At 35.6% G+C, this 115,343-nt stretch carries 108 protein-coding genes, 1 tRNA gene, 2 pseudogenes and 3 other annotated features (2 of these 114 cut by a window edge); of the genes and pseudogenes, 82 read left to right on the plus strand and 29 right to left on the minus strand.

What is annotated here, in order from left to right:
* The 3 genes from BTM29_RS06170 to BTM29_RS06180 all read left to right on the plus strand — a co-directional run.
* Positions 1 to 453, plus strand: partial view of a hydroxymethylglutaryl-CoA reductase, degradative gene (locus BTM29_RS06170; protein ID WP_076614712.1) — the final stretch only. The gene continues 783 nt to the left of window position 1, outside the view; the window shows 453 of its 1,236 coding nt (coding positions 784-1,236); its start codon lies off the left edge, out of view; it ends in the stop codon at positions 451 to 453.
* 2 nt (positions 454 to 455) lie between these two features.
* A complete protein-coding gene (locus tag BTM29_RS06175; protein WP_076614715.1) occupies positions 456 to 1,613 on the plus strand; it encodes a hydroxymethylglutaryl-CoA synthase in 1,158 nt (385 codons plus the stop codon).
* 528 nt (positions 1,614 to 2,141) lie between these two features.
* Complete coding sequence (locus BTM29_RS06180) at positions 2,142 to 2,822, plus strand: SLAP domain-containing protein (RefSeq protein ID WP_076614718.1); 681 nt, start codon at positions 2,142 to 2,144, stop codon at positions 2,820 to 2,822.
* Positions 2,823 to 3,143: 321 nt separating this feature from the next.
* Here BTM29_RS06180 and BTM29_RS12720 read toward each other — a convergent pair whose 3' ends face one another.
* Entirely contained in the window at positions 3,144 to 3,944 is an 801-nt protein-coding gene (locus BTM29_RS12720; RefSeq protein WP_076614722.1) for a hypothetical protein, read from the minus strand.
* A 202-nt stretch (positions 3,945 to 4,146) separates the two neighbouring features.
* Positions 4,147 to 4,620, minus strand: a complete 474-nt coding sequence (locus BTM29_RS06190; protein ID WP_076614726.1) for a nucleoside 2-deoxyribosyltransferase — start codon at positions 4,618 to 4,620, stop codon at positions 4,147 to 4,149.
* Between the two features lie 529 nt (positions 4,621 to 5,149).
* On the opposite strand from BTM29_RS06190, the gene BTM29_RS06195 reads away from it, so the two are divergent.
* The 18 genes from BTM29_RS06195 to BTM29_RS06285 all read left to right on the plus strand — a co-directional run bounded on the left by BTM29_RS06195 (position 5,150) and on the right by BTM29_RS06285 (position 21,962).
* Positions 5,150 to 5,470, plus strand: coding sequence for a DsrE/DsrF/TusD sulfur relay family protein (locus BTM29_RS06195; protein ID WP_076614730.1), 321 nt, complete (start codon positions 5,150 to 5,152; stop codon positions 5,468 to 5,470).
* A 32-nt stretch (positions 5,471 to 5,502) separates the two neighbouring features.
* Positions 5,503 to 6,549 carry a sulfurtransferase gene (locus BTM29_RS06200; RefSeq protein ID WP_076614733.1) on the plus strand — a complete coding sequence of 349 codons (1,047 nt, stop codon included), beginning with the start codon at positions 5,503 to 5,505 and terminating at the stop codon, positions 6,547 to 6,549.
* A 57-nt stretch (positions 6,550 to 6,606) separates the two neighbouring features.
* Positions 6,607 to 7,257 carry a YdjY domain-containing protein gene (locus BTM29_RS06205; RefSeq protein ID WP_076614737.1) on the plus strand — a complete coding sequence of 217 codons (651 nt, stop codon included), beginning with the start codon at positions 6,607 to 6,609 and terminating at the stop codon, positions 7,255 to 7,257.
* Between the two features lie 19 nt (positions 7,258 to 7,276).
* Positions 7,277 to 8,419, plus strand: a complete 1,143-nt coding sequence (locus tag BTM29_RS06210; protein ID WP_225972179.1) for a TVP38/TMEM64 family protein — start codon at positions 7,277 to 7,279, stop codon at positions 8,417 to 8,419.
* 28 nt (positions 8,420 to 8,447) lie between these two features.
* A complete protein-coding gene (locus BTM29_RS06215) occupies positions 8,448 to 9,101 on the plus strand; it encodes a TVP38/TMEM64 family protein (protein WP_076614741.1) in 654 nt (217 codons plus the stop codon).
* A gap of 14 nt (positions 9,102 to 9,115) precedes the next feature.
* Entirely contained in the window at positions 9,116 to 10,354 is a 1,239-nt protein-coding gene (locus tag BTM29_RS06220; protein WP_076614744.1) for an ABC transporter substrate-binding protein, read from the plus strand.
* A 106-nt stretch (positions 10,355 to 10,460) separates the two neighbouring features.
* Positions 10,461 to 11,222: an ABC transporter permease gene (locus BTM29_RS06225; protein WP_225972180.1), complete on the plus strand. Its 762-nt coding sequence runs from the start codon at positions 10,461 to 10,463 to the stop codon at positions 11,220 to 11,222.
* Entirely contained in the window at positions 11,219 to 12,010 is a 792-nt protein-coding gene (locus BTM29_RS06230) for an ABC transporter permease (protein ID WP_076614747.1), read from the plus strand. The genes BTM29_RS06225 and BTM29_RS06230 overlap by 4 nt, the downstream gene beginning before the upstream one ends.
* Position 12,011: 1 nt before the next feature.
* Entirely contained in the window at positions 12,012 to 13,007 is a 996-nt protein-coding gene (locus BTM29_RS06235; protein ID WP_076614751.1) for an ABC transporter ATP-binding protein, read from the plus strand.
* The gene (locus tag BTM29_RS06240) at positions 13,007 to 13,675 is read left to right on the plus strand and encodes a TIGR04283 family arsenosugar biosynthesis glycosyltransferase (protein ID WP_076614755.1); all 669 of its coding nucleotides are present in this window, start codon (positions 13,007 to 13,009) and stop codon (positions 13,673 to 13,675) included. The genes BTM29_RS06235 and BTM29_RS06240 overlap by 1 nt, the downstream gene beginning before the upstream one ends.
* Positions 13,676 to 13,677: 2 nt before the next feature.
* A complete protein-coding gene (locus BTM29_RS06245; RefSeq protein WP_083685945.1) occupies positions 13,678 to 14,679 on the plus strand; it encodes a phosphotransferase in 1,002 nt (333 codons plus the stop codon).
* Positions 14,676 to 15,302, plus strand: a complete 627-nt coding sequence (locus tag BTM29_RS06250) for a TIGR04282 family arsenosugar biosynthesis glycosyltransferase (RefSeq protein ID WP_076614759.1) — start codon at positions 14,676 to 14,678, stop codon at positions 15,300 to 15,302. The genes BTM29_RS06245 and BTM29_RS06250 overlap by 4 nt, the downstream gene beginning before the upstream one ends.
* A complete protein-coding gene (locus tag BTM29_RS06255) occupies positions 15,302 to 16,180 on the plus strand; it encodes a nucleoside hydrolase (RefSeq protein ID WP_083685946.1) in 879 nt (292 codons plus the stop codon). Before BTM29_RS06250 ends, BTM29_RS06255 begins: the two co-directional genes overlap by 1 nt.
* A 404-nt stretch (positions 16,181 to 16,584) precedes the next feature.
* Entirely contained in the window at positions 16,585 to 16,893 is a 309-nt protein-coding gene (locus BTM29_RS06265) for a rhodanese-like domain-containing protein (RefSeq protein WP_076614769.1), read from the plus strand.
* Positions 16,894 to 17,142: 249 nt separating this feature from the next.
* Complete coding sequence (gene pepI, locus BTM29_RS06270) at positions 17,143 to 18,024, plus strand: proline iminopeptidase (protein ID WP_076614773.1); 882 nt, start codon at positions 17,143 to 17,145, stop codon at positions 18,022 to 18,024.
* A gap of 24 nt (positions 18,025 to 18,048) precedes the next feature.
* Entirely contained in the window at positions 18,049 to 19,401 is a 1,353-nt protein-coding gene (locus BTM29_RS06275) for a peptide MFS transporter (RefSeq protein ID WP_076614777.1), read from the plus strand.
* Positions 19,402 to 19,431: 30 nt separating this feature from the next.
* A complete protein-coding gene (locus BTM29_RS06280; protein WP_076614780.1) occupies positions 19,432 to 20,502 on the plus strand; it encodes a M24 family metallopeptidase in 1,071 nt (356 codons plus the stop codon).
* Between the two features lie 50 nt (positions 20,503 to 20,552).
* A complete protein-coding gene (locus tag BTM29_RS06285; protein WP_076614784.1) occupies positions 20,553 to 21,962 on the plus strand; it encodes a C69 family dipeptidase in 1,410 nt (469 codons plus the stop codon).
* Between the two features lie 250 nt (positions 21,963 to 22,212).
* Here BTM29_RS06285 and BTM29_RS06290 read toward each other — a convergent pair whose 3' ends face one another.
* The 3 genes from BTM29_RS06290 to BTM29_RS12805 form a co-directional block, all read right to left on the minus strand.
* The gene (locus tag BTM29_RS06290) at positions 22,213 to 23,271 is read right to left on the minus strand and encodes a permease (protein WP_076614788.1); all 1,059 of its coding nucleotides are present in this window, start codon (positions 23,269 to 23,271) and stop codon (positions 22,213 to 22,215) included.
* A 160-nt stretch (positions 23,272 to 23,431) separates the two neighbouring features.
* Positions 23,432 to 24,871 (minus strand): proline--tRNA ligase, encoded by a 1,440-nt coding sequence (gene proS, locus BTM29_RS06295; RefSeq protein WP_076614792.1) that lies wholly within the window; start codon positions 24,869 to 24,871, stop codon positions 23,432 to 23,434.
* 46 nt (positions 24,872 to 24,917) lie between these two features.
* Positions 24,918 to 25,126, minus strand: a binding site (T-box leader).
* Between the two features lie 170 nt (positions 25,127 to 25,296).
* Positions 25,297 to 25,393 (minus strand) — tRNA-Sec (locus BTM29_RS12805).
* 251 nt (positions 25,394 to 25,644) lie between these two features.
* Here BTM29_RS12805 and prdC point away from each other — a divergent pair.
* The 21 genes and pseudogenes from prdC to BTM29_RS06405 all read left to right on the plus strand — a co-directional run bounded on the left by prdC (position 25,645) and on the right by BTM29_RS06405 (position 47,094).
* Positions 25,645 to 26,946 (plus strand): proline reductase-associated electron transfer protein PrdC, encoded by a 1,302-nt coding sequence (gene prdC, locus BTM29_RS06300; RefSeq protein WP_192844211.1) that lies wholly within the window; start codon positions 25,645 to 25,647, stop codon positions 26,944 to 26,946.
* A gap of 22 nt (positions 26,947 to 26,968) precedes the next feature.
* Positions 26,969 to 28,909, plus strand: coding sequence for a D-proline reductase (dithiol) proprotein PrdA (prdA, locus tag BTM29_RS06305; protein ID WP_076614798.1), 1,941 nt, complete (start codon positions 26,969 to 26,971; stop codon positions 28,907 to 28,909).
* Between the two features lie 27 nt (positions 28,910 to 28,936).
* A complete protein-coding gene (locus BTM29_RS06310) occupies positions 28,937 to 29,239 on the plus strand; it encodes a CBO2463/CBO2479 domain-containing protein (RefSeq protein ID WP_076614801.1) in 303 nt (100 codons plus the stop codon).
* Complete coding sequence (locus tag BTM29_RS13160) at positions 29,239 to 29,691, plus strand: glycine/sarcosine/betaine reductase selenoprotein B family protein (protein ID WP_225972181.1); 453 nt, start codon at positions 29,239 to 29,241, stop codon at positions 29,689 to 29,691. The genes BTM29_RS06310 and BTM29_RS13160 overlap by 1 nt, the downstream gene beginning before the upstream one ends.
* A 27-nt stretch (positions 29,692 to 29,718) precedes the next feature.
* Positions 29,719 to 29,964: a hypothetical protein gene (locus BTM29_RS13165; RefSeq protein ID WP_225972182.1), complete on the plus strand. Its 246-nt coding sequence runs from the start codon at positions 29,719 to 29,721 to the stop codon at positions 29,962 to 29,964.
* Positions 29,965 to 30,026: 62 nt separating this feature from the next.
* Positions 30,027 to 31,301, plus strand: a pseudogene (prdD, locus tag BTM29_RS12955) (proline reductase cluster protein PrdD).
* A gap of 18 nt (positions 31,302 to 31,319) precedes the next feature.
* The gene (locus tag BTM29_RS06330; RefSeq protein ID WP_076614810.1) at positions 31,320 to 32,336 is read left to right on the plus strand and encodes a proline racemase family protein; all 1,017 of its coding nucleotides are present in this window, start codon (positions 31,320 to 31,322) and stop codon (positions 32,334 to 32,336) included.
* A 12-nt stretch (positions 32,337 to 32,348) separates the two neighbouring features.
* The gene (locus BTM29_RS06335) at positions 32,349 to 33,251 is read left to right on the plus strand and encodes a sulfite exporter TauE/SafE family protein (RefSeq protein ID WP_076614815.1); all 903 of its coding nucleotides are present in this window, start codon (positions 32,349 to 32,351) and stop codon (positions 33,249 to 33,251) included.
* 32 nt (positions 33,252 to 33,283) lie between these two features.
* Positions 33,284 to 34,306: a selenide, water dikinase SelD gene (gene selD / locus BTM29_RS06340; protein ID WP_076614818.1), complete on the plus strand. Its 1,023-nt coding sequence runs from the start codon at positions 33,284 to 33,286 to the stop codon at positions 34,304 to 34,306.
* Positions 34,307 to 34,429: 123 nt separating this feature from the next.
* On the plus strand, positions 34,430 to 35,023 hold the full coding sequence (yedF, locus tag BTM29_RS06345; RefSeq protein ID WP_076614822.1) for a sulfurtransferase-like selenium metabolism protein YedF: 594 nt from the start codon (positions 34,430 to 34,432) through the stop codon (positions 35,021 to 35,023).
* 10 nt (positions 35,024 to 35,033) lie between these two features.
* Positions 35,034 to 35,303: a putative Se/S carrier protein gene (locus BTM29_RS06350; RefSeq protein ID WP_076614825.1), complete on the plus strand. Its 270-nt coding sequence runs from the start codon at positions 35,034 to 35,036 to the stop codon at positions 35,301 to 35,303.
* A gap of 8 nt (positions 35,304 to 35,311) precedes the next feature.
* Positions 35,312 to 37,216: a selenocysteine-specific translation elongation factor gene (selB, locus tag BTM29_RS06355; RefSeq protein ID WP_076614830.1), complete on the plus strand. Its 1,905-nt coding sequence runs from the start codon at positions 35,312 to 35,314 to the stop codon at positions 37,214 to 37,216.
* 2 nt (positions 37,217 to 37,218) lie between these two features.
* Positions 37,219 to 38,376 carry an aminotransferase class V-fold PLP-dependent enzyme gene (locus tag BTM29_RS06360; RefSeq protein WP_076614833.1) on the plus strand — a complete coding sequence of 386 codons (1,158 nt, stop codon included), beginning with the start codon at positions 37,219 to 37,221 and terminating at the stop codon, positions 38,374 to 38,376.
* Positions 38,376 to 39,755 (plus strand): L-seryl-tRNA(Sec) selenium transferase, encoded by a 1,380-nt coding sequence (gene selA / locus BTM29_RS06365; RefSeq protein ID WP_076614837.1) that lies wholly within the window; start codon positions 38,376 to 38,378, stop codon positions 39,753 to 39,755. Before BTM29_RS06360 ends, selA begins: the two co-directional genes overlap by 1 nt.
* A 54-nt stretch (positions 39,756 to 39,809) precedes the next feature.
* The gene (locus tag BTM29_RS06370) at positions 39,810 to 41,513 is read left to right on the plus strand and encodes an FAD-dependent oxidoreductase (protein WP_076614841.1); all 1,704 of its coding nucleotides are present in this window, start codon (positions 39,810 to 39,812) and stop codon (positions 41,511 to 41,513) included.
* A gap of 62 nt (positions 41,514 to 41,575) precedes the next feature.
* Complete coding sequence (locus BTM29_RS06375; RefSeq protein ID WP_076614846.1) at positions 41,576 to 42,352, plus strand: ABC transporter permease; 777 nt, start codon at positions 41,576 to 41,578, stop codon at positions 42,350 to 42,352.
* Positions 42,349 to 43,359, plus strand: a complete 1,011-nt coding sequence (locus BTM29_RS06380) for a taurine ABC transporter substrate-binding protein (protein WP_076614850.1) — start codon at positions 42,349 to 42,351, stop codon at positions 43,357 to 43,359. Before BTM29_RS06375 ends, BTM29_RS06380 begins: the two co-directional genes overlap by 4 nt.
* The gene (locus BTM29_RS06385; RefSeq protein WP_076614854.1) at positions 43,360 to 44,100 is read left to right on the plus strand and encodes an ABC transporter ATP-binding protein; all 741 of its coding nucleotides are present in this window, start codon (positions 43,360 to 43,362) and stop codon (positions 44,098 to 44,100) included.
* 134 nt (positions 44,101 to 44,234) lie between these two features.
* Entirely contained in the window at positions 44,235 to 44,606 is a 372-nt protein-coding gene (locus BTM29_RS06390) for a cupredoxin domain-containing protein (RefSeq protein ID WP_418236004.1), read from the plus strand.
* A 266-nt stretch (positions 44,607 to 44,872) separates the two neighbouring features.
* Positions 44,873 to 45,154, plus strand: coding sequence for a cupredoxin domain-containing protein (locus BTM29_RS06400; RefSeq protein ID WP_257787701.1), 282 nt, complete (start codon positions 44,873 to 44,875; stop codon positions 45,152 to 45,154).
* Positions 45,154 to 47,094: a copper-translocating P-type ATPase gene (locus BTM29_RS06405; protein ID WP_076614867.1), complete on the plus strand. Its 1,941-nt coding sequence runs from the start codon at positions 45,154 to 45,156 to the stop codon at positions 47,092 to 47,094. The genes BTM29_RS06400 and BTM29_RS06405 overlap by 1 nt, the downstream gene beginning before the upstream one ends.
* A 302-nt stretch (positions 47,095 to 47,396) precedes the next feature.
* Here BTM29_RS06405 and BTM29_RS06410 read toward each other — a convergent pair whose 3' ends face one another.
* The 5 genes from BTM29_RS06410 to BTM29_RS06430 all read right to left on the minus strand — a co-directional run bounded on the left by BTM29_RS06410 (position 47,397) and on the right by BTM29_RS06430 (position 53,632).
* Positions 47,397 to 48,314, minus strand: coding sequence for an L-lactate dehydrogenase (locus BTM29_RS06410; RefSeq protein ID WP_076614871.1), 918 nt, complete (start codon positions 48,312 to 48,314; stop codon positions 47,397 to 47,399).
* A gap of 441 nt (positions 48,315 to 48,755) precedes the next feature.
* On the minus strand, positions 48,756 to 49,787 hold the full coding sequence (locus tag BTM29_RS06415) for a branched-chain amino acid aminotransferase (protein WP_076614874.1): 1,032 nt from the start codon (positions 49,785 to 49,787) through the stop codon (positions 48,756 to 48,758).
* 205 nt (positions 49,788 to 49,992) lie between these two features.
* The gene (locus BTM29_RS06420) at positions 49,993 to 50,976 is read right to left on the minus strand and encodes a LacI family DNA-binding transcriptional regulator (protein ID WP_076614878.1); all 984 of its coding nucleotides are present in this window, start codon (positions 50,974 to 50,976) and stop codon (positions 49,993 to 49,995) included.
* Entirely contained in the window at positions 50,976 to 52,454 is a 1,479-nt protein-coding gene (locus BTM29_RS06425) for a UDP-glucose--hexose-1-phosphate uridylyltransferase (RefSeq protein WP_076614881.1), read from the minus strand. The genes BTM29_RS06420 and BTM29_RS06425 overlap by 1 nt, the downstream gene beginning before the upstream one ends.
* Positions 52,454 to 53,632 (minus strand): galactokinase, encoded by a 1,179-nt coding sequence (locus BTM29_RS06430; protein WP_076614885.1) that lies wholly within the window; start codon positions 53,630 to 53,632, stop codon positions 52,454 to 52,456. The genes BTM29_RS06425 and BTM29_RS06430 overlap by 1 nt, the downstream gene beginning before the upstream one ends.
* A 210-nt stretch (positions 53,633 to 53,842) precedes the next feature.
* Here BTM29_RS06430 and BTM29_RS06435 point away from each other — a divergent pair, with 210 nt between their 5' ends.
* From BTM29_RS06435 to BTM29_RS06450, 4 genes are all read left to right on the plus strand, one after another.
* Positions 53,843 to 54,709, plus strand: coding sequence for a DegV family protein (locus BTM29_RS06435; protein WP_076614890.1), 867 nt, complete (start codon positions 53,843 to 53,845; stop codon positions 54,707 to 54,709).
* Between the two features lie 215 nt (positions 54,710 to 54,924).
* Complete coding sequence (locus tag BTM29_RS06440) at positions 54,925 to 55,554, plus strand: NAD(P)-dependent oxidoreductase (protein ID WP_076614893.1); 630 nt, start codon at positions 54,925 to 54,927, stop codon at positions 55,552 to 55,554.
* Positions 55,555 to 55,576: 22 nt separating this feature from the next.
* Positions 55,577 to 56,509 (plus strand): alpha/beta hydrolase, encoded by a 933-nt coding sequence (locus BTM29_RS06445; protein WP_076614896.1) that lies wholly within the window; start codon positions 55,577 to 55,579, stop codon positions 56,507 to 56,509.
* 23 nt (positions 56,510 to 56,532) lie between these two features.
* Positions 56,533 to 56,925, plus strand: coding sequence for a MerR family transcriptional regulator (locus tag BTM29_RS06450; protein ID WP_076614900.1), 393 nt, complete (start codon positions 56,533 to 56,535; stop codon positions 56,923 to 56,925).
* A gap of 43 nt (positions 56,926 to 56,968) precedes the next feature.
* Here the strand turns inward: BTM29_RS06450 and BTM29_RS06455 are convergent, their stop codons facing one another.
* Positions 56,969 to 58,345, minus strand: coding sequence for a DHA2 family efflux MFS transporter permease subunit (locus BTM29_RS06455; RefSeq protein WP_076614903.1), 1,377 nt, complete (start codon positions 58,343 to 58,345; stop codon positions 56,969 to 56,971).
* Between the two features lie 152 nt (positions 58,346 to 58,497).
* On the opposite strand from BTM29_RS06455, the gene BTM29_RS06460 reads away from it, so the two are divergent.
* Complete coding sequence (locus BTM29_RS06460) at positions 58,498 to 59,019, plus strand: GNAT family N-acetyltransferase (protein WP_076614907.1); 522 nt, start codon at positions 58,498 to 58,500, stop codon at positions 59,017 to 59,019.
* A gap of 252 nt (positions 59,020 to 59,271) precedes the next feature.
* Here BTM29_RS06460 and BTM29_RS06465 read toward each other — a convergent pair whose 3' ends face one another.
* From BTM29_RS06465 to BTM29_RS06480, 4 genes are all read right to left on the minus strand, one after another.
* Positions 59,272 to 60,282 carry an aldo/keto reductase gene (locus tag BTM29_RS06465; RefSeq protein WP_076614912.1) on the minus strand — a complete coding sequence of 337 codons (1,011 nt, stop codon included), beginning with the start codon at positions 60,280 to 60,282 and terminating at the stop codon, positions 59,272 to 59,274.
* A gap of 64 nt (positions 60,283 to 60,346) precedes the next feature.
* Positions 60,347 to 61,252, minus strand: coding sequence for an amidohydrolase family protein (locus tag BTM29_RS06470; protein WP_076614915.1), 906 nt, complete (start codon positions 61,250 to 61,252; stop codon positions 60,347 to 60,349).
* Positions 61,253 to 61,255: 3 nt separating this feature from the next.
* Entirely contained in the window at positions 61,256 to 61,897 is a 642-nt protein-coding gene (locus BTM29_RS06475) for an SDR family oxidoreductase (RefSeq protein ID WP_076614919.1), read from the minus strand.
* 69 nt (positions 61,898 to 61,966) lie between these two features.
* Positions 61,967 to 62,902, minus strand: coding sequence for an aldo/keto reductase (locus tag BTM29_RS06480; RefSeq protein ID WP_076614924.1), 936 nt, complete (start codon positions 62,900 to 62,902; stop codon positions 61,967 to 61,969).
* Positions 62,903 to 63,035: 133 nt separating this feature from the next.
* Between BTM29_RS06480 and BTM29_RS06485 the strand changes: the two genes are divergently transcribed.
* Together BTM29_RS06485 and BTM29_RS06490 are read left to right on the plus strand one after the other, a co-directional pair.
* Positions 63,036 to 63,905: a LysR family transcriptional regulator gene (locus BTM29_RS06485; protein WP_076614927.1), complete on the plus strand. Its 870-nt coding sequence runs from the start codon at positions 63,036 to 63,038 to the stop codon at positions 63,903 to 63,905.
* A gap of 87 nt (positions 63,906 to 63,992) precedes the next feature.
* Positions 63,993 to 65,141, plus strand: a complete 1,149-nt coding sequence (locus tag BTM29_RS06490) for a low temperature requirement protein A (protein ID WP_076614931.1) — start codon at positions 63,993 to 63,995, stop codon at positions 65,139 to 65,141.
* A gap of 53 nt (positions 65,142 to 65,194) precedes the next feature.
* Here BTM29_RS06490 and rlmD read toward each other — a convergent pair whose 3' ends face one another.
* The gene (gene rlmD, locus BTM29_RS06495) at positions 65,195 to 66,574 is read right to left on the minus strand and encodes a 23S rRNA (uracil(1939)-C(5))-methyltransferase RlmD (protein WP_076614935.1); all 1,380 of its coding nucleotides are present in this window, start codon (positions 66,572 to 66,574) and stop codon (positions 65,195 to 65,197) included.
* 65 nt (positions 66,575 to 66,639) lie between these two features.
* On the opposite strand from rlmD, the gene recX reads away from it, so the two are divergent.
* Positions 66,640 to 67,407: a recombination regulator RecX gene (recX, locus tag BTM29_RS06500; RefSeq protein ID WP_076614938.1), complete on the plus strand. Its 768-nt coding sequence runs from the start codon at positions 66,640 to 66,642 to the stop codon at positions 67,405 to 67,407.
* A gap of 84 nt (positions 67,408 to 67,491) precedes the next feature.
* Positions 67,492 to 68,025 (plus strand): nucleoside tri-diphosphate phosphatase, encoded by a 534-nt coding sequence (ntdP, locus tag BTM29_RS06505; RefSeq protein WP_076614941.1) that lies wholly within the window; start codon positions 67,492 to 67,494, stop codon positions 68,023 to 68,025.
* A 90-nt stretch (positions 68,026 to 68,115) separates the two neighbouring features.
* Here the strand turns inward: ntdP and BTM29_RS06510 are convergent, their stop codons facing one another.
* The 6 genes from BTM29_RS06510 to BTM29_RS06535 all read right to left on the minus strand — a co-directional run bounded on the left by BTM29_RS06510 (position 68,116) and on the right by BTM29_RS06535 (position 72,910).
* Positions 68,116 to 68,877 (minus strand): amino acid ABC transporter ATP-binding protein, encoded by a 762-nt coding sequence (locus BTM29_RS06510; protein ID WP_076614945.1) that lies wholly within the window; start codon positions 68,875 to 68,877, stop codon positions 68,116 to 68,118.
* Positions 68,877 to 69,572: an amino acid ABC transporter permease gene (locus BTM29_RS06515; RefSeq protein WP_076614948.1), complete on the minus strand. Its 696-nt coding sequence runs from the start codon at positions 69,570 to 69,572 to the stop codon at positions 68,877 to 68,879. The genes BTM29_RS06510 and BTM29_RS06515 overlap by 1 nt, the downstream gene beginning before the upstream one ends.
* Positions 69,573 to 69,600: 28 nt before the next feature.
* The gene (locus tag BTM29_RS06520) at positions 69,601 to 70,386 is read right to left on the minus strand and encodes a transporter substrate-binding domain-containing protein (RefSeq protein ID WP_076614951.1); all 786 of its coding nucleotides are present in this window, start codon (positions 70,384 to 70,386) and stop codon (positions 69,601 to 69,603) included.
* 77 nt (positions 70,387 to 70,463) lie between these two features.
* Entirely contained in the window at positions 70,464 to 71,387 is a 924-nt protein-coding gene (cysK, locus tag BTM29_RS06525) for a cysteine synthase A (RefSeq protein WP_076614954.1), read from the minus strand.
* 12 nt (positions 71,388 to 71,399) lie between these two features.
* Positions 71,400 to 72,197 (minus strand): homoserine O-acetyltransferase/O-succinyltransferase family protein, encoded by a 798-nt coding sequence (locus BTM29_RS06530; RefSeq protein WP_076614957.1) that lies wholly within the window; start codon positions 72,195 to 72,197, stop codon positions 71,400 to 71,402.
* A 248-nt stretch (positions 72,198 to 72,445) separates the two neighbouring features.
* Complete coding sequence (locus tag BTM29_RS06535; protein ID WP_076614962.1) at positions 72,446 to 72,910, minus strand: hypothetical protein; 465 nt, start codon at positions 72,908 to 72,910, stop codon at positions 72,446 to 72,448.
* 125 nt (positions 72,911 to 73,035) lie between these two features.
* On the opposite strand from BTM29_RS06535, the gene BTM29_RS06540 reads away from it, so the two are divergent.
* The 4 genes from BTM29_RS06540 (at position 73,036) to brnQ (BTM29_RS06555) (ending at position 78,813) form a co-directional block, all read left to right on the plus strand.
* Positions 73,036 to 74,400, plus strand: coding sequence for a hemolysin family protein (locus tag BTM29_RS06540; RefSeq protein ID WP_225972183.1), 1,365 nt, complete (start codon positions 73,036 to 73,038; stop codon positions 74,398 to 74,400).
* Positions 74,401 to 74,459: 59 nt separating this feature from the next.
* Positions 74,460 to 76,037 (plus strand): peptide chain release factor 3, encoded by a 1,578-nt coding sequence (locus BTM29_RS06545; protein ID WP_076614971.1) that lies wholly within the window; start codon positions 74,460 to 74,462, stop codon positions 76,035 to 76,037.
* Positions 76,038 to 76,404: 367 nt separating this feature from the next.
* Positions 76,405 to 77,406 (plus strand): choloylglycine hydrolase family protein, encoded by a 1,002-nt coding sequence (locus tag BTM29_RS06550; RefSeq protein ID WP_076614975.1) that lies wholly within the window; start codon positions 76,405 to 76,407, stop codon positions 77,404 to 77,406.
* 84 nt (positions 77,407 to 77,490) lie between these two features.
* Entirely contained in the window at positions 77,491 to 78,813 is a 1,323-nt protein-coding gene (gene brnQ / locus BTM29_RS06555; RefSeq protein WP_076614979.1) for a branched-chain amino acid transport system II carrier protein, read from the plus strand.
* On the opposite strand, the gene BTM29_RS06560 is transcribed toward brnQ (BTM29_RS06555), so the two are convergent.
* A complete protein-coding gene (locus BTM29_RS06560) occupies positions 78,799 to 79,641 on the minus strand; it encodes an aldo/keto reductase (protein WP_076614983.1) in 843 nt (280 codons plus the stop codon). The two genes, brnQ (BTM29_RS06555) and BTM29_RS06560, sit on opposite strands and share 15 nt — an antisense overlap.
* 25 nt (positions 79,642 to 79,666) lie before the next feature.
* Positions 79,667 to 80,722, minus strand: coding sequence for a CdaR family transcriptional regulator (locus BTM29_RS06565; RefSeq protein ID WP_076614987.1), 1,056 nt, complete (start codon positions 80,720 to 80,722; stop codon positions 79,667 to 79,669).
* 275 nt (positions 80,723 to 80,997) lie between these two features.
* On the opposite strand from BTM29_RS06565, the gene BTM29_RS06570 reads away from it, so the two are divergent.
* The 5 genes from BTM29_RS06570 (at position 80,998) to BTM29_RS06590 (ending at position 86,601) form a co-directional block, all read left to right on the plus strand.
* A complete protein-coding gene (locus BTM29_RS06570; protein ID WP_076614991.1) occupies positions 80,998 to 82,284 on the plus strand; it encodes a GntP family permease in 1,287 nt (428 codons plus the stop codon).
* A gap of 18 nt (positions 82,285 to 82,302) precedes the next feature.
* Positions 82,303 to 83,451, plus strand: a complete 1,149-nt coding sequence (locus BTM29_RS06575) for a glycerate kinase family protein (RefSeq protein WP_076614996.1) — start codon at positions 82,303 to 82,305, stop codon at positions 83,449 to 83,451.
* Between the two features lie 558 nt (positions 83,452 to 84,009).
* Positions 84,010 to 85,293: an RNA polymerase factor sigma-54 gene (rpoN, locus tag BTM29_RS06580; RefSeq protein WP_076614999.1), complete on the plus strand. Its 1,284-nt coding sequence runs from the start codon at positions 84,010 to 84,012 to the stop codon at positions 85,291 to 85,293.
* 37 nt (positions 85,294 to 85,330) lie between these two features.
* Positions 85,331 to 85,915 (plus strand): sugar O-acetyltransferase, encoded by a 585-nt coding sequence (locus tag BTM29_RS06585; protein WP_083685950.1) that lies wholly within the window; start codon positions 85,331 to 85,333, stop codon positions 85,913 to 85,915.
* Between the two features lie 17 nt (positions 85,916 to 85,932).
* Complete coding sequence (locus tag BTM29_RS06590) at positions 85,933 to 86,601, plus strand: hypothetical protein (protein ID WP_076615003.1); 669 nt, start codon at positions 85,933 to 85,935, stop codon at positions 86,599 to 86,601.
* Positions 86,602 to 86,809: 208 nt separating this feature from the next.
* On the opposite strand, the gene BTM29_RS06595 is transcribed toward BTM29_RS06590, so the two are convergent.
* Positions 86,810 to 87,613: a Cof-type HAD-IIB family hydrolase gene (locus BTM29_RS06595; protein WP_076615008.1), complete on the minus strand. Its 804-nt coding sequence runs from the start codon at positions 87,611 to 87,613 to the stop codon at positions 86,810 to 86,812.
* Positions 87,614 to 87,630: 17 nt separating this feature from the next.
* Positions 87,631 to 88,098 (minus strand): PTS sugar transporter subunit IIA, encoded by a 468-nt coding sequence (locus BTM29_RS06600; RefSeq protein WP_076615012.1) that lies wholly within the window; start codon positions 88,096 to 88,098, stop codon positions 87,631 to 87,633.
* A gap of 140 nt (positions 88,099 to 88,238) precedes the next feature.
* On the opposite strand from BTM29_RS06600, the gene hisJ reads away from it, so the two are divergent.
* The 12 genes from hisJ (at position 88,239) to BTM29_RS06660 (ending at position 97,871) form a co-directional block, all read left to right on the plus strand.
* Entirely contained in the window at positions 88,239 to 89,075 is an 837-nt protein-coding gene (hisJ, locus tag BTM29_RS06605) for a histidinol-phosphatase HisJ (RefSeq protein ID WP_076615016.1), read from the plus strand.
* A gap of 69 nt (positions 89,076 to 89,144) precedes the next feature.
* Positions 89,145 to 89,369: a binding site (T-box leader), on the plus strand.
* Between the two features lie 67 nt (positions 89,370 to 89,436).
* Positions 89,437 to 90,579: an ATP phosphoribosyltransferase regulatory subunit gene (locus tag BTM29_RS06610; RefSeq protein ID WP_076615021.1), complete on the plus strand. Its 1,143-nt coding sequence runs from the start codon at positions 89,437 to 89,439 to the stop codon at positions 90,577 to 90,579.
* 2 nt (positions 90,580 to 90,581) lie between these two features.
* Positions 90,582 to 91,232: an ATP phosphoribosyltransferase gene (gene hisG / locus BTM29_RS06615; RefSeq protein WP_076615025.1), complete on the plus strand. Its 651-nt coding sequence runs from the start codon at positions 90,582 to 90,584 to the stop codon at positions 91,230 to 91,232.
* Positions 91,229 to 92,515, plus strand: coding sequence for a histidinol dehydrogenase (hisD, locus tag BTM29_RS06620; protein WP_076615029.1), 1,287 nt, complete (start codon positions 91,229 to 91,231; stop codon positions 92,513 to 92,515). The genes hisG and hisD overlap by 4 nt, the downstream gene beginning before the upstream one ends.
* A gap of 15 nt (positions 92,516 to 92,530) precedes the next feature.
* Entirely contained in the window at positions 92,531 to 93,115 is a 585-nt protein-coding gene (gene hisB / locus BTM29_RS06625) for an imidazoleglycerol-phosphate dehydratase HisB (protein ID WP_076615033.1), read from the plus strand.
* Positions 93,115 to 93,714, plus strand: coding sequence for an imidazole glycerol phosphate synthase subunit HisH (gene hisH, locus BTM29_RS06630; protein ID WP_076615037.1), 600 nt, complete (start codon positions 93,115 to 93,117; stop codon positions 93,712 to 93,714). The genes hisB and hisH overlap by 1 nt, the downstream gene beginning before the upstream one ends.
* Positions 93,711 to 94,436: a 1-(5-phosphoribosyl)-5-[(5-phosphoribosylamino)methylideneamino]imidazole-4-carboxamide isomerase gene (gene hisA / locus BTM29_RS06635; protein ID WP_076615040.1), complete on the plus strand. Its 726-nt coding sequence runs from the start codon at positions 93,711 to 93,713 to the stop codon at positions 94,434 to 94,436. The genes hisH and hisA overlap by 4 nt, the downstream gene beginning before the upstream one ends.
* Complete coding sequence (hisF, locus tag BTM29_RS06640; protein WP_076615043.1) at positions 94,426 to 95,181, plus strand: imidazole glycerol phosphate synthase subunit HisF; 756 nt, start codon at positions 94,426 to 94,428, stop codon at positions 95,179 to 95,181. Before hisA ends, hisF begins: the two co-directional genes overlap by 11 nt.
* 5 nt (positions 95,182 to 95,186) lie before the next feature.
* Entirely contained in the window at positions 95,187 to 95,501 is a 315-nt protein-coding gene (hisI, locus tag BTM29_RS06645; protein WP_076618772.1) for a phosphoribosyl-AMP cyclohydrolase, read from the plus strand.
* A complete protein-coding gene (gene hisE / locus BTM29_RS06650) occupies positions 95,502 to 95,834 on the plus strand; it encodes a phosphoribosyl-ATP diphosphatase (protein WP_076615046.1) in 333 nt (110 codons plus the stop codon).
* A gap of 11 nt (positions 95,835 to 95,845) precedes the next feature.
* Positions 95,846 to 96,913, plus strand: a complete 1,068-nt coding sequence (gene hisC, locus BTM29_RS06655; RefSeq protein WP_076615051.1) for a histidinol-phosphate transaminase — start codon at positions 95,846 to 95,848, stop codon at positions 96,911 to 96,913.
* 37 nt (positions 96,914 to 96,950) lie between these two features.
* Complete coding sequence (locus BTM29_RS06660) at positions 96,951 to 97,871, plus strand: AEC family transporter (protein ID WP_076615055.1); 921 nt, start codon at positions 96,951 to 96,953, stop codon at positions 97,869 to 97,871.
* A gap of 44 nt (positions 97,872 to 97,915) precedes the next feature.
* Here the strand turns inward: BTM29_RS06660 and BTM29_RS06665 are convergent, their stop codons facing one another.
* Both BTM29_RS06665 and BTM29_RS06670 read right to left on the minus strand, forming a co-directional pair.
* Positions 97,916 to 98,890 (minus strand): MucBP domain-containing protein, encoded by a 975-nt coding sequence (locus tag BTM29_RS06665; protein ID WP_083686022.1) that lies wholly within the window; start codon positions 98,888 to 98,890, stop codon positions 97,916 to 97,918.
* A gap of 257 nt (positions 98,891 to 99,147) precedes the next feature.
* Complete coding sequence (locus tag BTM29_RS06670) at positions 99,148 to 101,364, minus strand: ATP-dependent Clp protease ATP-binding subunit (protein WP_076615062.1); 2,217 nt, start codon at positions 101,362 to 101,364, stop codon at positions 99,148 to 99,150.
* A gap of 294 nt (positions 101,365 to 101,658) precedes the next feature.
* Between BTM29_RS06670 and BTM29_RS06675 the strand changes: the two genes are divergently transcribed.
* Positions 101,659 to 101,925 carry a phosphocarrier protein HPr gene (locus tag BTM29_RS06675; protein WP_076615066.1) on the plus strand — a complete coding sequence of 89 codons (267 nt, stop codon included), beginning with the start codon at positions 101,659 to 101,661 and terminating at the stop codon, positions 101,923 to 101,925.
* Entirely contained in the window at positions 101,925 to 103,649 is a 1,725-nt protein-coding gene (gene ptsP, locus BTM29_RS06680) for a phosphoenolpyruvate--protein phosphotransferase (protein WP_076615070.1), read from the plus strand. The genes BTM29_RS06675 and ptsP overlap by 1 nt, the downstream gene beginning before the upstream one ends.
* A gap of 152 nt (positions 103,650 to 103,801) precedes the next feature.
* Here ptsP and BTM29_RS06685 read toward each other — a convergent pair whose 3' ends face one another.
* Positions 103,802 to 105,160, minus strand: a complete 1,359-nt coding sequence (locus BTM29_RS06685; protein WP_083686023.1) for an ArnT family glycosyltransferase — start codon at positions 105,158 to 105,160, stop codon at positions 103,802 to 103,804.
* Positions 105,161 to 105,415: 255 nt separating this feature from the next.
* Positions 105,416 to 105,650: a binding site (T-box leader), on the plus strand.
* A gap of 154 nt (positions 105,651 to 105,804) precedes the next feature.
* On the opposite strand from BTM29_RS06685, the gene brnQ (BTM29_RS06690) reads away from it, so the two are divergent.
* From brnQ (BTM29_RS06690) to BTM29_RS06725, 8 genes and pseudogenes are all read left to right on the plus strand, one after another.
* Complete coding sequence (gene brnQ / locus BTM29_RS06690) at positions 105,805 to 107,181, plus strand: branched-chain amino acid transport system II carrier protein (protein ID WP_076615074.1); 1,377 nt, start codon at positions 105,805 to 105,807, stop codon at positions 107,179 to 107,181.
* 360 nt (positions 107,182 to 107,541) lie between these two features.
* On the plus strand, positions 107,542 to 109,782 hold the full coding sequence (nrdJ, locus tag BTM29_RS06695; protein WP_083686024.1) for a ribonucleoside-triphosphate reductase, adenosylcobalamin-dependent: 2,241 nt from the start codon (positions 107,542 to 107,544) through the stop codon (positions 109,780 to 109,782).
* A gap of 159 nt (positions 109,783 to 109,941) precedes the next feature.
* Positions 109,942 to 111,024: pseudogene (locus BTM29_RS06700) on the plus strand (ABC transporter ATP-binding protein).
* A complete protein-coding gene (locus tag BTM29_RS06705; protein ID WP_076615080.1) occupies positions 111,017 to 111,958 on the plus strand; it encodes a carbohydrate ABC transporter permease in 942 nt (313 codons plus the stop codon). Before BTM29_RS06700 ends, BTM29_RS06705 begins: the two are co-directional and overlap by 8 nt.
* Positions 111,958 to 112,788: a carbohydrate ABC transporter permease gene (locus BTM29_RS06710; RefSeq protein ID WP_076615083.1), complete on the plus strand. Its 831-nt coding sequence runs from the start codon at positions 111,958 to 111,960 to the stop codon at positions 112,786 to 112,788. Before BTM29_RS06705 ends, BTM29_RS06710 begins: the two co-directional genes overlap by 1 nt.
* Positions 112,785 to 114,143: an ABC transporter substrate-binding protein gene (locus tag BTM29_RS06715; RefSeq protein ID WP_076615087.1), complete on the plus strand. Its 1,359-nt coding sequence runs from the start codon at positions 112,785 to 112,787 to the stop codon at positions 114,141 to 114,143. Before BTM29_RS06710 ends, BTM29_RS06715 begins: the two co-directional genes overlap by 4 nt.
* A gap of 131 nt (positions 114,144 to 114,274) precedes the next feature.
* Positions 114,275 to 114,694 (plus strand): CopY/TcrY family copper transport repressor, encoded by a 420-nt coding sequence (locus BTM29_RS06720; protein ID WP_076615091.1) that lies wholly within the window; start codon positions 114,275 to 114,277, stop codon positions 114,692 to 114,694.
* 23 nt (positions 114,695 to 114,717) lie between these two features.
* Positions 114,718 to 115,343, plus strand: the start of a protein-coding gene (locus tag BTM29_RS06725; protein WP_472298002.1) for a heavy metal translocating P-type ATPase. It continues 1,429 nt past the right edge of the window; 626 of the gene's 2,055 nt are visible here — the first part of the coding sequence; its start codon is at positions 114,718 to 114,720; its stop codon lies off the right edge, out of view.

A 115,343-nucleotide genomic window follows, 5' to 3' on the forward strand; every position in this document is an offset into this window, starting at 1 on the left:
GTAGTCGCTAGTGGGAATGACTTCCGTGCTCAAGAGGCCGCAAGTCATGAGTTCGCATCACAAAGTGGCAAGTATCAACCCTTAAGTGAGTGGAAGCTAGTCGATGATCATCTGCATGGTAGTTTAACGATTCCAATCGAGGTTGGAAGTGTTGGTGGAGCAGTCAGCTCAATGCCCATGGCACAACTTAGTTTGTCTATAATGAAAATAAAAAATAGCCAAGAATTACGTTTTGTGATTGGCTCAGTGGGTTTAGCCAACAACTTATCTGCACTAAGAGCACTAGTTACAACGGGAATACAGGCTGGTCATATGAGCCTTCAAAGTAAGTCTTTGGCTATTTCTGCTGGAGCTATTGGAGAAGAGATCGAAAAAGTAGCCACTGAATTAAATAAACAGAAGAATTATTCACTTGCTAATGCAAAAAAGATTCTTAAAGAATTGAGGAATTAATAATGGATATTGGTATTGATAGACTTGGTTTTTATGTACCCCAAAAATATATTGATTTAGTTGAATTGGCGAATGAACGTGATGTTGATCCAAATAAATTCACAATTGGAATTGGACAGAGTAAACAAGCGGTACCTGATTTATATCAAGATGCTGTGACTATGGCACTTGAGTCTGCAGATCAAGTAGTAAATGAGGACAACCGAGAAGATATTGGTTTGGTGATTGTTGGAACAGAGAGTAGTGTTGATGAATCAAAGGCTAGTGCTACTTATTTGGTTGATCTGTTAGATCTTCCAGAAGATGTTAGAGCCTTTGAGATTAAAGAGGCCTGCTATGGCGCTACTGCAGGATTACAAATGGCATATAATTTTGTTGCCATGAATCCAGATAAAAAAGCTCTAGTCGTTGCCAGTGACATTGCACGCTATGGCATCAATACTCCCGGTGAAGTCACTCAAGGTGCTGGTTCTGTGGCAATGTTGATCAGTAAAGATCCACATATTTTAAAACTTGATAATAAGTCAGTTTATATGACACGTAACGTTGGTGATTTCTGGCGTCCAGTATTTTCTAAAACCGCCTTTGCTCGTGGCAAGTATTCAAACGAAGTGTATGTCGACTTTTTCAAAACGCTTTGGGAAAAATTCCAGACTAAGTATGATATGACTGTCCAAGATTTTGATACGATGTTATTTCATATTCCTTACACTAAGATGGGACTTAAGGCACTACGTACATTGGATGGGAATATTCCTGATGCTAAATATAAAGAGTTGGAAGAACATTATCAATCAAGTATTGAGATCAGTCGTAACGTTGGTAATCTGTATACCGGTTCATTGTATTTGGGATTGATATCTTATTTGATCAATGGGGATGTTAAACCAAATGAACATCTAATGTTATTCAGTTACGGATCAGGTGCTGTTGGTGAAATATATAGTGCAGAAATCAAGTCTGATTATAAAAAGTATTTGGATATTGAATATATTAAGAAAGAATTAAATGATAGAAAAAAAATAAGTATTTCTGATTATGAAGATATTTTTGAAAAAGAAGTCGAAAACGGCGATGTGACAGCAATCTCTGATGTTCATGACAAGTTTTATTTAAGTGAAATCAAAGAAAATGAAAGACTCTATAAAAAGTTAGAGTAAAATGTTGCAAACGATTACATTAGATGGTATATTAAAGACGTGGTAAAGATGAAATGCCTGGAACTGTAGCCCTAAAAGATTTGATGCTAATTAAAAATTTTTAACTGTTTCCGTTAGGAGGCTGGTAGGATTAATAAAGAGCAACGAAGAATTAGAGTAGTACGGTTCAACGGCATTTTGGGACTAGCAACAAAAGTTAATATAAAATCGACTTAAATTTAGTAGTCGCGCAAGCTCAATACATGATTTGCTAGGATCCTTAGTTGAACAACAAGTGTTAGTAGTAAGATTTGTTTTACGGTAGCAAGATTCAGATTCAGGTTTATGTGAAAGTACATGGTACATAAGTATTACATGATAAATTAAGAAGTTGATGAAAACTACAGTGGATTTCATCTTACCACTTCAAATGAATTTGACCCCGTCAGTTGGACGGGGTCTTTTTCTTTGCTCTATTTAGATTTTAGGTAATATGTGAGTCATATGATAGAATTAAATTGGATTAAATAAAGGCAGAGGAGCATTAATATGAAGAAAAGAATAATGGCTATTGTTTTTGCAATGGCAATGATTCCAACTAATATAGGTGTAGTACAAGCCTCCAGTGAAACTAATTCAACTACTGGTAATATGTGTCGTACTAATACTAGGGATAATATGAGAAGTAATCATATGAATTTAGCCAAGTATGATGGGAAAGATGTAGTTATAGTTGAAAATGATCCTAAATCTGACAGTAGAACTGTTGGATTATATAAAAAGGAAAATGGCAAGCTAGTTTATACTGGCAAGAGAGTCAATCAGGTAAAGGGGAAGTCTATGCAACTATGGAAGGCTGATAAGGTCAGCATTAATGGTAAGACTTGTTGGCAAATTGGTGATAATCTTTACTTGAAATCTTCACGTGTTGCAAAAATTAATATGGATAAAATGAAGGGATATGGACAAGAGGCTAGTAACTTTGGTAATTATCCAGAGACTAATACAGCTTCTGAAAGTGACACTGTTCATGTTAACAATTTGAATGGAGATTATGTACCAGTGATGACTCTTCAAAAGGATGGATCATTCGCTGAGTCGATTAATCGAAGTCTTGAAAATGATACTGATTGGCAAACTGATAAGGTTAGAAAATATAACGGTAATATTTATTGCCGTGTTGCTAGTAATGAATGGGTTAATGCTACGGATTATGTTGTTACGGAATAAATTTAATTGAATTTTTGAGTACAAAAATAGCGCTACTATCAGGGAGGAAAGGGCGCTTTTTGTTTGTTTATTATTTTGAAATGAGCTGCAAAGCGACAAACCTCTGCGCTTACTACGAATAATAAATGCACTAACTTCGTTAGCACAATTATTAATCTAGGTAATGCTCAAGGTTTACCCGTCACTTTTCCGCTCTCTGGTTGAAACGAGCTGCAAAGGCCAGATTCCTGCGCCTGCTACGAATAAGAACTGCATCGCTTCGCGCTACATTCCTTATTCTAGGCAGTGCTCAGAATCTCCCGGCCTTTTCCGCTCTCTGGTTTAGCCTAGCACTTCAACTGTAACGTTTTGGCGTCCGAATGATAATGCTTGTGAGTTAGGCATAGCAATGTCCAATTGGTTAGGGTTGCTGTATGCGAATGAGCCTGTGTCATTAACTACACGATCGTAAACTGTACCATTACTTGCTGTGATTCTTAAGTGTGTGCCTTTTGGATATTTTGATAGGTTGGCGGCAACTCCGCTGTAACCCATGTTTGATCCAAGTACTGCTGGGTCATATGCTGTGGCGTTCATTGTAATTGTTTCTTTAACATTGTCATCTGACATGTATTTACCATTGATCCATTGGCTTCCACCTAAGTCATACCAAACTTGACCAGATGCATCAGTTGTTTGGGCATAAACTGTGTAACCTGAACCACCGGCAACTGTATTACCAGTGAAATAGCCACCATTTGCTGAACTGTAAAGATTTACACTACCACTGGCACTAACGTACATCATCTTGTTAACTGATGTTGTAGGTGCTGTTGTTGAGATATCTGAAGAATTGATCCATTGATTCTTACCAACGGCATAATAAACTGTGCCATCAATGTTAGCTGTTTTACTAATAGCCCATGCAGTGTTATCAGCAAGTCTATTACCTGTATCACCAACAGCACCGTTTGAGTTAGGTGTTGTATAAATTGCAGCGCCATTAGCGTTTTTAATATAAATTACACCTGATGTTGATTCATATGAAACTGTAGCAGCTTGAACTACTGAAGTTGAGCCCAATGTTACAAGTGCAAGTGAAGCAACTGTTAGTACTGATGCAGCGATATTTTTGATTTTCATTATAAGATATATCCCCCGTAGAATATGTATGTTTATTTTTTTTATATTTATGAGTATCAATTAACCTGGCAGTTAGTTGTATACTCCAATTTTTTCTAACCGAGAAATATCATATAACGTATGGTACAAAAAAAGTTGAATATAACCTAAACGTAAATTAGGTATAATCCAACTGTAAAGTTCATGTAACACTATTGAAACATTAGAGATACTTTTTAACTTCAACTAGAAGTTTGTCGACAGTGTTGATAACAATACCATTCATCTTAATAAGACCGATGGTGTAGTTATTGATGTAGCCAAACGGATTCTCACCGATACCTTTGACAGCTTCAAGTTTTTGGGGATTGTTGAAGCCATGTTGACGCAAATCAGTCCATAGTCCAACAATAGGAATTTCTTTACCAAAGGCCAATCCGATCTCAGTTGCAACACCGTCATCCATAGTATCACCATCTAACACAGCAACTATTAAATCAGATGAAAGAAGCTCTTTGTTATCTTCTTGAGCAATTTTGATTGAGTCAGCGTAGTTCATCTTGTCGTTTATATCGCCATTTTCTTGAGGCAGATATATTTCAATGTCACTAGACATGTCACGTAACTTTTTAACCACCATGTCATTGTACATACGATCGGCTTCTGAAAATAACCCGTTAGCAAAATAAATCTTCATTTAAAAATCCTTCTCTCATGTATATTATGATTAGTTTAGCATGAAAGACTTATTTATTTAAAGCTAATCAAAATAAACGAATCCTTTTCTTGGAACTTGGCGTTGGACGTATGACTCCAATGTTTATCCAACAACCATTTTGGAATTTGACATTTAATTTACCACAAGCTTCCTAATGTTAATATAAATCCCAAAGATGCTTTAACGCATCCCAAAATTGAGGACAGGTCATTAGTGATTCATGATGATATTAATACTGTGCTTGCTGACATTGTTGGAAGCGAAAGTGAAATATACAAATAGGGGAACCAGCAATTTGCTGGTTCTCCTATTTTTACTATTCTGTATTTAAAATTGATATATTAAAATATCGTTTTACCAGTTAGAACATTAAAGTGATAACTTATCACAAATACATCATTTTTTAGTAAGAATATAATTAATGTTTAGTAGAGTATTGATTTTTTTCATAAAAGAGGCAAACTAATATTGTAAACGTTTTTATAAATAGAGTGATGGAGGGAAAACTATGAAACTAGGAATAATTTTGGAAACAAAAGAGGCTGAGAAGTCGTGGAATGCTTTTAGATTTGCTATTGCGGCTTTAAAAAAAGGAAATAGCGTGAAGATGTTCTTATTAGGAGAGGCTGTAGAGTGTGAGAATATTGAAGATAAAGAACATGATACCCCTACTTTAATGAAGGAATATAAGGCTAACGGTGGAGAGATTCTTGCTTGTGGTACTTGTATAAAGGCAAGACATCTGGAAGATACAACTAGTTGTCCAATATCAACAATGAACGATTGTGTTGATATTGTTGAATGGTCAGATAAAATGGTTACATTTTAAGATTTTTAAAAATTATCCAGGGGGATATATTAATGAAAAAGTTTAGGAAATCTTTATTAGTAATTGTTACTTTGATTTTATCCATTTCTGCTTTTACGCTTTTTACTAACGAAACAACTGTTAGTGCAAAATCGTATTACGCTCAAAAGGATGATACAGAGAAGACTGAGGGACCACGTGTTTTTGTCAGTCCACATTGGGTAAACAAAGTGGTAAACAAGAAAACTGACGTAAAGGATTATAAAATTTTTGAGGCATCATATGGTAACGATAGTAAGTTCAAAAAAGGTCATATACCTGGCGCCATTCATATAAATACTAATTCTGTTGAATCAGAGAAAAATGAATGGAATCTTGTATCTGCAAATAAGATCAAAAAATTATTATTAAAAAATGGTGTTACAAGTAATACTACTTTGATTGTATATTCTACAGATATAAATGCGGCATCTCGTGTTGCATTTGCTGCATTTTGGACAGGAGTTAACAATATAAAAGTTGTTGATGGCGGATACAATGGCTGGAAACAATCAGATTATAAAATTCAAAAAGGCAAATCTAAGAGTGTTAAAGCAGCAGCTGACTTTGGTACAGACGTACCTGCCAATGCAAAATATGAAATTAAAACACCTGCTAACTTTTTGGCACAACAAAAAGACGATCCTAATGTCATTTTAGCAAGTACACGTTCATGGAAAGAATTTACTGGTAAAACTAGCGGTTATTCTTATATCAAAGAAAAAGGTGAACCAAAGGGTGCAGTTTATGCTAAAACAAGTAAAACTAGTGCAGATTCAGCATATTTATTGAATAAGAACGGAACTGTAAAATCCATTAGTCAGATTGCACCAACATGGAAGAAATGGGGAATTGAGCCTACAAGTAACATTGATTTCTACTGTGGTACAGGTTGGCGCGCAACAACAGCATTTTTCATTGCCTATCAAGGTGGATGGAAGAATGTCCATGTTTATGATGGTGGTTGGTATGCCTGGAATAAAGCTCATAAGAAAGATCCATCTAAATACCAAGTACAAGTAGGTAGTCCACGTTCTAAAAATGTTAAAATTTTGAACTAAAGCTTCTATTATCAATGAGTTGTTAGTTATAGGTAGTAAAAAATGAGGGGTAAAAAAATGAAAAATAAACGAATTTTCTTTGGAATTTTAATGGGATTTTTATTGATGGTTGGCATGACATTTGCTGCACCAACTGAGAGTCAAGCTGCTGCAAAATCTTCAACTGCTGGATTAACGTCCAGCAAGCCAATTAAATATAATAAGAAGAAAAAAGAAATCACAATTCTTACAACTGTTAATGGAACTTATTTTACACAACCAACAAGACATGTAATTGTTAATGTAGATGGTTCTAATGGAAATAAGTCATTGTTGAAGACTAACGCTACACCCAAAGAATTTTATAATGATCTAAAAAAAGTTGGTGCTAAGGCAGGTAACAATTTAACAAAGGATTCTAAAGCCGGAAAGAAGGTCAAGGGAACTAAATTATCTGTTTATTTTGTAATTAATGGTAAGAGAGTCAAGGCAGAAAAGGCTGTTCAAGTTAATAAAAAGAATGTTAAAAATCTTGATTTCAGATTTGGTGGAAATATGAAGACTAATAACAAAATGAAAACAGGTTGTGTCCTTTGCTTTGATAGTTGTCCAGTAGGTATTGCTTCTGGTGCAAAATATGGTTTCCAATATGGAGAACACTTCACGGGTAAATCCAGTGTTATGCCAAAAGATGGAACAAAGATGGCAGTTGTTGTTAAGGTCAAATAAATGAAGAGGAAAAGAGATTATGAGAACTAGACTGAGGGTCCTTTATAACGGAATTGTGATTGGAATCTTTTGTTCTCTTCTAGCATGGAAGTCACCTTGGCTACAGATGAGGATACCACTTGGCTGGATAATACCAGTGGTCGCAATAGTTGTATACGTATGTTACATGTTCTATGGAAAACATCTCGAACAGAACTGGGCAATATTCAGATTTTCAGAAACATCAATAATTTCTGCAGTGGTAGTTATATTATTAATACTAATATATGGTTTAAATTCCCTAGTTACGATATTTGGAGCAACAATTAGAGAGATGTTCAATGCTGAATGGTCATTGCCTATTACGGCTGGACTGATTTTTGGGATTTTAGTTATTTGGTTCATAGCACTGGGAATTGACAGTTATTTACATCCGGTTGCTAAGATAGTTTCTGGAGATAAAATAAATAAACTAACACTTCAAAGTAAAATCAGTTTGGTTGTAACAATCACTTTCCTTGTTCTTTTAGTGGTTGGGTACTATGTGATTCCTGGTTATCATGACTTTATTAATAAAATGAGTGTTATGTTGGCAAAATTGGATATTAAGGCCATTCGTGACTATATTGAGAGTTTTGGTGTTTGGGGGCCATTGATTTCAACATTTCTAATGATTTTTCAATCAATTTTGGCACCATTGCCGGCGTTTATTTTGACCTTTGCTAATGCATATCTGTATGGCTGGTATTTTGGAGCTGCATTATCTTGGTTCAGTGCAATGCTAGGTGCATTACTATGCTTTTATATTGCTAGAGGTGTTGGACGTCCCTTTGCTGAAAAAATTGTTACAAAGAATGCACTTGCAAAAATGGATGGATTCTTTGATGAGTATGGAAACTATACAATAATTATTTTAAGGTTATTACCTTTCGTATCTTTTGATGAAGTGAGTTATGGGGCTGGTTTTACAGATATGAAGGTTGGCAGTTTTCTAATTGCCACTGGGATTGGCCAATTACCAGCTACTATAGTATATTCATTTGTAGGTGGTAGTCTTGGTGGAAATAAAATGATGATGTTCATAGCTTTGATATCATTCATAATTTTGATTGTTGTATCATTGGTTGCTCGTAAAGTATTACAAAATAGACAGGCAAAGCAAAAAATTAATGTCTCTAAATAATAATACTCATTAAAGTCGAGGTTTGAGTATGAAAAAAGTTATAACATTTTTTGCCGTGATCGTTATAGGAATAGTTATTTTTTATCAAACAGGATTAATAGATGAGTTGCAAAATGTTTCCTCATTGCAAAAGACTTTTCAAGGTATGGGATTTATGGGCTATTTTGCTTTTATTATCCTGTGTATTGTTACGGCCATTTTCATGTTACCTGGTGGACTTTTGGCAATAGTTGCTGGGATTGTTTATGGAGGCTTTTTGGGAGGGCTGCTAACTGTAATTGGTAGTACTCTAGGTGCAAGTATTTCATTTGTGTTGGGTAGAACTTTGTTAAAAGATGTAATTATTAACAAATATGGAGATCAGCCAACCTTTAAAAAAATTATGCATGGAGTTGATGAAAACGGGGTTTCATTTTTAATTCTTACAAGGCTTGTTCCAATTTTTCCATATGCCTTACAAAGCTATGCATATGCATTGACACCAATGAAATTTTTGCGATTCTCAGTTATTTCTGGAATTACCATGTTACCAGCATGTTTTATATATGCGTATATGGCGTCTGATATATTAACACAAGGATTAACGTTATCGTTATCAATTAAATTTACGATTATGGGAATAATTCTGTTTCTATTGACGTATATACCCAAGAAAATAGGGCGACATAAAAAAATGATTTAGAGAGGAATAGTACTATGAGGGGGAAAAAAATAGTAGCATTATTACTTTTACTAGTACCATTTTTGATTTTAGGTGGATGCAATAAGAAAGAATCAAAATCAACTGATTTGCCAACTAGTTATAGTAAAGCTTTAAAAGATGCCAAGGGACAAACAGTTACTTACTATGGATTTGGAGGAACAGAGACACAAAATCGATGGATTGATGATGTTGTTACTCCAATGATGAAAAAAAAGGGAATCACTGTAAAACGTGTACCTATGGATATTGATGATATTCTTAAAAAATTAACAACTGAAAAAGAAGCAAACAAGAAGACAGGTAATATCGATGTTGTCTGGATAAATGGAGAAAATTTTTATACTGCAAAAAAATTGGATTTATTAGCTGGTCCACTGGACAGCAAATTAATTCCAAATATGAAAACTTATATTTCTTCCAATGATCCAGATGTAAAGCGTGATATGGGAACCTCCATTGATAAATTGGAGGTTCCATATGGAAATGCTCAGTTGGTAATGATTGGTAGCAAACAAATGTTTAATGGTGATTACCCAACCAGTGCTGAAAAAATGATGGACTGGGCAAAAGAGAATCCAGGTAAATTAACATATGTTGCACCACCTGATTTTACAGGTAGTGCCTTTATTAGAAATATTATTTATGAAACCGTCGGATATGACGCTATAAATAAGGCTCCAGCTACAAAAAAGGGAATTTATAAAGTAATCAAGCCTAGTCTTGATTATCTAAATGAATTAAAACCGTACCTTTGGGAGCAGGGTAAAACCTATCCTAAGACGACCGCTCAAATGGATAAGATGTTTGCAAATCATCAAATTGCATTAGATTTTTCATATAATCAAATGTATGCTGCCACACAAAGATCGGATGGTAAATTTACAGATGATGCACATTCATTTGTTTTTGATAAAGGAACAGTTGGTAATTACAATTATTTAGCTGTACCAAAAACATCCGCAAATAAAGCTGCAGCCGTTGTTTTGATTAATACGATGCTAAGTAAAGAGGCACAAACACAAAGGCTTAAATTAAAATATGGTGCCGTTGTTCCTCCATATTCAGAAGGAAAAACACCACAGAGTATTACTGATAAGTTGGATGATGCTTCTAATAAGTATGGAACCGTTCCAATGGATACTTTATCCAAAAAGAGAATACCTGAAATATCAGGTAAGAAGATTCCAATTATTGAGGATCTATGGAAGGAATATGTCCTAAATGCTGACTAAAAGAAAGATTCTTTTATTACTTAGTCCGTTTTATGTATTCTTCCTACTGTTCTTTGTAAGTGCAATTGTTAAATCATTTGTGACCAGTTTTGGCTATTATCCGTTAATGGGGATGAAAAATTTCAACTTGCATTATTATTTTGAAGCTTTTAAAATGCAATCATTTCTTAAAATCTTTGAACGTACATTTTTGTTTGCACTTTTTAGCGCTGCATTGGCGTGTTTTATCGGGATGTGTCTTGCTTTACTGTTTGATAAACGAAATGATAATATTTCAAAGTCGTTTTTTAAGATTGCACAATTGCCGGTAATGTTGCCACATATTTTTATTGTTTTAGCATTATTACAACTAATAAGTCAAACAGGTCTTATTCCTAGCTTGTTATTGAAATTAGGAATCATTTCAAAAGATACTAATTTTCCATTATTGGTTAATGATCCTTTTCAAATAGGAATTATTTTAACCTATTTGTGGAAAGAAATTCCATTTGTAATAGTTTCCTTGGTTTTGGTTTTGAGACAATTGGATAATAGATATCGCTTAGTTGCTAAAAATTTAGGAGCATCAACGTGGCAAACATTTTGGCACATATATTTGCCATTGATTCAACCGGCATTAATGAATGCATTTATAATTAATTTTTCGTTTAATTTTGGTTCTTATGAGGTACCTTATCTTTTAGGAAGTCAACGTCAAGAACTTCTCCCTGTATATATTTATGATTTATATGTGCAAGGCGACTTTTCACAGTTACCGTTAGTTATGAGCTTGAATTTGATTTTGTCGTTATTCGCAATTGCATTTGCAGGATTAATTATATTTATTAGTCACCATATTTCAGGCGGACATAATGGAGGGGTTAAATGAAAAAATCGAGCAGATTATTTCCCTTCCTATTGTTCGTGATATTGGTTTTGATGCCTCTGTTAGTTATTGTCATGTTGTCCGTTGGAAGAAACTGGAATTACCCACAATTGTTACCTAGACAAATTAGTCTGTCATATTTCATTGAGCTCTTGTTTGACAATAAGGAATTACTTGACTCACTTGTAACCAGCATAGTGCTTGCACTTGGTACGATAGGATTAACGGTAATTATTGCTTATCCTACTGCAATTGCTTTAGGATATTATGATTTTCGTGGGAAAAAGTTATTAAATATTTTAGTTTATTTACCATTAATAATTCCTAGTACTGCATTGTTAACAAATATGGATTTTGTAATGATTAAGTTCGGATTAAATGGTAGTTACTTCGGAGTTATCAGTGTGCATGCGTTATTTTGTCTACCCTATGCAATAAAACTATTGGTAGACAACCTTTCTTTAATAAATGATCGATATGAAATAGTTAGTAGAAATATGGGAGCATCAGCAATACAAACCTTTTTTCATATAACTCTACCTTTAAGCAGAAGCGGTTTACAGGGAGCTGTCATGATGACTTATATTGTATCTATGACACAATATTTATCGACTCTTTTGATTGGTGAAGGTAATTATATAACTTTGTCGGTAAGAATGTTTCCATTCACTCAGGATGGTAAATATCAAATAGCAGCAATCTATGGAGTTATATTTATGCTGTTCACGTTAATACCGTTATACTTGATTGATTTTTATATATCCCATAGTGGAAGGAGAGTTATTAGATAATTTGTATTCATTAAATAATATTTCCCAAGTAAAGGGTAAACATCAAATTCTTGATGATATTAATTTAAAGATTGATGATGATAGCATTTTTGCAATTTTGGGTCCTTCAGGTGGTGGTAAAACTACACTTCTGAATATTTTGGCACGAATAGATATTCCGACAAGTGGTAGCTTTTCTAGTGATGAAGATCAAAATCCTAAAGGAATTATGGTCTTTCAGGATTATCGTCTATTTCCACATATGACAGTATTTAAAAATATTGCCTTTGGTTTGAAAGTTAATGGTGAAAAAAAAGAGGATATCAGAGTAAAAACTAATGAAATTATGAAGACTATGGAAATCGTTGAATTATCAAAGAGATATCCAGATGAGCTCTCCGGTGGTCAACAACAAAGAGTCGCATTAGCTAGAGCCATGGTTTTAATGCCCAAATTACTGTTGATGGATGAACCGTTTTCTAGTTTAGACGAGGGATTAAGGATAGAAATGTTGAATTTTGTAAAAAAATTACAACATGAATTTCATTTAACCATTATTTTTGTCACGCATTATAAAATGGAAGCTTATATGTTATCCAATAAGATTGCAGTTTTAATTAATGGGAAAATAATGCAAGTTGATAAACCCCGTAATTTGGAACTTGAACCTGTTAATTTGTCAGTAGCAAAATTTTTGGGACAAGCCAATTTCGTTGAAGGTAAGTTTGCCAGTGAATTCACATCAAAGGTTTATTCAGGAATGGTTAAATTTAAAGGTGAAATCGCTGATAAACCTAATTTTTTATACCTGCCATATGATAATTCCATTCAACTTGAAAAAAGTGATTATTTAGCATTTTATGGAAGAATAAGTGACAAAATTTGGATAAGTAAAACTGAAGTAAGAGTTACTGTTGAAGTAAATCGGGTCCTATTACAGTTTAATTTACCAATGAATAGTGTAGAGGAAAATCAAAGTTATCAATTTTATTTTGTTAACTTACCGGTGGTGTATTAATGTGGTTAACGATAATAATTCCAATCTATCATGATGATGCTGCGTTGAAGCACCTTATTAAGAGACTGTCATCTTGGGATTTGTCTGGCATTGATGTATTGATAATTGATGGAGAAAATCGAGATAGACCAGATTTTTTGCCCAAATTTGTAAAATATTTAAATAGTGTTCCCAATCGTGGTAAGCAGTTACATTTAGGTGGAAGTGTTGCGAGAACTAACAAACTACTTTTCCTACATGCTGATTCAAAATTCTCCACAGCACCAATTTCACTATTGAAGTCGACAAAAGTGAATGTTGGATTTTTTACACTGAGATTTGATGATAATTCTACTTTTTTCAGTATATTGGCATTTATGTCTAATTTGCGAGCTAAAAAATTCAAACTAATTTTTGGGGACCAGGGATTTTTCGTAACAAAATCGCTTTATTCAAAAGTTGGCGGTTTTCCTGAACAACCATTAATGGAAGATTGGGAATTAAGTAAACGATTATCTAAAGTTGAATCAGAATTTGTAGAATTTCCCATTTCTATTTATACAAGTTCTAGAAAGTATATAAATGAAGGAAAAGTTAGAACTTTTTTTAAGATGCAGCTTATAAAGATTCTGTATAAAAGCGGAATGAAACCAAGCGCTTTGAGTAAAGTATATTATAGAAGGAGATAGTATTGGCAGAACAGATTCTAGACAAAATTGAAGTATATTTAAATGATAATAAAATAATGGAAAAGCTTGGTTTATTACCAGCACAAAGTATTTCATTTTTGGCTCAAGGTGAATACAATAAAAATTTCTTAATTACTGATCAATCAGGATATAGTGTGGTATTTAGAATTAATTATGGGTCTCAGATTAATGTTGCAAAACAATCTCGTTATGAATATCAAGCTTTACAAATACTTTATAAAAGTAAACACACACCTAAACCGCTTTTTCTTGATGATACTCGCAACTTTTTTAAGCATGATATTTTGATTGAGGAATTTCTACCTGGTAAGCCTTTAATTTATCATCGTGATTTGAAGATGTCTGCCAAAATATTGGCATCTGTTCATAATTTAAACTTGGATTCTAAGGCTTATCAGAATTTGAAAGTGGAAACTAATATTTGTACTGACAGATTGGAAGAGGCTAATCAGCTATTAGAACCCGTTGTTAGCAGTACCAAGTTGAAAAAGGAACAAATAAATGTACTTATTTCGTTAAAAAATTGGTGTGAAGAAAATAATGCTGATAAATATTTCTCTGGTCAACCGTTATGTTTAGTTAATACGGAGGTTAATTCCAATAACTTTTTAATAACTGATAATTATGGATACTTAATTGACTGGGAGAAACCAGTTATTAGCAATGCTGTTCAGGATCTAACTCAGTTTATGGTTGAGACTACAACACTTTGGAGAACAACCGAAGTGTTAAATTCAAAACAAGTTGAAGTGTTTTTAACTGAGTATTCTAAAAGAACAAATCAATCATCAGATTTATTAATGGAAAATATAAATAAATATATGCCATTTATGTTACTTAGAGCCTTATCATGGTGTGCCATGTTAGTTGCTACGTATGATGATAAACCAATAAAAAATGTTGAGATACTACATAGATGTCAATCCTTTTTGAAATTAGATTTTATGGTTCCATTATTAAATAAGTATGGGGTGACTTTTTGACTAAAGAAGCATATATCATTTTTTCTAAAATTCCAGAACCAGGATATGTTAAGACACGTTTACAGCCTGATTTGTCAGCTGAAGAATCAGCACGAGTACAATTGATCATGTTAAATAAGCTAATTAGAAATAGTAAAGAATTATCAAAATCAATGACAATATTTTTTGCTTATCAAGGATTTGATAATTTGATAACTAGTCGATTCTTGAGTGGTTTACCAAGTTTTATTCATACTTTTCCACAAAAACAGGGTAGTTTAGGTATGAAAATGAGCAGTGCTATTCAAAATGTTCAGGATCAAGGATTTGGTCATGTGATTTTGACTGGAAGCGATGTTCCACAACTGAATTCTGAGATCATTTATAAAGCTAATGAATCACTAAATACAAATAATATTGTTTTAGGTCCTACCTATGATGGTGGATATTATTTGTTTGGAACTAGTATTTATAATGTGGATCCTTACTTAAATACAGATATTTCTTGGAGTACATCAAGTGTTTTAGACACAACGATTAATTTAATACATGAATCGAATCAAAAATTGTATCTGATGCCAACTATGGTAGATGTTGATTTTAAAGCTGATCTAAATAAGGTTAAAGAATATGTTGAGGAATAATGATGAAGTTAATTTATGATTGTGATAATACAATTGGATTGCATGGAAAAGATGTTGATGACGGATTAACATTACTTTATTTATACCAACAATCTAATATAGATATACTTGGAGTTACTCTAACCTATGGTAATGGTACTGTTCAGGAGGTAAAGGAACAGACAGAACAACTGTGTTCACTATTTTCTTTAGATGTAGATACATACGTGGGTAAAGGAAAAGACGATTCAGATGTTTCCGTGTCTATGGCTGCTAAATTCTTAGTTAAAATGGTTAAAAAGTATCCTCATCAGATAGTTGTTTTGGCAACTGGAAGTATGGCAAATTTGTATGAGGCATATAAAATAGAACCGTCATTTTTTAAACTATTAAAAAAAGTTGTAATTATGGGTGGTAGATTTGAGGAAATGTTCATTAATTCAATCCCGATTGGTGAATTGAATTTGTCAATTGCTCCGGAAGCGGCCCATGCCGTTATTACCAGTGAAATACCAATGACAATTGTGAGTGGACAATATATTTCTGGAGCGTTATTAGGACGTGATGATTTGCATATGCTCGATAATGATGGATCAAAACGGTTTAAATGGCTGAGCGGAGTTATTTTGGATTGGATGCAATATACAGAAGATAATTGGAGTGTTCCCGGATTTATCAATTGGGATACAATCACAGCTTTATCCTTGACCGAACCAGATCAATTTGAATTTGAAGATGTATATTTGAGTTCAAGTGTAGAAGGTTTAAAAACTGGGTTAATGGAGAAAAAGCAAAATGGTAATCAAAAAGTCGAAATTTTAACTTCTATTAAGGATTTGTCACATTTGAATAATATAGTTTTAAAGACTTTAAATAATTATTTTATTGAGGGTAATTGATTTGAAATTATTTAATAGATTGATGGCAATGCTATTTATTGTTGTTCAATTAGTACTATTATGGATACCATTTGAATTAGATTATCTTTACAACACTCGACTGGGATTTATGAGGCAAATTTTATTCATGAATGAAACATATAATCTTTATTTAATTTCATGGATATTTTGGATTATTGTGATCGTATCAATTTTAGTTACTTTGTTTTTAATAATTAATAAAAGTAAGGAAAAATATATTAGAATTATTTGGTTAGTAATTCTGTTGCTTATAACGATATTTTTAAAAATTAATATTGGACGAAACGCGCCACTTTATTATTATGATTTAGCTTGTTTTTGTTTAGTAATATTAATTCAATTAGTTATTGTTAAAAAAAAATTTCAAAAAGGGGAATTTAATTATGTCAATTTTCACAAAAATAGATAATATTTCGATTGCTGATTTTAAAAAGATTTTACCTAACCATCCTAATGTTATAGATGTTCGTCGGGTTGATGAATTTAATGAAGGACATATTATTGGAGCTGCCAGTGTACCATACAAAACAATTAATCAATATAAACCAGTTGGTAAGACGTATATAATCTGTCATTCAGGTGTTAATAGTAGAAAATCTGCCAAAAAATTAACTGCAAAGGGTTACGATGTTGTTAATATTCTTGGTGGTATGATCGAATGGGATGGAGAAGTAGCTAAGGGAAACAAATAAGAATTTGTTATTAATATAAAAAAGCAATCCACTTAATAGAACTCTTATTGTGGGTTGTTTTTTTTTAATAAAAATATTTATTAATTATATGAAAGCGCTATCAATAAATGAACTTATGTAGTAAGATGACATTGATTAGACGTTCCCTAACGAATGTTATTTTTTTGTAACCATTTGTGAAAAAAATAACAAAATTTATGGATGTCAAAATCAACGATTAAAAATAATTGTAGGAGGGAAAAGATAGTTATGAAAGTACAAGAAGGATATATGCCTTATAAGGGATATAAGACCTATTATCGGATTGTTGGAGAGAGTGGTGGGGACAAGAAGCCCTTAGTTTTACTACATGGAGGTCCAGGTTCAACACATAATTATTTTGAATTATTGGATGATCTGGCAGTTGGTGGAAGGCAATTGATTATGTATGACCAGTTGGGATGTGGCAAGTCTGCCGTACCATCAGATCCATCACTCTGGAAGAAAGAGACTTGGGTGGATGAATTAATTGAATTAAGAAAATATTTAAATTTAGATGAAATTCATTTAATGGGTCAATCGTGGGGAGGAATGTTGGAACTTATTTATATTTGTGATTATAACCCTAAAGGCATTAAGAGCATGATTCTTTCAGGAACATTGCCTTCTGCAAAACTATGGGCACAAGAACAACATAGAATGATTAAATTCATGTCGCAAGAAGATCAACATGCTATTGCTGAGGCGGAAGCCAGTGGGAATTATGAGGCGCCAGAATATTTGGATGCAAATGATCGTTACATGGTAAGTCATGCAACAGCAACACCAACGATTGATTCACCAGAGCCATTACGACGTAAAAAAGTTTCGGGTACCGAAAGCTATATTACAGCTTGGGGCCCCAATGAATACTCTCCAATGGGTACTTTACATGATTATGATTATACGGATCAATTAAAAGATATTAGTTTTCCGACATTAATTACCAGTGGGACCAATGATTTATGTACACCGCTTATTGCAAAGACAATGTATGACCGTATTCCTAATTCAAGATGGGAATTATTTGCTCATAGTCGTCACATGCCATTTGTAGAAGAGAATACGGAGTATGAAAGTCTTCTTAAGAACTGGTTGGATGAACATGATTAATTATATTTAGAGGAGATGATTTTTATGGAAGCAGCAGAAAAAAAGCGTAAGCCTTTTGGCTTTTATGTATGTTCATTAGGTTTCACATTTGAACGTATAGCTTTTTACACTGTTAAATATATGCTGGCGGTATGGATAGCAACAAAGGTTGGTAAGGGTGGTTTAGGGTTAACAGATGTTAAGGCCGCATCAATGGCAGCCGTTTTCATCGCCATGACATATATCACACCTGTCGTTGGTGGATATATAGCTGATTACTGGATAAGCCCTAGGATTTGCGTTCCAGTTGGAATGTTATTGATGGCAATTGGCTACCTATTCACTTGGAAAGCTAATTCCATTGCCTTTGTGTGGATTATGATTATTTTAGTATCAGTGGGAACAGGTTTATTTAAAGGCAATCTTTCTGGAATAAATGGATTATTATTTGACGATGAAAAAGAATTAAACGAAGCATTTTCGGTTCAATATACTTTTGTCAATATTGGTTCATTTATTGGTACTACATTTATTGTGTTACTTATTCCCATTATAGGGTTTAACAATGTTTTCTTAATTTGTTCATTATTCTTATTCTTAGATTCACTATGGTTCATTTTTAATAGGAAAACATTAGGTGATGCTGGTAGTAAACCATTTAAAGTGGATCAGCGTCAATTTCAATCAGCTGGTGAGAAGGAAAAAGGTGAAGATTCTTCTTTAACAGCAGGTGATAAAAAACGTATTATCGCAATTATTTTGGTTACATTGTTCTCAGTTATTTTTTGGATGGTTTGGTATTTGGCATACATGCCAGTATATTATTACTTTGGTCACGGAGATGGTGCAGGATTTTTAAACCGCGCTAATTGGATGATTGGCAGTTTTAATATTCCTACTTCTTACTTTGATTCAGTTAACGCTTTAACATGCATAGTTTTAGGACCTGTTTTGGGTAAACTATGGACTAAACTAGCCCTTCGTCCACAAGGCGATTTGAGTATGTTTAAAAAGACGGCACTGGGAATGATCTTTATTGGAATTTCCTATGTTGTCATGGTATTTGCTGATTTTGTAGGTAACGGGAATACATCATTTCTTTGGATTGTATTAATTGGTTTCTTTATGTCAATTGGTGAAATGGTTTTCTCTCCTTTAGGAAATTCCTTCATTACTAAGATGGCTCCTGCCAAATTTATGGGTCTTTTGCTAGGCTTTTGGCCTATTGCTGTTTTTGTAGCAACATTAATTTATCCAAAGGTTTATGCGCTATTAAAAACTGATGTGCCATCTAAGTTTCAAAAAGGATATGGTATTTTAGCAATAATCATTATTTTATTAGGACTGGTACTTTGGTTCTCAAGTAAGAAGTTGGATAAATTAGAAGATGTGGATTAGTTAATTTAATGAATGAAGAGGATGTTTATCATGATGAATGAAACAAAAATTCGTGAATATATGGAGGGGGAAAACCTTGATGCATTTTTTATTGCAAAGCGAGTTAATATTCGTTTTGCAAGTGGCTGGACAGGTGACGACTCCTATATACTTCTAACCAAGAATCAACAATTCTTTTTAACGGATCCTAGATATATTGAACAGGCTGAAATTGAACTTCCAGACTACGAAATTATTAATTGGCGATTGCCAGACAAAACTGTAGGCGATAGTATCGCTGAATTAACTGATAAGTATAAGATTAAGACTATTGCTTTTGAAGATGATTATTTAACATACGACATGTATGCTGATTTTAATAAAAAAGTTAAAGCAACGCTATTCCAGGCTGGTCAGATAATTGATGCCATGCGTGTTGTTAAGTCTCCAGAAGAAATTGCCTATCTACGTATTTCTTGTGAAATTGCTTGCCGTGCTTTTAATAGAATCGTTAAAGATATTCGTGTTGGTGTAACTGAGAAAGAACTTGCAGCAAAATTATCACTTTATATGGTGGAAGAGGGTGCTGATACACAACCTTATGGAAACATTCTGATTTCAGGTAAGACCACATCTCTTTTACATGGAATACCTTCCAGTAAGGCTGTTGAGTATGGGGACTTTGTTTTAATGGATTATGGTTGTCAATATCATGGATATATGTCAGATATGACTAGAACTGTTGTCGTTGGGAAACCTACAGCTAAGCAAAAAGAAGTATATGAATATGCAAAGAGAAGTCTAGAAGCATCAGAAGCCGTTATTAAGGCTGGAATTTCTACTAAAATTGTTTATCCAGCATCTTTAGAGCCACTTAAGGGAACAGAATATACTAAATTAACTTACGACAAAATTGGCCATAGCATAGGATTGTTTGTTCATGAATATCCATATTTGGCTGAAACATTTGACGATATTATTGAAACTGGAACTGTTCTAACGGTGGAGCCGGGTATTTATATTCCTAATTGGGGTGGAGTAAGGATTGAAGACCAAATTCTTGTTACAGATGATGGTTATGAGAACATGATTAGTGTTCCACACGATTTAATTGAATTATAGATTTATTACTTATCGTAGTTTAAATATATTATTTAAGGAGTGTAATAATTATGGAAAAAGTATTTCGAGGTTCTTGTACAGCAATGTTAGTTGGTAAGGATGCAACAATCGATGGATCTACAATGATTGCTAGAGATAACGATGCTCACGGTTCTATAGAACCTCAAAGATTTATTGTTATCAAACCAGAAGATCAAAAGAAAAATTATAAGTCAGTAATTACTGGATTAGAGCTTGAATTACCTGACAATCCTATGAAATATACCTTAACTCCAAGATCTATTTTGACGGAAGGAATCTGGGGAGCTTCTGGAATAAATTCTGATAATGTAGCAATGTCAGCAACTGAAACAATTACCACTAATTCGAGAATACTCGGTGTTGATCCTTATAATATGGCAGGTATTGGTGAAGAAGATTTGGAAGTTATTGTATTGCCATATATTCATAGCGCACGTGAAGGTGTTGAGAGATTAGGAAGCCTACTTGAAAAGTATGGTACTTATGAACCAAATGGTATTTCATTTGCAGATAAAGATGAGATTTGGTGGCTTGAAACAATAGCTGGCCATAACTGGGCAGCTATAAAGATTCCTGATGACGCATATGTCGTAGCACCAAATAGAATGAACATTGATGACTTTGATTTTGATTCAGAAGATACTCTGTGTTCAACAGGTTTGAGAGAATTGATTGATGAGTATCATCTAAATCCTGACAAGGATGGTACTAACCTGCGTCATATTTTTGGTAGTTCAACCATAAGAGATTCAGAATATAATAATCCACGTGCATGGTATATTCAAAAGTGCTTTAACCCAGAAATTGAACAAGACCCAAGAGACCAGGATTTACCATTTATTTGTCATTCAAATAAGAAATTATCTATTGAGGATATAAAGTTTGCGTTAGGAACTCATTATGAAAACACTCCATATGATGCTTATGGATTAATGGGTACAGATGAAGAAAAGAAGATGTTTCGTCCAGTTGGAATAAATCGTAACCACAGTCTTCATATTTTACAGATTAGAAACAATGTTCCTGAAAGCATTGCCGGTATACATTGGTTAGCATTTGGAGTTAATACATTTAACACAATTGTTCCGTTCTATGCCAATGTTAACGATACGCCACCAGTATATAGAGACACACCAACTGTTTTCAATCCAAACTCCATTTATTGGTTAAGCCGTGCCATGGGATTGTTAGGCGATAATAATTATGATTTATATCAAGATTCTCGTAATACTTTTGAGTTAGAGGCCGTTGCTAAATTTAGAAATATTCAAATTGAAACTGATAAGGGGATTGGTAGTCAAGACAATATAGCTGATTACTTAACAGCCGCCAATGATAAAATTGCTACTGAAGCAATGAATAGAACAATAACGTTGTTTGGTAACATGATTGAATTAGGTTCACCAGAAATGAAATTACATTTTGATTTAAAAGGATAATTAAGTTAATAGAATATTATTAATAAAGTTTATGTTGAAGTGCTCCCTGATTGTTAGACAATAAATCTAATGATTATGGAGCACTTTTTGTATTGTTAAATAAATAATTCGTAATGTTATAGGGTATCTAAAATTCCATTCAAAAATTAAGCATGCAAAAATCCCTTCATAGTTGCCAGACAAAATAATACAATTCATCTGATAATTATGAAGGGATCATAACGAACTTTAATCTATTTCTGAAATATGGCTATAAAATAAATGCACCAACTAATCCGGCTACTAGACCGAAGGCAAAGACGCTGGCCGCAGTAATACCTAAACTCTTCCAGCTAAAAACTGGTTTTAGTAATGCTAATGAAACAATACTTACGGCTGGTAAGGTCATTAAAAGTGCTGCGGTAGGTCCAGCAGTTAAGCCCAATGCCATTAATGCTTGGATGATTGGAATCTCTCCAGCAGTTGGAATAACGAAGATTGTTCCGACAAGTGCAAATAAGATAACAGCACCGACACCTCCACTAAGTCCACCTTGGATTGCTGGGAATAATACACCTTCAAAGGTTCCTAAGATGAAAACAATAACTACGTAGGCAGGGATGCTATCAATTACTAATACGTAAAATGCTTTCCACCAACGTTTGAGTAATCCTTCAGGATTTTCTTCCACTGGGTCGAAATCGACACCATTTGGGACTTCAACCTGTTTTTTAGTGCTTAAACGTCCTACTAAAGTAGCGATACCAAGTACCATAAGGATACCAAATACAATTCTAAAAAATGTGAACTTCCAACCTAATACCAATCCCATAAAAATCAATGTGGCTGGATTAAGTAATGGATTTGCTAGGAAAAAGGCCATAATACTATTTACTGAAGCCTTTGATTTAGCTAGTCCAACAGTAACAGGTGCAGAACAGCAAGTGCACATCATGGTAGGAACACCCATTAATGTTCCAATTAGTGTATTTCTGAACTTTGTACCACCCAGATAACGACGAATCCAACGTACAGGCAATAATACTTGTACTAATGAACCAACGATAAGTGCAACAACAAGTGCTTTCCAAACAGATAAGAAATAAGCAATAGTAAATGAAAATCCAGTTTTTAGTGATACCCCTCCAGTGGCAGTACCAACTCCTGCGATAATTGAGTCACCAACTGAATGTGTTGAAGCAGCGGCAATTGCTTTTAGGTAATATGGCCACCATTTGACATAAGATATACCGGCAATTAAAATTGCAAAAAATAAAATAGTGAAGATTAGTTGCTGTTTGTTTCGATTATGCGAGATATTCGTATCCATGCATCTTTCCTTCTTCCCTCAAAGAATATGTAAGCCCTTACACGTAATTATTATAAACTTCTTAACTTTATCTTTAAAGATGATTTGGGATGCAACTAAAAAAAGTTAGACAAAATGATTTTGTCTAACTTTTTTTTAGTGTACTTAATATTAAATCAGATTAATATGCCCGAGCAATCCAAACTGTATATTTAGCAGGTTTACCACTGACAATATCAATCTTTTTTTCTATTGGTGGATTGAAGGGGATGTTTCTAGTCGTGAATCCAGTTTCTTCTTTTATTTTAGCCTCTGTCTCAGCTGTACCATCCCATCCGATTAAAATAAATCCAGGTGTATTATTTTCTTCTTTCTTTTTTTCAATATGTTTTTTAAGATCTTCTAGCGTATCGATATTATAATATTCGTTTTCTTTATTGCGTTTGCGAGCTGATTCTAATAAACGTTTTTGCATTAATTTTAGTTGATTGGAAATATAATCTTCAATTTCTAGGATAGGTGTAGTTTCTTTATCATTCAAATCACGCAATTTAATAGTTACTTGATTATTTTCAAGGTCTCTTGGTCCGAATTCAATACGAATAGGTACTCCTTTTGATTCCCAATCATTGAACTTGAAACCAGGTGAAGAATCAGAGTCGTCTAATTGTACCCTAATATTCTTATCCTTGAGTTTTTGCTCAATATTGTTCAATTGTTCTATAATTTTAGGATTCTTTTGCCATGGGCCTACGGGAACTAATATAACTTGTGTTGGTGCAATTGCAGGGGGTAATACAAGTCCTTTTTCATCACCATGTTCCATTATCATTGCACCTATTAATCTGGTTGAACTTCCCCATGATGTTGTGAATACATATTTATGTTTGTTATCTTTATCAAGAAACTTAATATTAAATGATTTCGCAAAATTATTACCTAAGTAATGTGAGGTACCGGCTTGAACTGCTTTACCATCTCTCATCATTGATTCAATAGAGTAAGTATCAACAGCTCCAGCAAAACGTTCTGAAGGAGTCTTTTGACCTTTATAAGCAGGTATGGCCAAAAAATTTTCGATTAAATCTGCATAGGCATCTAGAACATTCATAGTTCTATTACGAGCATCCTCTTCACTTGCATGTGCAGTATGTCCTTCTTGCCATAAAAATTCAGATGTTCTTAGAAATGGGATAGTTTTTTTCTCCCAACGAAAGACGTTAGCCCATTGATTAACCTCATATGGTAGATCACGATATGATTGGATCCAATCGCTGAAGGAAGAACCGATTATTGTTTCAGATGTTGGACGTAGTGCAAGTGGTTCCTCAAGCTTTTCATCACCGACTTGAGTTACCCAAGGTAATTCCGGAGCAAAGCCCTTAATATGGTCTGCTTCTTTTTCAAAGAAATGTTTAGGGATAAGTAGTGGGAAATAGGAGTTTCTAATTTTCTGTGTTTCTAGATACTTATTGAACTGCTTTTGAATTCTTTCCCATAGTTCATAACCATCTGGTTTAAAGATAATACATCCGCGAACTGGAGAGTATGACATAAGATCAGCATTTTGAATAGTTCTCAAATACCATTTTGAAAAATCTTCTTTTTGTAAGTTTGACATTGTGCAACCTCCTAATTTTTTGAAAATAAAAAAACTGCCTCATCCATAAAAGGACGAAACAGTTTTCCGTGGTACCACCTTAATTAATCTTAATATAAAGATTCACTCAAATCGATAACGCTGAAACGCGTACCATCATTGCAATGGTAAAAATCATCTAGTAGGTTCGTAATTGATGTCAATACTTGTATTTCAGCTAACAACAAGTTCTCTGCAATTGATCAGATTACTATTAATCCAGATGTATATTCTCAAGGGTATAATATAAAGAATTTAATATTTTGTCAAGGTATTAATTATGGAAAATTTTGTTATTTAGTTTAACAATTTCATTCACAAAAAGAGACTATATCAAGTACTTCTGACATAGTCCCTTCTTTAATTTTTAGTTTTGAATTGTTTTTAACAATTCAAATTTATATACTTGGCGGGAATGTGTGGGAATCGAACCCACCTAAGAAGCTATTAACCCCTCATGCTAGTTTTGAAGACTAGAAGGAACACCAGAACCTATCCACTCCCAATAAATAATGTTATCACAAAGATGGAGTAAGTCAATGATATATTGTGACCATTATAAGACATTTTTATTTGTATATAGTGAATCACTTTAAAAAAGATTCCTGGTATGAAAGCAATAAAAACGATTGCAAAAAAAAAATGATATTTTTTTGTGAAATCTTAAAAATTAGTAAAAAAAGCTTTGCAATTGTGATACCATGAACTTGCGAGTAGAAAAATGATTCGCTATTTCATTGAAAGGGGGTGAAATGATGGAAAAAGTCACATATTTACTAAAACAGCATGTTGGTAAACCAGACTTACCTATTGTCGAGGTTGGTCAGCATGTTCTTAGAGGAGAGCTCATTGCAGAGCCAAATGGTTTGGGAGCAAATATTCACAGTAGTCTAACAGGTATCATTACTGATATTGAAGACGATCGAATTATTATGGATCCTGATGAAGAACAAGACATGGAAGACTTTGTAAAGATACCTGATTCAGATGATTATTTAACAGATATCGCTAACGCAGGAGTTGTCGGTGCCGGTGGTGCTGGATTTCCTACAGCTGTAAAACTCTCGAGCAAAATTTCTGGAGGATACTTTATAGTTAATGCTGCTGAATGTGAACCTTTGCTTGCTCACAATACATTGCAAGAAGAGAAGTATGCAGGTCAAGTAGTTAGAGGCATGAAGTATCTAATGGAAATTACAGATGCCAAAGAGGGATATATTGCAGTTAAGAAAATTCATCACGCTGCTGTTCTTGCACTTGGTAAGGCATGTAAAAACGAACCTAATATTAACGTAAAATTTCTTACAAATATGTATCCAGCTGGAGATGAACGTGTTGTTGTTCGTCAATTACTAGATGTTATTTTGAAACCTGGTGAATTGCCAAGTAAAGCTAATGCGGTTGTGCAAAACGTTGAAACAGTTAAACGTGTTGCTGAAGCAATCGAATTAAGAAAGCCATTTATCGATAAGGATATTACCCTTGATGGTCGTATTAAAGAAATATCGACTGTTTTTGAAAATATTCCTATTGGTTTATCTGCAAAACACTTTATTGATGCATCTGGTGGATACGTTAATCCACATGGTGACATTACAGTTGGTGGTCCATTTACTGGTCATACTGGTGATGAATCAACACCAGTTACTAAAACAACTGGTGGATTTATTGTAGCAATGCCATATCCAGTGGTACATAAAAAATTCGGAATTTTAGAGTGTGAGTGTGGTGGTCAAGAACCACGTCTTCGAGAAATAGTTGATAAGATGGGTGGAGAAGTAGTTTCTTTCCGCCGTTGCAAACGTATGGTTTTAGTAAATGGAAGATATCGGTGTAATCTACCCGGGATTTGTCCTGGGCAAGCTGATGCAGTTCTTGGAATGAAAAAAGAAGGCGCTGAAACAATATTGACTGGAACATGTCAAGATTGAACAAATACCGTTACAGGTATAGCTCCTCGTGTAGGAGTTTCAGTTTATCATTCAACAGATCACGTTTTAAGAGCAGCAGGCCATAGACTATACCGAAAACTTCCAGATAGTTTTCAATCTAGATAACTTTCAAGGGAGGTAAGATGGTATGTCTATAACTAAAGAAACAGCAATGGATCATGCAAAGGATCCAGCAGTCTTATGTTGCAGAGCAGAAGGCGGAATTACAATTGAAGCACCAAATTTGGAGGATCCTTCACTATTTGATGATTATGTGGATTCTGGTCTTTTGGAACTACCTGATGATGTTTTAAGAATTGAACAGGTTCTTGGAGCAACATTGAAGGTAACAACAGATGCGTTAATTCCTTTGACACCAGCTAATGTTGATAACATTCAAGGTACAAATGATGATGCAGAGGATGATACATCTAATGAAACAGAGGAAGTATCATCTGAAGAACCTGCAGCTTCAAGCGTTGATCAAACAGCAACTGCAACACCGGTTGCGTCAGCAGTACAAACAGTAAGTGGTTCAAATGGTTCTATTAAAATTGATATTGCGGAAGGTAAAGGTATTCACCTTGAAGTCCCTATATCAGGAATTGCAACCAGTCAAGTAAATCCAATAGCACCTACAGTTGATAAAACTCAAGATGTCTCAGTGGATAATACAACATCAAATAATGACGTTTCATCAGATGATGAAACAGTTGAAACAAAAGTGGTTCGTGAATTAAAACGTGACCATTTTAAAATTGAAACAGTTAAGTTTGGTGATAAGACAGAAATTGACGGTACAACTCTTACAATTAGAACACCAGAAGAACTTTGTAAAGATGCTGTCGCAACAGAAGATCTTGTAAAAGATATGACTTTAGAAATCATTACACCTGACAAGTATGATGAATATAGTGAAACAGTCATGGATGTTCAACCAATAGCATGTAAGTCTGACGGAGAAATTGGTTCAGGCGTAACGCGTGTGTTGGATGGAGTAGTGTTCATGCTAACCGGTACTGATGAAAATGGAGTTCAGATTGGTGAATTCGGATCATCAGAAGGTGAATTAGATAAGAATATTCTTTGGGGTCGTCCAGGTTCTCCAGATAAAGGAGATATCTTGATTAAGGCTCAGGTAACAATTGAAGCTGGTCGTAACATGGAACGTGTTGGACCATTGAGCTCTCACAAAGCAGCTGACGTTATTACAGAAGAAATTAGAAAAGCACTAAAAAAGGTTGATAGTGGTTTAATTGACCATTCAGAAACACTTCAACAAAAACGTCATCCAAATCAAAAACGTGTCGTTATTGTTAAAGAAATCATGGGACAAGGTGCCATGCATGATAATTTAATTATGCCTATTGAACCAGTGGGTACACTTGGTGCAAAGCCTAATGTAGATCTTGGTAATCTTCCCGTTGTTTTATCTCCACTAGAAGTTCTTGATGGTGGTATTCATGCCCTAACATGTATTGGACCAGCATCAAAAGAAACTTCTCGTCATTATTGGCGTGAACCAATGGTTACAGAAGCCATGAATGATGAAGACATTGATTTAGTTGGTGTTGTATTCGTCGGATCACCACAAGCAAATACTGAAAAATTCTATGTTTCTAAGAGACTTGGAATGTTAGTAGAAACTATGGGTATCGATGGAGCAATCGTAACAACTGAAGGATTCGGTAATAACCATATTGATTTTGCATCGCACATTGAAGAAATTGGTAAACGTGGTGTCCCAGTTGTTGGTATGTCATATTGTGCTGTTCAAGGTGCCTTAGTTGTTGGTAACAAATATATGGATGCAATGGTTGATAATAACAAATCTGCTCAAGGTATTGAAAATGAAATTTTGGAAAATAATACTTTATGTCCAGAGGATGCTACTAGAGCACTTGCAATGTTGGAAACTAAGATGGCCGGTGGAAAAATTGAAAAGGCTGAACGTAAATGGAATCCAAATGTTAAAGAATCCAATATTAGTGTTATAGAAAAACATGATAATCGTAAAATTGAAATGGCTGAGAATGAACAATCAATGCCTAAGAGTAAAAAGAGAATAGAAATTTACGAAAAGGAATAATTATCAAGAAAGTAAGGTTTAGTAGATATGGACAATTTTGACAAGCTAAATTATGCATCAACTGAAACTCTCTACGAAGGCATTATTACTGAAGTCACAGATGCTGGAGTATCTATTGATTTGAAAGGTAGATTAGGTGAACTTAAAATACCTAAGAGAATGTTAATTTGTGAACATGAACCACAGGTTGGTCATGAGGTTGGTTTTCTAATGTCTTATCCAGAAGTCCTATCTGAAGAGCCTAATGAAAAATACGTTAAGGCTATTGCCGACTATAAGAAGCATCAAGCCGAAATTAAAAAGCGTACCAAAGAAAGGCAGGAAGAATAATGGTATTAAAAAAATATGATGGCCTACAGTCCGAAATATTTGTTCCAATTACTCCTAAACCTGTTTGGGCACCTGTAACTAAAGATTTAAAAGATATGAATATTGCAATTGCCACTGCAGCAGGTGTTCATTTAAAAACAGATAAGAGATTTAATTTAGCAGGAGATACAACATTCCGTGAAATTCCTTGGGATGCCAAAGATGATGAATTAATGGTATCTCATGGTGGATATGATAATAGTGATGTTAATAAAGATATTAACTGTATGTTTCCTTTATCAAGACTACGTGAAATAGCTGATACAGGTTACATCAAAGGTGTTGCCCCCGTTGAATATGGATTCATGGGTGGAGGTGGAGATCAAGAGGTCTTCACTAATGAAACTGGTCCAATTATTGCTCAAAAACTAAAGGATGAACATGTTGACGGCGTCATCATGACAGCTGGTTGAGGAACTTGTCATAGAACTGCCGTGATCGTGCAGAGAGCAATCGAATCCATTGGGATTCCAACAATTTTAATAGCAGCTTTACCTCCCGTAGTTCGTCAAAGTGGTTCACCTAGAGCCGTTGCCCCTCGTGTACCAATGGGAGCAAATGCTGGAGAACCGCATAATATCGAAATGCAGACTGGAATAGTTAGAGATACATTGAAGCAACTGGTTGAAATACCATCAGCTGGTAAGATTGTACCTTTACCATATGAATATATAGCTAAGGTTTAATTTAGCTACACAAAAGGAGGGTTTAACAACTCTTCTTTTGTTGTTTATAAGGAGCTATTAATATGAAAAAAAACGTATTAAATATAAAAGCGTTTTCCATTCAATCAGTAAGAATTGGTTCCGATTATCATTTGACTAGTAATAGTTTGGAGATTCCTGACCATCCGTTGGATAAAATTGATGATCGATTAAAATTATTCGATGTTAGATTGGTAGATCCTAATGATTGTCATTTTAGGATTAATACAATTATGGACGTTATTCCAATCTCTACGAAAGTATTGGGAGAAATTGGAAGTGGATTATCACATACGCTGACCGGTGTAAGTGTAATTCTAACAGGTGCAGATGAGACTGGAATTCAACTTCATGAATTTGGATCATCCGAAGGATATCTGGATGAAAAAATAAAATTTGATCAAGATGGAACACCAAGTTCTGATGATGTGGTTATTTTATTAAATGTTGTATTAAAGAAAGATTTTGAATTCAATCGTGAAACTAGCGAAATGGTGTTTAAAGTAGCAGATAACTTTATTCAGCCAATCAGAGATCAATTAAAAATGATCAGTGGTAGAGAGGCTAGCGAAGATTTTGAATATGTCGATAATTCAAATCCCAATAAGCCTAAAGTGGCAATTGTAAAAGAGGTTGCTGGACAGGGCGCAATGTATGACAATATTTTGTTTGCTAAGGAACCGAGTGGTATGGAGAAAGGAATTTCTATTATTGATATGGACAATATGCCTGTTTTACTTACAGCTAATGAATATCGAGATGGGGCTATAAGGGCATTAGTTTGAAAATCAATTAAGAATCTTTTCCTATATTGCAAAAATGTTAGGAGGTAATTAGTAATGGGAATTGGACCATCTACTAAAGAAACCACACTACACCATTTTCAGGATCCACTAGTAAGAACTGTTGCCAATGATCCTGATATAGATTTTCAAGGAGTACTAGTAGTAGGAACTCCACAAGATAATTATTTAAAAAATTTGGTTGGTAAAAGATGTGCAATTTGGTTAGAGGCCATGAGAACCAACGGAGTAATACTTTCAGCCGATGGTTGGGGTAACTCTGACGTGGATTTCATGAATACCATGACTGAGATTGGTGATAGAGGCATAAGTGTTGTAGGTCTTAAATTTATTGGTAAACAGGCTGGTTTTGTTGTTGAAAATGAATATACAAAATTTGTTTTAGATATTAATAAATCTAGTGAAGGAATAGAAACAGAAGTGGTTGGTGAGAATAATTTGAATGAAAAGGATTCTCACAAGGCGCTAGGTTTGTTAAAGCTCAAAATGAGGCATGATAATCAACAAGTACATTAAATCTAAGGGGAAAATATTATGCAATTTAATAGATCAATTACAGTAATCGACTCACATACAGCAGGTGAAGCCGCAAGAATTGTTACTGGTGGAATGCCAAAATTAATTGGTAATACCATTGCCGAAAAAAAGCAATATTTGATTGACCATTATGACAAAATCAGGACGTCCATTATGTTGGAACCAAGAGGACATAGCGAAATGTTTGGAGCATTTCTAATGGAACCGATTAATCCTGAAGCTGATTTTGGAATTGTTTTTATGGATACTGGTGGTTATTTAAACATGTGTGGTCATAATACAATAGCTGCTGTTACGGCAATTGTTGAAACAGGCATGGTTGATGTTGAACCTGGTGCAAAGGATAAAAATGTCAACCTAGATACTCCAGCTGGGCTAGTACGTGCTGTGGCTCATTTGCGAGGTGATCACGAAGTTGAAAGTGTGTCATTTAGAAATGTTCCATCATTCTTATACAAGAAAGATGTAGAAGTAGATGTTCCTGATATAGGTAAAATAAAACTTGATATTTCGTTTGGTGGGAGTTTCTTTGCAATTTTACCTGTATCAGAGGTAAATGAAAAAATAGATACACATAATGAACAAAAATTGGCTGAAGTTGGTATGAAAGTTCTTCATGCGGTTAATGAGCAAGTAAAGGTACAGCATCCAGAACTAAGTCATATCAAGACTGTTGATTTAGTTGAAATGTATGGTGAACCAAAGGATGATGAATCAACACTTCAAAATGTAGTTGTTTTTGGAGATGGACAAGTTGACAGATCTCCTTGTGGTACTGGTACAAGTGCAAAATTAGCGACATTGTACAGTAAAGATAAGTTGAAAATGAACGAAAAATTTGTTTATGAGAGTATTTTAGAGACCAAATTTTATGGACGTGTGGTAGAAGAGACAAAGGCAGGAAATATCCCAGCCATAATTCCTGAAATTACTGGTTCAGCCTGGATTACAGGATTTAATAACTTGGTATTTGATCCAACAGATCCATTAACAAATGGTTTTGAACTTAAATAGGGAGTGATTGTAATGGTCTTAAGAATAGTTCAGATTACGTTGGCCGTCTTATTCTTATATGTTGCCATAATGTTTGGTAGAGATTATATAAAGCATAAGGATGTAAAGGATGGTAGTATTCCCGTTGCAGCGGGAATTGGATTTATAGCCAATTTCTTTGATGCATTAGGAATTGGTAGTTATGCGCCAACTACATTAATGTTCAAAATCACTAAATACTTGAAATCTGACAAATTGATTCCAGGAACATTAACCGTAGCTTGTTCGATTCCGGTAATTGTTGAAGCAGTTATGTTTACTAGAACAATTAAAGTAGAAGGAACAACATTAATTTCTATGGTTATTGCAGCTGGCTTGGGATCATTGATTGGTTCCAAAATAATGAATAAATTTGATGAAAAAATTATTAGAATTATTATGGGAATTGCACTAGTAGTTACAGCAGTATTAATGCTTTTATCACAGCTAGGAGTTCTTAGTGCTTTGGGTTCAGGAAATAAATCTATTGGACTTCATGGTATTGCTTTAGTTATTGCAATTGTTGGTAACTTTTTCCTCGGGGCATTGATGACAGCTGGTGTTGGTTTATACGCACCTTGCATGGCACTAGTTTATATGTTAGGAATGAGTCCAGCAGTGGCTTTTCCTATTATGATGACGTCATGTGCAGTATTAATGCCGATAGCTAGTAGAGAATTCATTAAATCTGGTAATTACAGTCGTAAAGGTAGTCTTGGTATTACCATTGGTGGAATTATTGGTGTTGCAATTGCGGTTTACTTTGTTAAGAGCCTTGATTTATACATATTGACATGGTTAATTATCGTTGTTGTTACATACACAGGTGCATCAATGTTATATCAAGGATTAAAGCAAAAAAATAAAGCTGTTACTGCCGAAAGTGAAGAAGCCTAAAAAATTGTTTATGTACAGAAAGGAAAATTATTATGGATTCAGCTGATAAATTAATTGTTTGTGGTGGTTGTAATGCAAAGTTAGGTCCAGGAAAATTAGAGAATATTTTGAAAGATCTACATCAAGATAAACAGAATAATATCATGGTGGATTTTGAAACAACTGATGATGCAGCCATTATAAAAGTTAATGATGAGACAGCAATTATTCAAACCTTAGATTTCTTTCCATCAATGGTAAATGATCCATATTTATTCGGACAAATTGCTGCAACCAATGCCTTGAGTGATGTTTGGGCAATGGGTGGCACAGTTGTTTCAGCATTAAATATTGTTTGTTTTCCTCAGGAAATGAATCAATCTATTTTGAAGAAAATTCTTCAGGGTGGATTAGACAAAGTTGTTGAATCTGGTGGTTTTTTAGCTGGTGGACATTCGATTCAAGATCAACGTCCTAAATACGGACTATCGGTTAATGGAATTATTTCACCTAAAAAAATCATGAGAAATGATACCTGTAAAGCAGGGGATGATTTGATTCTAACTAAACCGTTAGGTGTGGGAATTATTACTGGTGCATACGCTGTAGGTGAGACTAGTGAGAAAGCCTTTCAATCAGCTACTGAATCTATGACGACTTTAAACAAATATGCATCTGAAATAATTCGTAAATATCCTGTTAGTGCCTGTACGGATGTAACAGGATTTGGATTATTAGGACATCTTAATGAATTTCTGCATAATGAATTTTCCGCTGAATTAAATTCAGCTGATATTCCGATTTTACCTTCTGCATACGAATGCGCTGAGGAATTATTAGTTACTGGTGGAGGACAACGAAATCGTAACTTCCTAAATGGTAAGATTAATTTCACTTTTGAAGATAATGCTTTAGAAGAAGTGCTTTATGATCCACAAACTTCAGGTGGTTTATTATTCAGTATTGATCCTGAATACACCGATGAAGTTTTGGAAAAGTTAAATAAATTAACGCTTAAGAGTTCTTGTATTGGAAAAGTTGTTGATAAAGGTAATTATGAGATTACTGTAAATTAATTAACGTATAAGTCATTGGATTAAAATTCCAATGATTTATTACGACAGATAATAACCGATAATAGTTTTTGTCTGTCGTAGTAAATCAGAGGGTATCTATATAAAAAACGAGGAGAATTGATTATGGAAAAAATAAATGCATTGGGAAAAGTTTGTCCAACACCAATTATTATGTCAAGAAAGGCCTTAAAATCTACAGATGAAATTGTGATTACTGTTGATGATGATATGGCACCACAAAACTTAAAAAAGTTGGCTGATCAAAAAGGTTATGACTATAAAGTAGATAAGAAAGATGATGGAACATTTGACGTTTATCTAAAAAATGATCCTGACAAAGTCAATGAAGAAGCAAAATCAAAGCTTAATGATCAAGGTGAGTCATATGTTGTAGTTATCAATACTGACGTTATGGGACATGGTGATGATACTTTAGGGAAAAACTTATTACATATGTTTGTTTATTCTCTTACAGAGCAAGATGTTCTGCCAGATAAGATTCTTTGCTATAACGGTGGAGTTAAGTTATTAGTTGAAGGCTCAGATTATTTGGATGATTTAAAAGCTCTAGAAGAAGCGGGAGTTGAAATTTCTGGATGTGGTGCCTGTCTTGATTATTATGGACTCAAAGATAAACTTGCAGTTGGTTCGATTAGCAATATGTTTGAAATTGTGCAAGTAATGACGAAAACAAACCGTGTTGTAAGACCAGACTAGAGGAACAAGAATGAAAAATGAATTTGGATTAGTGACATTTAAATCGACCCATCAAGCAATAAAGGTTAAAGAATTACTTGATGGAAATGAAGAATATAAGGCAAATATTATTTCTACACCTGGACAAATTTCTGCTGGTTGTGGAATGAGTTTAAGATTCAACTATGATAAAAAAGAATCTTTAAAAGAAATGCTAAATGATAAAAGTCTAGGGTATCAAAATATCTATAAAGGAACTCGTTCTATAGGTGTTAGAAGTACATATACGCTGGATAATTAGGTGATACTATGGAAAAGATTGGTCAAGATCAAATAATTATTGCTACTGCTGGTCACGTTGACCACGGGAAAACAACTTTAATTAAAGCGTTAACAGGTATCGACACAGATACAACAGCTGCTGAAAAAAAGCGTGGTTTAACAATCAACTTGGGATTCGCATTTTTTGATTTGCCACATCATCAACAAGTTGGAATAGTTGATGTTCCAGGACATGAAAAATTTTTAAAAAATATGATTGCCGGATTAAGCGGTATTGATCTGGTTTTATTAGTTATTGATGTTAACGAAAGTATAATGCCACAAACTCGTGAGCATGTTGATATTATGTCGCTATTGGGAATTGAAAACTACATTGTAGTCTTAAGTAAGATTGATACTGTTGATGATGTGTTTAAAGAACTAGTTGTTGATGATGTACAAAATTTTCTAGATGAACATAATATTAAAGCTCCAATTATAGGAGTAGATGCAATTAGTGGTACTGGGATGAAGGAACTTATTTCAGTAATGGATGAAAAGGTTGATACCATTACACATACAAATAATAATGGTATACCAAGAATTAATGTCGATAGATCCTTCTCTATCAAAGGATTTGGGACAATTGTTACTGGGACTTTACTCGAAGGTGAAGTTCATAATGGTATGACTTTAGAGGTATTTCCTAGTGGTAAGGAAACTAAAATTAGAAATATTCAAGTTCATGATAAAAATGTAACTGAGGCACTTCCTGGGACTAGAACGGCAATTAATTTAACAAATTTAAAACCCGATGAAATAAAAAGAGGAAGTGTTCTAACAACATCGAAAAATATTAAACCTACATGGATGCTAGATGTAGATTTTAAAATGTTACCAGATAAAGATGCTGACTATATTAGACTTTGGAGCAGAGTTAGGGTTTATCTTGGTGCTAGAGAGATTATAGCAAGGGTTGTTCCTTTAGGAGAGGATGAAATTGATCCTAGTAAGAATAATTATTTACAATTAAGACTGGAAGAACCAGTTGCTGTTAAAAAGGGAGATCGCTACATATTACGCACATATTCTCCAATGAATTTAATTGGTGGCGGTACAGTCCTTGAACCAAATCCCACTAAGCATCGTCGCTTTAATGACCAAATTTTGAAGAATCTTTCAGTTCAGGCTTCAGGTAATCAAGAAGATATGCTATTAGATTTCTTGAATAATCAAAGTGAACTGGGCTGCACTAAAGAAGGCATTGCAGATTATTTAAATATCTCGATTCAAAGTGTCAATGAAGTGGTTGATTCATTGTTGTCTGAAAATAAGGTTGTAAATGTTCTAGACGTAGTGGTATCTAAATCTAGATTGGATGAGTTCAAAAATAATATTTTAGATACAGTATGGAATTATCATAAAAAACATCGTTTACAAAAAGGCATGCCTAAAGAGGAATTACTTGTTAATTTTAAAAACATTATATCTGGAAAGATAATTGAAAACGTGTTAAATCAAATGATTGGCGATAATCAAATAAAAATTTTGGGATCCATTGTTTCAGCAAGTGATTTTGAAGTTAAATACAATGATTATCAGAGAAAAGCTTATAACCAAATCATTGATTCATTGAAAGCAAATCCCTTAATGCCACCCAATGATGATGATATTTTACAATCGGATAAGACAAAAATTGAAGTTTTTAAATCATTAGAGGGTAATGAAATAATCAGACTAAGTGAACAAAATGTAATGTTAAAATCGGCCTTTGAATCGGCTGTTGTTAAAGTTGTGGATTATTTGAAAGAAAATCAAACTATGACTTTGGCAGAATTTAGGGACTTAACAGGTGCTAGTCGTAAGTATGGAATGTTGATATTAGAAAGTATGGACAAACAAGGAATTACTAGACGTAAGGAAAATATGAGAGTTTTAGTAAAGAAGGAATAGTGATGATTTATTTTGATAATGCTGCAACCACTGCTATAAAGCCTGAAAGCGTTGGTAAAACAATGTCAGACGTTTTAACTAGTGGTCATTTTGGTAACCCAGGACGTGATTCTTCAAACTATAGTGTTAATAGCAGCTTATTAGTAGAACAAACAAGAGAAAAAATAGCGCAACTATTCAATGTCCCTTCGAGCGATTTTGTCATGTTTACTAGCAATGCAACTGATAGCTTAAATACTACTTTGAAAGGATTACTAAAACCTGGAGATCATGTTATTTCTACAAATTACGAACATAATTCCGTTATAAGGCCTTTAGAGCAATTAAGAAGAAATAATGTAGATATTGATTATGTTCCATTTGATACTGAAACTGGAGTTATAAATATCGAAGATTTTGAGACGAGAATTAAAAGTAATACTAAAGCTATTGTTTGTACATATGCTTCAAATGTAACTGGTTATGTTTTACCTATTGATAATATTGGTAAACTTTGTAAGAAATATAACTTATTATTTATTGTTGATGCCGCACAGAGTGCGGGTTTTATTGATATTGATATTCAAAAGCAAGGTATTGATGTACTTTGCTTTACAGGTCACAAATCGCTTTATGGACCACAAGGTACAGGTGGAATTTGCTTGAAAGAGAGTCTACCAATTGAACCCTTAAAAAGTGGTGGAACGGGCATTGATTCATTTAATAGTAATATGCCAGATGAATTTCCGACTAGATTGGAAGCGGGGACTATGAATGTTCCCGGTATTGCAGGATTATATGAAGGAATTGATTATATACTTAAATACGGATTAAATAATATTCGTCAATATGTCATTGGCTTAACTGATGAAGCAATAGATGGGTTGGATAAATATCCTGAAGTAAAGATTTATACTCCCAGAACAGGCTTAAGAACTGGTGTTATTGCTTTTAATGTCGGTGATTTAAATTCTGCTGAAGTTGGTCAGTGGCTATGGGATGAATATCAAATTGCAAATAGAACAGGTGCACATTGTGCACCAAAAGTCTTGGAGAGCTTTAATCTGGTAGAACAAGGTATTGTCAGATTATCTTTTTCAAGTTTTAATACCTCTGAAGAAATAAAGGTATTTCTAGGAGCAATGGAAGAACTTATTATTGAATACAGAAAGGAAATCTAATGGATTCTAAAATATTACTTAGAAAATTACCTTCTGTAAATGATTTATTAAATTTGGATAAAATTGAATTTTGGAACCAAAATCATGATTTAGTAGAAATTAAATCAGCAATAACTCAGGTCTTGAATGAAACACGTCGAAGTATTCTAACTAATGAATTTCAAAATGATATTGATATTCCTTATTTTGAGAATGCAATAGAAAAAATTTTAAGAGATAATAGAGTAAGTGAGTTACAACCTGTAGTTAATGCAACTGGTGTTATTTTACATACGAATTTAGGACGTGCAAAATTAGCTATTGAGGCACAAGAGAGCCTTGCTTTAATGTCAGGGCATTCTACTAACCTAGAATATGATATTACTCAAGGAAAACGTGGTGACCGCTATAAGGTAATTGGTAAGTTGATTCATGAATTAACAGGCGCAGAGGATGCCATTGTTGTTAATAATAATGCTGCGGCTGTAATGCTTGTTTTAAGTACCTTATTTAACGGAAAAGAAGTTATTATTTCACGTGGCCAATTAGTTGAAATAGGTGGATCCTTTAGAGTCCCAGATATTATCACTTCTACTGGTGGTGTTTTAAAAGAAATTGGCACGACTAATAAAACTCATATAAAAGATTATGAGGAAGCAATTAATGAAGATACTGGTGGAATACTATTGGTTCACACTAGCAATTATAAGTTGATTGGATTTACTGAGACACCTAATTCTAATGAGCTAGCAAAAATTGCTCATAAAAATGATTTACCCTTGGTTAATGATCTTGGAAGTGGTTTGATGATTGATTTAAATAGCTACGGTTTATCTGAACCGACTATTAAACAAGAAGTTGAAAACTGTGACCTTGTTATGTTTTCTGGAGATAAATTATTGGGAGGCCCACAAGCTGGTATTATAGCTGGCAAGAAAAAGTATATTGATAAATTGAAGCATAATCAGCTATTGAGGGCCCTACGTGTAGATAAAGCTACTTTGGCAGCTTTAGTTGCAACATTAAAATTGTATAGAGATCCTAAAAAGGCTATTAAAAAAATTCCCGTATTACGAGATTTAACCATAAGTAAAGCTGAATTACAGTATAAGGCAGATACTTTAAAAGATAGAATTGACAGTGATACTAATTTTTCCGCTGAAGTTATAAATGGGACAACAGTCGTTGGGGGAGGAGCTTTTCCTGATGTAAAACTTCCAACATTGTTAATAGATTTAAAATCCAATATTTCAGCAACAAAATTAAATGAATTATTAGCGTATGCTAAGTATCCAATAATTGCTCGTATTAGTCATGAAAATGTTTTGCTGGATATTAGAACAATTGATGAATCGGAGTTTGAAAAGGTCATTTCTGCATTGAATGAAATTAAAAACTAAGTAAGACATATTAATAAGAATCTTGAAATGATTTTTAGAAGGGAGGAAAGCAAAATGAGCAAAAAAGTAATAGTAGTAGGTGGAGTAGCAGGCGGTGCATCAGTTGCTGCTAGGGTTAGAAGACTAGATGAAGATGCTGAAATCACCATGTTTGAAAAGGGTCCTAATGTTTCTTTTTCTAATTGTTCATTACCATATCATTTGAGTGGAACCATTAAAAATGCCGATGATATTGTGTTGATGCATCCTGAACAATTCAAACGTCAATACAATATCGATGCTGTGGTTAATACTGAAGTGATCGACGTTGATCATGCTGAAAAAAATGTAACAATCAAGAATGTTTCAACTTCACAGACTAGCAAAGTAGACTATGACGAATTAGTCTTATCTCCCGGGGCAGTTCCAATTGTGCCCAATTCAATCAAGGGTGTTCATGGCAACAATGTGTTTACAGTTCGAAATGTTGAAGACATTAAAGCTTTGCAAGGATATATTGAGGAAACAAATGCCAAGAATATCACTGTTGTTGGTGGTGGATTTGTTGGACTTGAAGTTATGGAGAATCTTGTTGAAGCAGGTAAAAATGTGTCATTAGTTGAAGCGGCTCATCATATCATGGCTACTATTGATGATGACATGGCACAAATTGCCCATAAAGAATTACTTGATAATGGTGTCAATTTGATTGTGGATGACGCTGTATCAGCTATTTCTAGTACTAATGTGACTTTATCATCGAACAAAGTTATTCCCACTGACGTTGTTGTGATGGCAATAGGCGTTAAGCCAGATGTTTCTTTAGCCGAGAAGATTGGTATAAAGCTTGGTAGTACAGGAGCAATCGCTGTAAATCAAAATTATCAAACTAATCTACCTAACATATATGCGGTTGGTGATGCAATCGAAGTTACTAATATGATCACAAGAAAGAAACAGCGACTTAACTTAGCTTTTCCAGCTCAAATGGAAGCACGCAATGCCGCAGATCACATGTATGGGAGAACAGTTACTCAGCGTGGTGTTATTGGTTCGCAAGTAATCAAGCTCTTCAAGATGAATGTGGCATCAACTGGATTAACTGAGAAACAATGTCTAGATAATGGGATTAGCTATGACATAGCAATGGTTATTCCGAAAGATAAAGTTGCTTTGATGCCGAATGCCAAGCCTCTCTATTTCAAGTTGATTTTTGGAACACCATCAGGTGAAATCCTTGGTGCACAAGCAGTTGGTGAAAGTGGAGTTGATAAACAAGTTGATATTATTGCTACAATGATATCAATGCACGGACATGTCGAGGACTTACAAAATCTAGAATTATGTTATCAACCAATGTTCAGTACAGCTAAGAATGCCGTGAACATGGCCGGGTTAGTCGCTACAAATATTCTTAATGGTGAATTCAAACAAGTCCGTATGTCAAAAGTCCGAGGTTTAGTTGAGAGTGGAGCCATGATAGTAGATGCTCGTGAACCTAATGAATATAAAGAAGGACACATTAAGGGAGCTATAAATATTCCACTAAGTGAATTCAGAGATAGATTGGATGAGATTCCACATAATATTCCAGTTTATGTTCATTGTTTATCAAGTCAGCGTAGCTATAATATGGTACGTGCACTTGGTAATTTAGGGTATACCAATATATATAATATCGTGGGTTCGTTTTTAGGATTGTCTGAATATGAATATTACCATGATACTGTTGATGATAGAGATCCAATTATTGATGGATATAGATTTGATTTAATGTAATTTTAATTTTGCGAGAGGATGTGACAGTTACGTCACATCCTCGTTTTTTTCGGAGGGGAATAATGAAAGCAAAGAATCGAAAATATCTTGGGATAACCGTTATAACGTGGCTAGTATTGCTGATTGTCTGGCAGTTAGTCACAGCTTTGAAGATTACTCCAGAAATACTTCTACCAAGTCCTGAGAAGGTGATAACTACATTTATTAATCTGAGCAAATACGGTTATAATGGGATTCCGTTATGGTATCACTTTATGATTACAATGCTTCGACTTCTCAGTGCTGTGGGACTTGCGATAATTACAGCTATACCATTGGGATTATTAAGTGGTCGGATCAAGATTGTCTATGCGATATTTGATTCTATAATTCAATTTATCAGACCCATTCCACCTTTGGCATATTATACTTTGCTAATTCTTTGGGTTGGTATAGGTGAGACTTCTAAGGTAGTACTGCTGTATTTAGCAGCATTTGCGCCTATTTATTTGGCCTGTATTTCTGGTGTTAGAAAGGTCAATGTTGACTATATTAAAAGTGCAAGGTCACTTGGAGCCAGCTCTACCCAAGTGTTTTTTCACATTATCTTTCCTTCAGCTTTACCGGATATTTTTACTGGTATCAGGACCTCTGTTGGTATGGCATATACAACTGTTGTTGCTGCAGAAATGGTTGCTGCAACGTATGGTATTGGCTGGATGATCGTCAATGCTTCTAAGTATTTGAAGAGTGATGTTATGTTTGTAGGTATTTTCATTCTTGGGATTACTGGTGTGATATTGGATCAATTATTAAAATTAATTGAAAGAAAGATCGTCTTTTGGAGTGGTAAATCATGAGGAAGACAGTTAAGTTATTAATCCTTTTAGGTAGTTTTCTTTTGATTCTAGTGGGATGCTCTAAAAAGGATGACGGTCAAAAAAACCTCAGTGAAATTCGTATTGGTATACTACAGACCCCAAATGATGTGGCAGCAGCACGTCAATTAGGTTATTTGGATAATTATTTCAAAAAAAAGAATATTAAAATAAAATATATAATTTTTGATTCTGGAGTTGATGCTAATAAGGCGTTGATTTCAGGGGATGTTGACTTCGCCACTATGGGTGACACGAACGGTGTTGTAGCAATGTCTTCCAAGATTGATGCAAAGTTGATCTGGGTAAATGACGTTATAGGAAATAATGAGGGACTAGTGGTTAAAAATGGTTCCAATATCAAAAGTATTCAAGATCTTGCTGGTAAGAAAATTGCCACTCCATTTGCATCGACGTCGCATTATAGTTTGATGATGACATTGAAAAAATATAATTTACTGAATAGAGTTTCGTTGTTAGATATGGACACACAAGACATTGTTGCAGCATGGAATCGTGGAGATATAACAGCCGCATATACTTGGCAGCCGACATTAACTCCAATGTTAAAAAATGGACACTTTCTAATTAATAGTGAAGATTTAAGGAACCAAAAGGTAATTACGGCCAATATCACATTGGTTCGGGGTGGATTTGAACGAAATCATCCGAAATTAGTTGCGGATTTGGTGAAACAATTGAACAAGGCGCATGAACAGATACAAAAGAATCCAAAAGTAATTATTACAGCGGCCTCGAAACAAAATGACTTGAGTTATGGAGAAGCAAAATCACAAATTGGTACATCTGAGTGGTTGACTGCCAAACAAATGACGGAACAAAAGTTTTTGACAGAAGAATTCCAAAATCAGTTATATAAGACTGGTAATTTTATGGCCAAACAACAGACGATTGATCACGCACCAACAAAAGCGGAAATAAACAAATTTGTTGTAACTAAATATGTTGATGAATTGGGGGAGAAATAAGTGGAGAAGATAATAGAGGTAAAGGATTTGACGCTTACTTATCCGGGAGGCACCAAACCAACTTTGGATACATTGAACTTTGATATTAATCGTGGCGAGATATTAACCGTCATCGGCAAGTCAGGTTGTGGGAAAAGTACGCTGTTAAATACGATTGCAGGTTATTTGCACCCAAGTTCTGGAGAAGTATTGTTAAATGGTGAGACGATTGTTGAACCAAGTTGGAAAATCGGTGTTGTATTTCAAAATAATGCCTTATATCCGTGGTTGAATGTGGCTGAAAATATTGGTTTTGGATTGAACATGAGACATTTTAATAAAGCTGAGATAAATGTTCGCGTTGATAAATTATTGGAGCAGATTCAACTGGCTGATAAAAAAGATGATTATATTTTTTCGTTGTCAGGTGGGATGAAGCAACGAGTCGCCATTGCGCGTGCTCTAGCTAATCAACCGCAACTGGTGATGTTTGATGAATCCTTTGGTGCCTTAGATGAGTTCACTCGTAATGATATTCATAAAGTAGTCCTAGACTTGTGGAAATCACTACATCTAACCTTTTTAGTTGTTACGCATGACATCGACGAAGCTATAAAACTGGGCAATAGGATAGCAATTATGACACCAGACAAGTCATCACCAATGAAAATCATTGATAATCCGTATTTTAATATCGATCTAGAAGATATTGATTCAGAGTATATAAAATATAAAAATCGAATTTTAAAGCAAATAGTATGACAAAAAAATTAGCCATATCCCTAATAGGATATAGTTAATTTTTTTTGTAGAATATTCTTGTTGACAAATGTAAACGTTGAGGATAATATGTAGTTATTGATTACAATTGTAAACGGAAAAGTGAGGAAAATATTTTGGCAAAGATAATAGTGTTAATAGTAGGTTTAGCAATTATAGGATTCATTGTATGGTGGTTCTTTGGCAAACACGAAGTCGCCGAAGTATCAGCCAGTGTTAATAACGATTCACAGAGTATAGACGTAGAAGTAAACGGTGGATATTCACCGGAAACAGTAGTCCTAAAAAAAGGCGTACCAGCAATTCTCAATTTCACAAGAAAAGACAAGTCCAGTTGTTTAGATAGAGTAGTTTTTTCTGATTTTGGTATTAACCAAGCCTTACCAATTAATGAAGAACAACAAATTGAAATAGACACAACAAATGCCGGAGAGTATCAGTGGGCTTGTGGCATGGATATGTTCCATGGAAAAGTGATTATAAAATAAGAGAGCGGAACAAAGCGGTTAACTTTTGAGCATTACCTAGAATAATAAAGGTGCCAACGAAGTTGGTGCATTTGTTATTCGTAGTAAGCGCAGAAAGTTGCTTTGTGCAGCTCGTTTTCAACCAGAGAGCGGAAAAGGCCGGGAGATTTTGAGCACTGCCTAAGATAGCGAAGGTATCACGAAGTGATGCATTTGATATCTGTAGCAGGCGCAGGAATCTGGCCTTTGTAGCTCGTTTCAACCCAAGCAAATCAAAAAATAGGAGAATAAAAACCATGAATGAAAATACACAAGAAGTAAAAGTAGAAGTAGCCGGTGGATATAACCCAGAAGTTGTTAATTTGAAAAAAGGAGTTCCAGCAAAGATCTCATTTACTAGAACAAATGAACAGGGATGTCTAGATGTAGTTCATTCAAAGAAACTCGGATTTGAAGAAGAATTACCAATCAACGTTACTAAGACAGTAGACGTACCAACAGATAAAGCTGGAGAATTTGACTTCAGTTGTGGTATGGACATGTTCTTTGGCAAGGTGGTAATCAAATAATGACAATAACAAGGCGATTTTGGATTTCATTGATTTTTTCACTACCAATGTTAGCCAACATGATTCTAATGCCATTTGGCTGGATGTTGCCAGGTGGTAATTGGACACAATTAGTTTTAACCACAGTTATTATGTTAGTGTCAGCACGTCCGTTTTGGCAAAGTGCGTGGGCATCGTTTACTAAGCATCATTCCAACATGGATACATTAGTGGCAATCGGTACTGTAACAGCTTACGTGTACAGTATTTACGCTATGGCGACTAATCAGGCTGTGTTCTTCGAAAGTGCAGCATTTGTTACAACCTTTGTTCTTCTTGGACAAGTATTTGAAGAGAGAATGAGAAATAACGCTTCAAATGCAGTTGAAAAACTAGCTGACTTGCAAGCTAAGGATGCCGAAGTTATGCGTGATGGTAAGTTGGTGAACATTCCTTTATCTGAAGTAGTTGTTGGTGATATCGTTCGAGTAAAACCCGGCCAAAAGATTGCTGTTGACGGAACTATCACTGAAGGTAGTTCAACTATTGATGAATCTATGGTCACAGGTGAAAGCATGCCAGTTGAAAAAAAGATTGGCGACAAAGTTATTGGTTCAACAATTAATAGTAATGGTACATTCATGTTCAAAGCCGAAAAAGTAGGCGATGACACGATGCTTTCTCAAATTGTTGAATTAGTTAAAAAAGCTCAAAATAGTCATGCTCCAATTCAAAACTTAACTGATAAAGTTTCAGATGTTTTCGTTCCAACAGTATTAATTCTAGCAATTGTTACATTTATGGTTTGGTATGTATTCTTAGGAGCATCTGTTGCAAGTTCTTTGATCTTTGCAGTATCAGTTGTTGTTATCGCTTGCCCTTGTGCCTTGGGACTAGCCACACCAACAGCTTTGATGGTTGGAACAGGTCGTTCTGCTAAAATGGGTATTTTAATCAAAAATGGTGAAGTTTTAGAGGCCGTTAATGATGTTAAAACAGTTGTTTTTGACAAGACTGGTACTATCACAGTTGGTAAACCAGAAGTTACTGATATTATTGGTGATGAGAAGTCCGTTTTAACACTTGCCACAGGATTGGAACAATCTTCAGAACATCCACTAGCTTCAGCAATAGTTAAAAAAGCTGAAAAGGACAATATATCTATTCCAAAAGTCAGTCAATTTAAGGCTATTGAGGGTAAAGGTGTTGAGGCCCTAGTTGATGGTCAAGAAGCATTTGTTGGTAACGATAAGTTGTTATCAAATGTCTCGATAGATGAATCAATGAAGCAACAAGTTATCAAGCTTCAAGAAGAGGCTAAGACAGTTGTCTTTGTTGGAGTCAAAGAAAAGATTATTGGTTTGATTGCTATTCAAGACGCCCCAAAGGATACTTCAAAGGAAGCCATCGCAGATTTGAAGGCACGTGGTTTGAACACAGTTATGCTTACTGGTGATAATGAACGTGTCGCCAAAGCAATTGCATCCCAAGTAGGTATTGATTCAGTTATCGCCGACGTTTTGCCTGGTGATAAGGCTGATCATGTTAAGTCATTACAAGAAAATGGAAAAGTAGCATTTGTTGGTGATGGTATTAACGATGCACCTGCATTAACCGTTGCCGATGTTGGTATTGCCATGGGTTCTGGTACTGATATTGCCATTGAATCTGGTGGTATCGTATTGGTCAAAAATGATTTGAGAGATGTTGATCGTGCTTTAGCATTAAGTAAGAAGACATTCAATAGAATCAAGTTGAATCTATTCTGGGCCTTTATTTATAACGTCTTAGGAATTCCAGTTGCTGCTGGATTATTCTTCGGAATTGGATTGAGCTTAAGTCCAGAATTAGCCGGTTTAGCAATGGCGTTCAGTTCATTGTCAGTTGTAACTAGTTCTATGTTGTTAAATAAAGCTAAAATCAAACCAGAGCGATCCAAAACGCGGTTAATTTCCGAGTAATAACACTAAAAATAGCCTTCACAAAGTGAAGACTATTTTTTGCGTTATACGGAAGAAATTGCGTTTTGGATCGCGTTTGCGAAGCAAACAAGTAGAGTACAAGATATTGAACTTTATATAGATAGAAGAAATTGCGTTTTGGATCGCGTTTGCGAAGCAAACAAGTAGAAGTACAAGATCTTGAACTTTAATAGATAAAAGAAATTGCGTTTTGGATCGCGTTTGCGAAGCAAACAAGTAGAAGTACAAGATCTTGAACTTTAATAGATAAAAGAAATTGCGTTTTGGATCGCGTTTCACTACTACATTGTGGCAAATTTTTCTTTGATAGTTTCAGCAGAATTTTTAAAACTAGCTTTTTCATCATCTGTTAATGGAATAGTGTTCACAAATTCCACACCGTTTTTGCCAATTACGGCCGATTGTCCGATATAGGTATCGAATTCTTCATTGTAACAAGATACGGGACATTCTAGCTTGGCATCTGACAAGACGGCTTCAGCTAGTTTGACGGCACATGTAGCAATACCGAAGCTGGTATAACCTTTTCCCTGATAGACTGACCAACCGCCAAGTCTAATCTCTTTTTCGAGTGCTGTGTAATCGAGAACTTGTCCTTGTTGTTTAGCGAATTCTTCTAGTGGGTGACTGTTAACTTGAACACTGGACCAAGCAACAAATTGGGAATCACCGTGTTCGCCGAGCGTATATCCAGCAACATTCTTGGAATTGGTATCAAATTGTTCAGAAACAACTCTTTGCATTCTGGCAGTATCTAAAAAGGTACCAGTACCGAATACTTGAGAGGTTGATAAACCTGTGGATTGTTGTAAATACTGGGTGATTGCGTCACAAGGATTAGTAGTATCAATAACTATTCCATTGAATCCTGATGCCTTTAATTGAGGAGCAATATTCTTCACGCTAGCACTAGTATATTCAAACTCTGCCCAACGATTACCACTTTCTTTAGCAGCATCAATTTTACCGGCTGTCATAAAGACAATATCAGCATCTGAAAGGTCGGCATAGTTTTGGATTTTAATCTGTGTAGTTGTGTCGAGTCTTGCTTGAGCATCTTCTAGATCCAATTGCTCTGCGACAGCTTTACCTTCATTGGTATCAATAAGAACTAATTCGTCAGCAATTCCTTTTGTTACCAGTGTATAGGCGATAGTCACGCCAACGTGACCTATACCGATGATTCCAAATTTTCTCATTTTGTTTTTTTTCCTTAGTTTTTTGGTTGAATGAACTTCAAAGATGATTATGCGTTACTTTTCTGCTTTCTGGTTGAAACGAGCTACAAAGAGACAAACCTCTGCGCTTACTACGATTAATAACTGCACTAACTTCGTTAGCACAATTATTAACCTAGGTAATGCTCAAGGTTTAACCGTCACTTTTCCGCTCTCTGGTCGAAAACGAGCTACACAAAGCAACTTTCTGCGCTTACTACGAATAACAAATGCACCAACTTCGTTGGCACCTTCGTTATCCTAGGTAATGCTCAAAAGTTAACCGCTTTGTTCCGCTCTCTTATTCGAAAACGAGCTACAAAGGCCAGATTCCTGCGCCTGCTACAGATATCAAATGCATCACTACGTGATACCTTCGCTATCTTAGGCAGTGCTCAGAATCTCCCGGCCTTTTTCGCTCTCTTATTCGACGACTTGTACCCATCCTTCAGGGGCCTCAACTGTACCAAATTGAATTCCTGTTAATTCGTCGTATAGTTTCTTTGTTACTGGTCCTACTTCTGTTTCACTGTAGAATACGTGTAGGTTGCCGTTGTGTTCCAATCCTCCGATAGGGGAGATAACTGCTGCTGTTCCGCAGGCTCCGGCTTCTTTGAATCTGTCTAGTTGGTCAATAAATACGTCTCCTTCTTCAACTCCTAGGCCTAGTCTGTGTTCAGCAAGCCATAGTAGTGAGTATTTTGTGATTGAAGGTAGGATTGATGGTGATTTTGGTGTGACGAATACGTTGTCTTTTGTGATACCAAAGAAGTTGGCTGATCCGACTTCTTCGATCTTTTTGTGTTCTACTGGATCAAGATAGACACAGTCGGCAAATCCATCTTTGTGTGCTTTTTCTCCGGGTAGTAGTGAGGCGGCGTAATTACCACCGACTTTGGATTGGCCGGTACCTTTATGTGCAGCACGGTCATATTGTGATGTGGTGAAGTTAACGGGTGTCATTCCACCTTTGAAGTAAGAACCTACTGGCATAGCAAAAATGGTGAATGTGTATTCTGGAGCTGCATGAACACCAATTGTTGAACCTGAACCGATTAGAAGGGGACGAAGATAAAGTGTTGCTCCTGTACCATATGGGGGTACAAAGTCAGCGTTTGCCTTAACGACTTGTTTGACAGCTTCAACGAACTTGTCTTCTGGGAACACTGGCATAAGTAGTCTTTCGGCCGAATTTCTTAAACGGGCTGCATTACGATCTGGTCTGAACAATTGAATCTTGTTGTCTGGTGTACGGTATGCTTTCATTCCTTCAAAAGCACCTTGACCATAATGTAGTACAACGGCAGCTTCATTCAATGGAAGTGTACTGTTGTCAGTAAGGCCACCATCTTGCCAGTCGCCGTCTTTCCAATGGGCTGTATATCGATAAGGTAAGTCCATATATTCGAATCCTAAGTTATTCCAATCTAGTTTAGATGCATCTGCTTTTGCCATAAATATTTCTCCTTTATTATTAAAAATTATTAGAAAATAATTAATAACTATAATAGTTCTAGTACTGGTAATAAGTCAATGGTGAAATGGTAAATCAAATAAATGTCTTTAAAAATTAGAATTAATTTAATGTACAATGATTCCTTATGTATAAAGCAAAAAAATTGGCGTTCACTTATGTGAATACCAATCTTTATCTTCGTTCTTAACTCTTTGTACTATCTCTAAGCACCAACTTGGTGGCTAATTCAAGCTTAAAAGCGACGTGTCTTTCGTTGTTTAACAAATCATTTAGGATATCAACAGCACTTTTTCCCATTTCTTCTGTTTCGACTGAAACAGAGCTGAGTTCTGGATTTACATATCTTGCAACAGAAGTGTCATTGAAACTGAAAATCTGCACTTGATTTGGTACGGATATATCAGCTTCCTGTAAGGCTTGTAAAGTTCCAGCTGCCATTGGATCATTTGTTACAAAGAAGGCGTCTGGTAGCTTGTTAAGTGTATTGATAGCGGATTTCATTTGTTCGTAACCGGATTTCTTAGTGAAATCACCCTTAAAGCAATATTTCTCCTGAAGGAGGTTACGATTGGATAAATATTGTTTGAAATAATCGAATCTTTTATCAGGGATAATTCTAAGATCGTCGGTGGAATGTTCCTCTCCATAAATGATACCGATATTCTTTATATCTTGTTTTATAAAGAAGTCTATCACGTGATCAACACCGGACTTAAAATCACTTAAGACCGAGTCATATCCGTTGATGAATTGGTTATCATCGATAAAGACGATTTTGGGTGAAACTTGTGACATCTGTTTGATCTGTTCATTACTGAATTTCCCAACAGCAATGATAGCATCAATGTCACCCTCAATTTTGTTCAAGTCACTATTGAATACACGAACGACCTCAAAGTTATAGAGCTGACTACGTTTCTCAATGCCTTCTCGGATCATCATGTAATATAGATCATCTTGTTCTTTAGATTGTGAATACCACTGGATTAATGCCACACGTTTTTTGATATGTCGATTAACTTTTGAATAATTCAAACTATCAGCTGTCTTGATAATTTTGATACGGGTCTCATCAGTAACCGAAAGGGTCAAATCGTTATTTAGAACACGAGAGACAGTGGCGGGGGAGACTCCAGCTTTTTTTGCGATATCTCGAATCGTTGCCATTACTTCACCACATTCAAACTAGCAATGAACTTATCAAATGCAGCTTGTCCAGTCTCATCCCACTTGTAAACTCCTGCGTTTTCTAGGACGTGTGAGAATACAAGGCCAGTTTCTGAATTAACAATATCTTCAACGTTTTCGGCAGTGAAGGAATAGCGACTCTTTAATTCATCAGCCCATTTCTTGTGATATTGGGCGATATCGTTGGATTCATTAAGCAAGTACTTCTCAACTTCAACGAGTTCACTCTTTAATCTAGCGGGTAAGATGGCACGTCCCATGACTTCGATCAAGCCGATGTTTTCTTTTTTAATATGTTGATATTGCTTGTGGGGATGAAAGATTCCATCAGGGTATTTTACGGAAGTTTGATTATCACGTAAGACAATATCCATAATATAATTATCACCATCACGGTAAGCGATAGGTGTAACTGTATGATGACGAGTTCCATTTACATAGGCACGTATATCAACAGATTCATCAGAATAATTCATCCAAGTATTGTGGATAAGTGTTGCGGCCTTAACCAACTGGTCAGGATCATCACTGATCAATCTAATGTCTGACAATGGCCATTTAACGATACCACCATATACATTTTCAAAGGGTAACTTTATTTCTTTGGTGATTGGAGCTTTCATCATAGGAAATTGGTGTCTGCCACCTTGATAGTGGTCATGAGTCAACATCGATCCACCGACAATAGGCAAGTCAGCGTTACTACCAACGAAGTATTGTGGGAATTGTTTGACTATTTCCAATAGATTACTGAAGGTATGTTGATTGATGATCATTGGACGGTGTGTCTTGGCTAAGAAGATAGCGTGTTCTGTGAAATAAGCATATGGTGAATACTGGAATCCCCAAGTTTCACCACTGAGTGTGAAGCGTATTATACGGTGATTACTTCTAGCTGGATAACCTAAACGACCTAAGTATCCTTCATTTTCCATACACAACTGGCATTTGGGATAACCATTTTGAACCTGATTACGAGCTGCAGCAATGGCTTTAGGGTCTTTTTCAGGCTTTGATAAATTGACCGTTATCTCCAAATTTCCATAGTCAGTTTTAGTCTCAAAAGATAAGTTTTTGGCGATGGCGCGTGTTTTAATATAATCATTTTTGCGACTTAGATCGTAAAAGTAGTTGGTAGCGTCAATTGGACTCTTTTGATATAGATTCCAGAATTTTTGATTAATATAGGAAGGCATTGGTGTTAATAGGTTCATTAATTGATCACCAAGGATTTCCTTATCAGTTGCTGTATCTTCAATTTTTTTGTTTTTGATTGCGGTTTGAATCAAGGCATCTCGTAATTCTAGAAGGGACTTGCCATTTATATCGCATTCATCACCAACTAGACTACGGATACGATTGATTAAGTAGATACGATCCAATTCTTGATAACTGTTGTCGAACTTAATTATTTCGTCAGCGAATTTATCAATGGAACTTGTTTCTTTGGTACTCATTATTCACCCACCTCGGATAATTCTTTTGGTCCATCAGAAATCTCAGCAATATAAAAGTCAGCGTCATATCCAATCTCATCTTTATATGTTTTACCAACATTTGACTTGAAGTTTTCTACTTCGTCTTTAGCGACAATGGCGATAGCACATCCACCAAATCCTGCACCTGTCATACGGGCACCGAGGACACCTGGCTGTTTCCAAGCTGTTTCCACTAGAGTGTCTAGTTCTTTACCAGTTACTTCATAGTCGTAATGTAGTGAGATGTGTGAGGCATTGACCAAGCGTCCGAAGCCTTCGATATCGTTGTCATTTAATCTCTTGATGGCCTTTAAAGTACGTTGATTTTCGAACACTGCATGTCTGGCACGACGAATCAAGGCATCGTCATTTATCAAATAGTCATATTCGTTGAATTCATCGATCGAAAGATCTCCAAGAGAATTGATGTCCAATTTGGTTTGTAATTTCTTTAGAGCTAGTTCACATTCACTACGACGTTCGTTGTATTTGGAATCAGCCAATTCACGACGCTTATTTGTGTTCATGATCACGATAACGTTATCTCCAAGTTTAACTGGAGCATATTGGTATTTCATAGTATTGGTATCAAGTAAAATTGCTTGATCCTTTTTACCCATACCGACAGCAAATTGGTCCATGATACCTGAGTTAACACCAATATAATTATTTTCGTCTTCTTGACCGATTTTTACTAAGTCTAATTGGTCTACTTTTAGATCAAAGACTGTATTCAAAATAGTTCCCATCAATAGTTCGATTGATGCAGAAGATGAAAGACCAGCACCATCAGGCAGATTACCGTGAATGAATAAATTGAAGCCATGATCGAACTTATAGCCACGTTTTGCTAAGAAGTACATGATACCACGGGGATAGTTCACCCAATCGTCTTCTTTTTTGTAGTCTAAGTCATCGATATTGAAACTAATGATTCCTTTATCAGGAATATTTGCTGAATACATTTGAATTTTTCCGTCATCACGTGCACCATAGGCAGCGTATGTACCAATACTAATGGCACAAGGGAACACATTACCACCATTGTAGTCAGTGTGTTCACCGATTAGATTGATTCTTCCGGGGGAAAAGAAAAGTCTCTCGGCTGAGGATTTAAATATGTTTTGATAGTCTGAAAGAAGGTCGTTGTTATTCATAAGTTTTTCTCCATATTTATTTAGTAAATGTTTACTAACTTATGATAACGCTTTCTTTTGACTGGTGCAATAACTTGTGTTAGTAAACGTTTGGTAAACAAAAATAATTGTTAGCTTGCAACGTAATATATAATAGTAATATTAATCAAATATGTTATGATTTAAGCAATACTTTCATATTATATATTGAAGGAAAAAGAGGACGAATTTATGCCAACGGCAATTGTGACGGATACGGCTTCATATTTAACGTCGGAACAAATAAAAGAATTTAACATCACTGTTCTGCCAATTACAGTTATTTTGGGAAATAAACAATATAAAGAAACCGAAGAATTAGGATTAGACAAATTTTACGATTATTTAAAAACTGAAGATGAATTACCAACAACAGCTCAAGTTTCAATGGGACAAATCGAAGAGGCCTATGACAGGTTAGTATCAGAGGGATACGATAAGATTATTTCTATTCATTTATCAAGTGGAATTACTAGTTTCATGGATAATTTGAGAATGTTCTGTAAGGAATATGACAAAGCAGAAGTATTTCCGTTTGATTCATTAGTTGCCAGTGCTGGGGAAGCAAACTTGGTATTACTAGCCGGTAAATTGGTACAAGAAGGACAGAGTCCTGAAGATATCGTACCTAAGTTAAAGATGCTTCGTGACACTATGGAAGTCAGATTTGCAGTTGATAATTTGAATCACCTAATGCGTACAGGACGTTTGAGTAATAGATCAGCCATTATTGGTAATTTATTAAATATCAAACCAATGTTAACTTTTGATGATGAAGGTAAGATTATCGCCATAGGTAAAGAACGCACAATGAAACGAGTCTTCAGACTTATGTGTGACAAAATTCAAGAAACACTAGATAATGTTGATTATAAAGTCCATGCAACCATCATTGATGCTAATAATCAAGAGTTGTCAGATTCTTGGGCACAAGATTTGCAAGAGAAGTTTCCAAATGTTCGAGTAACACAAAGTTCACTGGGACCAGCTATTAGTGTCCATACAGGTGAAAAGACAATGGGAATTATTTGGGAGATGGATTGGCAGACAGTTAAGTAAAGAGCGCCACAACACGCGGTTAATTTCCGAGCATTAACGCAAATAATCCTGGTATTCACGAAAGTGAATATCAGGATTATTTTTGTTAAGCAGAAGAAATAGCGTGTTGTGGCGCATTTTTCATTACAAATTAATTTTTTTGAAACTTTGCCCTTGCCTTGAAGTGACTTCAAGGTTGTATACTTCAAAAAGTAAAGTTAATTAGTAAAGGAGTGATGAACATTCAAATTACAATTTTTGGAGCTACAGGAAGCATTGGTCCATTTTTGATAGATAAAGCACTAGATCTTGGACATACGATAATAAGTGCAAGCCGAAAACCACAAAATGATACTACTGATGGTGTTAAAAGTATAGTAGTTGACTATGGAGACACTGAAAGTATTAAAAAGGCTTTAGTAGGTAGTGATGCAGTCATCATTGCACTCGGTGGTAGTAATATTTTAGAGCCAACCAAGAATATTTTACATACGTTAGAAACTTATGGTCCTAAGAAAGTAGAAATGATAACTGGATTTGGTTCAGATAAAAAATTACGAAAAGAATTACCATTAAGCCAACAAGTTATGTTTAATGCAATGAAAGTAACTTTTTCAGCAGTTTTAAAAGTAATGTCACAACAAGTAGAAATAATAAGAAATACAAATGGATTAGATTGGTTAAATGTTCAACCACCATGGCTAACTTATGATGAGAAGACTGACTATCGTTATGGAGTTGATATAAAAAGTACTGTTAATTCAAAGTTAAGCCGATTGGATTTGGCTGATTTTATGATTACACAATTATCACAAAATGAATTAGGTAAAAAATCGGTTAATATAGTTGGTTCTACTAAAAAATAAAATATTTAAGGAGTATTTATAAATGAGAAATTTCACTTTTGATTTAGATGAGAATGTAGAAAGAAGAGAGGTTAGATTTAATAACCGATTTGGTATTGAAATTGCTGCAGATTTCTACCTACCAAAAAATATTGGTGATAAAAAGCTTAGTGGTCTAGTTATTGGTGGTCCTTTTGGAGCTGTTAAAGAGCAAGCTTCAGGACGTTATGCAAATGAAATGGCAAAAAATGGCTTTGCGGCATTAGCCTTTGACGGTTCATATACTGGTGAAAGTGGTGGTACTCCAAGAAATGTTGCTGCTCCAGATATTAATACTGAAGATTTCATGGCAGCTGTAGATGGAATCGGTATGCAAAAGAATGTTGATCGTGATAGCATCGGGGTTATTGGTATATGTGGATGGGGTTCACTAGCTTTGAATGCAGTAGCCATTGACAAACGTGTTAAAGCAGTTGCAACCGTTTCGATGTATGATGCTTCAGCCGGATTTGCAGCTCAACCACTAGAGCAACGTACAGAAATGTTGAATAATATTGGTAAACAACGCTGGGTGGATGTTGATAATGGAAGTCCTGCAGCAATGTTTGATCAATTACCAAGTAAATTACCAGAAAATGCAGATATGGATACAAAGGAAACATTCGAATTTTATCGTACAAAACGTGGTTTCCATGAAAATTCTATCCTTTCAAATGGTCGTTGGAATGCAACAATGCCATTATCATTTATGAGCACACCAATTATGAACTATATGGATGAAATATCTCCACGTCCACTATTGTTGATAGCAGGTGAAAATGCATTCTCTAGACCAGCTAGCGAAGTTGCATACAAAAAAGCTAAAGAGCCAAAGGAATTGATGCTTATTCCTGATGCATGGCATTCAACACTTTATGATAATATGGAAAAAATTCCATTTGTTAAAATTGTTGATTTCTTCAATGATAGTTTATAATTAAGCTAACTTGAGGTGATAAGATGCAGATTAAAGAAATTTCAGATAGATTAGATATTCGACCAGAAACGATTCGTTATTGGGAAAAAGTTGGACTAGTCAGTCCAAGCAGTAGGACAAAGTCTGGATATCGTGATTATGATGAGACGAATGTTGAATGGATACAATATGTTAAGTGTCTGAGAGTGATTGGAGTTCCAATTGAGAATATCAAGAAATATAATGAATTATTCTTAATAGGTGATAGTACCATTAACGAACGTAAGAATATTATAATTGATCAACGTCAGCATTTGATTGATCAAATCAAAGAGTTTGAATCTGCACTTGAATTGGCTGATAATAAAATTAAAAATTATGAAAAAATGATATTACCCGTTGAACGTGAACTTAAGAATAAAAGTAATATAAAATAAAGGACTTTAACATTCACTTTGTGAATATTAGAGCCCTTTATTTTTATTCAACAGCATTTCTAGAAACTAACCAATGAGTCATTACTAGACAGACTACAATCATCAAAAGAGACACGACAAAACCAATTTTGATACCAGCTAATTCACTAGCTAAGTAATTACCTGGATTTGCACGAGTGGACATACTGATTATCCCGACTAGTAAGGCAGTACCAAAAGAAGCTGCCACTTGTCTCAAAGTATTATATGTCGCAACGCCATCTGGTAGGATTTTGTTAGGAATAGATGCAAGTGCTTGAGTTTGGATCGGAATCAAAACTTGGCACAAGCCCATTTGTCGGATAGTTTGACCTAATGTCACTATCAGGATAGGCGTGGATAAGGTTGTGAATGATTGTAATCCTGTACCGATGCAATCGATGATGAGTCCTGAGATAACTAAGCGTTTGACGCCGAATCTGTCATATAATCGTCCACTTATCGGGGACATTATTGCTGTGAAAGTGGCTCCGGGCAATACAACCAGACCAGATTGTAGGGCACTGTAGTGCATGACATTTTGGACCAAGATAGGGATGATGATCGAGTTACTATACATCGTCACCATTAGAATCATATTTATTATCACTGCAATATTGTATTGCTTGTAGTTAAAAATCTTAAAATTAATGAATGGGGATTCATCGTGTCGCTGAGTAAGCACGAACAATACTAAGATTACAATCCCAATCAATGTGGCACCACCAATATTAAAGGTAAGAAAGTCAGTTGTTCCAATATTTGAGAGTCCATATAATAGGAACAATAATCCCAAACTTGAGAGAATTAAGCCCTTAGTATTGAATTTCAATTTGGTTTCTTGATGATCGTTTGTAAGGAAAATAATTGATAAGATAATATTTATTGCTGTAAAAGGTATTACTAAAATGAACAAATAACGCCAAGATAGGACTGACAATACAAAACCTGACATAGTTGGGCCGATTACCGGAGCAAAGTTGAACGCTAATCCAATTATCCCCATAATCTTACCTTGATTATGCCGAGTGGCTGAATTCATCGCTGAAACATTGACCAACGGCATCATGACACCAGCGCCAATGGCTTGAATCATTCTTCCGGTAATTAAGAAGACATATTGTTGTGATAATGCACCGAAGATTGTTCCTAGTAAGAATATAGTTGAGAAGAATAGATAAAGTTTTTTGAATGAGAATTTCTTCAATAAATAGGCACTGGTAGGAATCATCAGTGCATTGACCAAGATATAACCATTAGTCAGCCATTGACCCATCGATGTGGTGATGGAGAATGTCTTCATAATTGATGGTAAAGCAGTACTCATCAAAGTTGAACTCAATACTCCGAAAAAGCTTCCGATGGTAATAATAGCAAGGGATAATTTGGTTCTTTTGTTCATAAAAACTTACACTTCCTTAAAATAAGTTAAAAACACGACTTTTCTTATCATCAGGTTAATGAAGTGGTTTGTCAAATTAATCTAGAATTGACATTGTTAAAAGTTAGATTATTATTAGAAATATTGAATCATATCTATAGGGAGTGAAGCGCATGTTTAATGTTTTTGTAAGAAAAGCACAAAATGATGATTTAGAACAAATTATCAAAGTTATTAATGATGCTAAGAACCTCATCAAGAAATCAGGAAGTCCACAATGGCAAGATGGTGAACCCAGCCGATCAGTTCTTGAAGAAGATCTGCAACTAGGACGTGGATACGTCTTGATAGTTAACGGTGATTTGGTCGGTTACACATGTTTAATGCAAACAAACGACCCACACTACGAAGTTATCCAAGATGGTAGCTGGAATAATACCACAGATAAATACGCCACATTGCATCGAGTTGCTATAGGGGATGGATATCGAGGTAAGCATCTAAGTGACTTTTTGATTTCAAACATGTTTACGATTGCGTACGGATTAGGATTTAGAAACTTCCGTATAGATACACATGCAATGAATAAAGGAATGCAACACGTATCAGAGAAGTTTGGATTTAAGTATCGGGGCATTATTTATGTCGGTGAAAAAGAAGATGATAGACGACTGGCTTATGAACTCAATATTTAGAGCGTCACAACACACGGGAATTTCCGAGCATTAACCTAAAAGAAGCTGATATTTGCGAATGCAAATACCAGCTTCTTTTAAGTTAAGCGGAAGAAATTGTGTGTTGTGGCGCGTTTGCGAAGCAAACAAGAAACAATCAAGCAGGTTATGCAATCATACAAATTTGCGAATGCAAATACCAGCTTCTTTTAAGTTAAGCGGAAGAAATTGTGTGTTGTGACGCGTTTGCGAAGCAAACAAGTAATTTAAACTCTAACGACTATAATCATTGGCATCAGCCTTGGTAAATGCACCAACCAACTTATGTGGCAAATAAGGTTCTTCAAGGAAATCAACATCGTCCTTGCTCAAAGTTATATCCAAAGCATCAACAGCGTCAATAAGATGAGACTTTTTAGTAGCTCCAACGATTGGGGCAGCGACTTGAGGCTTTTGCAATAACCATGCCAAAGCAACTTGAGCACGTTTTACACCATATTTATCAGCAATCTCACCAACTCTTTGAACGATTGGTTCATCCTGTTCTTCAGTAGAATCATATTTAGAACGTGCAACTTTGTCTGTTTCATATCTCTTAGTAGTTGATGACCAATCTCTTGCCAATCTACCAGAAGCTAGTGGACTATAAGGTGTCACAGCTATATTCTTCTCTTCGCAAAGTGGCATCATTTCACGTTCTTCTTCTCTATACAACAAATTGAGATGATTTTGCATAGAGACAAATTCAGTCCAATTATGTTCTTTGGCTACTGCTTGTGCCTCAGCAAATTGCCAAGCAAACATAGCAGAGGCACCGATATATCTAGCTTTACCAGACTTAACAACATCATGCAAAGCCTCCATAGTTTCTTCAATAGGAGTATTGTAGTCAAAGCGATGGATGATGTATAAATCAACGTAATCAGTTTGAAGACGTTTCAAACTTTGGTCAATTTGAGACATGATTGCCTTACGTGATAGTCCAGCGTAGTTAGGCTTTTGTTCAGGCGTGAAGAATACTTTAGTGGCGAGAACTATTTGATCTCTGTCAGCGTACTTTTTCAAAGCATCCCCAACAAACTTCTCACTGTCACCATGCGAATAGATATTGGCAGTATCAAAGAAGTTAATACCCAAATCAAGGGCAGTCTTTATTACATCGGTACTCTTTTCTTCGTCTATAGCCCAAGGGAACATGCCAGTTGAGGCATTACCAAATCCCATAGTTCCTAAGGCAATTCTTGAAACATCTAATCCTGTGTTACCAAACTTTGTATATTTCATAAAGTGTATCCTTCCTTATAAAAAGTCTCAACAAACCTGAGGTAATCAAGCGTATTGAGACTTTTTAATTTAGCATATTTTTAAGATTCTCTGAATAAATCAAGTTCTTTTGATCTACAGAAAGATCTAAATCATCTATTGCAGAGACAATTTGATTGGTTGCTCCAAAAGGTGGAATACCAAATGGGGCATCTGTCCCAAACAATACGTGGCTAGCTTTGAAAAAGTCTACAGTTAACTCGAGTGCCTTAGGGTTTCCCAAAAGTGCAGTATCAACGTAGAATTTCTTGAAGTCATTATATTCAGTATCGGACATTGTATATTTGATACGTTGTGAGAAGAAGGGGATCATGGCACCAGCGTGGTGTACTAAAATTTTCAGATTGGGATACTTTTGGAAGTATCCTTTTTTGACCAAGTTATACATTGCTTGCGTCAATTCATATTCCCAGCTGAACGTAATATTGTTGTCACTACGAGATTCATCAAAGACTGGATGTAACCAGATAGGAATATTCAGTTCATTTAATTTAGCAAAAATTGGTTCGTATTCATCAGAAGTAATCGGCTTATTTAGAGCTCTAGTAAATAATTGAACTCCAATTAACTCGTCATTTTTTGTGATTTGTTCATCAATGATCTTTATAGCACCAGATACTGAGTTCATGGGCAACATCGCTACCGCAGACACGAAAATATCATTATCTTTTACCATGTTTATCAGTTCTTCATTTGCAAGATTGCATAGTTTCACTGAAGTCTTAATATCAACATAGTCTTCAGGGTTCAAATTAACATTGGAAATAACTTGCACGACATCAGATGCCAAACCAGTTTTTCTCTTTTCAATATCAGTTAATACATCATTTTGCAAATAAGGATTCTTGGCTAATAAATTATTATCGATTTGTTTCATTTGAGTGTAAAAATTACTAGGTAATACATGAGCGAATACATCAATTTTTGTCATAAGTTAAATCCATTCTGGTTTGTCACCGTCAGTATTTGGTTTGTTTAATCCTACACTTTCACCAATGTGTTTAGTAGGATCGTTCAATAATTTGATCACAAAATCTGCGATACTTTTTCGTGAGACCTCAGTACCCTTGAATGGTTCAGTTTTTTGTGTTGTTTCATAGTTGATTTCATCTTTGTTACTCATCCAAGCAGGACGAATCATTGTGTAATCTGTGTTTGAGGCTTCGATCAATTGTGCTGATTTTCTAAATCCGGGCAAATAATCGGCAATGGCTTGTTCGTTCCATTCTCCAAATTTACCGGGGACTTCATGATAGGCACCAAGTGAACTGATAAAAATCAAACGCTTTTTACCAGCTTGTTTCATAGCGTTGAGAAGGCTAGTTGCTTGGTCTGCTAAGTTAGGTCCACCGACGTTTGAATAAACTATATCGACACCATCCATTGTTTTAGCCAAAGAATCTGTATCAAGAATATCACCATCAACCAATTCTACACGGTCATTTGTTTCATATTGATTCAAGCGACTACTGTTTCGCAAGAACAAAACTAGTTGATCGTCAGTTTCGTTGAGCAATCTGTCAGTAACAATCCTTGCTGTCTGACCATGTGCGCCAACGATTAGAACTTTTGTCATATATATTCCTCCTTTCGATGATTAAATCATATACCTTGAAGTTTACTTTAAGGCAACTATTAAATGTGATTAATTCATAGGTTTTTCCCAAGAACCTTTAGTTTCAACGTTTGCTTGATCTGCAAGTGTCTCTAATTTTTCAATTTCTGCTGATGTTAACTTGATAGTTATAGCTTGTTTAGTTTCACCAATATATTTTTCTTTAGTTACACCGATGATTGGTAGGGTATTTTTGTTGATGGCCCAACTTTGTGCTATTTGTGCGGCGGATGCATCATATTTCTTACCGATTTCACTCAATTCATTTGTCAGAGCTTCTAGTTCTGGTAACATCTTGTTATATTTGGATGCTCTAGAGCTACCTGCTGGTAGGGGATTGTTAGTATTGTATTTACCACTCAAGGCACCTTGTTCCAATACCATGTATGAGAAGAAATCGATATTATTTTCATTACAGTAATCGATAATTCCGGCCTTTTCAGATGAACGATATAGTAAACTGTAGTGATTTTGGATAGCTGAAATACTGATTCCTTCTTTTTGAAGAATACTATTTGCTAGCTTTATTTCGTCCAAATTATGGTTTGAAACACCAACGCGTTTGATCTTGCCACTTTTAACTAAGGGAATTAGTTGAGGAGTCCATTTTTCTACGTCAGCAGGATTATGAATCCAATAAATGTCAACATAGTCTGTATGTAATCTCTTGAGACTTCCTTCGAGCATATTTGCCATGGCGTTTTCACTGTCATCAGCAATTTGTGGTGTGAATTTAGTTGATAGTAGGTAATCTTCTCGTTTATAGTACTTTAACAAATCACCAACGAATGTTTCAGAGGCACCCATTCCATAGACTGCAGCAGTATCCCATAGGTTAAGTCCAGCACTCATAGCCGAATCAACAACTGGTTTTAGGTCTTTAGTAGTAAGTGGATCACCAAAGACTTCCTCAGAGCCCCAAGCCCAAGTTCCAAGTGCTACTGATGGTAAATTTTGTTCAGTCATATTAAAAGTTCCTTCTTTCAGTTTAAATGTTCAGTAAGTCCATATTAGATCAATGGATTTATGATGTACAATACTTATAATAAATAGTTTGAAATGCCTAAAAGTAATAATTAGATCAATAAAGGAGATATTTATGGAGATTAGAGTATTGAATTATTTCTTGGCCATTGCTAGAGAAGAGAATATTACTAAAGCTGCGATATCTTTGAATGTAACTCAACCAACCTTGTCCAGACAATTACAACAATTGGAAGAAGAACTGGGTGTGAAACTTTTTGAAAAAGAAAAGCGTAAGATGGTTTTGACAAATGAAGGGATGCTGTTGAAAAGACGTGCCCAAGAAATAGTTTCATTGACGGACAAGACTGTTAATGAGGTTTCACATAAAGATCTGGATCTTAGTGGAGAGATTACTATTGGATCTGGAGAATTGAAGAGTGTTGATACATTATCCAAGATCATTGTTGGATTTGAGAATAAATACCCAGAGGTAACATTTAATGTGTTCAGTGGTAATAGTGAAGACATCAAGAATCGAATGGACCAAGGAATGATTGATATCGCGTTATTTTTAGAACCGATAAATATAGAAAAATACGATTTCTTGAGAATGAATGTGAATGAGACTTTCGGATTACTGGTAAGAAATGATTCAAAATTGGCCCAAAAATCATTTATTGAACCAAAGGACCTACAAGATGTTTCTCTTATCATGTCAACTAGGGCAGCCGTTAATCATGAATTAATGAATTGGTTTGGAAACTATCAAAAGAAATTGAAGATAATCTCAAATTACAACTTGATTTATAACAGTGTTAAATTAGTTCAAAATGGCTTGGGAGCAATGGTGTGTCTTAAACTAGATGTTAATTATCAGAATCTAGTATTTGTTCCTTTGAGGGATGCACCTATTTTGAATTCTGTTGTTGCATGGCATTCAGGACAGGTTTTCTCTAGAACTACTACAGCCTTTGTGGAATATCTAAAAAATTGTTTACAGTAAAGAACTGGTTATGCTTTCTTTTTAGATTTCATTTTGTATAATTAATAAGTTAATTAAGGTCAAAATTATTGGGGAGCTGGTTTAAATTTGAATGAGAAGAAGTCTTGGTGGGGGAGCCCACGAACTATTACCAATACGATCCAAAATCGTAAAATTTCTTGGCTAGAATTATTTTCAGACTTAATCTATGTTGTCATTATTCATAGCTTTGTAGAGAACTTAACCGAGCATTTTGATTTTGTAGGTTTTGTGACATTTTGGGTTTTATTTTTATTTTTTTTCAACACTTGGACAAATATGGTGTTGTACTTTGATCTTCATGGTGAGAATAATCTACGTAATGTTTTTTTTGCATTATTACAAGTAGTCTCCATTGCAATAACCGCCACATTTGCGGGGGACTTTTTTGAAGGTAATTATACGGGATTCATTTTAGCGTATTCTTTCAATCAATTGATTTACATGTACTTGTATTTGAAGACAATGATTGCTGATCCGTTACATGCAATCACTACACGGCCTTTTCTGATTAATTATGTCGTTGGTGAAATAATATTTATCGGCAGTATTTTTGTAGGAAACATTAATTTACAACGTTTAATGATTTTTATAAGTTTATTGATATTTGTTAGTACGGTAATGATAGAGAATAGGAACTTTGATAAGGAATTCAAGATGAGGAAGATACCTTTTGAATTGAATTCGGCTATTTTGGAACGATATGGTTTGTTTACGATGATAGTACTAGGAGAATCATTAGCTGGAATTATCGAACACATGACTGAGGAACATACTCATTTGGTTGATTATAGTCACTTTGTGCTAGCCATTATTTGTATTATCGGTACCTGGATGATTTACTATACTATGATGGATGAAAGACAAGTTTTAGCTAAAAGATATGCTCCAATCTCTTTGTTTAGAGGAATACATAGATTCTTAATAGCATGTCTAATCTTACAATCATTCTTTATATCAAGAATCGTTGATGAATTTTCACCAATATATTTCCAAGGATTATCTGTGGTGACAATAGCTTCATTATTGGCGTTGTTGGCACTAACTAGAGGCAAATTATTCAATCCCAATCCTTTGTCGAATAAAGAAACTACAGCTATAGTGATTTTGATCTTAGTCATTTTAGTAATGTCATTTGTACCAATATTCACTGGGTTGTTAGTCGACGATTTAGTAATGTTAACAGTAGGTGTTTGGCTTTGGACTTTGAAATCATAAAAGAGTAAGCAAAAAGGAACCGGAAATTTTAATCCGATTCCTTTTTATTTGCACTATCTACGGCTTAACTTCACAACTGTTTCAACGTGTGGAGTTTGTGGGAACATATCAACTGGTTGTAGGTAATCAACACGATATTTATTAGTTAAACGTGTTAAGTCCTTTGCCAAAGTTGAAGGGTTACATGAGATATAGACAAGTTTCTCTGGTCTATGACGCAATAATGTATCGATCAATTTACCATCTAATCCTGTACGTGGAGGATCAACGATGATGGCATTTGGCTTGATGTGGTCAGTTAATAATTCTGGATATACTTCATCAACTGAACCTACATAATAGTCAGCGTTGTCGATCTTGTTCAATTCAGCATTCTTCTTAGCATCAGCTATTGCTTCTGGAATTATTTCGATTCCGTAAACATGGTCGACTTTTTTGGCAAGTGTGATACCGATAGTACCAACACCACAGTAGGCATCCAGCAAGACATCTTGTTCTTGAGGGTTCAATGCGGTCGTGGCAATATCGTATAACTTGTCAGTTTGAATTGAGTTGAGTTGCAAGAATGCACGTGGTGAAAGGTTGAAGACATAGCCATTGATATCTTCTTGTAAATATTCATCACCCCAAACAAGTCTTGTCTCATCTCCCCAAACACTACCTTTGTCATCAGTGTTGATGTTTTGAGAAATAGAGCTAACTTCTGGGATTAATTCATTGATTTTTTCGATGATTTTACGTTCTTTTAAGAACTTCTTTGAACGAGTGATGAAGGTAACTTGAAGTTTGTTAAACTCTACTGATTGACGTATTACGATCATGCGTAGAATTCCTGATTTTGCCTCAGGATTATATACTGGAATACCAAGTTCCTTAATGATATCAACAATTTTGCGCATTGCAGTCATTGTTAGATCCATCTGGGTAGGCATTTCTTTTAGATCAACCAATTGTTGTGTGCCATCTTTGTATAATCCACAAAGTATTTCACCGTCAATTTCTTGAATAGGGAATTGCGCCTTGTTACGGTATTTTTCCTGTTGTGGTGAGGGAATAGTTGGTTTGATATTGTAGTGTTCATATGCATAAGGTTTGTATTTCTCAATTGATTCACGCAAAATATCTGCTTTGAATCTTAGTTGGTCATCATATTTAATATGAGCAAATTCCAAGCCTCCAACCTCACTAGCAAGTTCTGGAGTTTCTGGATTACGAAAAGGACTAGCTTCTCTTATTTTATGAATTTTACCATTTAAGAATTTAGGGTGAACTTCGGTGATCTCACAAACGATGACATCTTCAGGTACAGCTCTTGGTACGAAGACGATAACGTGTTTGAAGAAACCAATTCCTTCACCGTTAATTCCGATTCTTTTGATTGTAAGTGGGAAACGGTCGCCCACTTCGAGTTCTTCTGTTATATTAGTATCCATTAGATTTTTCCTTTTTTTAAAAATGCGGTAAGCTACACTAGAGTATAACATGTGAGGTGAGGATATTGGCAAAAGTAACAAAAATACAGGCTCAAAAACGAAAAGGAAGATACAATGTTTACCTCGATGGTGAATATTCATTCCCAGTTAGTGAGACGACATTAGTTGATTATCGATTGATGAATGGTCTTGAATTAGATGATGCACAAATAAAAGAAATAAAATCACGTGAGAACATAAATAAAGCTTACGGTGATGCAGTGAATTATTTGAGTTATGAACTACGAACTGAAAAGGAAATGCGTGATTACTTATATAAGAAAGAATATAGTTCACCAGTTGTTTTTTCAGTTATGGAACGTCTCCAGAAACTAAATTATATGGACGATAATGCTTATGCAGTAAGTTTCATTAATACACAGTTGAATACGACTGCGAATGGTCCTAAAGTGATTAGACAAAAAATGATTCAAAAAGGTGTCCCAGCGACGATCATTGAAGATAAGTTATCTGAGATCGATCAGGACAAATTGTTGGAGAATGCTACTGTATTTGCTGGTAAGCAAGTTAGAAAACAACGCCATAAGTCCTTCCAACAGATGATGACTAAGCTTAAACAAGGACTATATCAAAAAGGATATAGTGGAGAAATCATTAGCCAAGCAATTGATGACTTAGAACTAGAACGTGACGATGAGTCTGAAACTGAGAATTTACAGTTATTGGTGGAAAAAGTAAAGCATAGGTATAATAATCCTGCCAAATTAATAAATTATCTGATGACTAAAGGATATAGATACGATGCTATCAAAAAAGTTCTGAAAGGTGAGTAGGTTTTTCGATACATAATATCTTTCAATTGTTTCACAGCTCTGTTATAATTTTTCGTGAACAAGAAGCGGAAAGCCGGGTAATTTATGCAGATTCCTAAAGAAGGAGATTACGTGGCAATCCAAAGTTATAAGCATGATGGTCATTTACATCGTACTTGGCGTGAAACAATGGTGTTAAAGACAAGTGAGAATGAGATAATCGGCTGTAATGAGAATACTCTTGTTACTGAATCAGATGGTCGTCGATGGGTAACACGAGAACCGGCTTTGGTTTATTTTCATAAACATTACTGGTTCAATATTATTACCATGATACGAGAAAGCGGAGTATCCTACTACTGCAATTTAGCGACACCGTTTGCCTTAGATAAAGAAGCTATCAAATATATTGATTACGATTTGGATGTAAAGGTCTTTCCAGATGGAGAGAAGCGTCTACTTGATGTTGATGAATATGCAGCACATAGTAAGATGTGGAATTATCCACCAGAGATAGATGCAATTTTACATCGGAATGTCGACATTTTAATTGATTGGATAGATAAGGGAAAGGGTCCTTTCTCTCAATCTTACGTAGATTTATGGATGCAAAGATATGAAGAATTGTCACACCATTAATTCGGATTGCCCATACACATTAAAAAAACAAGCTGAGACTATTGAAGTCTCAGCTTGTTTTTTTCGAGTTTTTCGTATGTGGCAGTTAAATTATTGATTTATTTTATCATTTTCTTCATCTAGTGAGATACCAGATAAGAATTCTTTGGTACGTGGAGTTGGATTACCGAAGAATTCCTTTGTGGAACCATCGTAGATCTTGTTTCCATCCTCGATAAAGACGATCTTATCAGATACCAATCTAGCAAATTCCATATTATGTGTAACGATGACCATTGATTGTCCTTGTTGGCATAACTTCTCTAGGATACGAAGAACTTGAGTTTCAAGTTCCGGATCAAGAGCACTAGTTGGTTCGTCCAAAAGGATATATTCAGGGTTCATAGCAAGTGCACGACAGATGGAGATACGTTGTTGTTGACCACCTGAAAGTTGACTCGGATAACGATCCTCTAACCCGGCTAGTCCAACTTCTTTGATGAGACTCTTGGCAAGTGTCTGTGCATCTTCTTTTGAACGTTTTAAAACAGTGATAGGTGCAGTTGTAATGTTGTCAATTACAGTTAGGTTAGGGAACAAGTTCCAGTTTTGGAACACCATACTTGTTTTACGTCGTAAGTCAAAACTATCCTTTTTGGAAATCGGCCTGGAGTAGTCGATTGATAGGTCAGGAAAACTAACGGTGCCACTTTCTGGTCTAACCAACATATCAAGAGATCTCAACAATGTCGATTTACCTGAACCAGAAGGTCCTAAGATAACTGTTGTTTTACCATCAGGGAAGTCAACCGAGATATCATTCAAGACGGTCTTGCCTTCGTATTGTTTATTGATGTGTTTTGCTGAAAGCATTAGTTTTGACCTCCCTTAACATATTTTGATGTACGACGTTCTAAGTAGTGTTGTAACCAACTTAGAAGTGAGCAGACGATAGCGTATAGTGCTGCTGCTAGTGTGTACATCAATAATGGTTGGTAGTTTTTGGCGGTTATTTGTTGGCTGACTTGGAACATTTCTAGGATAGTGATCGAACTGGCCAATGATGTATCTTTTACTAAACCAATAAATGAATTGGATAGTGGTGGTAGAGCAATTCGAACTGCTTGTGGAAGAACAATCTTCATCAAAGTTTGACGAGTAGTAAAGTTCAACGTATATGCCGCATCCCATTGATCTTGTGGTACAGATAACAAGGCAGAACGGATAGTCTCTGATGCATAGGCACCTGTGTTCAGTGAGAATCCAATAACAGCAGCGATAAAGGCTGGAAGTTGAATCCCCACACTAGGAAGTCCAAAGAAGATAATGAATAATTGGACTAGTAAAGGCGTAGAACGGAATAGCCAGACATAGAAGTTAGCTATTGCACGCAAGACTAGCCATGGGTATTTCAATGCCTTGTTTTCACTAGGTTGAATGAATTTGATCAGTGCTGTTAAAACGGCTAAGATCAATCCAAATATGAATGATATTATGGCTAATGGAATGGTGAATTGAAGCATAGCTCCAATCATTTCCGGCAGTGATGAAATAATTATGTGCCACATGAAACGAAACCCCCTCGAAAGTTAAATATTATTTTTTGGTGATATCTTCACCGAAGTACTTGATAGAAAGCTTCTTCATAGTTCCGTCTTTGTAAAGCTTCTTGATAGCTTTGTTGACGTCATTACGTAGACCAGTTGATTTCTTGTTGTAAATTGGAGCAATCTTGGATGCAGCGATGTACTTAGATGAGATAACTTGGTACTTAAGATCAGTATTCTTGTGATCTTTCTTCCATGTTAAGAAAGCCTCTTTAGAGTTAACAGCAGCAACAACACGTCCTTGATCGATCATAGACATAGATGTTTGGAAGTCAGATGATGGAACGATGTCTGCACCGTACTTTTCAGCCTTATTGTAGTTATCAGTACCAGTACCTGCGGCAACTTTCTTGCCCTTAATATCGGTTATATTCTTGATATCAGTGTTATCTTTTTTCAAGATCAAAGCTGATCTTGAATAGATGTAAGGCGTTGAGAAAATATATTGTTTCTCACGTGACTTGTTCATAGCAACATTATTGATGACAACATCAAATGTGTTTGAATTCAAACCAGCAATAAGTGAATCCCACTTAGTAGGAACAAACTTAACCTTTAATCCCATTTCTTTAGCAATATCTCTGGCAAAATCAACTTCAAACCCCTTAAGCTTACCATCTTCACGATATGAATATGGTGCATAAGTACCCTCAAGTCCGACAGTTAATGTACCTTTTGTCTTGGTATTTGTTGCATCTTTGTTACTTGAGCATCCTGTAAGGATAAGTACCAATGCAGCAATAGTTGTTAAAAGTAAAACTAGACGTTTCTTCATATTTAAAACTCTCCCCATAAAAAATTTACATTTCTTATTCTCTCATAACTTTACGTTTTATAAAAAAAATATAACTTTTAAAACTTAAATAAATCTGTAGATAGATATCTTTCGCCGTTGTCTGGTGCGACTGTAACCACTTTCTTACCTTTACCAAGTTTTTTGGCGATTTGGATGGCTCCGTATATATTGGCTCCAGATGAAATACCAGGTAGGAATCCTTCTTTCTTGCTTACTTCTTGTGCTGTTTGAATAGCTTGATCACTAGTTACTTCGACAATATCTGAATATGAATCTTGGTCAAGAGTATCAGGAATCATACCAGCACTAATACCTTGAATCTTGTGTGGGCCAGTTTTACCTTCCTTTAATAGAGGGGATTCAGCGGCTTCTAGAGCGTAGATTGTTATATCTGGGTATTTCTTAGTTAATGCATGACTAACACCAGATAAGGTACCACCAGTACCGACACCGGCAACAAAGGCATCTATTGAGTCATCACCAAAAGCGTCAATGATCTCCTTACCAGTTGTTTTTTCATGAATAGCTGGATTAGCAGGGTTAGTAAATTGCATAGGTAGGAAGTATCCCTTTTCTTCTGCTAGATCTTTGGCACGTTTAATGGCACCACCCATTCCTTCACTTCCAGGTGTTAATACAAGTTTTGTACCGTAACCTTGCATAAGCTTACGACGTTCAACACTCATTGTGTCTGGCATCATGATGATCAAGTGGTAACCCTTAGCAGCAGAAACTAATGAAAGACCGATCCCAGTATTTCCAGAAGTTGGTTCAACGATTGTATCTCCTGGTTTGATTTTGCCGGACTTTTCAGCGTCTTCGATCATTGCTAGTGCAATTCTATCTTTGATAGAGCTTCCAGGATTGAAGAATTCCAACTTTACATATACGTCAGCGGCGTCATCTGGAACGACCTTGTTTAATTTAACGATTGGAGTATCTCCAATTAATTCAGTAATGTTATCGGCAATTTTTGTCATAATTTTTTTCTCCTAAGATTTAATTAATTTGGTATCTTTTATACAATTCAACCAATTACTGAAGAATTGTATCTGTGTTTCTTTCCATGTGAACATGGGGTGTTTATCTATTGGTGAATAGTAATTCCTAGCCGGGAATGCATTGGGTACTTTTCCACTGGCTAATTCTCTTTTATATTCATCATCTAATCCGTTTTGTGGATATTCAAGATGTGAGAAGATGAATACTTGCGGTCGTATTTTGGATGTTACCAAAGTTAAGAGACCATTCTCACTTACTGCATTTATTTCTAGCGATGAATTATCTGCAATATCTTGATGATTCATCTCAGCATATCTTGCATGTGGGGCAGGGAACTCATTAGAAACATTGTGTAATAAATAAGTATCATTGGTAATGTTGTTTTGATAAATACCAAAAGTCTTATGAGGCAAGATACTTTTTTTGATTTGATAAAAGTGATCCATTGCAGCCATAGCGCCCCAACAAATATATAATTGTGGGATATTCAATTGATTTAGTTTGTCTAGTAATTCGTTGATCTCTTGAATATAGGTCACTTGTTCAAAATTCAATTTTTCAACGGGGCTACCCGTTATGATGAATCCATCAAATTGACTGATTTCACTTAGATCCAGTGGTTTCATCGTTTCAGTGATTCGTGTATCTAAAACGCGGTCTACATAGCGAGTAGCTGAATAATAAAAAGTTAAGTCAACTGATTCATCTTTTAGAATGTGTTCGAAATTTTGATTGGTCGGGATCTTTTCTTGCATTAGATTCAAAATCCCAATTTTAACGTGTTCCACAACAAACTCCTTTCTGGTAGTGGATATAAAAAAAGAGGGCTGACAATGTCAGCCCTCTTTGAAATTATAGTTTTCACTACGTGTTATCAATTGAGTGGTATTAGACATGTCGAAAAAGTATAGTAATTTTGCATTACTACACAACAACATGCTTGCATTTGTTTTACATTGTTAAGATTCATCATGTCAACTACCTCCATCAATTAAGTTGTCTCAAGCCTATTATTAATTTTTAAATAAGTCAAGAATTATTTATTCTTTTTCTCAGTGTAGATCGACAAAGTCTCAAATTCTAAGTAAGAGGCTAATGTCAACGAAACCATCAATACCAATACTAACCAGCCTAGAGTTGTGCCCATTATTTGTTGAAGCGTGAGGACTTTTGCTACTATGTAAATACTTGCTAGTGACAAGAAGAAATCAAAGACAAGATTTAGTCCGATGACGACTTTACTTCGCTCTAGAATAAAAAAGTTTATTAAGCTTTTTAGAGATTTGCGGTTGGCGCTACGATACATTATCAGTACTGGACGTTGTGCAATTACTTTTACAGCAAACATCCCAAGTGACCCAACAATTCCACCGACCAAAACACGCCAAGTCAACGCGTGTAAGACTAAGGCGTTATATGAGACACCAACTACTAGTAGACAAATAATGTATGGAATGATAAAAAACAGGATATAAATAATGGTGATTTTTTTATTCGACATTTTAAAAAACTCCCTAATGTGCAATTAATACTATTCTATCATGAAAAACCTTTATTGTTGAAAGCAATAACACCTGCTATAATGTTTTTGTCTATTTAATTTTACAATTTTACATATGAAAGAGAGTGAAAGATTCGATGAGTGATGACCCGACCGGAGCGACGCTGACTGGACAGCTGATTTTGATAGTAGTGCTTACGTTCCTTAATGCTTTTTTTGCCGCAGGTGAAATGGCAATTGTTTCTGTTAATAAAACTTCCGTTGAGGAAAAGGCAAAGGATGGTAATCGCAAAGCTATTAAGATATTGCAAGCGATTAATCATCCCAATAATTTCCTATCAACGATACAAGTAGCAATTACTTTGGCTGGATTCCTATCATCAGCTAGTGCGGCTACAAGTTTGACTGGTGTTATGGAAGGATTAATTGGTAAATTTCCTGGTAGTAGAGAATTATCTATCGTTATAATAACGATTATTCTATCATACTTCACATTGGTATTAGGAGAGCTTTACCCCAAGCGTATAGCGTTACATAGCCCATATAAAGTGGCTAGTGCAACTGAACCGGTAGTTTCCATTTTTGGGAAGATTTTAAAACCATTTGTTTGGTTATTGACTAAGTCAATTGATCTACTTATGAAAATCACACCGATTGATTTTAGTAAAAAAGACGATAAGGTCACTCGTAATGAAATGATGGCGACGATTCAAAAGTCTCGCCAGAGTGGAACAATTAATTCGGACGAGTATCAAATGCTTCAAGGAATCATTCGATTTGGTGATACAACCATTCGTGAGATCATGGTCCCAAGAATCGATACTTTTATGATTGATATCAATGATCCTATAGATAAGAATATTGATGCCATTTTGAGTCAACCATTTTCAAGGATCCCCGTTTATGGTGGTGACAAGGATACTATTATAGGTATCGTTCATATCAAGAACTTGCTCAAAAAAGCTCGTGAATCTGGTTTTGAAAATATTACTTTGAAAGAAATTATGACAGAACCGCTCTTTGTTCAAGAATCAACTAATATTGATTCAGTTCTAATTAAAATGCGTTCTACACAAACACAAATCGCCATGGTAGTTGATGAATATGGTGGTATTGTTGGTCTTGCAACAATTGAAGACTTGATCGAGGAAATTGTCGGTGAAATCGATGATGAGTATGATGAAGTTACGACTAATTATCGTCGTCTTAGTTCTAATAAGTACTCAGTTATTGGTCGTTTTTCACTGGAAGACTTCAATGATCTGTTTAATGAAGACCTTGAAGCAGAAGATGTCGATACCATTGCCGGATATTTGATCGCCAATATCGGTGAGATTCCAGATGAGAATCATCCTAAGTCTTTCACACTAGAAGATGGATTGATCCTTACTTCGGATGAAATGAATGGATCTCGTATTGAGAAGGTATTAGTAACACTTCCTGATTCAAAAACGAAATCTGTAATGGCTAATACATTTAGAAATAAATAATGAGAAGGCGAAAGTTATCGCCTTCTTTTACTGTGATAATACAAAAATAGGAGTTAAATATGGATCAAAAACAATTAAATAATGAAGTAAAAAAGCGTCGAACCTTTGCAATTATTTCTCACCCGGATGCTGGTAAAACAACCATCACTGAACAAATGTTGTATTTTGGTGGAGTTATTCGTTCAGCTGGTACAGTTAAAGCTAAGAAGTCTGGTCAGTTTGCCACAAGTGATTGGATGGAAATTGAAAAGAAGCGTGGGATCTCAGTAACTAGTTCAGTTATGCAATTCCATTACCGTGACAAGGATGTCAATATCCTTGATACTCCAGGACATGAGGATTTCTCAGAAGATACTTATCGTACCTTGATGGCTGTTGATGCTGCCGTCATGGTTATTGATTCCGCAAAGGGTATTGAACCACAAACTAAGAAGTTATTTAAAGTTGTTAAAAAACGTGGTATTCCTATCTTCACATTCATGAATAAGTTGGATCGTGATGGTCGTGACCCACTTGACTTAATTGCTGAATTGGAAGATTTACTTAACATTGAAGGCTGTGCTATGAATTGGCCTATCGGTATGGGTAAGGAATTAAAGGGACTTTATGATATTACAAATAATCGTGTTGAATTGTATCGTAAAGAAGGCGATGACAGATACTTGCCATTGGATGAAAACAACAAATTACCTGCTGGTAATGATCTTGAAGGTGAAGGTGTCTACGACCAAGCTGTTGGGGAAGTAGATTTGATAAAAGAAGCAGGTAATACTTTTGACATCAAAAAGATTCAAGCTGGTAACCAAACACCTGTGTTCTTTGGTTCAGCTTTAACTAACTTTGGAGTACAAACATTCTTGGATTCATTCCTTGATATGGCACCAGCTCCTGGCGAACATAAAATGCAAAATAGTGACGATATCGTAAAACCTGATGATACAGAATTCTCAGCTTTTGTATTCAAGATTCAAGCTAATATGAATCCAAATCATCGTGATAGAATTGCTTTTGTTAGAATTTGTTCCGGCGAATTTGAAAAGGGGATAGACGTCACCCTTCAAAGAACTGGGAAAGTCATGCGTTTGAATAATGCGACTGAATTCATGTCCGACCAAAGAGAACAAGTTAAATCAGCCGTTGCCGGTGATATTGTTGGTTTGTATGATACCGGTAATTTCCAAATTGGCGATACTATATATACAGGTAAGAAGGAAGTACAGTTTGAAGACTTACCACAATTTACACCTGAAATGTTCATGCAAGTTCAAGCTAAAAATGTCATGAAACAAAAGTCATTCCACAAAGGAATGCAACAACTAGTCCAAGAAGGAGCCGTTCAATTGTATAGAACATATACAACAAATGACTACATATTAGGTGCAGTTGGTCAACTTCAATTTGAAGTTTTCCAATTCCGTATGAAGAACGAATATAACTGTGACGTAGTAATGAATCCAATCGGATCAAGAACAGCAAGATGGATCGACCCAGAACAATTAGATCCAGCAATGTCCTCAACAAGAAATATGTTAGTTAAGGATATGGAAGACCAACCATTGTTCTTGTTTGAGAATAGATTCGCCGAAAATTGGTTTGTTAATAAGTATCCAGATGTTAAATTGAGCTCTAAGCTATAGAGCCAGAGCGATACAAAACACGGGAATTTCCGAGCATTAACGTAAATTATCCTGACATTCACAAAGTGAATATCAGGATAATTTTTGTTAAGCGGAAGAAATTGTGTTTTGTATCGCGTTTCAGCAAGTTTGAGGATAAAAAAGAAAAGCACAAATCCTTTTAACTAGAAAAAAGTAAGAAGAGAAGAAATTGTGTTTTGAATCGCGTTTGGAGTAAGTTTGAGGACAGAAGATAAGAAATTGTGTTTTGTATCGCAAACAACAATCTAGTCATAATTTACATTATGTAAATTAAATTAAACAATAAATAGTGATATTCTTTACTGTAATTGACCAAGTACCTTGATGGTCTAACTGGAGGCTCACTATGTGTACAGGAATTAGTTATGAATCAACCGATAATCAGGAATTCTTCGGAAGAACTCAAGAATACAATTTGGAGTATGACTATGTGCTTGCACAATTTCCACGTGATTACGTTGTCGATATAAGTGCAAGTAAGTGGAAAACGAAGTATTCCGTGATCGGAGTATCAGCTAGAATCGATCATCAGCTTATGCCGACTGTTTTGGATGGATTAAACGAGTTTGGGTTGGCATGTTCAACACAGTATTTTGCCGAAGATAACATCTACAACACAATGGATGAGATAATTGAGGAAGGTAAGAGTCCGGTATATGCCGAACAATTCATTTTTTATATTCTATCTATGTGTAAAGATATTGACGATGTTAAACAAATATTGAAGAGCGTTGCCATACCAAATAGTTCCATTGTTCAAAAGACTGGCTTACCTCAGCACTTTTTCATCAAAGATGGTAGTGGTAGAAGTATTGTTGTCGAACCATCAATTGCTGCTGAATTTGGCTTTAACGTTTACGAGAACAAAATAGGAGTTATGACTAATAGCCCATCATTTGACTGGCAAGTAACGAATTTGAAGAATTATACTGGTTTAACAACAAAATTTCAAAATGATCTACAATTGAATAACACCACGATCAAATCCCTAGGTAAAAGTTCAGGATTGATTGGATTACCGGGTGATTACACAGCTCCATCTAGATTTGTTAAGGCCACAACTTTGTTGAATTTTTCTGAAAAAACAGATAGTAATAATTCTATTAATCTAGGATTTCATATTCTTTCAATGTCTGATATCCCAAAGGGTGTTGTGATATGTGCAGATGGAACTTCTGAATATACGCAATACACATCTTTGTACAATCAGACCAAAAGAGAATTATATATCAAACTTTATGATAACTTGGACGTCCAAAAAATTACTTTTAGTGATGAGTATGCTAATAATAGTGAACCTAAGATATATGAACTTGTTAAAGAATCACACTATAAAGAATTGAAATAAGAAAATGGCTCGATATTCAGATTTTTGAATATCGGGTCATTTTTGGTATTATATTAAGGTTGTTAATTACGAGGTGGTAGTTTTATGGATAAGAAATTATCGTGGAGAAATTCACTATTTATTGGTTCAATGCTGTTTGGACTATTTTTTGGAGCTGGAAATTTAATATTTCCAGTATTCTTGGGTCAACAAGCAGGTAGTCATGTAGGACTAGCTATATCGGGATTCCTAATAACTGGAATTGGCTTGCCACTACTTGGAGTTGCTGGTATGGGGATGACTAGATCAAGCAGTGTCTTTGAACTAGCTGAACATGTCAATAAACCCTTTGCATATGTGTTTACAATATTACTGTATCTAACCATCGGTCCGTTATTTGCGACTCCTAGGTTAGCTACAACGTCATTTCAAATGGGAATATCGCCATTTGTGTCATCAGATAATCGCAGAGGATTCTTAATAATTTTCTCAATTGTGTTTTTTATAGTCGCTTGGCTCTTTGCTCGTAAACCGAGTAACATAATGACTTATGTTGGAAAGTGGTTAACACCAACCTTCTTGATTCTTTTGGGGATTTTGATCGTTGTGGCGTTGGTCAAGCCAATGGGTAACTTCTCAGCGACTCCACAAGGAATGTACAAAAAAAGCCCTGTTCTCACAGGGTTTACTGAAGGATATAATACTATGGATGCCTTGGCATCATTGGTGTTTGGGGTAGTAGTCATTGATGCGATCAAGGAACTAGGAATAACCAAGCCGGTTCAGATTGCCAAGGAGACCATTAAGTCTGGAGCAATAAGTATTATTTTGATGGGGATTTTGTATTCTTTATTAGCCATTATAGGAACGATGAGCCTTGGTAAATTAAGTTTGGCAACTAACGGCGGAGTTACACTGGCTCAGATATTCAAGTATTACTTTGGATCCGTTGGTAGCATATTATTGGCATTAATAGTTATTATCGCCTGTCTAAAAACGGCCATTGGATTGATATCTTCATTTGGGGATTCTATGACTGAGATTTTCCCCAAGACAAATTATCAAGCAATGATTGCTCTAGCAAGTGTAGTGTCATGTGTGATTGCTAATTTGGGCTTGACCAAGCTCATTAAGTATTCCACGCCAGTGTTGATGTTCATTTACCCTTTGGCAATCGTCATGATTTTATTGGCGGTTTTTTCACCAATCATAGGAACATCTTCGAAGGTATATAAAACGACCTTAGTATTTACTATAATCCCAGCAGTCTTTTCAGGAATGGAGAATTTACCTAAAGGACTACAAGTACGTTCTATTCTAAGTATCAATCAAGTTTTGCCATTTTCAAGCATGGGATTAGGCTGGATAATTCCAGCATTTTTAGGATTGATCATTGGCTACATATTGAGTAAATTAGATCACGTCTAGTGGAGTTTCTTTTGTTGGAGCAGGATAATACTTGTCCAATAGTTCTAACTCGTCATCAGTGAATCTGACATCGATTGAACCTAAGTTATCTTTGAGATGTTCAAGGGAGCTAGTCTTGGCGATACTTAACAAGTCATTATTTCTAATCACCCAAGCTAGTAATAGTTGGAAAATAGTGATGTGTTTTTGATTTGCCATATCGGTAATGATTTCTTGGGGATGCAAATAAGCATTTTTATCAGAGCCAAATGGTGAATAACCCATAAATGAAATATCATGTTCCTTTTGCCAAGGTAGTATCGAATATTCAATACCACGGCTTCCAATGTTGTAGAGGTTTTGGTTAACTTTACATTGATCACCATTAGGAACTGAATACAATTCTTTTAAGTCGTTTATATCAAAGTTTGAGACACCAAAATCTTTGATATAGCCGGCTTTTTTCATATCAACAAGTCCACTAATAGTCTCAGCAAGTGGAGTCTCACCACGCCAATGTAGTAAATATAGGTCCAAATAATCAGTCTGAAGTCGTTTGAGGGAGTGCTCTAAGCTATTCTTGATTAGTTTGGGAGTAGCGTGATAAGGGTAAAACTTAGATACTAGTTGGAATTTTTGCCTATCAAAATCTTTTATTGCTTCACCAACTAAAGTTTCTGCGGCACCTTCACCGTACATTTCAGCAGTATCGATCAAAGTTATTCCATGGTTTAAGCCATATTGAATAGTTTGGATCTCGGCAGATCCTTTAGATGGATCTTCACCGATTCGCCAAGTTCCCATACCAATGATAGAGGTAGGTTGATCATTAAATTGTATTTGTCGCATAATGTTTCCTCCTATGTGATAGATATCAATGCGTTCTTTTGTAGACTGATTCTTGGAAAAACAGATAGTTCAGATATAGTTTAAATGTTTCATCTAGGATGTGTAAATCTAAACCGAAGTATTCTGAGATCTTATTCAGTCGATAATTGGTCGTATTGCGATGAATATGCAGTTGTTTAGAGGTTTCAGTGACACTTTCATTGTTTATAAAGTAACAAGACAATGTGTCTATTAACTCACGACCGCCGTCAGTTTGATGCAGAGTATTGAATTGTTCGATTATTTCATGTGTGGATAAGTCTGTTGAGAGAATTTTATCAATGAGGCTGATTTGATTATAAAAATTGGTATTATCAAAATCAAAAATCTGAGCAACACGGATCGTACTTTGAGCTTGTTTGACGGATTTACCCAACAAAGTTGTTTTGTTGCCAACGCCAACTTTGATATGTTTGGATATGGCTCTTTTTAAATAAAGATTCATGGCAGTATCTGATGCCGTGATGATGACTGTACTGTGTGGTGAAAGAGCTAGTGTGTAGTCATTCTTCTTGATAAGTAAAGGTGTTGTATCTGCGGTCTCAACGACAATTGCGAACCGTTGTATAAATAGATCTACTTGTAATAACTTGGCCTCAATATTGAGTTCGGTCTGAGCTTTAATATCGTCAGTTACTTCAGTCCATTGGTATAAGAAACGATTCAATCTATTCTTGTGTTGTGCTTCAACTTGATTGTTATAACTTTGAGTTATCAATAATTCTGTCGAGATTTTTAGTAGAGATGCTAAAGGAGTGACTTTTTTTGGGTCACCGGTAATACCTATCACACCAATAGTTTTACTTTGAAATTGAACGGGAATATTGACTCCGGGTTGTCCATGAGTTCCAAAGGATTGAATCATTGGTAAGGTTTCACTTTTCTCTATAGCGTCAACGGCACCAACGTGTAGAGTGTTGAGTCTATTTTTGTCACCACTAGCGATAATGTATCCATGTTCGTTCATCATATTGATATTGTAAGGGATACTTTCCATCATCCGATCAACAATGGACTGTGCGAGTATGGGATCAAGTTTCATAATGGCCATCCTTTTGTACAAAATAGCACAATCGATTTCTAATAGTCCTTTTAGAATAGGAATTTGATTAGTTGATTATTTTGTGCGTTTATTTATTTTTCATTATTAACGTAAATGATAATACTATAATACCAATAAGAGAATACGTTTTCTTATTTAAACGACAAATAATTATTGTGCAAATGAACATTGAATGAAAATAATAATCAGGCTATTATATTACTCGTAAATCAATTGTTCAATTTTTAACAAGAAAGCATTAAAAGCGAGGAGGAATTGCAGTGATAGCATGGTGGGCCGCATTAATAGGTTTGGCTTTAGCAATTATTTTAATTTTATTCAAAGTAAATCCTGTCTATTCATTGATGATGGGAAGCATTATAGGTTGTTTGTTAGGAGGAATGAGTCTAGCACAAACAACTAATACAATAGTAACTGGTAGTTCAGGTGTCATGGGGACGATCATCAGAGTTATTGCGGCAGGTGTCTTAGCCGGGGTCATGATGGAGTCTGGCGCTGCCAATGTGATTGCGACTAATATAGTCAGTCACTTCAGTGATAGATTGACGATTCTTGCACTAGCATTATCCACAATGGTTCTGACTGGAGTAGGAATATTTATTCCAGTTGCTGTTCTTATCGTTGCTCCGATAGCATTAGAGGTCGGTCAAAAGATGCATTACAGCAAGTTATCATTGTTGGTTGCATTATCAGGTGGAGGTAAGGCAGGTAATATTATTTCGCCTAACCCTAATACTATAGCTGCTGCTAAGGGATTCAATGTTGAATTATCACAAGTCATGATAGCTGACTTTGTACCAGCAGTAGTTGGTTTGATCGTTGCTGTTTTACTAGCAATGTTAGTAAAGAATAGAGGAACTTTCATACCAGCAGACCAAAAATTCGCCAAAAAAGAAGTCGAAGATCTACCAAGTTTGGGTTCAGCAATCACAACTCCATTAGTTGCCGTTGTCTTGTTGTTGATAACACCCATTGGGGATGTTTTAGGTATCAAGGCTTTATCAAGCTTGAATATTGATGCAATGTATATCTTACCAATTGCTGGATTGATCGGAACTCTAGCAATGAAGCAACAACGTAAGTTCTTAACTTATATGAAAAATGGACTAGCTAGAATGACTGATGTTGTAATGATCCTTATCGGTGCTGGTGCGATTGCTGGATTGATATCAGCTTCTAACTTGCCACAAGAAATCGTTATGTTGGTTAAATCATCAGGTATATCAGGAACATTCCTGGCACCAATCGCCGGTATTTTGATGGCAGGTGCCACGGGTTCAACATCAACTGGTGTTATTCTTGCTTCTAATTCTTTCAGCAAGTCGATTATGTCACTGGGAATCTCAGGAACAGGTGCTGCCGCAATGGTTCATACCGGAGCCACTGTTATTGACCAATTACCACATGGTAATTACTTCCACGTCACAGCCCAATCAGTCAATATGCAATTCAAGGAAAGAATGAGTGTTGTAGTTTGGGAAATGTTAGTGGGATTGTCTATGACGATTGTCGCTACACTTATGTACGGTGGTTTATTCTAATTATTGAAGGTGGATAAAATGAAAATTGTACTCGCTCCAGATTCATTCAAAAATTCTTTAACTGCTAAGCAAGTCGCTTCAGCAATGCAAACAGGATTACAACGAGTTTATCCTGACGCAACTTTTGTTAAAGTACCAATGGCTGATGGTGGTGAAGGTACTGTTCAATCACTGGTCGATGCTAAAAATGGTCAAATTTTGACGGAAAAAGTTATCAATCCTTTGGGTGTTGAAACACAAGCACATTACGGATTGATAGATGATGGAAGTGTTGCTGTCATTGAAATGGCAGAGGCCAGTGGAATTCAATTCATTAATGAATATACTAGAAACCCATACGTGACGACTACTTATGGAACTGGCCAATTAATGAAAGCTGCTATTAAACATGGGGCCAAGACTATTATTATTGGTATCGGTGGATCAGCGACCAACGATGGTGGGGCCGGTATGGCTCAAGCACTTGGCGCCCATTTATTAGATGCAGATAATAATGAATTGAAATATGGAGGAGCAGTGTTGAAGAAGTTAAGCAAAATCGACATCAGTGAAATGCTTCCAGAATTAAATGATATCAAGATCATTGTCGCATCAGATGTTACCAATCCATTGACTGGCAAAAATGGTGCCTCACACGTCTTTGGACCACAAAAAGGTGCTAATGAAGAAATGGTAGAGTTCTTAGACGATGCCTTGTCACATTATGCAAAAGTAATCAAAAAAGACCTCGGTAAAGACTTAGAACAAACACCAGGAGCTGGTGCTGCAGGCGGTTTAGGAGCCGGGTTATTGGCATTTACCAACGCAAAGTTACAGTCAGGTGTTGATATAGTTGTTAATTACACAGGCTTAAAAGATCAAGTTAAAGACGCCGATTTAGTATTTACAGGCGAAGGCCAAATTGACTTTCAAACTAAATTCGGCAAGACACCAATTGGCGTTAGCCAAGCTACCAAAGAAGTTAATAAAAATGCAACAGTAGTAGCGATTGCCGGTAGTGTAGGAGACAGGATCTCTGAACTTTACCCATTAGGAATAGATGCAATATTCACCTGTGTACCAGGTGTTCAAAGTTTAGATAAAGCAATTTCAGATTCAGGTAAGAATATAGAACAAGTTTGTGAGAACGTCGGCCGCCTATTTAAGAGCGTAACAACACGCGGTTAATTTTTGAGCATTAACACTAAAATGAGGTGCCATTCACATCGTGAATGACACCTCATTTTAATGTTAAGCGGAAGAAATTGCGTGTTGTTACGCGTTTGCGAAGCAAACCAGGACGTATGAAAAGTAGCGTATAACGTGTGCTAAAATCAGGTAGAAGTGAGTGCTAAATAATACGAGACGGTACTAAGTTCATTAAATTAAGTAAAGAAAATTGCGTGTTGTTACGCGTTTGCGAAGCAAACCAGGAACGTATAAGAAAGTAGCGAGGAAGTATCTATAAAAAATTAATTACTCAAAAAGAATTGAGTACTATTACAAACTTGCAGTGAAAACGCGTGACAAAACACAATTTTCTCAATATAAGCCTAAAAGACCGATATTTACTTGCGTAAATACCGGCATTTTAGGCTTATAAACGAAAACTGAACGTGTTTTGTCACGCTCTTAAATAAATAATACTTTGTGAAATTTATAAATTGCAATCACAAATTACTAAAAAAGGGCTATCATTAATTTTATAAGGCAACGCTTACATATTTGAAGGGAGGGCATAATATTATGCAACTGAAACAAAGCCACCAACTTAAACAAAAACAAATGCAAAAATTATCTTTGACTCAGGGGATGCGTCAATCAATTGTCATGTTACAGTCTGATGCAATTGATCTTAGTGAGTATTTAAAAGATGTCAGTTTAGAAAATCCATTATTTGATGTCCATACAAGTCTCGATGTTCCATTCATGCAAGGAACACGTGATAATCAATCATATCAATTAAGAGATAATAGCCAATCACTATTTGAATATTTATTAGATCAAGTTCAACTAACTATGAGGGATACACCATTAAGAGATTTGGTGATTTATTTGGTTGAACAATTAGATCCAAACGGCTACTTGCCAATTACCGATAAAGAAATCATGGACGAATTAAATATTGATAAGGTGAGTTTGTTGGATGCATTAACATTGCTTCAACAACTAGATCCGCCGGGTGTTGGAGCACATGATCTACGCGAATGTCTACTTCTACAGGCACAAGCAGATCGTGAATCTCCAGAATATGCTGTCGATATTTTGAAGTATTACTTTGACACAATGGTCGATCATGATTGGCAGACGATTCAAAATAACCTGCAGATCGACAAGACCACATTAGATGAGAATATTGATTACATCAAAGAATTATCAGCTACACCTGGTGAACGCTATAACGGTAGTGACTTACAATACGTTGTTCCTGAACTTCAAGTTAAGAATAATGACGGCAAGTTGAGTCTAGCAATCACTAGATATGGTCAGCCACAATTGATCTTTGCACAAGAAACATATGACTTATTATCAAAGACAGTTGATAATGATGTGAAGAATTATATCAAAGAGAAATATGACCAGTACCAAACGCTAGAATATAATTTGGAACGCAGAATCAAGACAGTGTCGATGATTGGAAAGGTTATTGTCCAGACTCAATACAAGTTCTTCACCCAAGAGACTACGACACTTGAGCCATTGTTGTTGAGAGATGTTGCACAAAGGTTGCAATTGAGTGAATCGACAGTTAGTCGTGCTATTAATGGCAAGTACATTCAGACTGATTTTGGTATGATCGAATTGAAGAACTTATTCTCAAGACGTAGCAAGGTTTCTGATGGTGTCAAAAGTAGGTCAGTTGACCAAGTTAAAGATACTATTAAAAAGTTGATCGACGAAGAAGATAAACCGTTGAGTGACCAGAAGATATCTGATTTATTAAAGGAATCAGGATTAGAAGTTGCAAGAAGAACAGTTGCTAAGTATCGCGAACAGTTGCATATACTTACGGCAAATAAACGAAAATAGTATAATATGTTTCAAAATAAAGGGAGATAATGTGTAAATGATGACAGAACATGAGAAATTATTGGCAGGACTAGATTACGATTATCGTGATCCTGAGTTACAAGGTATGATCGCTCACTGTAAGGAATTGGTCGGTATCATAAATACAACAACTGATTTTAAAAAGAGACAAGAAAGCGTCGATAACTTATTTGGAGTTTCCGGCAAGGGTCTAACCATCAACGGTCAAATCAGTGCACTGTATGGAGAGCATATTCACGTTGGTGATGATGTGTTCATCAATGGGAATTGTACTTTTCAAGATTCAAATATCATTACATTAGGCAGTCGTGTAGTGATTGCTCCAGATACCAAGTTGTATTGTGGTGAACATGCGATCGATGCAAGTAAGCGCTTTGGAGTACGTGAGGATGGTAGTAAATATCTGATTACTTATACAAAGCCCATAAGTATTGGTGATGATGTATGGATCGGTGGAAACGTCACGATTATTGGTGGAGTAACCATTGGTAATAACGTTATAGTTGGTGCAGGAGCTGTCGTTACTAAAGATGTTCCTGATAATACTATCGTTGCTGGCGTTCCAGCTAAGGTCATTAGAAGTCTAGAGCCATTGAAATAATAAGTAGGGAGTAGTTTATGGAAAAGTTAACACAGGCACCATTATTTCGATTGTTTAATCTAAAAATTGATCCAATCAATCGAACATCTTTTTTAGATGTTGGACAAAATAACTTGATGACATCGATCAAAAATGAAGTCGGTACTTTGGCAATGTACACCGGACACCTTGATTCTAGTGGTGCAGATAATATTGTTATCGAACTTTATAAAGATCAGCCAAGTTATGAGATTCATGCAAATTCACCACAATTTGCTGCCTTTAAAAAAGTCGCAGGTAAAATTGTCGTTGACCAAAGTGTCACCTCTTTAAATCCACAATTATTACTTGAGAGTACTGAACCCGTTCAAGGTATAAAACAAGCGGAGTTTGTTCAATTAACTGAATTGACAATAGATGATTCAAGCATAGATAAGTTCAGGATTCTTGTTTCTGAGAAGATGAAGCAAGATAAGTCTAAGTCTGAAGTTTTAGTTGCCTATGCAGGTAATGATTCGGCGGATTCCACAAAGTGGTATTTATTTGAGATTTATCAAAACAAGTCAGTTTATGATGATTGTCAAAAAGAAGAATATGTTAAGAAATATAAAGAAGAAACTAAGCAAATGATCAAGCAAACTAAGAATTATACTTTGAATCCAGATACTGTGGTTAATCATGGTGGATTGGATTTTGAGAATAAGTAATAGAAGTGTAAAGGTACACGCTTAACTTAAATGGCGGGGTTGTGACATAACTATTTTTCTACTCAAACTTGCAGTGAAAACGCGTGCCAAAACACAATTTTCTCCTTATAAGTCCAAAAAGCCGATATTTACTTACGTAAATGCCGGCTTTTTGAACTTATAAACGAAAACTGAACGTGTTTTGTCACGCTCTGGCCATTTTTGTGTTCTATTTAATAAAATTCATAATTCCAAAACTAACACCATCTTGTTGATTGGTCTTGGTAATATGAGTAGCGTATTTTTTAACCTCTTTTGTGGCATTTTCCATGATGATAGATGTTCCAGTCATTTTTAGCATGGGAATATCGTTATGGCCATCGCCAAAGGCTGCCATTTCTGATTTTTCTAAGTGGTTAAGTTTTTGAATATATGCAATACCAGCTGATTTCTTAGCTTTGTCACTGGTTATTTCTAAGTAATTATTACCGGACTGTTGAATACTGACCCCGGTTAAGTGCAAGTCGTCTAATGCCTTTATTATAGTAGTCATTTCACTTATTGAATTGGCTATAAACATTATCTTATAGATGTCTTCATCGACATTTTTGAAGAATTCGGGGTATTTGACTACCTCTGGTTCATGGAAGGTTAGACTTGTCTCTAGCTTGATTCCAGAATCTATTTTGTCGGTATACCATTTCTCATCTGTGTATAAACTCAAACTAATATCTTCAAACTGCTGTCTCATTTGGAGTGTGATGTTCTCGACAACTCTCGAATCCAAAAAGTCCTCAGATATCTTATCAATAGAATTTCCATGGCGCTTGTAAATCAAACCACCATTAAAGGCAATTTGGGTGTTGGTCAAACCTAGCACGTCAATCGTATCGAACATTTCGATTGGACTTCTTGCCGATACTAGGGTAAATGGGATGTTACAAGACTTGATAGTTTGAATGTTCATATCACTTATAACGCCACGATCATTTAAAAGAGTTCCATCCATATCAGAAAAAATTTGTTTTATCACTATATAAATACTCCTAATTAATTAGTTGATTTTTGAGCAATAGAATCTTCAACCAATTGAACCAATGTATCGGGGTTATCAAGGTTATTTTGGAATTTATCGACAATATCCTGATTGGTTAGTTCTTCACGAAGATTCTTTACAATATAATGATAATCCTTTTCGTGACTATTTCTAGGCATAATTAAAGCGATTACAACATTTACTGGCTGATCATCACTGGAATTCCAATTAATATCATCATCAAAGGTCATTATGAATATGTTCGGTTCGTCAATATCTGAAGAATTAGCATGTGGAATGGCTACCTTACCTCCAAAGGCAGTTGAACCGGCGGCTTCACGTGCTAAAAATCCACTTTTGATTTCTTGTTCATTGATTCCTAATTTGTCAGCAATGACTTGAGAAATTGTTGATAGAATTTGAATTTCATTAGCATTTGGTAAATAAATATTTGTAAATACATTTTCATTTGTTAGTTTCATAATAGTACGCTCCTAATCTGTTATTCTTGACTACAACTGGAGTGTAATTGGTAGAACGCGTTCCATGTCAAGGGTAAATATTACTTTGTTAGTAAACGTTTTCTGTGATTAAATTGGAGTAATAAATAAGGGGGCATTTTATGTTAATGGATGGACATACGCATACTGAATTTTGCCAACATGGTAGTGGTGAAACAGCCGAAAGGATGGTTTTACGTGCTATTCAATTGGGGATGAAAAAGTATTGTATTACAGAACATGCACCGCTTCCTTCAGATTTCAAAACGGTATTTGGTGGCAATGTGGACGGTGTTGATACTGGTGCAATGGACTTGGTCGACCTTCCAGCTTATATGAAAGAGATGTCGCGTCTTCAAAAAAAATATTCTGATGAAATAGAGATCTCAATTGGATTTGAAGTCGATTATCTTGAAGGTTTCGAAGATTATACTAAGGACTTTTTAGACGAATACGGACCACAGACACAAGAAAGTATTCTGTCAGTTCATTTTATGCAAGGAAAAGATCAAAAGCAGTGGTGTATTGATTATGATGTGGAAGATTACAAAGAAGGTTTTGAACAATTTCTTGATGATCCACAACATGTATTCAGACAGTATTATCAAACTGTTAAGAAGTCTGTGGAGGCTGACCTTGGCGTGTATCGTCCGCAACGAATCGGACATATGAGTCTGATTAGAAAATTTCAGGATTATTTCAATCTTACCCAGGATTATGATGCCAAAACTATGGCGTTGGTTACTGAGATACTTAATGAAATCAAACAACAAAACCGAGAATTAGACTTGAACTTGGCTGGGCTTTATAAGCCATTTTGTAATGATTATTATCCTGGTGCACAAATAACTAAACTCGCAAAGGAAATGAAGATACCTTTGATATATGGATCAGACGCTCACGATATATTATCAGTTGGACACGGACAACATTTAGTTGCATCTGCAAATTTGTCTTGACAGATGACGTTAATGCTCCTATTATTAATTTTAAATTAAATGATTATTAAAAAAACTAATTTTATTTTAATAATAGTTGTGATTAGGAAAAGTAGTCGATAACCGCTCTAACAGAGAGTCCTATATGATGAGACAGGATAGAAGTTATTGATGAACACACACCTATGAACTGTAGAACTGAACCAAGTAGGTCCTACCGAGTGGATTCGTTATCCAAGTTGACTAAGCCAACATGAGGTCTAATTCGTAAGGATTAGATAAAATGAGGTGGAACCGCGTGAAAACGTCCTCTTAGCAAATATTTTATTTGCTAAGGGGATTTTTTTATACAATTTTTTAATAAATCAAGGGGGCGTTTTAATTGAAGAATAATTTATTACCATTAGGAACTCGCGATGAGTTTGGGAGTCGTGCAATTGTGAAACAAAATATCATTACGGTGATCCAACGACATTTTCAATCACGTGGTTTCTCCAAGATTTCAACGCCATTATTAGAAAAAGAAGAAGTTTTTGATCAATATCAATTGGGTAATTACCAAGTATACCGATTTCTAGATCAAGATGGCGATACCTTAGTTTTGAGACCAGATCTAACACTACCAATAGCCAGATTCTTGAGCTCAACGAATATACCATTACCACAAAAGTTCTTTTATACAGGAGATATTTTCCGGATCAGTCGCAGGCTTTCAGGTTCATACAATGAATTGACCCAAGCCGGCGTTGAATTGATTGGGTATAAGTCGACTAAAGCAGAACTAGAATGCCTAGTTATGATCAATCAATTGAGTATGGAATTATTAGATGATGAAGTTGAAATAGAACTAGGATTTGCGGATTTTGCTGAAGCAATCATGCAACAAGTTACTAACGACAAAACGCTTAAGCAACAAATATTACAAGCCTTATTCGATAAAAAGATCCCAAGATATGAACAATTGATTAAGAGGTTTGAAGATAATCAATTATACGAATTCTTAAGGCAATGGCCGAGATTGTTTGGTGAACCAGAGTGGATATTTGATAAATTGAATAGCTTTGAGTTGCCTGATTCAATCCAAGAAAAAATCCAGATATTAACAAGTGTCACTGAATGGATCAAACAGACCATGCCCAAACAAAATGTGTCGATAGATCTAAGCAGTAGGGCCCCACAAGAATATTACACTTGCTTAACTTTTAGAGGCTTTTCGAAGAATGGTGCAGGATATATTTTCAGTGGTGGCAGATATGACAAGCTATTAGCCAATTTCCAAGATCAAAGTGAGTCCGCAGTTGGTATGGGCATCAATATTGATCTGATCACTGATGTGGTACTTGATAAAAACATCAAAACTAATAAAACCTTGATTTATTTTGATAAATCTAAGTGGAATGAAGCAGAAGAAATTTTAAAGAAGACTCCAAATGGCATCCTTTCGTTGGCTGATACTAGAGAACAAGCAGTAAGTGAGGCAAAGCAAATGAAGGCTGAGTTATTGGATCTGACGGGGGGGAATTAAAAATGTCTGATTCACAAATAAAAATTGCATTGACTAAAGGTCGTGTGGAAGAACAAGTGATACCGCTACTAGAAGCTTCTGGAATAAATTGTGATCAAATAAGAAATAAACAGCGTCGATTGATATTTGATTCCAAAACACAACCATATGAATTCATCCTTGCAAAAGGTCCAGATGTTACCACATTTTTGGAACGTGGGGCAGTGGATATCGGAATTGTTGGTAGTGATATTTTGGTGGAACATCAAAGTACACAATATGAATTATTGGATTTGGAATTAGGCAAATGCCAATTTGTCTTAGCATCAACAAAAGACTTTGATCCAAATGAACCCAAAAGGAAAATCATTGGAACCAAGTATCCTAATATAACCAAGAAATACTTCGATAAATTAGGACAAGATGTGGAAATTATCAAAATTGAAGGTTCAGTTGAATTAGCACCACTAACTGGCCTAGCTGATGCAATCGTTGATATTACAGAAACAGGTACAACTATCAAAGAAAATAATCTAGTGATTTATGACTATTTGGACAAAGTTTCAACTAGATTAGTGGTCAATCGAATGGCTCTAAAACAGCATCCCAAAGAGATATATGCACTTGTTGATAACTTGAGTTCAACTATTAATAACGAGGAGATAATCAAATGAAAATTTATAAGAAGAATCTATCTGAACTAAAGGAAATCGTGCAAACAAAGACACGTCAATTGAATGATCCAAAAATAAGTCAAAGTGTCAGTGAGATCATCGAAAATGTTGTTGAAAATGGTGATACCGCTCTGAAAGAATATGAGAAGAAGTTTGATAACGTTGATATTTCAACTTTCAAATTAGACCAAAGTGTCATTGATGATGCATATGAAACTCTTGATAAAGATGTTAAGGATGCACTACTTTTAGCCAAAAGAAATATTACTAATTTCCATGAAAAGGAAAAGGAGACTGGATTCATTGATTCAGAGCAAAAGGGTGTTTTAAGGGGCCAAAAGTTATTGCCACTACAAACAGTAGGACTCTACGTTCCCGGTGGTACCGCCGCTTATCCATCAACCATTTTGATGAGTGCTCTACCTGCTAAGATTGCGGGGGTTGAGAAGGTAATTATTGTGACTCCTCCACAGAAAAATGGTATTAATAAGGCTGTCTTGGCTGCTGCCAAAATTGCAGGAGTAGATTCAATTTACCAAGTTGGTGGTGCACAAGCTATCGCAGCTTTAGCATTTGGAACGGAGTCGATTCCACGTGTGGATAAGATTGTTGGACCTGGGAATATCTTTGTTGCAACAGCTAAGAAACAAGTCTTCGGTCAAGTTGCCATTGATATGGTCGCAGGGCCCTCAGAAATAGGGATAATTGCTGATGAGTCGTCTGATCCTAAGCAAATTGCGGCTGATTTATTGTCACAGGCTGAACACGATAAACTTGCTAGACCAATTCTTGTAACAGACAGTGAAACTTTGGCCAAGCAAGTTAGTGAGAATGTGGATAAGCAATTGGAAACTTTACCACGAAAAGAGATTGCCAAAAGTTCAGTTAATAACAAGGGGTTCATTGCTGTTGTTGAAGAAATTGATGATATGTTCGAACTTATGAACACTGTTGCACCAGAGCACTTGGAGATTCAAGTGGAGAATCCAACGCAATATTTGAACCAGATCAGAAACGCTGGATCGGTCTTCTTAGGTAAGTATGCCAGTGAACCATTGGGAGATTATGTTGCTGGACCTAACCACATCTTGCCAACTGGTGGTACTGCGAGGTTCTCATCACCATTAGGTGTATATGACTTTGTTAAACGTACCTCATTTATTCAATACACCAAACCAGCACTAGCAAAAGAAGCTAAAGCAATCACGACTTTGGCCAGAGTCGAAGGTCTAGAAGCACATGCCAGAGCTATTGAATCAAGATTTGACAAATATTATGAATAATGAGGAGTAAAAACTATGAGAACAGCAACGATTGAACGTAAGACAAAAGAAACACAAATAAAAATAAGCCTTAATCTAGATGATCAGTCAAAAGTGAAAATCGATACTGGAATCGGCTTTTTGAATCACATGCTGAACCTTTTTGCCAAACACGGTAGATTTGGTTTGATCGTGGAAGCACACGGAGATTTAGATGTTGATCCACACCACACTACTGAAGATACTGGGATTGTTTTGGGTGAATGTTTCAAAGAGGCTTTGGGCAACAAAGAAGGAATCGAAAGATACGGTACACAATTTGTGCCAATGGACGAAACACTGGGACAAGTTAGTGTTGATTTGAGCGGTCGCTCATATCTGGTCTTTGATGCTGAATTAACTAATCCAAGATTGGGTGGATTGGATACAGAAACTGTCGAGGATTTCTTTCAAGCAGTTGCCTTTGCTACAGAGATGAACCTTCACGCCAGGATCCTGTATGGTCGAAATACTCACCACAAAGTGGAAAGTCTATTTAAAGCGTTCGGTAGAGCAATGAGAGAGGCTGTAACAATCAATCCTGAAATCAAAGGCGTTAATTCTACGAAAGGTGTGATTTGATGTTTTCGATAGTTGATTATGATACTGGTAATACTCGTAATTTAAAAAAGGCATTGGATTATTTACAAATTGAAAATGAATTAACTGATGATAAAGAAAAGATACTCAAGTCAGATGCTGTGATCCTGCCAGGTGTTGGGGCTTTTGCGGCCGCAATGGCAGAGCTTGAAAAAAGAGACTTAGTCACTACTTTGCAACAAGTTGCAACAAAAGGCACACCGATATTAGGTATTTGTTTGGGGATGCAATTACTATTTGATAGTAGTGATGAATATGGAGAACATGTTGGTCTTGGTTTGATACCAGGGAAAGTCATAGCTATTCCTGATGATGTCAAAGTTCCACAGATGGGATGGAATCAAAATAAAGCAATTAAAGAAAGCAAATTCGGTTCAATAGATGGTCAATTCACATACTTTGTTCATTCGTATTATGCCAAATGCGATGAGGAAAATATCTTGGCTGAGGTTGAATATGGTACGTCCATTCCTAGTATTGTCGAGAATAACAATGTATATGGAATGCAATTTCATCCTGAAAAAAGTGGACAAGTTGGTTTAAAACTTTTAAAGGAATTTCAAGAGGTGGTGGAATCATGATCTTTCCAGCAATTGATTTATACAATGGTCAAAGTGTCAGATTGTTTAAGGGTGATTATAACAAGGTAACGCTCATCAATAAGGATCCGATTATGCAGGCAAAAGAAATCTTAGCGGCTGGCGTCAATCAAATTCACTTGGTAGATCTTGATGGTGCCAAGACGGGTCAACCGAAGAATTATGAAGTAATCAAAAAAATCCGCCAAAGTTTCACTGGATTCTTAGAGCTTGGTGGTGGAATCCGTGATTATAAGACGGCTAAAGATTATCTAGATCTAGGTATTGATAGGATCATTATTGGTTCTGCAGCAATCGAAGATCCACAATTTGTTAAGGATCTGTTGAAGAAGTATGGTGGTGATCGAATTGTCATAGGCGTTGATGGTAACGATGGTAAAGTCGCGGTCAATGGTTGGATAGAACAATCAAACGTTACTATGGAAACTTTAATTAAAGCCATGATGGATAGCGGTGCTAAGCATTTCATCGTTACTGATGTATCACGTGATGGGACAATGACGGGTCCTAATTTGGATCTATTATGGAAGTTGAAATTGGATATGCCTCAAGTTAACTTCGTGGCCAGTGGTGGAATAAGGAATTTGAAGGATCTTCATCAATTGAAGGCATTTGGCTTAGTCGATGTGATCATTGGAAAGGCTCTTTATGAAGGCACTATTACTCTAGAACAGATTGCTGAGGTGGAGAAAAATGTTAGCTAAACGAATCATTCCATGTCTTGATGTTGATTCCGGACGAGTAAAAAAAGGTGTCAATTTTAATAATCTGACAGATGTCGGTGATCCAGTTGAAATTGCTGCTGAGTACCAAAGACAAGGTGCAGATGAACTAGTATTTTTGGACATTACAGCAACAAATGAACACAGAAAGACAATGACACAAGTCGTTGAACAAGTGTCATCACAAGTCTTCATGCCCTTGACCATCGGTGGTGGTGTCAGCAGTGTTCAAGATATTCAAGCTTTATTAAAAGCTGGTGCAGACAAAGTGGCAATTAATTCTGCTGCTGTGGATAACCCTGATCTGATCACAGCTGGAGCAGAAAAGTTTGGTAATCAGTGTATCGTCGTGGCCATTGATGTCTCTAAGAATAAAAGTGGCGAGTACATCGTCTATATTCACGGAGGTAAAACAGCGACCAAGCTCAATGCCATAGATTGGGCCAAGACAGCAGTAGAACACGGTGCAGGTGAACTATTAATTACTAGTATGGATAGAGACGGTACCAAGGATGGATTCGATATATCACTTTATCAAGAAATCAGCCAAGTGGTAAATGTTCCGATAATTGCCTCAGGTGGTGCTGGTAGAGCTTTAGACTTCTCGGAAGTGTTCAAGCAAGGCAATGTTGATGGGGCCTTAGCAGCATCTGTATTTCACTATGGTGAGTTAACGATTGAAGAGGTTAAACAAGCAGTAAAAAAAGAAGGTATCACGATAAGATGACAGAATTGAAACCGGATTTTTCAAAGGGGTTATTAACAAGTGTTGTGGTGGATGCAAATACCAAAGATGTATTGATGGTAGCTTGGATGAACCAAGAAAGTTATGAGAGGACTTTGGAAAGTGGACAAACTTGGTTTTGGTCTCGTTCTAGAAAGGAACTGTGGCATAAAGGAGCTACTAGTGGCAATTTACAAGATGTCGTTTCAATGACACTTGATTGTGACCTGGATACTTTATTGGTCTCGGTAATACCACACGGTCCAGCCTGTCATACAGGAAGCACTAGTTGTTTTTTCAATAAAGTAAAAGGAGAAAAATAAATGCAAGATTTAGATGAATTATATGCTCTGATCAAGTCACGAAAAGAAAATCCTAAAAAAGGTTCATATACTGATTATTTATTTACTAAGGGTCTCGACAAGATTTTGAAAAAGGTTGGTGAAGAATCAACTGAAGTGGTGGTCGCTGCCAAAAATCCTGACAAGCCACGTGGAGACGGTGAGCTGGTTTACGAATCAGCCGATTTGTTATATCACTTATGTGTATTGTGGGTCGAACAAGGAGTTAGCTTTGATCAAATCAAAGTAGAGTTGGCTAAGCGTGAAGGCTTAATGAGTGATTTCAAAGATAGACCGGAAGTTAAAGACTTATAGGAGGTCAAACTATGAAGAGAATTATTCAGCAGTTACAGCCATATATTCCTGAAAGATCAATAGATGATCTGAAGAAGGAATTGGGACTGTCTAAACTAGTACGATTATCGGCTAATGAAAATGCCTATGGGACCTCCCCAGATGTTAAAAAGGCAGTTGTCAATTGGACATATGATCAAAGTAATCGTTACCCAGATGGGGATGCTAAAGAACTTCGTGATTTGATCTCTAAAAAGTTCTCACTGGATCCTGAACAAATCGTCTTTGGGGTGGGTTTAGATGAAGTGATCGTCATGTTGTCACGTGTGTTCTTGTCACCAGGGGATGAAGAATTAGTATCGGCACCAACATTTTCTGAATATGCACTACATGCTGAGATCGAAGAGGCAAAAGTCAAAAGTGTCCCAGTGTTTAACAGTGGCCAGATTAACTTTGCTGGCATGTTAGATGCCATTAGTGAGCGTACAAAGCTTATCTGGATCTGTAACCCTAATAATCCGACCGGAACACTGGAGACAGTATCTGATATTGAAAACTTTGTGGAAAAAGTTCCAAATAACATCATGGTCTTGGTTGATGAAGCTTATATTGATTTTGCGACAACTCCTAATGCCTCTGCTATGGATCTGACTAAAAAGTATCCTAACATTGTCGTCATGAGGACTTTTTCGAAGGCATATGGATTGGCCAACTTTAGAGTTGGGTATGCAGTATTTCCTAAGATAGTAAGTGTAGATGTTCAAAAAGTTCGCCTGCCATATAACGTTAATTCGATTGCCCAAGTGGCTGCGGTAGCGGCTTTCAAGGACGAGAGCTTTGTCAGGAATGTGGTTGAAAAAAACGCATTAGAACGCCAGTTGTGGGAGAAGTTTTTTGACGATAATAAAATCAAATATTATCCCAGTCAAGCCAATTTCATTTTCTTTGAGTATCCTGATGCAGACAAACTAGCTGACTATTTATTACATCATGGCTATCTTTTAAGAACAGGACTGAAGAAGAATTGGTTAAGATTGACCGTGGGGATGAAAATAGATAATGAAGAATTACGTAATTTGATCTATGATTATAAAGGGTGAATTTATCACTCTTTTTTACTGTATAAGGAAGTCTTTTATGAATATAGGACAAATTACGAATCAAATCATTCTAATGTTTTGTTTAATGCTGGTAGGTGTGTTGATAAATAAGTGCAAATTTATGCACGCTCAAACATCTAATGACTTAACTAATATCTTGTTGTACGTTGTTTCACCATGCTTGATCATCAATGCCTTCGAGCAGAAATATTCAGCTAGCAGGATCAAGCAGTTTGTTTTGGTCGCTATTGGCATTGTGATTTTTTATATTATTGCTATTATTATTTCAAAATTAGTTTTTGGACGGTTGAAGAATAAGAATCTCAGTCGAATAACTCAATATGGTAGTGTCTATTCAAATGCTGGATTTATGGGGATACCCTTGATCAGTGCCTTGTTTGGAACAAGTGGGGTATTTTTTGCCGTAGTGTCGTTGGCTGGATTCAATATCTTTAGTTGGACACATGGTGTGTCTTTGTTTAGAGATTCTGATGAGAGAATTGATGCTAAACAAATAATACTTAATCCTAATATTATTGCGATCGTTGTCGGTTTATTAATGTTTATCTTTTCATTACGATTGCCGGGAACTATTAATACAGTCGTCAAAAATGTCGGTTCGATCAATACACCATTATCAATGATCGTCATTGGTAATAGCTTAGCCAATATTAAGATCAGTAAGGATATGATCGATAAGAATATTGGCAAGGCATTGATATTGAGGAATCTGATTTTCCCAATCATTATGATATTTTTACTTAAGTATTTGGGCATAACAGGGATCGCTTATTACACGACTATAATCATGGCGGCATGTCCGGTAGCAGGCATCGTAGTTTTGTTTACTTTGCAAGCAAAAGGGGATGCTGGTCCGGCAATATCTTTGATGAGTATTTCGACCGTAATCAGCTTGGTAACTATACCTTTGATGTTTGCTCTGGGTGGTATTTTATAAAAAAAAGAGGCCTCACTTTTGTGTGAAGTCTCTTTTTGTGTGCACTATAGGTTCAAATATTTACTTTCAATATAATAGCCATCTTCTAATTCTGCCCAAACACTGCTGTTATCTAGTTGGATTAAGCGTTTAACGAATACCTTTTGTCCTCCAAAATATCGCTTGTTATCCATATTGCCATAAGGAGTTTCCCAAGCTGTTACATTTTGATCGGAATAATAGAGGATTTGAGATGATCGATTGATTGGCATACTATCAATTATTTGGTAAATGTAGCTGATATTTTCTGCATTCACATTGAGTGGGCTACTGATAGACTGTTGTTCTTCAGAATATTGCTTCAAGACAACAGTCGAGATATTCTCGGAACTAGGTATCCAAGTACTTCCACCTAAGTTATACCAAATAGTATTACTGTAAGTTTCCTTCAATGCCTTGTATACACGCCAATTTGAATCATGTGGTAATGGAAGCTTCAAGGCAATTTTACTGCCCGGTTCGTTAAAGACATCAACGTTGTCATTAGTCTTGATAAATAGATTCTTTTTGATGTCGTATTTTACAAATGGAATAGTATTATAGACAAATTCATATTCCTGAACGTGACTTGAAAAATGTCCCTTAGATTTCTTAGGATAATCAACAAGGAAACGTTCGGCCTCTGCTAGTGGTTTGGCTTGATAATCTTTGTTCAATTCACCATAAAGGTATTGAGGATCAGATATCAATTCACCATTAGTATTACGGTGATAAACGACCACTGGAGCTGCCATTTGCTTGAAGTAAATAAGATAGATCCCATCATCATTTGGAATGAAGGTCTGTTGAAAATTCTGGACAGATGATAAGACATATCCTGGAATAGTTTTCCAAGGCATATCCAAATTGTCGTTATAGTGACCCTTTAAACTTACAGGCTTTGCCAAAGGCGAACCAACTGAGTCGATATAGTTAATAGTTATTTCTACATCGTTGCGAGTTATTTTCTTAATTTTAGAAGAAACAAGATTATTATTCATATGTGTGTCCCCATTTTTTGGGGAATAGGTTCTTTTAGTAAATTTCCCCATAATTAAACCCCTTCAATGTACTTTAGATTAGTGTAATTCTATCACGACTAAGTAGGGGAGTTAGTCAAATGTGACCTTATTAGCGATAACTTAAATTAAATATAAAGAAGATTAAAGAAAAATTTAAAAAATAGAAATTGGGCAGAATACAAAAAAACAATATTCACATGAGTAAATATCGTTTTTGGGGTACATATTAAGTAAATCTATTTCTTTTCAGAAACCTCGGCAGTTTCAGGTGCATTGTATTTACCAATGGTGATTTCACCTTTAACGATCTTAGCTTCAAGTTCTTTTTCTTTAGAATTATCCAAGAAGTAATCAGCAACTTTATCTTCGATTTGTTCCTCAATAACTCTTCTCAATGGACGAGCACCCATCTTAGGATTGAAGCCTAGATCAACAAGCTTCTCTTTGGCATCCTTTGTAACGTGAATACTTAAGTTTTGATCAGCAATCATTGAGTTTGTGTCAGCGAGCATCAAATCAACGATCTTCATCAAGTTGGCTTTTGTTAATGAGTTGAACTCAACTATGCCATCAAATCTATTTAGGAATTCAGGTTTGAAGAATTCTGACAAACTGTTAATAACTGAATGTGTCTTACCGTTTGCTTCTGCACCAAATCCAACGTTTGCTTCTTGCAAGCCTTGTCCGGCGTTTGAAGTCATAATAATGATAGTATCCTTGAAACTTACTGTACGGCCTTGAGAGTCAGTTAAACGACCGTCATCAAGAATCTGTAGGAACATATGCATTACATCAGGGTGAGCCTTTTCGATTTCGTCTAGTAGAATCAAACTGTATGGGTTACGACGAACTTGTTCAGTTAATTGACCAGCTTCTTCATAACCTACATACCCTGGAGGTGAACCGATAAGCTTTGACACACTGTGTTTTTCCATGTACTCAGACATATCAAAACGGATCATTGAGTCTTCAGTACCGAATAACTCACGTGCTAATTGCTTAGCAAGCTCAGTTTTACCAACACCAGTAGGTCCTACAAATAGGAAACTACCGATTGGTCTACCAGATTTATTGAAACCAACTCTGTTACGACGGATTGCTTTAGAAACTTGCTTTACAGCATCGTCTTGTCCAATGATATGGCTCTTTAAATCTGAATCCAAGTTCTTCAATTGTGATTGTTCTTTTGATTGGAGTTCACCAACAGGGATGTTGGTCTTTTCTTCAACGATATCTTGAATAGCCTTTTCAGTAACGATGCTCTTGTCAGCAGGTTCGCCATTTGCACTATTTTTCATATCTTGGAACTTAGTTACTTGATCACGGTAGTAAGCGGCTTTTTCGTAATCTTCATTACGTAGGGCAGCTTGCTTTTGTACTTCAGCATCAGATATCTTATTGTCTAGATCAGCCATATCAACGTGATTGATCTGCAAGTTCTTTTTAGAACCAGCCTCATCAATTAAGTCAATTGCCTTATCTGGCAAGAATCTATCTTGAATGTAACGTGCTGATAATTCTGCAGCAGCCTTGATAGCTTCATTAGAGTACTTTACGTGATGATAATCTTCATATTTTGGTTGAAGACCCTTAAGAATTTGAACTGTCTCTTCAACAGTAGGTTCATCAACTTGAACAGGTTGTAGACGACGCTCAAGAGCTGAATCTTTTTCAATAGTTCTATATTCATTCAGAGTTGTTGCACCGACCAATTGTAGGTCGCCACGTGCTAGGGCAGGTTTCAAGACGTTACCAGCATCCATACCACCTTCGGCATTACCAGCTCCAACGATTTCATGAATTTCATCAATGAACAAGATGATTTCCTTGCTCTTTTGTAATTCTTGGATCAATTGTTGCATACGTTGTTCGAATTGACCACGGACACCAGTTCCTTGAACTAGTGAAACGACGTCTAGTCTAACAACACGTTTATTTTGTAACTTCTCTGGGACATCTCCGTCCGCAATTTTTTGAGCAAGACCTTCAACAACAGCTGTTTTACCAACACCAGCCTCACCAATTAGAACGGGGTTGTTCTTTGTTCTTCTATTTAAAATTTCAATGACACGACTAATTTCTTTATCACGACCTATAACAGGGTCGATTTGGCCTTTTTTAGCCAATTCTGTTAAATCAACACCATATTGATCTAATACACCGTTACCACGACTGTGTCTACGATTATTACCGTTTCCACCGCCAGTTTGAGTCTGTGGACCTTGTTGTTCAAAGCCATTGGCGGATTGACCACCATTGTTTAGGGAATTGAACAAGTCTTCAAAACTTGAAAAGCCGTTTGGGTTTTCTACCATATTATTCATACCTTCGTTAGCTTGATTTCTTAATTGTTGATAGCAATTCTGACAGAGATTGATTTCTGTACGTTGACCATTAACACTTGTATATAAATGAATTGTTGCTTCATTTTTTTGACAATTTTGACAGAGCACTTGCACCCCACCTTTCTATCTTATATCGATTACAACGGTAGTATATAACTTAGCACTCGGGTATTGCAAGTGCTAAGTCTTAAAAATATACAGAAATTTTTCATAATTTTTTTCTAATAAATATTAACGCTTGCAAAACACTTGCATGTAAGCGTTGCATGGCTTATTATAACAAGGGTTTATCAAAGGTTTTTTTACAAAACTCTTGTGAAAGAATCTATATAATGGTAAATTAATTAGTGAATATTTGTAGAATGACTACAAGAATCTTAAAAATATGGTGAGGTATTTATTATGGAAAAGAAAGATTTTCACATTATTGCAGAAACAGGAATCCACGCACGTCCAGCTACTATGTTAGTACAAGCTGCTAGCAAGTTTACTTCAGATATCAACATTGAATTCAATGGTAAATCAGTAAACCTTAAATCAATCATGGGTGTTATGTCACTTGGTGTTGGCCAAGGTGCTGACGTTACAATTACTGCCGACGGTGATGACGCTGCTGATTCTATCGCTGCTATTACAGATACAATGACAAAGGAAGGACTTGCTGAATAATGGTTAAAACTATCAAAGGGATTGCAGCTAGTGATGGAATTGCTACTGCAGAAGCATACCTTTTGGTTCAACCAGATCTGTCTTTCGATAAAAAAAGCATTTCTGACACTGAAGCCGAAATTAGCCGTTTAAAAGACGCAATCGCCACATCAGATTCAGAACTTACAAAGATCAGAGATGTTGCTAAAGAGTCTTTAGGTGAAGATGAAGCTCAAGTCTTTGATGCTCATAAGATGATTTTGGCTGATCCAGAATTTACTGGCGCAGTTGAACAAGAAGTTTCAGATAAATCAGTTAATGCTGAACAAGCACTTGATGATGTATCTAAGAACTTTATCGCAATTTTTGAAGGTATGACTGATAATCCATATATGCAAGAACGTGCTGCCGATGTACGCGATGTTACAAAACGTGTAATGGCACATCTTCTTGGAGTTGAATTACCAAACCCTTCATTGATCGATCATGAAGTAATCATTGTTGCTCATGATTTAACACCTAGTGATACTGCTCAATTGAACAAAAAGTATGTTAAAGGATTTGTTACAGATATCGGTGGACGTACTGCTCACTCAGCCATTATGGCTCGTTCATTGGAATTGCCTGCTGTTGTTGGTACTGACTCAATTACAGGAGACGTCAAAGAAGGCCAAACTGTTATCCTTGATGGATTAAACGGTGCAGCTATCGTAGACCCAACTGATGACGATATCAAGAAATATGCTAAGTTAGCTAAAGACTTTGCTGATCAAAAAGCAGAGTGGGAGAAGTTGAAGAATGAAGCCACAGTTACTGCTGATGGCAAGCATTTTGATATTGCTGCTAATATTGGTACTCCTGATGACCTTCAAGGTGTTATTGATAATGGTGCCGAAGGTGTCGGACTTTACCGTACAGAATTCTTGTATATGCAATCTGAGGAACTTCCTACAGAAGATGACCAATTCAATGCATATAAAAAAGTTCTTGAAGGTATGAATGGCAAGGCTGTTGTTGTTCGTACAATGGATATCGGTGGTGACAAGCACTTGTCATATCTACCACTTCCAGAAGAAATGAACCCATTCTTGGGTTACCGTGCTATCCGTATCAGTTTGGATAGACAAGAAATCTTCAGAACACAACTTAGAGCATTGCTTCGTGCATCTGCATTCGGACAATTACGTATCATGTTCCCAATGATCGGTACATTGCAAGAATTCAGAGACGCTAAGAAGATTTTTGAAGAAGAGAAGTCTAAGTTAGTTGCAAAAGGTGTAGAGGTTTCTGACAACATTCAATTAGGAATGATGATGGAAGTTCCAGCCGCAGCTATTTTGGCTGATCAATTTGCTAAGGAAGTTGACTTCTTTAGTATTGGTACAAATGACTTGATTCAATACACAATGGCTGCTGATCGTGGTAATGAACATGTTTCTTACCTATATCAACCATATAACCCTTCAATCTTGAGACTAGTTAAGCACGTTATTGACTCAGCTCATAAAGAAGGCAAGTGGGCAGGTATGTGTGGAGAAGCTGCCGGTGATAACATCATGGTCCCATTACTATTAGGTATGGGTCTAGATGAATACTCAATGAGTGCTACATCAGTACTTCGTGTAAGAAGTTTGATGAAGAAGTTGAGTACAGCTGATCTTAAAGAATTAGCTGAAAAAGCAGTTAGCGAATCAGTTACTAATGAAGATAACGAAAAACTTGTTGAATCATATATCAATAAGTAATAAACCAGAGTGTGAAAATGCACGGGTAATTTCCGAGCATTAACGCAAATAGTTTCGGCATTCACGAAAGTGAATACCGAAACTATTTTTGTTAAGCGGAAGAAATTGTGTGTTTTCACGCGTTTTCGCTATAAAATTGAGTAGAGAATAAATTATGCTTTTTTAATATTTTTAATTGCTAAAAATACATTGTTTAATCCTAATCCAGCAAGAATTGAGATTATTGGTAGGAATTCTATCCGATATCTAGGTTGAACCTCGATAATCAGGTTTATTACTGCAAATGCCATTAACGGAAGTAACAACAGATAGAATTTATCATCAAATTTTGATTTGAATAATGCTAAGGATCCAATCCATGAGAATACTATTAGAACAATTGACCCCATGTAGGCAATGTAATTGATCCAATCCACTGTTTTTGGTGAATGTTTCTTAGCATAGTCAGTAAAGTCAGTTGCTAGAGTTCTTGATGACCATAATGTCTGTGTCTTGTTAATAAACAATTTTAACCAAGCATTATTTTCATTTAGATACGTTATTTCACTTTTTAACTGAGTATTTTCTATTTTTTTCATATGAGAGCGTGATTTACTGGCATCTATGAATTTATTAAGGTCATTAGAATAAGTTCCACCAGATTGATAATTCAAGCCACTTAAGAATTTCCATTGTGGATCGTTATTGGATAATCCATAGTCATTGATACCTGCAGCCTTTATTCCCCAACCAGAAAGACTGAATAGGACAAAGTAAATGGCTAATGTAAGCAAGAAGCTCAATCCAGTCTTATAATCACGATGTTTCATTAAAATGAAAATCAATACGAACACTATGATACCAGCAATGAAAACCGGACCAATAGGACGTATCAAACAAGCCAATGTTAGTGAAACACCAGCTAGAACATAACTCCAGAGTTTATCGTTAAATAGTAGGTAGAATGTTACTAAGTATAGTAAAGAACCTAAGTATTGATTATCAGCTTGACTATTAAGAGCAAACCAGTCGATATCTACCATTAAAAGTAAAACCGATAGACGAGCAATTTTTATATTATTAAAAATTTTGTTGGCTAGTAAATAAGTCATGAGTAAAGTTAGGGCTTGATAAACAACGTTTAAGAATTGAACGACAAAAATATTAAAGCCAAACACTTTGACGATACCTATAATGTAGACCATGAATCCTGATTGATATGCGTATTTAGAAAAATAGTCATTGTCAGTTTCGTAGAGTTTGTATCCATCTAAGAAACCTGGTGCACGAGTCCAGAAGTTCCCGAAGTCACTTATTTGCGCGTTTGGTACGTTTAATATCCACACCAGTGCAGTGATACTAAACGCCAGTAACATGACGATCAGTAGGCCTATATTTATCTTTTTACTGTCAGTTCTGATTCTTACCAGTAAATATCCAACTAATAGAATAATTGCAAAGAATATTATAAGAACAGGTATGTTTCGTGATACGTTTTGAGATAAGAAGTTATGATAGTAAAATGTCAGCATTAGTAGGAATACTAAACTGGTGAATATTGCGACACATATTAGTATTATTTTGCTTAAGATGCTTTGAAATTTATAGATGATTTTTTCCCCTTTGTAATTCCCCAAGTTTGTTTTTTCAGTGGATCAAATGATTCTTCCCTCCTTAATTACGTTTATATTTTATCATAAAATATAAATTGTTCGGTTTAATCTATTAAAAAGCATTGACAAGTGTGCCAGATTAGAATATTCTAATTACATTAAAAATAAATGAATTTAAAAGCAAGTAAGTGGAGAAGTAATTGAGCTGTACGAATCACAGGAAGCCATGTTAATTGAGAAATGGTATTTGTCGTTTGATGAAAGTAGCCACGGAGCTTACAATGCGAGCGAAAGCAAGTGTTGCATGGGTGCACCCATTATTGTGCTAGCGTATTATTTGTACGTGAAAAGATGTTGTCTGTGAGGGCATCATAAAGCAAGGGTGGTACCGCGCATAAGCGTCCTTTGAAAATCTTAATTGATTTTCAAAGGGCGCTTTTTTTCATTTTAATGGAGGCGGATCATATGAATGATTTGAATAATAGTAATGGCGGACTTGTTCGAGTGTATAGAAAATATGATTTGCAGAAACTAATACATTCAATTGAAAGAAGAGTTCACTTATGGAAAAGACAGATAAAAAATTAACTTTTAAACATTATATTATTATTGGATCCATGTTGTTTGGGATGTTCTTCGGTGCCGGCAACTTGATCTTCCCAATTCATCTAGGACAGTTGGCTGGTGGACATTGGTTAACAGCTGGCTTGGGATTCTTGTTAACTGGAACATTATTACCCTTATTAGGAATTATTGCTATCAGTATTACACGTTCCACAGGAATCTATGATTTGGCGAAGCCAATTGGTCATCGCTATGCATCGTTTTTCATGATCTTGACATGTGCCACTTTAGGACCTTTGTTTGCGACTCCAAGAACGGCCACAACACCATTTCAAATCAGTATCGCTACACATATTAGTGCTAGTCAGGAACCATGGTATTTACTAGGATATTCATTGATTTTCTTTTTACTTGCAGGATTTTTCTCTCGTAAACCAACAGGGATTGTTGATGCAATTGGTAAAATTCTAAATCCAGCATTTTTGATTCTTCTAGCTATTATTTTTGGGATTGCCTTCACTAATCCAATGGGTTCTGCCTCTAGTGCACATATTACTAGTGATTATCAGAATGGAGCTTTATTGAACGGATTTTTGCAAGGGTACAACACGATGGATGCTTTAGCAGCTTTGTTGTTTGGTATCGTTGTTGTTACATCGATTCGTAGTTTTGGCCAAAATAAACCAAGTTCAATTGCTAAAACTGCTGCTAAGTCGAGTTTGTTGAGTATTGCGCTGGAAGCATTCATCTACTTAGTTCTCATCTGGATCGGGGCAACTTCATTGACACATTTTAAGATTTCAGCCGATGGAGGGATTGCCTTTTCCCAAATTGCCAATCATTTTATGGGACTACCTGGTGAGATAATCCTAGCCGTAATGGCAACTTTAACTTGTTTAACAACTGCAGTTGGTTTGCTTACGTCATTTGCAGAAGCACTTCATGAAAAGTTCCCTAAGATCTCATATAAGTCTTGGGACATGATCTCATGTATTGCCTCATTTCTAATTGCTAATATAGGTCTAGAACAGATCATTGCTTGGTCGACTCCAATGTTAATGTTCTTGTATCCATTAGCTATTACATTGATCATCTTGTCAATTGCATCACCATTGTTCAACCGTGATCCGATAGTATATCGACTAACAACCATTTTCACGATCATTCCAGCTTTGATAGATGCATTGAATTCTGTACCAGCAATTATTTCAGAACAAGGATTTGCACAACAGATCTTGAAATGGGATCAAATGTATCTGCCATTTGCCAAATACGGGATGGATTGGTTGTTGCCAGCCTTGATTGGATTATTAGCAGGGTTGATCATTCATTATGTTCAACCCAGCATTAAACGTTCAAAATTAAAAACTGAGTAACAAATTTGAGGAGACGAAGTCAAGTAGATTTCGTCTTTTTTAATGAGAAAATTTCGTGTCAAGTACTTGAAATTTGTCTGGAATGTATAATTAAAATAATCATTGCTTATCAAGCGATAAGCATATTAGAATGGTAATTGCGGATTTAAAAAAAACAAATTGAATTAAGTTGAATCAAAATTTAATTCCAAAAAAAATTATTTGGTAAATCAATATTTAAAAATGCCGAGAATAACGGCACTTAAGACTCTGAAAAACAGGTTCACTAATTTGTTGGTCAAATACAATATCTTGTTATATCTCTTGATATGAGATACCATATATTGTGTTGTAACAAATTAATTGGAGTGATACATAATGATGAACTTATTGAAAAAAATCACATTAGATGATGAATTTATAGATGAAGTAAAGAAGAGTGTTAAACCACACTGGGGAGAACTCGGATGGGTTACTTATAAGCGTACTTATGCACGTTTTATTGATGAATTAGGACGTACTGAAAACTGGTCAGAAACTGTTAAGCGTGTTGTTGAGGGTAATATTAATCTTGACCCTCGTTTGAGAGATGATTCATTGACTGAAGAGCAATATCAAAGTCTAGTTGATGAAGCTCATAATCTATACAAGTTGGTTTATGGATTAGCAGCTACTCCTTCAGGTAGAAACCTTTGGATCTCTGGTACAAAGTATCAAGACCGTAATGGGGATGCTTTGAACAACTGTTGGTTCATTGCCATCAGGCCACAAAAGTATGGTGATAGTCATATTCTTCCTAGTTATTTGGATGAAGATCAAGTCGCTGTATCAATGCCTTTCTCATTCATGTTTGATCAATTAATGAAAGGTGGCGGTGTTGGTTTCTCTGTTGTTCCTGACAATATGAAACAAATGCCTGTCGTTGATCAAAGTGTTGACTTAACTGTTCTAATCAGCAAGGATAGCGCATCTTATGATGATTCTATTGAAGCTGGGGCAATTGATCGTGAAGACTGGTTAAAGGATCATGACGCTAGTAAAGCACGTTTTTACAAGCTTCCAGATACTCGTGAAGGTTGGGTAATTGGTAATGCTGAAATGATCGATGCTCACTTTGCATCAACTAATCCTGAAAAGATCAATGATGTTGTCTTGGATATTACTGACATCAGACCAAATGGTGCAAAGATCAAGGGATTTGGTGGTACTGCATCTGGTCCTGTTCCATTAATTGAGATGTTCTTTGATATCAATGAAGTTTTAAATAATGCTTTAGGTAAGAAGTTAACATCAGTTGATTGTACTGATATGGGTAATTTGATCGGTAAAACAGTCGTTGCCGGAAACGTTCGTCGTTCAGCTGAGCTGGCACTTGGTGGAGCAACTGATGATGACTTTATTACAATGAAACAAGATCAAAAGAAACTTTATCATCACCGTTGGGCTTCTAACAACAGTGTTGCTGTTGATTCTAAGTTTACAAAGTACGAACCAATCGCTGATTCAATTACACATAATGGTGAACCAGGGATCGTTAATCTTGAATTATCACGTAACTACGGTCGTATTGCTGATGGATATCAACCAGGAATTGATGATGCCGTTGAAGGTACTAATCCATGTGGGGAAATCTCATTGAGCAATGGTGAACCATGTAATTTGTTTGAAGTATTCCCAGTTATTGCAGAACAACAAGGCTGGAATCTAGAAGAAGCATTCAGCTTGGCTGCAAGATATACTAAACGTGTTACATTCAGTAATTACGATTGGGAAGTATCTCGTAATGCTATTGCCAAGAATCGTCGTATTGGTGTTTCAATGTCTGGTATTCAAGACTGGATCTTGAACACATTTGGTAATCGTGTTGTTACAGGATTCACTGACACTAAAGATGAGTCTGGCGAAGTTGTTAAAAAACCAGTTTATGATAAGAAGATAGTTAAAGAGTTCGATGATTTGTATCATTCAGTTGTTAAGGCTGACGTTGATTATTCACACGAGTTGAATTGCAATGTTTCAATCAAACATACAACAGTTAAACCATCTGGTACTGTTGCTAAGTTGGCTGGAGTTTCTGAAGGGATGCACTTCCATTATGCTGGATATTTGATTCAAAGAATCAGATTCCAAGATAGTGACCCATTGCTTCCAGCTTTGAAGGCATGTGGATATAAAATTGAACCAGATGTTTATACAAAGCATACAATGTGTGTAGAATTCCCAGTTAAAGCCGTTAATGCAGATAATCCTAACTTTGCGTCTGCCGGTAATGTATCAATTGCTGAACAGTTCGCTACACAAGCATTCCTACAAACATATTGGTCTGATAATGCGGTAAGTTGTACCGTTACTTTCCAACCTAGTGAAGCTAAGGAAATCGCACCATTAATGTATCAATATAGACATATTACAAAATCAACTTCACTACTACCTTATAGTGGTGGAGAGTTCAAACAAGCACCTAAGGAACCAATTGATAAGGATGTTTATTCTAAGCGTGTTTCAATGATCAGTGGAAATGTTGCAACTGTTTTTGCTGATATGAATGATAACCACGATAAGAAGGATATCGAATTAGTTGATCAATCCGACTGTGAAAGTGGAGCTTGTCCAATTAGATAATTTAAATAAGCCAGTGTTTACGAAAGTAAATGCTGGCTTATTTTTTTTGAAAAAACTAGTTTGAATGAAAATTTACATAAAATTTACAATAAATAAAAAGGAAATATACATATATATTGCATAATAAGTTGTATTGAAAAACATATATGGGGTGACGAAATGTCTACAATTTTGAATCAGGTATCAAAACAGTACAGTGAAAAAGAAAACATTCTAAAGAATGTCTCTGCTGAAATTGAAACAGGTGAATTCTTCGTAATTGTTGGACCTTCAGGCTGTGGTAAGAGTACTTTATTACGCATGATTGCAGGCTTAACTTCTATATCTGATGGTGAGATCAGTATTGATGGGAAAGTTGTAAATGACTTGCAGCCTAAAGACCGTAAACTGACAATGGTATTTCAAAGCTACGCACTATTCCCATTTTTAAATGTTTGGGACAATGTTTCTTTTGGATTAAAGGCAAGAAATATTGACCAAGCTGAAGTACATCAACGAGTTAATGATGCGTTAGACATGGTTAATTTGAGTGAATTAAAAGATCGTAAGCCACGTGAACTATCAGGTGGACAAAGGCAGCGTGTAGCATTGGCACGTGCTGTTGCTAGCGATGCTAAGATCTGCTTGATGGATGAACCCTTATCAAACTTAGATGCCCAGTTACGTATAAAGATGCGCCAAGAAATTTATCAACTATAAAGAAAATTGGGCATCACACTTATCTATGTTACTCATGATCAAGTCGAAGCAATGACAATGGCTGATCATATTATGGTATTGAACGATCATGAGGTACAACAAATTGGTACTCCTACAGAGATTTATCAACAACCTGCAAATGAGTTTGTGGCTAATTTCTTCGGAACACCATTGATCAATCTTCTTCCAGCTAAACGTATTGATGATAACACACTGAATATTGAAGGAGATTTTACAATTAAAACCAACAAAAAAATCTCTAAGGATGAAGTTAATGTAGGTATTAGACCAGGAGAATTGCAGATCAGAACTAGTGATGAATTAAATGCGAATGCCACTGTTAATAATTCTGAGTTTTTGGGTGACGAAACAATTATTTATGTAACCATGAACAGTGGAAGGGAAGTGCGTGTTCTCATTCCCGGCAAGTCTGTATTTGCACCATATGAGAAAGTGAAGATTACTTCTAGTGGTGATATTTTCTTATTTGATGAGAATCACAAAAGAATACCTTTTGACATGGAGGAATTAGGTAATGCTTAAAACTACAACTCCTGAAATAGAAGAAATTAAGACAAAGACAAAGAAAAAGCATTACTCTTTTTCTTTAAATGCCAAAGATAAGTACTATGCTCTATTATTTTTAGGACCATCACTATTAATCTTGAGTGTATTTGTTTTCTATCCAATGCTTAAGACATTATATATCAGTATGTTTCTGACCAACACGTTAGGTAAAACAACGGTATTTAATGGGTTTAATAACTATACGCAACTATTAAGTTCACCAGAATATATAACCAGCATGATATCAACGTTGATTTATGTATTATCTGTAACGGTTCTTACTGTTTCCATTGGATTATTATTAGCCAACTTAGCTAGTCAGAAGCTAGCTGGAATAGGTGTTTTTAGAACTCTATATTCAATCACAATGGGAGTCTCCGTCTCAGTAGCGGCGATTTTCTGGTTGTTCATTTTTAATCCTTCAACAGGATTCTTTGCGATTATTAGTAACTACTTACATTTGCCAGTGATGAATTGGTTAACAGATCCAAAAATGGCCATGTGGGCAGTTATTATTACAACTGTTTGGATGAATCTAGGTTTTACTTTCTTGATTTTATTGGGTTCTATATCATCAGTTCCAACCACACTATATGAAGCCGCAAGTGTTGAAGGGGCAAGCAATCGTCGTCAATTCTTTAAGATCACGATTCCTATGATCTCGCCAACTTTGTTCTTTGTATCAACAATTACATTGATTGATTCATTTAAGAGTTTTGGATTGATTGACTTGATCACCAAAGGTGGACCAACTAATTCAACTAATATGCTGGTTTATAGAATTTATAAGGATGCCTTTTACAGTGGTAACTATGGTCAAGCTAGTTCAGAGGCCATTATTTTAACCATTATTATTGCTTTCTTCACATTTCTACAATTCAAATTCTTAGAAAAGAGAGTGAATTATTAATGATGACCTCTAATAAACCGAATCGTTTGAATAAATTCTTCAGTTATTTGTTATTGATTGTTTTGGCAATAATCATTTTGGCACCATTCTTTATTGGGATTTGGACCAGCTTTTTACCAACAATGGATATTGCACAAGGTAACTTCTTCAGTACTAAGATTTCATTTGACAACTATGCAGCTGCACTAACGAAGACACCAATCATTAGATATTTAGGCAACAGTTTGGTTATTTCAACATTAACAATGATTGCACAATTAATCTTTTGTTCTATGAGTGCTTATGCTTTTGTTTTCTTGAAGTTCAAATACCGTAATGCAATCTTCGTTTTGTTCCTTATAACGATGATGCTTCCGTTTGAAGCAGAGATTATTCCCAACTTTACAACTGTTAAGAATTTAGGAATGCTAGATAATTATTCAGTGTTACTAATTCCTTTTTTAACATCAGCTTTTGGTACATTTATGCTTCGCCAAGCATTCATGCAGACACCTGCAGAATTAAAAGAAGCTTCTGATATTGAAGGGTTGAATCATTTCCAATTCTATTGGAGCATCGTACTTCCATATAACAAAATCAGTTTAATTACGCTGGGTGCCTATAGTTTCTTAGGTGCATGGAATCAATATCTTTGGCCAATGTTGACAACGTTTAGTAACAACTCTCGACTGATTCAAAATGGACTACGTCAATTACAATCAGAAGAGACATTTAATGATTGGGGAATGATTCAAGCTAGTGCTGCAATAATCGTTATCCCAACGATTATTGTCTTGTTTATTGGTCAACATTATTTCAAATCTGGTATGAATGAGGGCGCTGTAAAATGAGCAAGAAACTAAATAAGTTTTTAATTTCCGTAACTCTTATAATAGCGGCAATAGTATTGGGAATATTTACTACTAATAGGCCAGTTAAGTCGTCATCATCGTCAGACCGAATCCCGATTGTATTCTGGCATGAGATGGGTGGACCGTCAGAAGATGCACTTGAAGAAGTGGTAAATGGATTTAATAAATCTCAAACGAAGTATAAAGTCATCCCTAAATACCAAGGTACATATGATGAAGCAATCCAAAAGATTCTTCAAACTCATGGTACAAATACTTCACCAGCAATTTTTCAAGCATTTGATATTGCCACAGCACAGATGATTCACAGTAAATTTACAACTCCCGTACAAAACTTTATCGATAAAGATAAGGACTTTGATATTGAGAAGATTGCTCCTGCCGCAAGATCTTTTTATTCTAACGGCGGTAAGCAACAAGCTATGCCGTTCAATACTTCACAACCGGTTCTTTATTACAACGCTTCATTATTGAAGAAGTATAATATTACACCACCACCTGTATCACCAACATATTCAGACATTACACGTGTGGCTAAACAATTATATGAACGATCAGACCACAAAACTAAAGGATTGACCGTACAAATATATGGTTGGTTATTGGAGCAGGCTACGACAAATTCAGGTCAAACTCTTGCTAATAACAATAATGGACATACAGGTATCCCAACTGAAGTTAAGTTAAATAATGGTTCAACTGTTAAGTTTATGGAATGGATCCGTGAAAACATCAAATCTGGAGATTTCATAAACTACGGTTCTGGTGCTAGTGCTGGTGCCAACCAAACTGCTGGATTCTTATCTGGTAAAGTTGGTATGTTTATCCAATCTTCAGCAAGCATGGGCCAATTGACGAAGGATAATCCAAATAAACTTGGTATAACATACTTCCCACATCCTGATAATCAAAAGGCCAACGGTGTTTCTATAGGTGGTGCAGCACTTTGGATTTCAAATGATAAATCAAAGGCTGTTCAACAAGGTGCATACGAATTTTCTAAATATGCACTTAGTCCAGCAGTTCAAGCACAATGGCAAAAATCAACAGGGTACTTGGCATTGAATAAAGATTCTCAAAAGGAAAAAGTTTTGAAAGATCTTTATGCCAAGAATCCTGAGGCTAAAGTTCCTGGACAACAATTAGCTGATGCAAAACCTAACTATGTCAATTCAGGTATTCTTCTCGAGGGGATGCAAGTTACACGTCAACTGGAAGAAGTAGCTATGGAACAATCATATAATGGTGGAGATATTAAGAAAGCATTGGCGCACGCTGACAAGAATATCAATCAGAATATTGCTACATCAAACCGCGCAAACGGCTATAAATAAGTATTTGTAAGAGCACACTCAATTTTATTCTTAATTAAGTGTGCTTTTTCTTTACAATTTTCGATTACAGTTGTAAACTATGAATTGTAGTAAAGGATTACAGATGTAAACGATAAGGACATAATAAAAAAATGAATGAAATTGAAAATATGACAAAAGCTGAATGGCAGGTGATGAGAATCATCTGGACACTTGGTGAATCAACAAGTAAGCAAGTTATAGATGTACTAGAAAAGAAAACTGATTGGAAACAAGCTACAATCAAAACTTTGATTGTTAGATTGCACGAAAAAGAGTTTTTGAAGGCAGATGTATCAAGCAGACCATATGTATATCATCCCGAAATTTCAGAAGATGATGCGATAGATCAAACCGTTAATAACTTATTTGATAACCTCTGTTGTATGAAAAAAGGCGAAGCAATAGGGGATTTGATCGGTAGCTCTGATATTTCTAAAAACGAGATTCAAGGATTGATTGAGAAATTGGAGAACAAAAAAAGAAATGCGCCTGAGCAAGTAAAGTGCGATTGTTTGGAGGAGTCATTATGATGAACAATATGAAAAACGAAAAAATGCAAAATATGAAAAATGATAAAACGCAAAATATGAGTAGTATGGATAGTGAAAGTATGGATATGGACAAAATGATGAATAGCGGCCATATGATGATGAATCATGGTGGCGTTATGATGGATATGGGAGATTTACGTAAGAAGTTTTGGGTTTCATTAATTCTTGCAATTCCAGTCTTCATTTTCTCACCATTCATGGGGTTCAATATAGTACCGCAATTCCCGGGATCTACTTGGATCATAATGGTATTGAGTTCAGTTCTATTTTTCTATGGTGGTAAACCATTCATAACTGGTGCGAAAGGTGAGTTAAAAGCAAAACAACCAGCTATGATGACCTTGATCACCATGGGTATCAGTGTTGCATATTTCTATAGTTTATATGCTTTTGTAATGACTGATATTTTACATAGTGGAAAAAATATTACTAATTTCTTCTGGGAATTAGCTTCATTGATTGTAATTATGTTACTTGGACATTGGATCGAAATGAAATCTACGATGAGTGCTGGTAACGCACTTCAAAAGATTGCTTCACTAGTTCCTAATCAAGTACATATGGTTAATGGTTCAGAAACAACCGATAATGATATTTCGATGGTCAAATCAAATGATGTAGTAGAAGT

It is taken from the genome of Companilactobacillus allii, from assembly GCF_001971585.1.
Classification (GTDB): domain Bacteria; phylum Bacillota; class Bacilli; order Lactobacillales; family Lactobacillaceae; genus Companilactobacillus; species Companilactobacillus allii.

What these genes read in the sequence shown, in the direction of transcription:
- BTM29_RS06175 (WP_076614715.1), top strand. Translation starts at nt 456, where the DNA reads ATGGATATTGGTATTGATAGACTTGGTTTTTATGTACCCCAAAAATAT.
- BTM29_RS06180 (WP_076614718.1), top strand. Translation starts at nt 2,142, where the DNA reads ATGAAGAAAAGAATAATGGCTATTGTTTTTGCAATGGCAATGATTCCA.
- BTM29_RS12720 (WP_076614722.1), bottom strand. Translation starts at nt 3,944, where the DNA reads ATGAAAATCAAAAATATCGCTGCATCAGTACTAACAGTTGCTTCACTT.
- BTM29_RS06190 (WP_076614726.1), bottom strand. Translation starts at nt 4,620, where the DNA reads ATGAAGATTTATTTTGCTAACGGGTTATTTTCAGAAGCCGATCGTATG.
- BTM29_RS06195 (WP_076614730.1), top strand. Translation starts at nt 5,150, where the DNA reads ATGAAACTAGGAATAATTTTGGAAACAAAAGAGGCTGAGAAGTCGTGG.
- BTM29_RS06200 (WP_076614733.1), top strand. Translation starts at nt 5,503, where the DNA reads ATGAAAAAGTTTAGGAAATCTTTATTAGTAATTGTTACTTTGATTTTA.
- BTM29_RS06205 (WP_076614737.1), top strand. Translation starts at nt 6,607, where the DNA reads ATGAAAAATAAACGAATTTTCTTTGGAATTTTAATGGGATTTTTATTG.
- BTM29_RS06210 (WP_225972179.1), top strand. Translation starts at nt 7,277, where the DNA reads ATGAGAACTAGACTGAGGGTCCTTTATAACGGAATTGTGATTGGAATC.
- BTM29_RS06215 (WP_076614741.1), top strand. Translation starts at nt 8,448, where the DNA reads ATGAAAAAAGTTATAACATTTTTTGCCGTGATCGTTATAGGAATAGTT.
- BTM29_RS06220 (WP_076614744.1), top strand. Translation starts at nt 9,116, where the DNA reads ATGAGGGGGAAAAAAATAGTAGCATTATTACTTTTACTAGTACCATTT.
- BTM29_RS06225 (WP_225972180.1), top strand. Translation starts at nt 10,461, where the DNA reads ATGGGGATGAAAAATTTCAACTTGCATTATTATTTTGAAGCTTTTAAA.
- BTM29_RS06230 (WP_076614747.1), top strand. Translation starts at nt 11,219, where the DNA reads ATGAAAAAATCGAGCAGATTATTTCCCTTCCTATTGTTCGTGATATTG.
- BTM29_RS06240 (WP_076614755.1), top strand. Translation starts at nt 13,007, where the DNA reads ATGTGGTTAACGATAATAATTCCAATCTATCATGATGATGCTGCGTTG.
- BTM29_RS06255 (WP_083685946.1), top strand. Translation starts at nt 15,302, where the DNA reads ATGATGAAGTTAATTTATGATTGTGATAATACAATTGGATTGCATGGA.
- BTM29_RS06265 (WP_076614769.1), top strand. Translation starts at nt 16,585, where the DNA reads ATGTCAATTTTCACAAAAATAGATAATATTTCGATTGCTGATTTTAAA.
- pepI (WP_076614773.1), top strand. Translation starts at nt 17,143, where the DNA reads ATGAAAGTACAAGAAGGATATATGCCTTATAAGGGATATAAGACCTAT.
- BTM29_RS06275 (WP_076614777.1), top strand. Translation starts at nt 18,049, where the DNA reads ATGGAAGCAGCAGAAAAAAAGCGTAAGCCTTTTGGCTTTTATGTATGT.
- BTM29_RS06280 (WP_076614780.1), top strand. Translation starts at nt 19,432, where the DNA reads ATGATGAATGAAACAAAAATTCGTGAATATATGGAGGGGGAAAACCTT.
- BTM29_RS06285 (WP_076614784.1), top strand. Translation starts at nt 20,553, where the DNA reads ATGGAAAAAGTATTTCGAGGTTCTTGTACAGCAATGTTAGTTGGTAAG.
- BTM29_RS06290 (WP_076614788.1), bottom strand. Translation starts at nt 23,271, where the DNA reads ATGGATACGAATATCTCGCATAATCGAAACAAACAGCAACTAATCTTC.
- proS (WP_076614792.1), bottom strand. Translation starts at nt 24,871, where the DNA reads ATGTCAAACTTACAAAAAGAAGATTTTTCAAAATGGTATTTGAGAACT.
- prdA (WP_076614798.1), top strand. Translation starts at nt 26,969, where the DNA reads ATGTCTATAACTAAAGAAACAGCAATGGATCATGCAAAGGATCCAGCA.
- BTM29_RS06310 (WP_076614801.1), top strand. Translation starts at nt 28,937, where the DNA reads ATGGACAATTTTGACAAGCTAAATTATGCATCAACTGAAACTCTCTAC.
- BTM29_RS13160 (WP_225972181.1), top strand. Translation starts at nt 29,239, where the DNA reads ATGGTATTAAAAAAATATGATGGCCTACAGTCCGAAATATTTGTTCCA.
- BTM29_RS06330 (WP_076614810.1), top strand. Translation starts at nt 31,320, where the DNA reads ATGCAATTTAATAGATCAATTACAGTAATCGACTCACATACAGCAGGT.
- BTM29_RS06335 (WP_076614815.1), top strand. Translation starts at nt 32,349, where the DNA reads ATGGTCTTAAGAATAGTTCAGATTACGTTGGCCGTCTTATTCTTATAT.
- selD (WP_076614818.1), top strand. Translation starts at nt 33,284, where the DNA reads ATGGATTCAGCTGATAAATTAATTGTTTGTGGTGGTTGTAATGCAAAG.
- yedF (WP_076614822.1), top strand. Translation starts at nt 34,430, where the DNA reads ATGGAAAAAATAAATGCATTGGGAAAAGTTTGTCCAACACCAATTATT.
- BTM29_RS06350 (WP_076614825.1), top strand. Translation starts at nt 35,034, where the DNA reads ATGAAAAATGAATTTGGATTAGTGACATTTAAATCGACCCATCAAGCA.
- selB (WP_076614830.1), top strand. Translation starts at nt 35,312, where the DNA reads ATGGAAAAGATTGGTCAAGATCAAATAATTATTGCTACTGCTGGTCAC.
- BTM29_RS06360 (WP_076614833.1), top strand. Translation starts at nt 37,219, where the DNA reads ATGATTTATTTTGATAATGCTGCAACCACTGCTATAAAGCCTGAAAGC.
- selA (WP_076614837.1), top strand. Translation starts at nt 38,376, where the DNA reads ATGGATTCTAAAATATTACTTAGAAAATTACCTTCTGTAAATGATTTA.
- BTM29_RS06370 (WP_076614841.1), top strand. Translation starts at nt 39,810, where the DNA reads ATGAGCAAAAAAGTAATAGTAGTAGGTGGAGTAGCAGGCGGTGCATCA.
- BTM29_RS06375 (WP_076614846.1), top strand. Translation starts at nt 41,576, where the DNA reads ATGAAAGCAAAGAATCGAAAATATCTTGGGATAACCGTTATAACGTGG.
- BTM29_RS06380 (WP_076614850.1), top strand. Translation starts at nt 42,349, where the DNA reads ATGAGGAAGACAGTTAAGTTATTAATCCTTTTAGGTAGTTTTCTTTTG.
- BTM29_RS06405 (WP_076614867.1), top strand. Translation starts at nt 45,154, where the DNA reads ATGACAATAACAAGGCGATTTTGGATTTCATTGATTTTTTCACTACCA.
- BTM29_RS06410 (WP_076614871.1), bottom strand. Translation starts at nt 48,314, where the DNA reads ATGAGAAAATTTGGAATCATCGGTATAGGTCACGTTGGCGTGACTATC.
- BTM29_RS06415 (WP_076614874.1), bottom strand. Translation starts at nt 49,787, where the DNA reads ATGGCAAAAGCAGATGCATCTAAACTAGATTGGAATAACTTAGGATTC.
- BTM29_RS06420 (WP_076614878.1), bottom strand. Translation starts at nt 50,976, where the DNA reads ATGGCAACGATTCGAGATATCGCAAAAAAAGCTGGAGTCTCCCCCGCC.
- BTM29_RS06425 (WP_076614881.1), bottom strand. Translation starts at nt 52,454, where the DNA reads ATGAGTACCAAAGAAACAAGTTCCATTGATAAATTCGCTGACGAAATA.
- BTM29_RS06430 (WP_076614885.1), bottom strand. Translation starts at nt 53,632, where the DNA reads ATGAATAACAACGACCTTCTTTCAGACTATCAAAACATATTTAAATCC.
- BTM29_RS06435 (WP_076614890.1), top strand. Translation starts at nt 53,843, where the DNA reads ATGCCAACGGCAATTGTGACGGATACGGCTTCATATTTAACGTCGGAA.
- BTM29_RS06440 (WP_076614893.1), top strand. Translation starts at nt 54,925, where the DNA reads ATGAACATTCAAATTACAATTTTTGGAGCTACAGGAAGCATTGGTCCA.
- BTM29_RS06445 (WP_076614896.1), top strand. Translation starts at nt 55,577, where the DNA reads ATGAGAAATTTCACTTTTGATTTAGATGAGAATGTAGAAAGAAGAGAG.
- BTM29_RS06450 (WP_076614900.1), top strand. Translation starts at nt 56,533, where the DNA reads ATGCAGATTAAAGAAATTTCAGATAGATTAGATATTCGACCAGAAACG.
- BTM29_RS06455 (WP_076614903.1), bottom strand. Translation starts at nt 58,345, where the DNA reads ATGAACAAAAGAACCAAATTATCCCTTGCTATTATTACCATCGGAAGC.
- BTM29_RS06460 (WP_076614907.1), top strand. Translation starts at nt 58,498, where the DNA reads ATGTTTAATGTTTTTGTAAGAAAAGCACAAAATGATGATTTAGAACAA.
- BTM29_RS06465 (WP_076614912.1), bottom strand. Translation starts at nt 60,282, where the DNA reads ATGAAATATACAAAGTTTGGTAACACAGGATTAGATGTTTCAAGAATT.
- BTM29_RS06470 (WP_076614915.1), bottom strand. Translation starts at nt 61,252, where the DNA reads ATGACAAAAATTGATGTATTCGCTCATGTATTACCTAGTAATTTTTAC.
- BTM29_RS06475 (WP_076614919.1), bottom strand. Translation starts at nt 61,897, where the DNA reads ATGACAAAAGTTCTAATCGTTGGCGCACATGGTCAGACAGCAAGGATT.
- BTM29_RS06480 (WP_076614924.1), bottom strand. Translation starts at nt 62,902, where the DNA reads ATGACTGAACAAAATTTACCATCAGTAGCACTTGGAACTTGGGCTTGG.
- BTM29_RS06485 (WP_076614927.1), top strand. Translation starts at nt 63,036, where the DNA reads ATGGAGATTAGAGTATTGAATTATTTCTTGGCCATTGCTAGAGAAGAG.
- rlmD (WP_076614935.1), bottom strand. Translation starts at nt 66,574, where the DNA reads ATGGATACTAATATAACAGAAGAACTCGAAGTGGGCGACCGTTTCCCA.
- ntdP (WP_076614941.1), top strand. Translation starts at nt 67,492, where the DNA reads ATGCAGATTCCTAAAGAAGGAGATTACGTGGCAATCCAAAGTTATAAG.
- BTM29_RS06510 (WP_076614945.1), bottom strand. Translation starts at nt 68,877, where the DNA reads ATGCTTTCAGCAAAACACATCAATAAACAATACGAAGGCAAGACCGTC.
- BTM29_RS06515 (WP_076614948.1), bottom strand. Translation starts at nt 69,572, where the DNA reads ATGTGGCACATAATTATTTCATCACTGCCGGAAATGATTGGAGCTATG.
- BTM29_RS06520 (WP_076614951.1), bottom strand. Translation starts at nt 70,386, where the DNA reads ATGAAGAAACGTCTAGTTTTACTTTTAACAACTATTGCTGCATTGGTA.
- cysK (WP_076614954.1), bottom strand. Translation starts at nt 71,387, where the DNA reads ATGACAAAAATTGCCGATAACATTACTGAATTAATTGGAGATACTCCA.
- BTM29_RS06535 (WP_076614962.1), bottom strand. Translation starts at nt 72,910, where the DNA reads ATGTCGAATAAAAAAATCACCATTATTTATATCCTGTTTTTTATCATT.
- BTM29_RS06545 (WP_076614971.1), top strand. Translation starts at nt 74,460, where the DNA reads ATGGATCAAAAACAATTAAATAATGAAGTAAAAAAGCGTCGAACCTTT.
- BTM29_RS06550 (WP_076614975.1), top strand. Translation starts at nt 76,405, where the DNA reads ATGTGTACAGGAATTAGTTATGAATCAACCGATAATCAGGAATTCTTC.
- brnQ (WP_076614979.1), top strand. Translation starts at nt 77,491, where the DNA reads ATGGATAAGAAATTATCGTGGAGAAATTCACTATTTATTGGTTCAATG.
- BTM29_RS06560 (WP_076614983.1), bottom strand. Translation starts at nt 79,641, where the DNA reads ATGCGACAAATACAATTTAATGATCAACCTACCTCTATCATTGGTATG.
- BTM29_RS06565 (WP_076614987.1), bottom strand. Translation starts at nt 80,722, where the DNA reads ATGAAACTTGATCCCATACTCGCACAGTCCATTGTTGATCGGATGATG.
- BTM29_RS06575 (WP_076614996.1), top strand. Translation starts at nt 82,303, where the DNA reads ATGAAAATTGTACTCGCTCCAGATTCATTCAAAAATTCTTTAACTGCT.
- rpoN (WP_076614999.1), top strand. Translation starts at nt 84,010, where the DNA reads ATGCAACTGAAACAAAGCCACCAACTTAAACAAAAACAAATGCAAAAA.
- BTM29_RS06585 (WP_083685950.1), top strand. Translation starts at nt 85,331, where the DNA reads ATGATGACAGAACATGAGAAATTATTGGCAGGACTAGATTACGATTAT.
- BTM29_RS06590 (WP_076615003.1), top strand. Translation starts at nt 85,933, where the DNA reads ATGGAAAAGTTAACACAGGCACCATTATTTCGATTGTTTAATCTAAAA.
- BTM29_RS06600 (WP_076615012.1), bottom strand. Translation starts at nt 88,098, where the DNA reads ATGAAACTAACAAATGAAAATGTATTTACAAATATTTATTTACCAAAT.
- hisJ (WP_076615016.1), top strand. Translation starts at nt 88,239, where the DNA reads ATGTTAATGGATGGACATACGCATACTGAATTTTGCCAACATGGTAGT.
- hisG (WP_076615025.1), top strand. Translation starts at nt 90,582, where the DNA reads ATGTCTGATTCACAAATAAAAATTGCATTGACTAAAGGTCGTGTGGAA.
- hisD (WP_076615029.1), top strand. Translation starts at nt 91,229, where the DNA reads ATGAAAATTTATAAGAAGAATCTATCTGAACTAAAGGAAATCGTGCAA.
- hisB (WP_076615033.1), top strand. Translation starts at nt 92,531, where the DNA reads ATGAGAACAGCAACGATTGAACGTAAGACAAAAGAAACACAAATAAAA.
- hisH (WP_076615037.1), top strand. Translation starts at nt 93,115, where the DNA reads ATGTTTTCGATAGTTGATTATGATACTGGTAATACTCGTAATTTAAAA.
- hisA (WP_076615040.1), top strand. Translation starts at nt 93,711, where the DNA reads ATGATCTTTCCAGCAATTGATTTATACAATGGTCAAAGTGTCAGATTG.
- hisF (WP_076615043.1), top strand. Translation starts at nt 94,426, where the DNA reads ATGTTAGCTAAACGAATCATTCCATGTCTTGATGTTGATTCCGGACGA.
- hisE (WP_076615046.1), top strand. Translation starts at nt 95,502, where the DNA reads ATGCAAGATTTAGATGAATTATATGCTCTGATCAAGTCACGAAAAGAA.
- hisC (WP_076615051.1), top strand. Translation starts at nt 95,846, where the DNA reads ATGAAGAGAATTATTCAGCAGTTACAGCCATATATTCCTGAAAGATCA.
- BTM29_RS06660 (WP_076615055.1), top strand. Translation starts at nt 96,951, where the DNA reads ATGAATATAGGACAAATTACGAATCAAATCATTCTAATGTTTTGTTTA.
- BTM29_RS06665 (WP_083686022.1), bottom strand. Translation starts at nt 98,890, where the DNA reads ATGAATAATAATCTTGTTTCTTCTAAAATTAAGAAAATAACTCGCAAC.
- BTM29_RS06675 (WP_076615066.1), top strand. Translation starts at nt 101,659, where the DNA reads ATGGAAAAGAAAGATTTTCACATTATTGCAGAAACAGGAATCCACGCA.
- ptsP (WP_076615070.1), top strand. Translation starts at nt 101,925, where the DNA reads ATGGTTAAAACTATCAAAGGGATTGCAGCTAGTGATGGAATTGCTACT.
- BTM29_RS06685 (WP_083686023.1), bottom strand. Translation starts at nt 105,160, where the DNA reads ATGCTGACATTTTACTATCATAACTTCTTATCTCAAAACGTATCACGA.
- brnQ (WP_076615074.1), top strand. Translation starts at nt 105,805, where the DNA reads ATGGAAAAGACAGATAAAAAATTAACTTTTAAACATTATATTATTATT.
- nrdJ (WP_083686024.1), top strand. Translation starts at nt 107,542, where the DNA reads ATGAACTTATTGAAAAAAATCACATTAGATGATGAATTTATAGATGAA.
- BTM29_RS06705 (WP_076615080.1), top strand. Translation starts at nt 111,017, where the DNA reads ATGCTTAAAACTACAACTCCTGAAATAGAAGAAATTAAGACAAAGACA.
- BTM29_RS06710 (WP_076615083.1), top strand. Translation starts at nt 111,958, where the DNA reads ATGATGACCTCTAATAAACCGAATCGTTTGAATAAATTCTTCAGTTAT.
- BTM29_RS06715 (WP_076615087.1), top strand. Translation starts at nt 112,785, where the DNA reads ATGAGCAAGAAACTAAATAAGTTTTTAATTTCCGTAACTCTTATAATA.
- BTM29_RS06720 (WP_076615091.1), top strand. Translation starts at nt 114,275, where the DNA reads ATGAATGAAATTGAAAATATGACAAAAGCTGAATGGCAGGTGATGAGA.